Origin of the sequence: Neotamlana nanhaiensis (assembly GCF_000943555.1) — a bacterium.
Lineage (GTDB): Bacteria > Bacteroidota > Bacteroidia > Flavobacteriales > Flavobacteriaceae > Neotamlana > Neotamlana nanhaiensis.
The window spans coordinates 1-115,343 of sequence record NZ_JTDV01000015.1; the positions used below are offsets into that span (position 1 = coordinate 1).

Here is a 115,343-nt window from a genome sequence, read left to right on the forward strand (position 1 = left end):
TTAGGCGTTGAAGCCGAAACATCTATGGTACCATTGCTGGCAATACTCAATCCGGCAGTAGAACTAAATGTTCCGCCTGTTAAACCTGTAATAACTGGTGAAGGATCACTAGCGCTTTGACAATATGAAGTGAAAGGATAATAAAAACTTGCATCATCTGGAGAATTAATGGTCACACTTACATTTGATGAGCTAGGACAAGTTCCAGCAGTCGTGTATGTTACGGTATAGGTGTTAGGCGTTGAAGCCGACACATCAATAGTACCATTGCTAGCAATACTTAATCCCGCAGTAGAGCTAAATGTTCCGCCTGTTGTTCCTGTAATGGTTGGTGACGGATCGCTAGCATTTTGACAATAGGATGACGAATTATAACTAAAACTCGCATCATCTAAATTAGTTACTGTTACTGTTGTTGTACCACACGACCCTGGCGTTGTACAACCATCTTCACCCCTAACATAATACGTTGTACTTGGGCCGATTGGTGTTACCACTAACGATCCTGTAGCTGTTCTTCCAACTTCAGAACCTCCACAACTACCAGTATACACCACCCATTCTGTAGCATCATTTAAATCTCCTGTAATAGTTAATGTTGTTGTACTGCCATTACATACCGTTGTTGGTGTATGGGCTACTGTTGGTACATCCGGTTCTGTACAAGTTACTGCTAAAGTAATTGGATCTATACTAAAATATGGGTTACTGGTACCACCAGAAGTATTGGTTATTGTAAACGACGTAACACCTGTCCAGTTAAGATTAACTGATACCCCACCTGATGCTGGTATTACTGCATCAACTGCTGTATTAGAGCCTCCTGTTGGTGTAAATGTCCAATCTGCTGCATTATTATTAGCCGTAAAAGCATAAACACTAGCGATATTAACACTAGTATCAAAGGACACAGTCATACTTGTCGCCGCTCCAGAAGTTGCATAAACAATAGAAGCTGTACTACCATCAAAACCTCCTGCATTTGCATTAGACACATTAGAATCACTAACTGTCACTGTAGCTGTGATTCCATCGACGGTTTGAGTAATATTCCCTCCATTATTTGTTGAATTATCCCAATCAAAAATAGTTTGAGCGGATACATTGGTTGAAAGCAATAGTATAAATACTATTAAAATTTTTAAGGGTAGATTTTGGTTCATATTTATTATCAATTTTTAATTATTATGTTCTTTAGCAAAAATTTCTTTTTTGACCACAAGATTTTTGGAAACTTTAAAATTTATTATTTTTTCCTAGTTGTACAAATCTCTAGTTTATAACTTAATAGCTTGAATCTCGGTAAATAGATATACAATATTATAACTTGAATCTGCTAAAACAACTAAAGAATTTCGAAACTCTATTATGCTGGAAATTTGCCTATTAAAGACTAAATTACAAGTGAATGAAAGTACACTTTATGGTAAAATACTTTTCACTCCAATTAGCATATCATTTTCTAATATTTAAGGAGGAGTATTTTTCTTCATGGTTAAAATTGAATTGGGTTTTGTGTTTTTAATCGATTAAATGTAATTTTCTTCGCTAAAATACATTTAAAATTTAAAATCGCAACAAGACATCAGATATTTTTTATTACAAATGTGGGTTTTATAAAAAAAATAAACCCGCGGTAATCAGCCGCGGGTTCTTTCATCAATCAAAAAACGAACAGTTATGTGTAACTGTTGTTACCTTAATTTAGTCGTAATAATTGTTTAAAAATTACTAGCCTAAATATGTTTTTAATATTTTACTTCTAGACGTATGTTTTAATCTACGAATAGCTTTTTCTTTAATTTGTCTAACACGCTCGCGTGTTAAATCGAATGTTTCTCCAATTTCCTCGAGTGTCATTGGGTGTTGGTTGCCTAAACCAAAGTATAAACGAATAACGTCTGCTTCACGAGGCGTTAATGTTTCAAGGGCACGCTCAATTTCAGTACGTAACGATTCGTGTAATAATTCTTTATCTGGGTTTGGAGACTCTCCAGAGTTTAATACATCGTAAAGGTTCGAGTCTTCACCTTCAACTAAAGGCGCATCCATACTTACGTGACGACCAGAATTTTTCATCGATTCTTTAACGTCGTTAATAGTCATGTCTAACTCTTTAGCAATTTCTTCGGCAGAAGGCGGACGCTCATGGCTTTGCTCTAAAAACGCAAATGTTTTATTAATTTTATTAATAGAACCAATTTTGTTTAAAGGTAAACGCACAATACGAGATTGTTCTGCTAAAGCTTGTAAAATAGACTGACGAATCCACCAAACAGCGTACGAAATAAACTTAAAACCACGAGTTTCATCAAAACGTTGCGCCGCTTTAATTAAGCCTAAGTTACCTTCGTTAATTAAATCTGGTAAAGTTAAGCCTTGGTTTTGGTATTGCTTAGCAACCGATACAACAAAACGTAAATTAGCCTTAGTTAATTTCTCTAAAGCCACTTGGTCGCCGGCTTTAATACGTTGCGCTAATTCTACTTCTTCATCGGCAGTAATTAAGTCTACCTTCCCAATTTCCTGTAGATATTTATCTAACGAAGCGGTTTCTCTATTGGTTACCTGCTTCGTAATTTTAAGTTGTCTCATCTAAAAAATCTCCTGTAATTTAATTGTGAATATTAGGGCATTCAATAGTTATACGCACAAACTTTAAAAAATGTTACAAAAAAATAAAAATAATTTTAGGGCATTACCTATTTAAAGCTTTTTGGGCTTTAAATACGTCACGCTATCCGCTATATCTTTTTTATTTGCTAGCGCGCAATTTGCTCATGCTTCACAAATTACTCTTATAGCGTCATAAAAAAGGATGCCGCTTCTATCGTTAATGCACGAGTTAAAAACGTTTAAATTTTTATTAAATGCTTGTGGTTTAAATTTATGGCATCCAGCATATCTTGAGTAAATTTGTAATGTCCGCGTGCTGTAATTAATCTAAATCTGGACGACTTTATATTACTAAGTGTATTTAAAAATAGCCATTTCGACTTTAGTAGTTTAGGTCTTTCCGATTTTAAGCTAATATCAAAATAATACTTTCGCCCTTCTTTTGTGGCCACAACATCGGGTGTAATGCTAATATCGCTTCCCGACTTTGAATACGATTTTGGTGTTTCGTAACCTTCAATGTCTGCTTTTATATTTTCAAAGCCATGGTTTTCTAAATAAGTAATAGAGTCTTCTAAAATGCCGGAATATTTTTGTTTGTCTTCGTAAATCATAACATATAATATAATGTTTATAATCTCAATTACAAGTTTTTAACAAGGTTTAACGTTTACTTCTTTTCGGCTAATCCTCTAGTTAGCCAACCTCTTCGGTTTGCAGTTGCAATAGCGTAAGGTGTAATCCAAAATAAGGCAAATGTGTAAATAATGCTGTAAGTATACGCCCAAATAGCTTCTTTTATTTTGTATCTGTGCGCGTAAAACGCCACCGAAAATGTTGAGGTAATAATAATACCTACTAAGGTCGATCCTAAAAAAAGTAGCGGATGTACTAGCACAAAAAATAGCATAAAAATTAAAAACGGATAACTCATTAACAATCTAGCCGATTGATTTATATATAGCAAGCGTGTTCCTAGTTTTCGTCCTTTTCTAAAATTCTTAAATACATATTTCCCCATGGCAATATTTTCTCTAACATTACTTCTGGCCCAGCGAATAAACATTTTATATAATCCAGTATATCTATCGGGAACATTAGTAAATGCTACGGCGTTACGTTGAAATAAAACATGTTTGCCTTGTTTTAGTATCATATTAGTCATGGCCCGATCTTCACCAATGTCCGATGGTTGTCCCATAAAGGTTTGGTTAATCCATTCAGGTAGGCATTTGTGAACAGCATCACTTCTGTAAGCTGCTAAAGCACCAGGAGTACATAAAACAGAATTTAAACTGCTTTCGGCAGAGCGAACAAACTCAAAACTCATTACAAAGCTAACATCAAGCATTTTAGGGAGTAGTTCTGTTTTGTTGTTTAATACTCTAATATTTCCGGCAACGGCACCGCAATCTTTATTTTTAACAAACGGACTCACTAAATTACGAAGCGTATTGGGTTCTACAATAGAGTCGCTATCAACGGTTACATAAATTTCTCCAACACCTAAGTTAAAACCTCTATATAAAGCATGTCGTTTTCCTTTGTTTTTTGGTTGTTGTAAAATATTTACATGGTCGCCTAATTCTTTTTTTGCTTTTAACATCCATTCCCAAGTGTCATCTAAACTGCCATCATCAATGGCAAGTAGCTCTAGTTTTTGTTTTGGATAGTCGCTTTTCGATAAACTTATTAAGGTATCGTAAACCAGTTTACCTTCATTATAGGCTGGAACAATTACGGTGCAGGTAGGTAAATCTTCGTCATTAAAGGGCTCAATGGGTTTGTATTTAAAATATTTATAACAAATAAATATGAAAAAGCAAGCACGGTATGCAAATAATAATCCGGCAGTAATCATAAAAATGAGGCCAATATTTGTAGAGCGACTATCAGCATTAAATTGTTTTAAATCAATTTGAAAATAGCTAAAAAAGTAAATGCCTATGAGTAAGAAAATAAATGTAGCTAGTAAGGTTATTTTGTTGTGAGGGCTTTCGGTTTTTCCAGATCCAATAAAAATGGAGTTAGTTTTGTTTTGAAGGTTTTTAATAGTGTTTATTAAAGTTTTTTTTGATGCCATGAAATGCTTTTGTTTTGGGTTTGTTTCATGTACGTTTCACGGTTTAAAATCAGACTTTCAGTTAGTGTTATTTAACACAAGGTTTAACGTTTTGTTATCATTTTAAAATAAATTGTATTTATCTTAACATGACTAATTTGACATTGGCCATCTTATTTCATAAATTTGCAGCATGGGAATAAAATTGCACGAAAAGCAAAACAAAAGAATTTTTAATTTTAACTTTCTGGTGTTTAGAACACAGTCTGATAAGTTTATTCCTCCTACTTTATAAGCATATCCTTTTAACTATTTCTGTGGCATTTTCTAATGGTGTGTACCGTTAGAAGTGCTTTATTTTATTCATTTTAAAAATAAATTGGCGTAATCTTTTTTAAGGTTATCTGTTGGTTATTAGTTTTTTATGACTATTAAAACCTTTGATGCTTTTTCGAAGCTATCATTTAATAATATTAATCGTTTAACAAATTTTTTGTACACCTATTCTGGAGATTTTCGTGATACACGACGTGCTATAAAAAAATCAATTTTATACGCGACTAAAGAAATTTCAGGTTTAGGTGGTTATGTGTTTGTAATAGAAAAAAACAACGAGATTATTGGAGCTATTGTTATTAATAAAACAGGAATGAATGAGTACATACCAGAAAATATTCTGGTTTACATAGCAGTAAAGGCAGAAGAACGAGGTAAAGGTGTTGGCGAGTGTCTTTTAAAGCATGCCAAAAGGTATTGTAAAGGCGATATAGCCATCCATATTAATGCTAAAAATCCGGCGATAAAACTTTTTGAAAAACAAGGATTTGAAAAACGAAATATTGAAATGCGATTAACACGATAATCCATTTCTAATAAACATAAAAACAGAACACATGAAAATAATAAGTGTAAAACGAAAAACGAGTTACGAAAAACTACATACAATACAAATGGGAGAGCTTACCACAAAAGTTACCAGCATAAAAAGGTACATTTTGGGTATGCCTATTAAAACTTTGCATAAATACCGTGAAACGTATTATGGCGAGGTAAAAGATACCAAAGATTGTATGTTGTTTATATAAGTAGAAACTATTAACAACAAATAAAAATACATGAAAGTATTAGTAATTGGAGCCGGTAATATGGGACTTACCTATGCCGAAGGTATGTCGAAATCTAAACTTCTTAAGCGCAAGAATATTATGGTTTTAGACAAATCGGAAGAAAAACTAGAAGCGTTAAATAACATATCGCATTTTGATGCATTCAGCGATTTAAACGATTGCGTGCCTGAAGCCGATATTATATTTATAGCGGTAAAACCGTATCATGCCGAAGCTTTGTTTAAAGCGATTAAGCCATTGGCAAATGCGCAACAAATTGTCATTTCAATTATGGCAGGTGTAACTATCGACTCCATAAAAGAACACACCGGATTACAAAAAATAGTAAGAGCAATGCCAAATTTACCAGCAAAAATTGGTAAAGGGTTAACCTCTTACGTGATATCTCCCGAAGTTTCTAGAATTGAAATGCTAACCGTAGAAAATTTATTAGACACCACAGGTAAATCGTTACAGGTAAGTGATGAAATGCGTATTGATGCCTCAACAGGGATTAGTGGTAGCGGTCCAGCTTATGTTTTCTATTTTATGCAAAGTATGATGGAAGCTGCAATGCAAATGGGCTTTTCTAAAAATGAGTCTACAGTTTTGGTGAGCCAGACATTTTCTGGAGCGGTAGAACTTTTTAAGCAATCTAACTTATCGCCTAATTCTTGGATGGAACGTGTGGCTTCAAAAGGAGGAACTACACGAGCAGCATTAGATTCTATGGAAGATAATAATGTAAACGAATTAATTAAAGAAGCCGCTTTTGCAGCCTTTAACAGAGCTGTAGAACTTGGTAAAGAACATTAAAATGTACAAAGAAAGAATAGTAATAAAAGTTGGTACTAATGTAATGACCAACAAAGATAACCGTATAATTAAACCTGTTTTAGAAGGTTTGGTTAAGCAAATAGCAGAACTTTACGAGCGCGATATTATTTGCGTTTTAGTATCGTCGGGCTCTGTAATTGCAGGGAAAGAAGTTTTAGGAAAATCTAAAATTGAAGATAGAACACAACGCCGACAAGTATATTCGGCCATTGGGCAGCCTAGAATGATGCGTTTGTACTACGGTATTTTTCACGATTATGGTATGAAATGTGCCCAAGTATTACCAACAAAAAACGATTTTAAAGCTGGTGTACATCGCGAAAATATGATAAGTTGTTACGAAGGCTTACTCGCCGAAGGAGTTATTCCTGTGGCAAACGAAGATGATGCAGTTTCGGTAACTACTTCAATGTTTTCTGATAATGATGAGCTCGCTAGTTTAATAGCAGAATTGATTAATGCTGATAAGTTGATTATTTTAACAGATATCGACGGACTTTACAACGGGCATCCCGAAGAACACGATAGTGACGTGATTAGAACGGTAAATCCGAACGAAAATTTAGAGAAATATATAAAAGATAGTGGCAAAACCGAAGGAGAAGGTCGCGGTGGTATGGGATCTAAATTAGGATTTGCACAGCAAACTGCAGCGAAAAATATACCAACTTTTATTGCAAACGGTAAAAAAAATAATACCATAATAGACATTATTGAAGGAAAATCTATTGGTACTAAAGTGGCTTTATAACGCGACTAGCAATTTTTATATTTATCGTGTAAACCTATGTTATTTAATATCATAGGTTTTATTTTTTCTAACCGGGATTGTTTCGTTGCATCTCGTTTCGCGGTTTCAATATATTCGCAATATTCACGTTGTTTTCCAGGACTTAGAGCTTTAAAAGCGGAATTGAGTTCACTGCTATTTGTTAATTCGGTTTTTAATTCCGCTGGAATATTAACGGTTTTTCCTTTGCGTTCGGGCTTAATTTCTTTGCCTAATTTTTGGTTTTCAATCGCTTCTTTTACATAGGCTAAAACCAAATCGTTGTTAATATCTTCAAATTGTTCAAAGCGCATTTGGCGTAAGGCTTTGGTTTTATTTTCTTGAGCATTTACGAGTACATTGGCTTCATCTTTTAAAAATACCCCATTAAAAAACCAAATACCAAAATGGTTTTTAAACGCGCCTAAGCCAATTACATTTTTGCCGTTTATCGTGTAAACTGGCGATCGCCATTTAAAATCTTCTTCTACCTCGGTAGATAAAATAAGGTCTCGCAAAAGTGTAAGCGCTTCAGAGAATTTAGGTTGGTTCTCTATGTATTCGTCTACAGATGATGATTTTTTCATGAGCTCAATAGTTTTTAATCGCCGCAACCTCCACAACCACTGCAGCCACTACATCCAGAGTCGTCCGAATAGGAACAACCGGTGTTGCAACCACCATTATTTTTATTGCCTTTATTAAATAGTTTTATAAGAAAGAAAATAATGACTATTAAAATTATAATAATTGAAGAATTATTTTGGGCTTGTATTAATAGTGTCGAGGATATTAATCCTAAAAAAAGGATTAAAACATTTGTTGTAAGGTTGGGTGAAGGTTTCTTAATTAACCAGTATCTATCTAAGTTTATGCGTTTATAATTTACTTCTTGAAATCTTTTTTTATTATCTAACCAAATTTTTTTTGGAGGTGGTTTTCTAAATTCAGTTTCATAGGTTTTAAAGGTTAAATCATAGCAATTTGAAAATTTATCCTTTTCCTTATTTCCACCTTTGGTTGGGTTATGATGAATTTCTTTTCCAATTGTTTTCAAACAGAAATTTTTCCAGTACGAATGGGTATACGTAAGATGTAAATGCCATGCTTGATCAACAGCATCTGAAGGTGTAATTTGAGCTTTTGAAATAGCACATAAATACATGAATTTTTTGTATTCTAATACAACTTCTCTAGCAAAACTTAATTTCCAATTATTGTCTCGCGCAAGTCTATGGGTGAAATTAAATGTGGCATTTTCATCTTCTAAATTAAATTCGTTTATTTTTTTCCAAAGTATTGGGTTGGTCATCTTACTAATTTTCTTCCGCAGTCAACTCCGCAATTTTACAAATCACTTGGGTGGCTTTTATAATACTTTCTACGGGGACATACTCAAATCGCCCATGAAAATTATGTCCGCCAGCAAAAATATTAGGACATGGTAAACCCATGTAACTAAGTTGAGAGCCATCGGTACCACCGCGAATGGGTTTAATTATGGGTTCTATATCTAACTGCTTCATGGCTTCTTCAGCAATATCAACAATATGCATAACAGGTTCAATTTTTTCTTTCATATTGAAATATTGATCTGTAATTTCAGTAATAATTACCTCTTTGCCGTATTGCGAATTTAACTCGTCGGTAAGCTTTAGCATCACTTCTTTTCTGGCATCGAAATGCTTTTTGTCGTGGTCGCGAATAATGTATTTTAATGTGGTTTCTTCAACATTACCATTTATGTTGTGTAAATGGAAAAAGCCTTGATAATCTTCAGTATGTTCTGGGGTTTCAATACGCGGTAATGAGTTTATAAACTCCTGAGCGATGTACATAGAATTTACAAGTTTGTCTTTGGCATAACCTGGGTGTACACTTTTTCCTTTTACAGTTACTACGGCACCTGCAGCGTTAAAATTTTCGTATTCTAGTTCGCCAATTTGGCTGCCATCCATGGTGTAAGCCCAATCGGCTCCAAATTTTTCAACATCAAATTTATGGGCGCCACGACCAATTTCTTCATCTGGTGTAAAACCAACCTTTATCGTTCCGTGTTTTATTTCAGGATGCTGAATTAAATATTCCATTGCCGACACAATTTCACAAATACCCGCTTTATCATCGGCACCTAATAGGGTAGTGCCATCGGTGGTAATTAAAGTTTGACCTTTATATTGCAGTAAATCTTCAAAATAATCGGGCGATAAAACAATGTTTTCAGCTTCATTTAAAACAATGTCTTTACCATCATATTTTTCAATAATCTGTGGTTTAACATTAGCTCCTGTGAAATCTGGAGACGTATCAAAATGCGAGATAAAACCAATGGTTGGTACATCGTGTTCAACATTACTTGGTAAAGTGGCCATGATGTATGCGTTCTCGTCAATAGTTACATCTTGCATGCCAATACTTTTAAGTTCGTCAACTAATTTGTTAGCTAAATCCCATTGTTTTTCGGTGCTAGGTGTGCTATTTGATGCAGGATCGCTTTCAGTATCTATGGTAACATAGCTTATAAAGCGTTTTATAATATGGTCTTTTGAAATCATTGTCATTTAAATTAGAATTTGAGGGGTCTCGATAGTTTTCAGGTATGAAATTTTAAAACACTAAAATACGATTATTAATTTTTTGCCATTAGGAATTGTTTGATTTTTTAATTACTACTATTTTTGCACAAACCATACAGATGTACAAACAACTTCTTCGTCCGTTATTTTTTAAATTCGATCCCGAAAACATTCATTATTTTACCTTTTCTTTAATAAAAAATACGTCGAGAATACCAGGTGTTCCAGCGCTTTTTAGAAAAATGTACGCTCTTGAAGATAAACGATTAGAACGTGAATTATTTGGCTTAAAATTTAAAAACCCCGTAGGTTTAGCCGCTGGTTTCGATAAAAATGCGGTGTTATATAACGAGCTTGCTAATTTTGGTTTTGGCTTTATTGAAATAGGAACTGTAACTCCTAAAGGACAAGCAGGAAATCCTAAAAAACGCTTATTTAGGTTAAAAGACGATGAAGGTATTATTAACCGTATGGGGTTTAATAACGATGGATTAGAAGCTGCGATCCAACAGTTAAAAAAGAATAAAGGAAAGTTAGTTATTGGAGGGAATATTGGTAAAAATACCCAAACAAAACCTGAAGATTATACCAAAGATTACTTAGAGTGTTTTAACGCATTACACCCTTATGTGGATTATTTTGTGTTGAATGTAAGTTGTCCGAATGTGGGAAGTCATGCTAAATTAAACGATAAAGATTATTTAGAAGAGTTGATTGCTGCGGTGCAAAAGGCGAATAACACCTTTGATAGTCAAAAAGCTATTTTACTAAAAATAGCACCAGATTTAAATAATAATCAATTAGATGAAATTGTAGATTTAGTAAAAGATACAAACTTAGATGGAGTAATTGCAAGTAATACCTCGACCGATAGACGTGGCTTAAAAGCATCAGAAGAACAACTCGAAGCCATTGGTAATGGTGGTTTAAGCGGGCAACCAATTAAGGATAAAAGCACACGCGTAATTAAATATCTTTCAGAAAAAAGTAATAAATCATTTCCAATAATAGGCGTAGGAGGTATTCATTCGGCTAAAGATGCACTTGAAAAAATTGAGGCTGGTGCCGATTTAGTTCAAATTTATACAGGGTTTATTTACGAAGGTCCTAGCTTAATAAAAAAGATAAATAAGGCTATTTTAAAAACTACTTAATGAATTTTTTTACCACGCTATTAGTAGTATCGTTTAGAGAAATTAAATAGCTTCCTTCAGGTAAATTATTAACGTTAATTTCGGTGTTAGTGGTTTCGCCTTTTAATAAAATTTGCCCTTGTAAATTAGAGATTCTATAATTTACAGTACTTTCAAAAGATGCTAAGTTAAATTTTAAAGCACCTCCAGTAACCGGGTTGGGATAAATTCTAACTTCAGAAAGTACATTAACGTTATTTGAATCTATATTATCCTGAGAAAAATCTTCTTTAACTAATGTATAATAAGCATACATTCTGGCAAATTGATCACTTGAGAATTGAGCTCTACAAGATTTTGGTGCATACGACATGATGTTTTCGGTATCAGGAGCATAGGTGTCTCCATTGGCATCGGTTAAACCTCCAATATAGTTGCAATAATCGTCAACATTATTGTTAGCTAAACCAGGATCGGCAGGTGTATCACAAATGCCATCGCCATCGGTATCGCAGTTGCTGCCATCAACCAATTCAGTGGTTGTGCCATTATCGCTCCAGCCGTGAGTATGAACTAAAGAAAATATATGACCTATTTCGTGTGCTAAGGATGTTGTGTTAGTGGCGCAACTTGTTTTCATTGCAATCACATTAAAACGTTCTTCGGTAAAACCACAAATGCTTTCGCCTGAAGTATTTTCTAAAAAATCAATAAAATAAATATTAATAGCTTTTTCTGTATAATTACTAGTTAATAGGGTTTTTTCGTTGCCTTTTTTAAAATGGTATAAATCGTCGCTATTTATATAGTTTATGCCTTGATAAAGGTAAAAACTCATCGCAGCCGTTTCATAAATTTCGTTTAAGTTTTCAATGGCATCATTTAAATCGTTCGCATGAAAATCTGATTCTCCATTCGAAGATCTAATAATATGTGCTTTAATAGGAATCTTATTAACTTCAACAGTTTTGTCACCACCACCACCACCACGTTTGGTAGTTTTCATTTTAAACTGCATTTCAATTTTTTTAAGCTCTGGTTTTAGGCTTTTATAATAATCGGCTCGTTCTTGAGAAATTGTAGTTCCACAATCTGTAATAGATTGCGAAAATGTTACCGATATACTTAATAAAAGTAATGTGCAGAAACATACTAGGGTTCGTGAATATTTAGCTTTGGGACTTTGCATATGTACAAAGGTAGGAGCAAGGTTGTGTATTGTAAAAAAAAGACGATAAAACCAAGTAATATTCGTTTAAAGTGCTAAATGTTAGTTTTTTAGGATAAAGTGTAATACCGAATTAATAAAAATCATATTAAAATTTTATTAAAAGTCTATTTGTAAAGGCGTTATGATTCGTGATTTTGAGTATATGTTAAAGTTTTCTAAAAGAACCGTATTGTGTTTTGTTGATTTATTGCGTTATATTTATCATCGAATAATAGCAACAATTTAATGCCAGAAAAAGTAAAGATTATTGAATGTCCGCGTGATGCCATGCAAGGAATAAAAACCTTTATTCCAACCGAAAAGAAGGTGCAATACATACAATCTTTATTACGTGTTGGTTTCGATACTATAGATTTTGGAAGTTTTGTGTCGCCAAAAGCCATTCCGCAAATGGTAGATACAGCTGACGTATTATCGCAGTTAGATTTAAGTAATACTACAAGTAAACTATTGGCTATTATCGCCAATGTTCGTGGGGCAAATGATGCGGCACAACATAAAGCCATAGATTATTTGGGGTATCCGTTTTCAATTTCAGAGAATTTTCAAATGCGTAATACGCACAAAACTATTGCGCAATCGGTAGAAACACTTCAAGAAATTTTAGAAATAGCCAATAAAAATAACAAAGAGGTTGTGGTTTACATTTCTATGGGGTTTGGAAATCCTTATGGCGATCCGTGGAATGTGGATATTGTTGGCGAATGGACAGAGAAATTAGCTAATATGGGCGTAAATATTTTGTCGCTTAGTGATACTGTTGGTACATCTACTCCAGAAGATATAACCTATCTGTTTTCAAATTTAATACCGAAATATCCTAATATTGAATTTGGTGCACATCTCCACACAACACCAGCATCATGGTTCGAAAAAGTAGATGCGGCTTACCAAGCAGGTTGTAAACGGTTTGATGGCGCTATGCAAGGTTTTGGAGGTTGCCCTATGGCAAAAGATGAGCTTACAGGAAATATGCCTACCGAAAAACTATTGTCTTATTTTACAAGTAAACAGCAAAATACACTCAACGCTATGAGTTTTGAAAGTGCCTACAATGAAGCTTTAAAGATTTTTAGGGTGTATCATTAATTTTTTAAGATTATTTTAACAAGACGAGGTTAAACCATGTACTTAGGTTCTAGTCTAAAAAACTAAACCTAACCAAAATCAAGTTGAAAAACATTCTATTTTTTTTCGCGTTAAGTATGTCTTCGATGCTTTTTGCACAAAAATTCACACTCGAAGGTATTGTAAAAGATAGCGACTCTCTCACGCTCGAAGCTGCAACCGTTTATTTGCAAAGCATAACCGATAGTGTACCAATTGCCTACGGCATCACAAATAGAGAAGGGCGTTTTTCGTTGCAAGTGAATACCTACGACGAAAAAAAGGCCATTTTTAATATCGCTTACATGGGCTACAAACCTTATAGAAAAGATATTAATGTGCCTGAAGGCGACGAATTAAATATGGGTGTTGTAATGCTTGAAGACCAAACCGAAACCCTAACAGCTGTTTCCATTATTGCCAAAGCCCCGCCTGTGGTAATTAAAAAAGATACTATTGAATATAACGCCGATAGTTTTAAAACACTACCAAACGATAAAGCGGAAGATTTACTAAAGAAATTGCCAGGTGTTGAGATTGATGCCGACGGTTTAATAACCGTTAACGGCATTGAGGTCGAGGCTATAAATGTTGATGGCATGTCCTTTTTTGGAGAGAAAAACGGCGAGATCGCCTTAAAAAATATTCCTAGTAATGCTATTAGTAAGGTGCAAGTCACAGATTATAAAACCGATAACCAAAAATTTACGGGTGAAGAATCCGATTCGGGTACCAAAGAAATCAACTTTAAAATTAAAAAAGGGAAAAACCGCGCCATGTTTGGCGATGTTAAAGTTGGTGCGGGTACCGATAATAAATATCAAGGAAACGGTAATGCATTTCAGGTGGTTGATGGCAAACAACTGGGTATTATTGCAGGAACCAACAATATAAATTTATCAAAAGGTTTTAATGCCCTGCCTAATACCGATACGAGTACTGGATATTTGGAGTCTGATTTTATTGGAGCCAATTACAGTAAAGGAAAATGGAACGAAGATCGCGTAAATGCAAATTACAATTATAGTGCGCAAAGTAGAGAAACCGAACAAAAAAGTTTCAGAGAGAATTTTTTACCTGACCTTAATTATTTAACCGATTCTGAAAGTAGCGGATTTAGTGATTCCGATAGCCATCGAGGCGGTGCCGAATTACAATTTATAAAAAAGCCTAAGAGTAAAAACTCCAAAAGGCGGGTTCGTATATCAAACAAAACAAACTTTAATGCTTCAAATTCAACTTCGGGTTCTTCAAGTGTTAGTAGTTCTTCTTATAGCGACGGTACATTGGTTAGCGATTATTCATCTTTAAACCAAGCGACATCTTCAAGTTATTCGCTTCAAAACGAATTCGATGTAACACCAGTTTTTGGAAGTGGTCATTTTTTAAATATTGGATTGGATACCGATTTTAGTAAAGGCAATTCCGATAGTAAAAAATATTCAGAAAATATATTGTATAACAACAACGAAACCGTAATACAAGATCAAATTACCAACCGCGATAACAGTAGTAGCCGTATTGGGATGAATGTGTTTTTTATGAAAGAAATTTTTAAAGGATTTCGCATTATGCCACGATATAGTGCTAACGTAAGCAGTAGTAATACCGAAAATTATATTTATGATTTAAATGAAGAAACCGAAGCTTACGATAGTTTTAACGAAATACTAAGTTCCGATAATAAATATATTACATCAACCATTCGTCCGTCGTTACGTTTACGTTATGAGTTTAGCGATTTTAGATTTGAAGTTGAAGGTGCTTACACCACAACCAACCGAAATTATAAAGACGCCATTGTTGATGCTCGAAATTTTAAGCGCGATTTTAATTATTTAACCTATAGCGGGCGTATTCGATATCGCGACGAAAAAGGGTATAAGCGTATTAGTTTAGATTATAATCAAGGAGTAAACTTACCGTCAATGAGTCAGTTACAACCCGTAGAAGATGTTAGTAATATTACACATATTCGTGTAGGTAATCCTGATTTGGCACCTCAAGTAGATCATAATTTTAGATTCCGCTATCAAAATAACATCGCATTTCATAATATCAATATTTCGGGCGATGCTAGAGCCGAATTTACTCAGGATAAAATATTAAATGCTACCTTAACCGATGCCGATTTAAATCGTTACACCACGTATACTAATTTAAATGGCGATTATTATCTTCGAGGTAATGCTTCGGTTTCAAAATCGTATTACAATAAAAAAACAAATTTTAATCTTAACGGAAGTGTAATGGCGAGTTTCGACAATAGTTTGTCGTTACAAAACGGACTTAAATTTACCGCGCAAACCACAACTTTGCGTCCTCGAATTTCTGTAAATTGTTTGTACAACGAAATTATCGATGTTAACGCGAGTTATAGTTATTCTACGGTAGAAAGTGTTTACGATACCGATAGCTTAAACGATAACAGTTATTTTGTGCAGAATTTACAATTTAATGCCTCTATATTTTTTATTAAAAATGTACTGTTTTTGTCTAACAAAGTGTCGTACCGTTATAACAGTAGAGTAGGCGACGATTACGATGGCGATGCTGTATTTTGGAATGCAGGTTTAGGTGCCGAACTTTGGGATAACAAAGCCACTATAACACTGGTAGGTTACGATGTTTTAGGTAAAAACAATGGCTATCGTCGTACGGTAACCGATACTTATATTCAAGATGTTGAAAACCGTATTTTAGAGCAATATTTTATGCTGAATTTTACTTATAAATTTGGCAGTTTTGCGGGGCAACGTATGAATTTCGATTCTGGTCGTGGCCGTGGTCGTCGCGGATAAATAGTCCAGTATTGGTAAGCTTAACAATACTTAACAATAAATTTAGACTTAAATTAAAAATACAAGATGAAAATTATGTATATTTGCACGCAATTATAACGTAATTGCATCATGAACGCACACTTAAATAAAATAGTAGGAGAAGGACTAACCTACGACGACGTTTTACTAGTTCCAGCTTTCTCTGAAGTTTTACCTCGCGAAGTAAATATCCAAACAAAATTTACCAGAAACATTACCATCAACGTGCCAATTATCTCGGCTGCGATGGATACCGTTACCGAAAGTAAAATGGCTATTGCTATGGCGCAAGAAGGAGGTATTGGTGTGCTACACAAAAACATGACGATTGAGCAACAAGCCCTTAAAGTACGCCGTGTTAAGCGTGCCGAAAGTGGTATGATTCTCGATCCTGTTACGTTACCGGTTACTGCTCAAGTTAAAGATGCCAAACAAAACATGGCAGAGCATAGCATTGGCGGTATTCCTATTGTTGATGATAACGGTATATTAAAAGGTATTGTTACCAATCGCGATTTGCGTTTCGAGCATGACGAAAACCGTTCGATTACCGAAGTTATGACGAGTGAAAACTTAGTAACAGCGGGTGTTGGTACATCGTTAACCGATGCCGAAGCCATTCTTCAAGAACATAAAATTGAAAAACTACTTATTGTAGACGATAATTACAAACTAACAGGTTTAATTACTTTTAGAGATATTACCAAATTAACACAAAAGCCAATTGCTAATAAAGATGAATTTGGACGCTTACGTGTTGCTGCAGCCATTGGTGTTACTGGTGATGCAGTAGATAGAGCAGCGGCGTTAGTTGATGCTGGTGTTGATGCTGTGGTTATCGATACGGCGCATGGGCATACCAAAGGTGTGGTAGGTGTTTTAAAAGCGATAAAAGAAAAATTCCCAACCTTAGAAGTTATTGTTGGAAATATAGCTACTGCTGCTGCTGCAAAATATTTGGTAGAAGCAGGTGCCGATGCTGTAAAAGTTGGTATTGGTCCAGGTTCTATTTGTACTACGCGTGTGGTTGCAGGTGTTGGTTTTCCTCAGTTTTCTGCGGTATTAGAGGTTGCTGCGGCTATTAAAGGTAGTGGCGTTCCTGTAATTGCCGATGGAGGAATTCGTTACACAGGCGATATACCAAAAGCTATTGCTGCGGGTGCCGATTGTGTGATGTTAGGTTCACTTTTAGCAGGAACTAAAGAATCTCCAGGAGAAACTATTATTTACGAAGGACGTAAGTTTAAGTCGTATCGTGGTATGGGATCGGTAGAAGCGATGAAAGAAGGTAGTAAAGACCGCTATTTCCAAGATGTTGAAGACGATATTAAAAAACTAGTTCCAGAAGGTATTGTGGGACGTGTACCATACAAAGGCGATTTATACGAAAGCATCCACCAATTTATTGGCGGTTTACGTGCTGGTATGGGTTACTGTGGTGCAAAAGACATTGAAACCTTAAAAGAAACAGGTCAATTTGTAAAAATTACAGCTAGTGGTATTAACGAAAGCCATCCGCATGATGTAACGATTACTAAGGAATCGCCAAATTATTCGAGGTAAGATTTTTGGGTTCGTTTAATGGTTTTGTTTATGATGCGTTGCGTGGTTTAGCACGTAATTTATCAAATAAAAACCAGATAGAAAATCCGAGAGGATTTTCGTAAGTAAGCTAATACTAGCAATGGATTATATACGTTGTTGGCAACAGTATTTTTTATATACTGTCCCAGAATTCAGGATCTTGTTGGTCTAAATCTAATTGGTCGTTGTAAAAGGCGTCTTGTGGAGGCCCACCAAAGGTTGTTCTTTTAGGTTGCTTTTTATTTAATTTTTCAATTTGACCAACTTGGAAAAAGCTTGAGTCATCACACTCGAGTATTTTTACATACATATAATTATAATGTTTTTCAGTGATTTCATATTCTACGTTGCAAACATTTTCATTAAATTCTCCTTCAGTAAACTTAGCTTTTACAATATCTCCGACTTTTAACTCGTCAAAAGTCTTTGGTTTAGGAAATAGCCTTTTTTCTAATGCTTTAGAGGCTTGATATGTGGTTATACACCAAAAATTTGAGATATACCTTGAGATGTCCGACGGATATTCGGAACTCAAAGTTTTATATTTATCTTTCATTACATTTGGTATTAATGACAATAAGTCAATGTCGTAAGAGTTAAAAAACTGGCTTATAATATAAAATTGATATTCTGTTGGTGATAAGTCAAAAACTGGTGAAGATTCGTGATTTATATGATTATTTTTTAACCAAGAATTAAAAACATTCATAACTTTGGTATCCATACAATATTTTAGACCATTAATTTCTTCTTCGGATGGTAAATAACTCATTGTAAAATGTTTTAAATTTAAAATGGTAATGTATTAAAATATATATTTTCGTTTGTTTCTTTAACTTCAATTGATAGTCGAGAGTATTTATGAATTTTGTCGTAAAAATTTAAATAGTAATTTTTTTGGTTATTTGTTATTTTTTCTTGTTCTATTTTGAATGTTAGTTGTCCTTCTGAACATTGTTTTGTACAATTAACCATATATTTTAAAAAAACGTAAAATCTTGTTTTATTAGGCATTCCAGTCAGAACATTTTTTGACATTAGAAAAGGAATGAATGATTTTGTGTCGTAATTCACACAAGAATTAATCAATTCAATTTTTATTTTTTCTATGTTGTTCGTTTCGTTCATATTGTTGCCAACTTTCATGATATAACGTCGTTTTAATACTGAAAAAAGTTCAATACAGGAGACTTATATTAGCAGTTAAACGAATTTAGTTGAAATTTTTTACAAAGTCAAACAACAAGCCAACACTAAGGTGTTGGCTTGTTAATAGTACATGTTCACAAAAAAATAAGCTTTTATTCTTCAGATATCGCTTTCAATTTATCTAAAGCTTTTGGCCATGTGGTATTAAAATAATCTTGGTAATCTTCAATGGTATCGGTTTCAATAGTTACGGTAGTGATACCGTTATTTTCGCTGAATGCATAATTTTCGAGTCCACCAGCCCATTGCTCAACGTTTGGGCCTTCAGTAATTTCGTTGTCACCATCTAAAATGCCATAATGCCTTATGGAAATAAATTGGTTTGGTATGTTTTCGGCAATTTCAGAGATCATGCCTCCTTTTTTACCGTTTTCGTCGGTACCTACAAATAGCATTTTTGAGCCTTTTTCCCAAGTGCCTTCGTAAGTTGAGGTTGGGTTAAAAGCAGCAGTCCATTGGTTGTAAGTTTCAATATTATCTAAACCAAGCATGGTGGTGTAAACTTTTGCTGCTGGAGCATTAATGTCTTTTTTAAAAAGTATTTTTTTCATGATAAAGGAGTTAAAAAAGTGGTGTGTACTTCTTTTTGTTGTCTAATAAAATCCAGATAAAAATTATCCAAAGTACCAAAGTCATAATAAAGCCGTTGGGTTCAACTATTGTGTTTGTAAGCAGTATGCCAACCATTACTGGAAACAATATTAACGCACCTAAAGCTCTGGTTTTTGGAATAATAATTAGTAAACCGCCAATGATTTCGGCGACGCCAATTAACGGAAGTAACCACGAAATTTCAACAAGAGCTTTAAAATCTTTGACTAAGGCTTTTGACATGTTTTCGGGTGTTGGCATGTAATTAAGGAATTTGTTTAGTCCACCGTTTATCATCATAACTCCGAATAGTGCGGAAAGTACGTTTAGTATAATGCGTTTCATAATTAGTTAGTTAAGGTTGTTTTAGTAAAGTTAGTTTAAAAACCAATACGAAAATTAGGAAATGAAAATTTATGTGGTCTTCTCGATACTAATTTACTACGTTGCCCTTCGCAAATTCATGTCATAGAAATCGAAGTGACGAAGGGATTAAAATAGAGGTTAGTTGTCGGTTCCATGCACTCCTGAAACCAAAAACAAAAAAGGTTGCAAGACAAAATCTAGCAACCTTTTTTAAGCTGTATTACAAAATGGTTTTATTGCACTGTTAAGGGAAAAGTAACTTCAACGTCGGTACTTCCACCTGCATTTGCTACACTACCATCGTTTGGTTTTGTAGGTTCATGTTTTAAAACTACGATTAATGAACCAGTTCCAGCAGCTCCTGTGGTAAACGTAGTTTCAATACCAATTGGGTTGCCATCTTCATCGGTGTCGTCTTTTGTAATTGAGATATCTGAAATTGTTGAGGTGTAGAAAAACTCATGGTCGTCGCCTTCTTCTTCAACTTCGTGAGTGATATCTTCCGCAGGACTTTCTGTTTCGTTTAATAACTCAATTTCACCAGCATATGTTGTATTTGCCAATAACGTACCTGTTTGGTTGTACGTAGGTTCATTACCGCCTTCACCATCTAAATCTTGAAAAGTGAACGTAACAACATCGGTACCGCTTGTTAAAGTATAGGTAACTGTGGTTATTAATTCTTCTTCATGTTCATGGTCGTCGTGATCGTCATCGTCGCTTGAACAGCTTGTAAATGCTATACTTGCAGCGAAAAATAAAGCGATTAATTTTAAGTTTTTTATAGGGTTTAAATTGAAATCTTTCATGATTCTTTTTATGTTTTTAATAATTTATTTTAATTTTTAGGTTAAAGTTTCTTCCTAATTCATCGGCAAAATAGCGCAGCCTGTTTAAGTACTCTCGGTAAGCTGTGTTGAATATATTTTCAACGTTAAATTCAACTTTTAAAGCCCCAGTTTTAAATGCTTTAAACGTAGCAGAACTATTAAAACCAAATAATGAATAGGACGATGGGGGAGAACTAATATCTACATAAACATTATCGTCTACCGTAGCGTTATAAGTGTAAAAATTATAATCGGGGTAACGTTTTTGTTGTAATACAGTTTTATGGGTTAAACCAATAGATAATTGATTTAAGTTTTTGTTGTAGTACGATATGCTATTTGTAAAGTTAGTTGAAGGCATGTGTATAAGCGCAACATCATCTGATAGGTTGTCTCCCTGCAATAAGCTTATACTGCCTTTATAATCTATTGTGCTAGTGATGGCTTTGTTAACATCTACATCTACACCAAAAATTCTTGCATCTAATTGATTGTATTCCCAAACCGGAAATGCGCCACGAACCGTTGTGGTAATGCCATCTGGAATGAGTTGTATATAGTTTTTGATATAGTTGAAGTACGGACTAACACTAAACCCAAAATTGTGGTTGTTTCTAACTAAAGACGCCATAAATTTATTGGCGATTTCTTTGTTCATAGTTAATTGCCCAATTTCTATTCGGGCAGCACTATGGTGTAAGCCATCGCTAAATAATTCTGAGGGATTTGGCATACGCGATGCTAAACCGTAATTAAAAAACAGTTCGAAATCGTTATGCAAATGCCTGTTATATCCAAAATTTGCTGAAATATTATGAAATGAAAATTTTGGGTAGGTTAAAGTTTCAGAGTTTTCGGTTATTCCAGATTCAAATTCAGGAAACAACTCATCGTAGTTATATGTGTCTTCCCAATCGGTAGTGTTGTACCATTTTTTAGCTTCAATTCTAGAAAAATCGTAGCGGATACCAGCGCTTATTTCAGAAAATAAATTCAGTTTATAATTTCCTGTGGCATAAATTCCAGCATCATATTTTTCGTAATCGGGAATTAAAGGATTAACACCTGTTCCCGAAATGGCATCGTTTTGTTGAAAGCGTAACAAAAACCCAGTGTTTATTTCAAAATCATCAAACGCATCAATTTCTAAATTAGGTTGTAATGATGTGGTGAATAGGCGTAAATCAATTACTGGTGTATTGGCTCTGTCACCACGTCTTAAATCGTATTCTTTACGTCTGTTTATTTGAAAATCGTACTGTAACGAGAGTTTACCTAAACCTTGCAAGCGTTTATAAGCTTCAACTTTTGCTAAATGGTGCAAAATGTTTTGTCTGGGATAGTTGATATTGTATGAAAAATCATTGATAACACGTGGTTCTTGACGATTTATAGCCATAACCAAATCGTTAACATTCCCAATGTGCGACGATTGTAAAATGGCTATTTCGTTATTAACATAGCTGTAATAAGCATCAAAACCTTTTTCGAAGCCATTATAGCCCAGTCTCGCCGAAAGGTTCATACTTTCAATACCGCTATTGGTTAGGTGATAGTCTGGTGCTTTAAAATCTCCAAAGCGCTTGTAACTCGCTTGAAGTTTAGCGTAGTAGCCAGATTGATACGTTTTTATAATTTCAGAATTTACAATACCGCCTAAGCCATTTGAGTTGAATGACAACATAGAGCTACCAAATAAACTATCTAATGTGGCGTACTTTTTAGGTTTTATTAAAATTAAACCACCAATAGCATCGCTACCATAAATTAAAGTGTTGGCACCTTTAATAACTTCAATTCTGTCGCTCGCATTAATGTCAATATTGGGTGCGTGCTCGTCGCCCCATTCTTGATCGAAAAGGCGTACGTTGTTATTTATAATTAAAAGGCGGCTGCTGTGTAACCCATGAATCATAGGCTTTACAATTGTGTTTCCTGTGTTTAAGGACGACACACCACTAACCGTTTTTAAAGCATCACCCAACGATTTATCGCTAAACTGTTCAATCGTTTTTTGGTTTAAAGATTGCTCAATGCTTGTAACTTCGGTTCGCGAACTGGTTTGTATAACTACCTCGTTAAGTTCTTCTAAGTGATGTTCTAAAAAAACACTCACCGAATTGTCTTCATTTAAGTTAATAGAAACCGTTTGGGTTTCGCAACTTATGTGGGCGACTTCAATAGTAAAATTGGTTTGGCAAAGGTTGTTTATGGTAAAATTTCCGTTAGCATCTGTGATAGCATAATTGCTAGCATTTAAAACTTTTATGGTGGCGTTTTCAATAGGTTTGTTGTTATGAAAATCTATAACAACGCCAGTAAGTTTATGGTTGCAATCTTGAGCTATTACAATGCTATTAATCAGGAAAAATAATACCGAAAATATATTCTTCATGTTTAATATAAAGATTACTTAAATTTTAATGTAATTCTGAAATATTAAATGAAGGCAGGTGGCGCTCTTAACGAAAAATATAAATGTTGATGATTTTTTAAAAAAGAGTAGCTTTTAAAGTTATTTTGAAACGGAGTTGTTTCAGGTAAACTTTCAAAAGTTTGTTCTGTAAGTGTAAAATGATGATTTAATTGAAACTTATGAAAGTCACAATCTAAATCGACCGTATGAATATGCGTTGTGCTATCATCTAAACAAACCTTGTGCTCATGATGTTCAAAACTATGCTGAAGTTTTAAAATTGTGGGTAGACATAATAAACCAACTAGCAGTAAAGCGAAAAATTTAAAGGTAATATGTTTAGTAATGTTGCTCACTAATCTTTTAAAAACTTAAACCCAAGTCTTACTAACATTTTCTTCTCGAAATTCCAGAAAAATTTAAACTGACCGAAGAGCCATCCGAAGAAAACAAGTAAAAATTGATAGACAATAAACAGCAAAAGTATACGAATTGTCCAATATAGAAACGGATTTAACGTTTCTTTAGTAATGTTGAAAAAGCCTAAAATGGGCTTGCCAATATAGGAAGCTGTAGATCCTGTGACTGCAAAAACAATAAAGATGACAGCAATTTGCCAATTGCTAGTAATGCCCCAACGTTTCTTTAACTTTTCCAAGCTATGTGTTTTGCACAAAAATACGCAAAAGCTTTTAAATTCTAGGTGTAAAAGGGCCTAACCTTTGCTTGTATTTTAACTGAAAATAGATAAAATAATTGTACAGTTTGTAGTTTACCTCGTAGCCATAATCTATTCCTGGTCTGTAATCTATTTGAAGTTCGTATAAGTTAGGATCGAAACGATTAGGTTGTAAAACGCGGTTATTCCATTCTACTACATATTGATAATTTCGATTTTCCATGAATTGCTGCGAGTAAAAGCCTTCTGGTCTTGCTGTGCTTGCCAGCCAATAATTATAACCGGGTTCTATAATTATAATTTCGTATTCAACCTTATCGCTACTTATTTTTACGGTGTCGTTGTCTTTTAAGTTTTCAAGTCTTTCGTTAGTATTGGTGTTGGTTACTTTTTTTGGAGTATTACAGTTAAAAGCAATAAGCGAGACGAGTAGAACTATGTAGAGTAGGTGTTTCATAACTTGAATTTATCTTAAAAGTTACAAAAATTGTTCCTAAAAGCGGTGTTTTTAAGAAAATAGATTTGTTGATTGTCCTCTTTTTAAAATGACAAATTTTTTTAGAGCTTGAGTGTCATTCAGAGCGCAGCGAAGAATCTTGTAGATATAAAGAATTATTAAAGAGAAGATTCTTCAGTCGTCCTCCTTCAGAATGACAGTATTATGCTAAAAAAATGTCATTCAAAGCACAACGATTTTTCTAAACTTGAGTTAGAGTCGTTTGCACTTTAAATGACAAATTTTATTATATGGTTGCGCGTCTGGTTTTATTTTCCGAAAAGCCCACCTAACATACCGCCAAGGCCACCTTTCTTTTTATTTCCGCCTAATACCATACCAGCTACATCATCAATAACACTACCATCGCCATCGGCATCAAGAATAGATTCTAAAAAGCTTTGTTCTTGGCTTGCAGAATTTCCGCCAATTAAACCGCCTAATAAATCGGTAATGCCACCTTGGTTGTTTACGTTGTTTTGTCTGGTTTGCTTACCTAAAACACCCATTAAAATAGGAGCGGCAACTTTTAATATTTGCGCTACAGAACCAGCATCCATACCAGCTTTTGCACCTAACGTATTTTCAACACGCTGTTGCTTGTTACCTAAAACATGGCCTAAAATTTTGCTTCCGTCATTTAAAACATTATCGTCCACGCCACCACTAAATAATCCGCCAAGGTTATCTAAAATACTACCATCGTGTTTTCCGTTTAAAGCGCTCATTAAGCCTTCTGCACCTTGTGGTGTGGCTGCGTTTCTTTTCATAGCTTGCATTAATACAGGTAGAGCCATAGTTAATACATCTTGTGTTTTGTTCTGTGGTTGGTTGGTTTGTCCTGCAACTCCGCTAATTATTGTTTTTCCTAAGTCACTGTTTAATAAATCTAAAATTCCAGACATGTTTATTTATTTTAATTGTTTTACAAAAAATTGGTTACTCAAGGTACAAAAAAAGTCCTAACCGTTATAGTTAGGACTCAAATATTGTGAATAGGTCACAAATTATTTCTTATTAACCAAGAATGCTAATAATTTGTGTTGCTAATTCTGTTCCAATTCTGTCTTGTGCTTCGTTAGTTGCAGCACCAGTATGTGGTGTTAATGATAAAGCAGAATTCATTAATAATTGCATTTCTGGTTTTGGTTCTTTTTCAAAAACATCAAGAGCCGCTCTTGAAATTTTTCCGCTTTCAATAGCATTTACCAAAGCAACTTCGTTAACCACACCACCACGAGCAGCGTTTACTAAAATAGCACCGTCTTTCATCATGTTAAATTCGGCTTCGTCTATAACGTAATCTTTTTGCGCAGGCACGTGAAGTGTAATAAAATCGGCTTGTTTTAAAACGTCTTCTTTAGAAATGGTTTTAATATCGAAGTTTACGGTTTGTCCGTCGAAAAATTCTAATTCTAAGTTAGCTTCTTCTAAAAACGGATCGAAAGCAACAACTTTCATTCCAGCACCTAAAGCTACTTTAGCAGTAGCTTGCCCAATACGACCAAAACCTAAAACGCCTAAAGTTTTACCTTTTAATTCGGTGCCTTTAGCGTAAGCCTTTTTAAGGCCTTTAAAGTTGCTATCGCCCTCAAGTGGCATATCGCGGTTAGAGTTATGTAAAAAGCGCGCTAAACCGTAAAGGTGGCCAAAAACTAATTCGGCAACCGAGTGCGATGAAGCAGCAGGAGTGTTAATTACGTGTAAGCCTTTTTCGCGGGCGTAATCAACATCAATATTATCCATACCAACGCCACCACGACCAATAATTTTTAGGTTCGGGCAGGCATCAATTAAATCTTTTCTAACTGTGGTAGCACTTCTAACCAATAAAACCGAAATATCGTTTTCGTTTATGTAGTTTATTAATTGCTCTTGTGCTACTGTTGTGGTAGATACTTGGTATCCGGCTTTTTCAAGGGCATCAATACCGCTTTGAGAAACACCGTCGTTTGCTAGTACTTTCATTTCTGTAAGTTAAAAGTTAAAAGTTAAAAGTTAAAAGTTAAAAGTGGTGAAACCATTAGCTTAAACTTTTAGGATTAATTATTTTAAAATTTTAATAAAAACAACTGCATAACTGCAACTGGTTTACTGTTTACTGTATTATGCTTTACGTTCTAATTCGCTCATTACTTCAACCACAACTTTTACGCTATCTAAAGGTAATGCGTTGTACATTGAAGCTCTATAACCTCCAACACTTCTGTGGCCGTTAAGTCCGTTAACACCAGCTTCTTTAAGCATAGTATCGAAGGTTTCTTTAAGGTTTTCGTTTTCAAGTGTAAAGGTAGCGTTCATGTTCGAGCGATCTTCTTTTGCTGCAAACCCTTTAAATAATGGGTTTAAGTCAATTTCAGAATACATTAAACGCGCTTTCTTTTCGTTTTCTTTTTCAATAGCTGTAATACCGCCTTGTGCTTTTAACCACTCTAACGTTAACATAGATGTGTATACTGCAAAAACAGGAGGCGTGTTAAACATACTACCTTTATCGATATGTAACTTGTAATCCATCATAGAAGGTATTTTACGCGATACTTTGCCTAAAACGTCTTCTTTAACAATTACTAAAGTTGTACCTGCTGGTCCCATGTTTTTTTGAGCTCCAGCATAAATGATATCGAATTTTGAAAAATCTAAACTACGAGAAAAAATATCACTACTCATATCGCAAACCATTGGAATTGGTGAGTTTGGAAATTCTTTCATTTGTGTACCAAAAATAGTGTTGTTTGAGGTACAGTGAAAATAATCGTAATCTTCAGGGATTTCGTAACCCTTTGGAATGTAGTTATAGTTTGCATCTTTTGATGATGCTACTTCGTAAATATCGTCGTAAATCTGAGCCTCTTTAATGGCCTTTGCTGCCCAAGTACCAGAATTTAAATAACCCGCTCTTTTTTCTAGAAGGTTTAAAGCTACCATTAGAAACTGCGTGCTAGCACCACCTTGTAAAAATAAAGCTTTGTAACCTTTGCCTTCTAAACCAAGAAGTTCAAGGGCAAGCGCTCTAGCGTTTTCCATAATGTCTACAAAAGCTTTGCTACGGTGGGATATCTCAATTAAAGACAACCCGCTGTTATCTAAATCTAGAACGGCTTGTGAAGCTTTTTGTAATACTTCTTGAGGTAAAATACATGGTCCTGCGCTAAAATTGTGTTTTTTCATCTGTTTGTTTTTTGTCTTATTTTTTGAATCAGATGTAATCTTAAATCATTTAAAAAAAAGCTAAAAATTACTGCTAATTTAAGAATCTTTATAAGAATTAAGATTTCATTTTTTGTAAAAAAAATTAAGTTGTAAAGTTGGTGATAAATTGAGTATTTTGTGTTAAAAATTCAATAATTTTTTTACGAAATTGCTAATAAAAATTCAACAGAATCGACACTATCCGCATAATCCCAAAGATTTGGCTTTTGGGTATGCCCAAACGGTATTTCGTTGTCTGTAAAATTATGAGAAACGATGCACTGAATTTGATCTTTTTCTGTTTCTAATTTTTCTTTAAGCGTATTCGCGTCCTTATAATATTCGTAAAATAATGTGGCAATAGGCGACGCGTAGCTTTCATCTTCTTTAATCATAAAAAATCCGTTTTCAAGCATATCAAACTCACTCATTAAATATACGGCTTTATTGTAATCGTAATTGTTTGCATATTTGGCTTGTTCAATTATGGGATGCCAATGGTAAATGGCTTCGAAAAAAGTTTTAAAGTCGTAATTTTCTGGAACGTAAATTTTTGAAACGTTTCGGCATCCTAAGCCGTAATATCTAAAAATGTCTTCTGATAGGTTTTTTAAATCGTCCGTCGTTTCATTACCTGTTAAAACCGCAATCGAATTTCGATTTTTTCTAATAATAGCCGGTTTTCCTTTAAAATAATATTCAAAATAGCGTGCTGTATTGTTGCTTCCTGTGGCAATTACAGCATCAAAATTTTCTAGTTTAGCTTCGGTAAATTGTGTTTTTCCTTTAAAACTTGGTTCAACATATTCTAGGTATTTTGCTAAGTACGGTAATAGTTGCTTATCGTTACTCGATTGTTTTACCAATACATCATGCCCCGTAATTAACACCGCTAAAAAATCATGAAATCCAACTAGCGGAATATTTCCCGCCATAATAATAGCAATCGTTTTGGGGTTTTTGGTGTTAATTTGGTAAGGTTTTAACCAGGTTTCAAGGTTGTCTGGGGTTAAAGCTTCTGCCCAACTTTGTATAGCAAACCTAAGGTTTTCTGGTGTAAACCAACCATTGTGTTCTTCGGCAAGTTTTAATTGGTGTTTAAAGCCATCAAAAAACAAATCGTTACATTTAATATTCTCTTTCTTTTGTACGGTTTTGTTTGAAAATTGTTTTAAAAACAACCCTAAATTCACAAAAGCATTAATTCTTTGGTCTAATTGCATTCTAATTTGGTTATGAATGGTTTTGGCTTTATTTTTGCAACTGCAAATTTAAGGAAACATTATAAGTTCTTAAATTTTAAAAGATAAAAATTACTATGGCAATAATTATAACAGACGAATGTATTAACTGTGGTGCTTGCGAACCAGAGTGCCCTAATACAGCAATATATGAAGGCGCCGACGATTGGCGTTATAAAGACGGAACAAGTTTAGAAGGAAGTATTGTTTTACCTAACGGAAAAGAAGTTGATGCCGATGAAGCTCAAGAGCCGGTTAGCGACGATTTGTATTACATTGTTCCAGATAAATGTACTGAGTGTAAAGGGTTTCATGATGAGCCACAATGTGCAGCAGTTTGTCCTGTAGATTGTTGTGTGCCAGATGATGACCACGAAGAAACCGAAGACGAGCTTCTAGCAAAACAACGCTTTATGCATCCGGACGGATAGTTTTGAAAGACATAAAATTTTAAATTAATCCTGAGTTTTTTGCTCAGGATTTTTTGTTTCTTAGCTTTAAATATTCTTGTAATGACATTAAAAAAAGCGTTTTTATTAATTAATGGCGAACCGCCAATTGTGTTTCCAGATTTAAGTAAATACGATATAGTTTGCGCTACCGATGGTGGTTACAAACATTTAATGAACCATAATATTACACCCGATTTTATAAGCGGCGATTTCGATTCGTTAGCCGAATTACCTAAAGATGTTGAAGTAATACATACACCCGATCAAGATTTTACCGATTTCGATAAAATACTAAATATTTTAAAAGAAAAAGGATTTGTTTATATTGATGTTTATGGTGCTAGCGGCCAAGAGCAAGACCACTTTTTAGGTAATTTGAGTACAGCCGTACATTGGAAAAACACATTAAAGCTCACTTTTTTTGATAATTATGGCTATTATTTTTTAGCCGATAAACAGATTGAAATTAAAAACTGTAAAAACAAGATTGTTTCATTAGTACCATTAACGCCTGTTGAAGGTATTAGTACAACTGGTTTAAAATACCCACTAAACAACGAAAATTTAAGTTTTGGTAAACGTATTGGTACCAGAAATACTGCAATTAATGAAGTTGTTACCATTGCCCATAACAGCGGCGATTTGTTTGTTTTTGTAAATATGTAGGCGTATTACCAGTAATTTAACTAACTTGTTGCAAGTTAATTTATACTTAAAATGAGTGTTGTAAAATTTGTTATAATTGGTGCTGGAAATATTGCGTCAACTTATTTAAATGCCATAAATAATATTGAAAACGCTAAAGTTGTTGCTATAATTTCAAGTAAAACCGAAAAACCAACATATTTAAAAGCGTTGCCGTTTTTTAAAACTTTAGCCGAGGTTTCAGTACCTTTTGATGCTGTAATTATTTGTACGCCTAACGGGTTGCATCATGTATCCTGCATCGAGGCTGCTAAATTAGGAAAGCACGTGTTATGCGAAAAACCTATTGATATTACCATTGAAGCTATTGATAACATGATTGCTTCCTGCAAAACGGCTAATGTTAAACTAGGGGTTGCATACCAAAGGCGTTATAGTTCAGATAATCCTGTAATTAAAAAGTTGATTGATTCTGGGGAATTGGGCACTGTTTTTTCGGTGGATTTATCGGTGAAAAACTATCGCGATGATGCGTATTATAATTCTTCTGAGTACCGTGGAACATATAGTATTGATGGTGGCGGACCATTTATTCAGCAGGCATCACATTATATCGATTTGTATTATTGGTTTTTCGGGAAACCGAAGAAAATTGTGAGCAAACTGGCAACTTTCGCTCATAATATTGAAGTAGAAGATCATGGTGTTGCTATTTGTGAACACAATTCTGGGATGTTGGCAACCATTACCGCTTCAACAGCTACAAAACCAGGTTTTCCAGCTAAATTAGAAATATACACCAGTAAAGGTTGTTTAATTCTGGAAAACGATGTGATTGCCCATTGGAGTATTGAAGGTCTTGAAAACCCAACAACCGTTACGCCAAGCCAAAATACCCATACAGGTGCAGCAACCGCAGCAGTAAGCGATACAACCAACCACGAAACCATTTTAAATGACTTTGTAAAAGCTATACAAAACGATACAGAACCTCTAATTACAGGGGAATCGGCTAAAAATGCTACTGAGATTGTATTGGAGATTTATAATAGTGAGTTTTAGGTTTTTGTTGAAAATAATTACTGAAATTTTATTTATTGTATTGATTTTGTGTGATTTAAAAGCTAATTTCGTTTTTTAGGCGATGAGAGCAATTAAAAAATGGTTCTAGCTCAATAGTTGTAACTACCCAAAAACGACAATATTTGTACAATTACAGAAATTAAATACTAATTTGAAATATTATTTATTCCTTGATGAAAGTGGTGACCACGGGCTAAAAAAAATTGACAAAAGTTTTCCTATTTTTTTGTTATGTGGAATTTTGATTTCAGAAGAAAATTACAAACTAATTAGGAATGAGATTAATAGAATAAAAATTGAGTTCTGGAATAATAAAAATGTTATTTTCCACTCAAGAGATATTAGGAAATGTAATAACGAATTTCAAATATTATTTGATTTAGGTATTAAAGAGAAATTCTATGAATCCATAAATGTTTTAGTAGAAAAGCAACAATATAATATTATTGCTGCTTCAATAAATAAAACTGAATTCATAAAAAAATATGGAAGATTAGAAAACGATGTTTACGAAATATCACTTTCTTTCATACTTGAGAGAACTGTTTTTTGTCTAGACAAACTCGGAAATTGTAATGATCTAGAAATAATTATAGAAAGAAGAGGAAAAAAGGAGGATACTAAATTAAATGAACATATACAGAAAGTTAAGCAAATTGGAACATATTATGTTGATTCTGAAAGAATTCAAAATTACGGTTTCAAAGCAAAATTTAGTTGGAAAAATGAAAATATAAATGGTCTTCAACTTTCTGATTTAATTGCTTATCCAATTGCTAGAAAAATTTTAAATCCACAAGGTGTTAACTTGTCGTTTGACAAATTTAAACATAATTTTTATACGAAAAATGGAAGGGTTTATGGGCTTAAGAAATTTCCATAAAACAAAAAGGCTGAGAAAACTCAACCTTTTACGCCGACCGGGGACACCCCAATCCTAATATTTTTTGAACAACTTATCAGTTGTAGTATGGTACAAAAGTACTAAAAATAAATAATTAACCTAACGATGTTCATAAAAAGTAGCTAAGCAAGTATTGAATGCTATTTGCTTTACTTGTTTAATAACATTTGTTTAGTCGAGAAAGTGTAAGTTTGCTTACGCACTATTTTTTATATATAAACGGATAATCACAACAATCACCATAAAATGAAAAAATCCCAAATAAACCCCATGCCCAAATTTTTCGATCGCTATATCAAGTTGGTTCGAGAAGATGATTTATTGTTGGCATTAACAAATTCGTTGTCCGTTTTAAACGAACTCGATTTAGCACTTTACAACACTATTGCCGATAAACGTTACCAACCCGAAAAATGGACGGTTAAAGAAGTAATACAACATGTTATTGATAACGAGCGTATTCAAGCTTATCGAGCGTTGCGTTTTGCAAGATTTGACACTACCGTTTTATCAGGCTATGATGAAAAAGTTTTGGCGCACCACAATAATGCCAATAAAAGAACCATAGATGATTTACTAAATGAGCTAAAATTAGTTAGGCAAACCAGTATTTACCTTTTTGAAAGTTTTGACGATGATGGCGTTAAAAATTTAGGCGATTGCTTTAACGTGAAAATAAATGCTTTGGCGCTAGGTTTTGTAATTGTAGGGCATCAAATGCATCATTTAAACATCATCAACGAGCGTTATGTGCCGTTGGTTAATCCTCGCCACTAAAAGCCTTCATTTCTTCGGTGGGTTCTAAAGTAGCTTCATTGGCCCAAGTGGTTTTATCGAATGCAGATAGTACTTTAAAGGGCGCTGTTTCTTCTTGAGTAATGGCATCAAAATCACTTTGCGTAATTTGGCTATTTTCGGTAAAAAGCATTTCCACTTTACTGCGGTTTTCGCCTTCTAATTTTATACTAAACTTAATTTTGTTTCTATCCCGGCTGTTTTCAATCAATTTAAAATCTCGACTAAAATAAAAATAGCTTCCCGATGTATGTTTTATATATTTTGGATGGTAAAATGTACTGCCTTTTTCAAATAAAATAGAACCTCTATTTGCGTTTTCAATGTATTTAACACCCAGTAAAAGTTTTAAATTAAGTTTTTCGCCATGTCTGTTTTTGTAATACGAATACTCCACTTTGGTTATGGCATAATCGCCATCATTTACATACATGGTACCCGAATGTTTGGCTTTTCCTTTTCGCGGTGAAAAATTAATAATATAGGTAAGGTTGCTGTTGTAAAGCGTTACATCTTCAAACTCGTAATCGTATAAATTAGGATTTATAAATTGAGTTAGTAATGAGTTTTCGGCAAATTGCGTGCGCTTCAATAACCTTTTCGCATCGTTGTTTAAAGTGCTTAATTCAAACTTGTCTTTGTTTTTATTCTTAAATTCTTCATCGTTTAGGGCTAGTGAGTCTTCAACTGTAAAAAAACCAGTTTTTACTTTGTAAGTTTTGGTGGTATCTAAATACGTTAATACAATTTTTTGGGCGCGATCTTGTACTTCTTCAATCGAAAAATTATTTTTTGCATCAAGAAGTTTTGTGGCTTTACTCACGGCCAATTTGCTGCTGTCTTGATTTAAGGTATAAAGCTCTCCTTTAAAATCGGTAAAATGTTTGGCGTCGCTTTCTCGTACTTTTTTAGATAAAGCAATTAATTCGGCATTGGCACGGGCTAAATTTTGTTTGTTAAATTCTGAAGCTTTGTCAATTTCAAAATCTAAATGATCAAAATGTCCGTAATTGGTAGTTCTATGAAAAATGCTGTGTTTGTTAAGGTTGGCATTGTAGTTTTTAGAAATATTTTGCCTTACTTTTGCTATTATAGAATCGGCATTTGGTCTTTTATTGCTTATATAAACTTCATCTAATTGATTTAAAGCTTGCGATAATTTTATAAGCAAATTAGCTTTTTTTATTGCCGAAATGCTTAACGTTTCACTTTCGTAGCCCAAACAGGAAATCGTAATGGTTATAGCGTCGTTATTTAGGTTATTTAAAGTGAAATAGCCATCGTCGTTCGATATTAAACCGCTGTTTTTCCCAGTTTTTATGGTCGCATAAGGAATAGGTGCTTTAGTGTTTTTGTCAATTATTCTAGCCGTAATATTTTGCGAGAATATAGACATTGAACAAAACAAAAAAGAAAATAAAACAAGAATCTGTTTCATAGTTGATGGTTTTACTACATAAACGATTTAGCTGTTATAATGTTACAGAATATTTTTCATAATAAAGTAGGTTAAACCATAAATTAACAAAGGTTTAGGTTTTAAAAACAAGCGTAATTTTTCGGTTAATTATTTCTATTTAATTAATTACATTTGCACCGCGAATTACATGCTGTAAAAGCAGGCTAATCGTAAATTTAATAAGTTGTTAAAAGATTTTCGTTTGCACGGAAATTAAAAATAAATATCAATGAAAGCAGGAATTGTAGGATTACCAAACGTAGGAAAATCAACGTTATTTAATTGTTTATCGAATGCCAAGGCGCAAAGTGCAAACTTTCCGTTTTGTACTATCGAGCCTAATATTGGTGTGGTAAACGTACCCGATCCTAGGTTAGAGAAATTAGAAAGTTTAGTAAACCCTGAGCGTGTTATTCCTGCAACCGTAGAGATTGTTGATATTGCGGGATTGGTAAAAGGCGCGAGTAAAGGTGAAGGATTGGGAAACCAATTTTTAGCAAACATTCGCGAAACCGATGCTATTTTACACGTGTTACGTTGTTTCGATAACGATAATATTGTACACGTTGATGGTAGTGTAGATCCTATTCGAGATAAAGAAACCATTGATATGGAGTTGCAACTTAAAGATCTTGAAACGGTTGATAAAAAATTAGATAAAGTAAAACGTGCTGCAAAAACAGGTAATAAAGAGGCTCAAAAAGAAGAAGCAACTTTATTAGCTATAAAGGCAGGTTTAGAAGCAGGAAAATCGGTTAGAGCGTTAGAGTTTAGCGATGATGATTATGCCGATTTTGTAAAACCATCTCAATTTATTACCGATAAACCAGTGATGTATGTTTGTAATGTAGATGAAGGATCTGCGGTTTCGGGAAATGCTTATGTAGAGAAAGTAAAAGAAACTGTAAAAGATGAAAATGCTGAGGTTTTAGTGCTTGCTGTGGGTACTGAAGCAGATATTAACGAGTTAGAAGATTATGAAGAGCGCCAAATGTTTTTACAAGATATAGGTCTTGATGAACCAGGATCGGCAAAGTTAATTCGTGGGGCTTATAAATTATTAAATCAGCAAACCTATTTTACTGCTGGTGTAAAAGAAGTGCGAGCGTGGACGGTTTCCATAGGCGCCACGGCGCCACAAGCGGCTGGTGTAATTCATACCGATTTTGAAAAAGGTTTTATTCGAGCCGAAGTTATTGCTTATAACGATTATGTAGCATTAGGTAGCGAAACTAAAGTAAAAGAAGCAGGTAAAATGCGTGTTGAAGGAAAAAATTACATTGTTAAAGATGGCGATGTGATGCATTTCCTTTTTAATGTGTAATAAAAAGATTTTAAAAAATCAATAAAAATCAAAAGCTTGAACTTCAGGTTTTTGATTTTTTTTTGGATTTATATTACGGTTGATGCATTTTTTTTTGCAAATAGGTATATGCACTAAGAATCATGTAAATCTGCAATGCTAATTATACTTAGGTAATTGGAAATCAGTTGTTGTTTGGTATATTTGCGTGTGCTTTATTTTTAACTAAAGCAAAAAAATACCTTTTAAAGCTTATAAAAAAGGTCCCAGTTTGTTATGCCTTTAATTGAAGTAAAAACCGAAATTGACGCCGAAATTGAAACTTGTTTCGATTTGGCGAGAGATGTTACTTTTTATCAAAATACGTTACAAAAACCAACAGAAATAGCTATTTCTGGAAAAGTAGCTGGCTTGGTTGAAAAAGGTGATGCCACCATATGGGAAACGAGACACCTTAATTTACATCAGCATTTAACTTTAAAAGTAACCGAATTTTCGCAACCCTTTTTATTTGTAGACGAAATGGTTAAAGGCCATTTTAAAACCTATAAACACGAGCATATTTTTAAGAAGATTAAAAATAAAACGCTAATGATAGATAAGTTTTATTTTGAATCGCCGTATGGGGTATTTGGAAAATTATTCGATTATCTATTTTTAAAAAAGCATATTAAAAAATTAATTGTTTTTAGAAATGAAGCTCTAAAAGATAAAGCTGAATCTTTGTAGGTTTCAGGTTTAGAGCGTTATATTTATTTTAAATAATGTTGACGTGTAAATATGGTATTTCTTTAGTTTTTATACTTTTTTAACTATCTTCTTATAAATTTAATATTTAGTATATCACTATTTGATTTTGTGATAATTCAAGATTATTAATGTAGGTATTTTCGTTTGTCTGTGCAGAATATGATAAATAGGCTATCAAGAAAATCATAATAACTTTTTTAATTAATTTGTGAAGTTGTAGTTTTATTTTTTAAGCCGATATATTATATTAGCAAGCAATCTCACAAAACTCACCTAATTTTATGGCAGAACAAACCAATTACACCGAAGATAATATACGTTCGTTAGACTGGAAAGAGCATATTAGAATGCGTCCCGGGATGTATATTGGTAAACTAGGTGATGGTAGTTCGCCAGACGATGGTATTTATATTTTACTTAAAGAAGTGCTAGATAACTCTATCGACGAGTTTGTAATGGGCGCTGGTAAAACTATCGAGATTTCTATACAAGGGGCCAAAGTAATTGTACGCGATTATGGTCGTGGTATTCCTCTTGGTAAGGTGGTTGATGTGGTTTCAAAAATGAACACTGGTGGTAAGTACGACTCAAAGGCGTTTAAAAAATCTGTAGGATTAAATGGTGTTGGTACCAAAGCCGTAAATGCCTTATCAACTTATTTTAGGGTTGAAAGTACTAGAGACGGTAAATCGGCTTCGGCCGAGTTTGAAAAAGGCGAGCTAACTGCTAAAGAAATGCTCGACGATACCTCGCGCCGAAAAGGAACGAAAGTATCGTTTGTTCCAGACGAAAGTATTTTTAAAAACTATAAATTTCGTAGCGAATATGTTGTAAAAATGCTTAAAAACTATGTGTACCTTAACCCAGGTTTAACCATAGTTTTTAATGGTGAAAAGTATTATAGCGAAAACGGATTAAAAGATTTATTATCTGAAAAAATAAACGAATCCGATTTATTATACCCAATTATTCATCTTCGTGGAGACGATATTGAAATCGCTTTAACCCACAGTAAAACCCAATATAGCGAAGAATATAACAGTTTTGTAAACGGCCAAAATACAACCCAAGGTGGTACGCACTTAAATGCGTTTCGCGAAGCCGTTGTAAAAACCATTCGTGAGTTTTATGGTAAAAGCTATGATGCTTCCGATATTAGAAAATCAATTGTAAGTGCCATAGCAATCAAGGTTATGGAACCTGTTTTTGAGAGTCAAACAAAAACCAAATTGGGTTCTACCGATATGGGTGGCGATTACCCAACAGTACGCACTTATGTTAACGATTTTGTAAAAACAAAACTCGATAATTACTTACACAAAAATCAAGATACTGCCGATAAACTTCAGCGTAAAATTCTTCAAGCCGAACGCGAGCGTAAAGAACTTTCTGGTATTCGTAAGTTGGCCAGAGATCGTGCTAAAAAGGCGAGTCTTCATAATAAAAAATTACGCGATTGCCGTGTGCACTTTGGGGATACTAAAAACGAACGAAATCTAGAAACCACCTTGTTTATTACCGAGGGAGATTCGGCTTCTGGTAGTATTACAAAATCGCGTGATGTAAACACGCAAGCGGTATTTAGTTTAAAAGGTAAGCCTTTAAACTGTTACGGATTAACCAAAAAAATAGTTTACGAAAACGAAGAGTTTAACTTACTACAAGCGGCCTTAAATATTGAAGAGTCTTTAGAAGATTTACGATATAATAACGTGGTAATTGCTACGGATGCCGATGTAGATGGAATGCATATTCGATTGCTGTTAATTACATTTTTCTTGCAGTTTTTTCCTGAAGTTATAAAAGAAGGTCATTTATACATTTTGCAAACGCCTTTGTTTAGGGTTCGAAACAAAAAAGAAACCATTTATTGTTACACCGAAGAAGAGCGTGTAAATGCCATAGAAAAATTAAAACCAAAACCCGAAATTACTCGATTTAAAGGTTTAGGTGAAATTTCGCCCGATGAGTTTAAACACTTTATTGGCGACGATATTCGTTTAGATCCTGTGATGCTTGACGATGGTATGTCGATAGAGGATTTATTATCGTTTTACATGGGCAAAAACACACCAACACGTCAAGAGTTCATTATAGACAATTTAAAAGTTGAAATGGATTTAATTGAAGAAAAATAATGACGTATGGATGACAATTTAATTATTCCAGACGAAAATATTGCAGGCAAAATTTACTTTATTAGAAACCAAAAAGTAATGCTCGATAGAGATTCAGCAAATTTGTATGAGGTTGAAACTCGAGTTTTAAAGCAGGCTATTAAGCGAAATTTGAATCGTTTTCCAGAAGATTTCATGTTTGAACTTACCAAGCCTGAATTAGAAAATTGGAGATCACAGTTTGTGACCTCCAATGACTCCGACAAAATGGGGCTGCGTTATTCTCCAATGGCATTTACCGAGCAAGGTGTTGCTATGTTATCAAGCGTGTTGCGCAGCGATAGGGCTATTGCGGTAAATATTAAAATTATTAGAGTTTTTACTAAAATGCGCCAATTACTTAGCGATAATTTAAGTTTGAAACTTGAAATTGAAGAAATTAAAAAGAAACTAACCAACCATAGCAAAAATATTGAGCTTGTTTTTAATTATCTGGATGAATTGATTGATAAAAAAGAAAATCAAAAACCAAGAAATAAAATAGGTTACAAAAAATGATTGCCTCAAGTTTATGATAAACGAAGAAAACGACGATTTAACCAACCAAGACAACCAAGAACCAAACGAAACCATTACCCGTGTTACGGGTATGTATAAAGATTGGTTTTTAGATTATGCATCTTATGTAATTCTAGAACGTGCTGTACCAGCCATAGAAGATGGTTTTAAACCAGTACAGCGACGTATTATGCATAGTATGAAAGACCTCGACGATGGTCGTTACAATAAAGTAGCTAATATTGTGGGGCATACCATGCAGTATCATCCGCACGGTGATGCAAGTATTGCCGATGCCATGGTGCAAATTGGTCAGAAAGATTTGTTAATCGATACCCAAGGAAACTGGGGGAATATTCTAACAGGCGATGGTGCTGCAGCATCGCGTTACATTGAAGCGCGATTATCAAAATTTGCACTCGATGTGGTTTACAACCCAAAAATAACCGAGTGGCAAGCCAGTTACGATGGTCGTAGAAAAGAGCCTGTAAATTTACCAGTTATGTTTCCTTTGCTATTGGCGCAAGGTGGCGAAGGTATTGCGGTTGGTCTATCAACAAAAATATTACCGCATAACTTTATCGAGCTTATTGAGGCTTCAATAAAACATTTAAACGGTAAACGATTTACTTTAGTTCCCGATTTCCCGACAGCAGGAATTGCAGATTTTTCAAATTACAACGATGGCTTACGAGGAGGTAAAGTACGTGTACGCGCTAAAATTTCGCAACTCGATAAAAACACGTTGGTTATTTCCGAAATTCCTTTTGCAACCACAACCTCGTCGTTAATCGATTCTATTTTAAAAGCCAACGATAAAGGTAAAATCAAGATTAAAAAAATTGAAGATAATACCGCTGCCGAAGTTGAAATTTTGGTGCATTTACCTTCAGGGTTATCGCCTGATAAAACAATAGATGCCCTTTATGCATTTACAAGTTGCGAAAGTTCAATTTCACCTTTAGGCTGTGTTATCGAAGATAATAAACCACTGTTTATAGGGGTTTCTGAAATGCTTCGTAGAAGTACCGATAATACCGTGCAACTCTTAAAACAAGAACTCGAAATTAAACTGGGGGAGTTTGAAGAGCAGTGGCACTTTGCATCATTGGAGCGTATTTTTATAGAGAATAGAATTTATCGTGATATTGAAGAGGAAGAAACTTGGGAAGGTGTTATTAAAGCCATCGATAAAGGCTTACAACCCCATATAAAACATTTAAAACGTGCCATTACCGAAGATGATATTGTGCGTTTAACCGAGATTCGCATCAAGCGTATATCAAAATTCGATATTGATAAGGCGCAACAAAAAATTGATGCTTTAGAAGATCAAATTGCAGAGGTAAAGCATCATTTAGAGCATCTTATCGATTATGCCATTGCCTATTTTACAAGACTTAAAAACGATTACGGCGAAGGACGCGAACGTAAAACCGAAATTCGCGTTTTTGACGATGTCGATGCTACTAAAGTAGTCATTCGAAATACAAAACTTTATGTTAATCGTGCCGAAGGCTTTATTGGAACCTCATTACGTCGCGATGAATATGTTGGAGATTGTAGCGATATCGACGATGTCATTGTTTTTACAAAAGCGGGTAAAATGATGGTTACCAAAGTAGACACAAAAACCTTTATTGGTAAAGATATTATACATGTTGCGGTGTTTAAAAAGAAAGATAAACGTACCATTTACAACATGATTTATCGTGATGGTAAAAGTGGACCATCGTACATAAAACGTTTTGCAGTAACTAGTATTACTCGCGATAGAGAATACGATTTAACCAACGGTAACAAAGCATCAACCATGTTGTATTTTTCGGCAAACCCTAATGGTGAAGCCGAGGTAGTAACTATTTTATTGCGACAAGCAGGAAGCATTAAAAAACTTAAATGGGATATTGATTTTGCCGATATTTTAATAAAAGGTCGTGCATCAAAAGGAAATGTGGTAACAAAATATTCTATTAAGCGCGTTGAGCTTAAAGAGAAAGGAGTTTCAACCTTAAAACCACGAAAAATTTGGTTCGACGAAACCGTAAGACGCATTAATGTTGATGGTCGAGGCGATTTAATTGGAGAGTTTCGTGGTGAAGATAAATTACTAATTATCAATCAGTCTGGAGTTGTTAAAACCGTGACACCAGAAGTTACTATGCACTTCGATGATGATATGATTGTACTTGAAAAATGGGAACCTAAAAAGCCCATTTCGGCTATTTACTACCACGGCGAAAAGGAGTTATATTACGTAAAACGATTTGTAATAGAGCAAGAAGACAAGGAAGAAAACTTTATATCCGATCACCCAAAATCGCAATTAGAGATTGTTTCTACCGATTGGAAACCAATGGCAGAAGTGGTTTTTGCTAAAGAACGCGGTAAAGACCGAAAGGATAATATGGAAGTAAATTTAGAAGCTTTTATTGCCATTAAAGGTATTTCGGCATTAGGAAATCAGCTTACTAAAGATAAAGTCAATCAAGTAAATTTATTAGATCCGTTACCTTTTGAATCGCCGGAGGAAGTTCATGCTAACGATTTAGAAGTTATAGATGAAGAAACATTAGGTGCTACCGAGTCAGACGCTTCAACCAAACCAAAAGACGACACAGAAACCGATAAGGACGACGAAGGACAAACGAGTTTGTTTTAAAGTTATCTGGTTTTAGATAAATATAGGATTTTACCGAATGAAAAAAAAAGCACTGTTACTAGGAGTTTTTGTTTTACTTTATTGCTATAATTTAAATGGACAAAACTCTACTATTGAATTTGGAATTACGTTTGGAGGAAATTTTTCGCAATTTACTCCAGATCATAAAGTAGGAGGAATTACTTATCTTGATTATAAACCAAAACTTGGCTTTTTTGCAGGAGGCTATGCAAATGTTATTATAGGAAATAATTTTAACATGCAGCCAGAATTAATGTTTGCTAGCCAAGGTACAAATATTTTAGTCGAGGATATACAAGTTTATGATTCTGAAGGATTTCTTATATCTGATTCAGATTATGAATCTAAAATAAACGAGTTTACCATTATATTGCCAATTGTTTTTCAGTATTTATTTAATGATGTTTTTTATATTGAGGCTGGACCACAATTAGGTTACATTTTTAATGTAAAAGAAAAAGTAAAGAAAAGTCCTTTTGAGTATAATGCAACAAATAACACATTTGAGAGTAATGTGTTTGACTTAGGATTAACTTTAGGTTTTGGGTATAAAATCGCTAAAAATTTAGCTGTTAATCTGAGATATTTTTTGGGGATAATTGAAAGAAATGGCACTTTAAAATCTTCAGTTCTCAATTGGGGAGTTCAATTTAAATTGTAGTAAACAACATTCTAATCTCAATAAAATTGATAATACTTAAAAGAAAAGTATAATTCTATGAAGCTTAAATTTATTGTTCTTTTTTTTGTCGGATTGGTTAATACTTTTTTGTTTGCTAATAACGATTTAGAAAAATATTTGCTGTTTACACCTCAAGAGATAGAAGTAAACACCAATATGGTTGCCATTTATAATGACGAAGTAAATGTTTTAAAAGCGTTTTTAAATTCTAGTATCACTGAAGCTTCAGCTGGAAAATTTAATATATCAACTGCAAAAAGTGATTTCAATTTATGTTTCGAAATCAATGCTAATTTAAAGGGTTTTGATGCCTTTCAGTTAGAAATAAATACTTCAAACATCACCTTAGTCGCAAAAAACTTAAATGCGCTACGCTACGGAAAACAAACATTTCTAAGGTTGTTAAACTATGCTCAAACCAAGAACGAATTCGTTCCGTATACTAAAATAAGCGATTGGGCTAATTTTGAGAAACGTGGTTATATGCTCGATGTAAGCCGCAATAAGGTGCCTACTATGGCTAGCATTTATTTGTTAATAGATCAGTTGGAGCAATGGCGAATAAACGAATTTCAGTTGTATACCGAACATACTTTTGCTTACAGAAATCATAAAGTGGTTTGGGAAAATGCGAGTCCGTTAACCGCAGCTCAAATAAAAGAAATTGATAGCTATTGTCAAAAAAAGGGTATCGATTTGGTACCAAATCAAAACTCGTTTGGCCATATGGAGAATTGGTTAAAACACGATGAGTATTTAGATTTATGTGAATGCGAAACCGACTGTAAAACCATTTGGGGAAACCGAAAACGAACCGCTTTGGCACCAACAAGCCCTAAATCGTTTGCTTTAATGCAAGAGTTGTATGCCGAATTATTACCCAATTTTTCAAGTAAATTTGTAAATATTGGCGGTGATGAAACGGTTGAACTGGGTTTAGGTAAATCCAAGCGCTTAAGCGATTCTATTGGTAAAGGGCAAGTGTATTTAAATTTTTTAAAAAAGCTAAATGTCGAAGTGCTTAAAAATGGAAAGCAAAGCCAGTTTTGGGGTGATATTGTTTTAAATCATCCCGAACTTATTAAAGACATTCCAAAAAACATGACCGCTTTAGTTTGGGGTTACGATGCCACTTATCCGTTTGATAAAAATTTAAAAAAGTTCCATGATGCCAATCTCGATTTTTATGTATGTCCTGGTACTTCAAGTTGGCGGTCCGAAATAGGAAGAAATCACAACGCCTTTTTAAACTTAAAAAATGCCGCTATTGAAGGGGAAAACTATGGGGCAAAAGGATATTTAATTACCGATTGGGGCGATTTTGGGCATTTTCAGCCTAAATCTGTGAGTTATCCAGCATTGGTTTTGGGCGCAAATTATGCTTGGAATTATTCAGATGAAACGGTTGAAAATTTAGAGTTTCTTCTAAATCAATATGTTTTTAGTGATGACACTGGAAATACCGCAAAAGCTGTTTTAACACTAGGAAATGCTTATTTAAAAGCCAATATTCCTGCTGGTAATGCTAATGCGTATCACTTAATGTTGCGCCGCTTTCGTTGGACAATGAAAGGGCATTACCAAACGAAACACTTAACGAAAAACGGACTGATTGCTGCAAAAACGGAAATAGAAAAAGGATTAAAAGAATTACAACTTGCTAAACCGCAGGCCATAGATGGTGAAACAATTATAAAAGAATTACAACAAGCGTCGCAATTGGCTTTGTTTGGTATTAAGTTAGGTTTAGCACGCTTGGATGCGAAAAATATGGCTACCAACAAAATACCTTTAAAAAAGCGAAAACAACTGGCCACAGAACTCACACTCCTTATAGAAAAGCATAAAACAATTTGGTTACTTCGTAATCGAGAAGGCGGATTGCAAGATTCAACTGAAAAATTGCAGGATTTATTGGATTATTTAAAGAAGTAAAATCTTTTTTTAGAGGAACAAAGTCTTAAATTACATATGTTTTAGTGTAGGCAATGTTAAATTAATTGCCCACACTTTGTATTTTTAATTAACTCGCATTAACCAAACCTTTTCAAAGCCTGATTCTTTTTGCTTGTTAACCGTACGAGTTGATGCTAAATCTCTGTCATCATAGCGATCTACATAAACATAATTAAATTTCTCGCCTTTTTTACGCCCAATTCTGGCGTAAACGCCTTCCTTTTTTAGCTCTTCTAGTTTCTTTTTAGCGTTAGTTTCGTTAACAAAACTTCCTAAAATAACATAATATCCAGGTTTTAAAAAGCCATTTATAATATCAGAAGGTGAATCTTCACTCATCGCAGGTATATCCTTTGTTACAGGTTCTTCAATAATTTCAGGTTCAGCTTCAACGACTTCAATTTTAGATTCTGGTTCTTCAATAGGCGTTGCAACAACCACCTCTTTTTTCGGTTTTTTTGGTTGTTTTAAACTGCGTAACTTTTCTCTATTGCGTTCAGCAGTCTTTTCCCATTCTGGTAACTCTAAATCTTTTGCACTTAAATCTACCGACAAACCAACCGAATGTACCCGATTAAAATTTTGAGAACCAATGGCGTTTTCAAACGAATAACTTACCCTAAAATATTTAAAAAATCGTCCGCTTACGGCAGCATTAAAGGAGTAATCGTTTTTATATGACAAGGCCAATTCATAATTATTTTTAAAATTTAAATTGGCAACTCCTTCAACTATATTTAAATCGCTGTAGGCATGGTATTTTGCACTTGGAGTAATTTTAAAATCGTCTGAAACTCGAATTCTATATGATAAATATCCTGTATAACCACTGCTACTTGTTAAAGGTTGGTTGGGGGCTAAAGATAAATCATTTTGAATTGGATAAGTGGTGAAGAAGCCACCTAAAGTTAGGTTGAAATTGGTATAGTGAACACCTAATTTGTAAACCGAACTAAATTTATTGTCTTGAGCAGATCGGTTTTCGTTCAATCGATCTAAACCAATGGATGCACCAATATTAATAGACTGAAATTCGCTTCCTAAATTAAATTTAAAACGTGTGTTTAAAAAAAGTTGAATATAATGATAAACATGATAACTATGATTGCCATAATCTAAACCAAAAGCAAAATTATCGAACGGTGCCAATTGCGCGTTAAGATATTGCGAGGTATTTGATATGTTGGTATCTGAAGCTTGAATGATGCCCGTTATGTTATAGCGTCCGTTAGATGCTAAAAACGAAGAATCATCCAAATAAGGATTTATAGGATTTTGATTTGGGAATACAATACGTTGCGCAACCAAAATTTGAATTGAAAATACTAACAGTAAAAAGGTTATTGCTTTTTTCATAATATTTGGGGTATTGACTAAAACAATGTTTTAACGTGGGCTAAAGTACAAAATTTGGTGTTTAAAACACGTTAAAACGATTAAAAAACCCGATTAAACGCTTTATTTGTTAAGTTTTTTCACTGTTTTAAAGTTTAAAAACTCAACAAATAACGAAAAAGCAATTGCAAAATACAGATAACCTTTGGGTATGGCTCCAACTTCATTACCAAATAATTTGGTATGCGACAGGTGAGCCGCTTCTGTAATTAACATAAAACCAATTAATATTAAAAAAGCTAAACCGAGTAATTGTATACTAGGATGCGAATCGATAAATTTTCTAATAGGATTAGCAAAACCAATCATTATAAATATTGAAATAATAACGGCTATAATCATTAAAACCAGTGTGTAATTGTGGTTTGGGTGTAAACCGTTGGTCATACCTACCGCTGTTAAAATAGAATCGATTGAAAATATAAAATCTATTAACAGAATTTGGGTAATGGCCTGTTTTAGGCTTTGTACTTTTTTCTTTTTTAAATGATTTTCGTCGTGTTTTGGTAACTCAACCTTTTCATGTATTTCGCTGGTGCTTTTGTAAATTAAAAAAATACCTCCTACAAAAAGAATTAAGGCTTGCCAACTAATAGCGGCATGAAACCAAGATAGGTTTACAGTGTAAAATGGTTCTTTTAACCCAATTAAAAAACTCACAAAAAACAATAAAATAATGCGCTGCGCCATGGCCAAAAGCAACCCAATGTTCATGGCTTTACTGCGTTGGTTTTCGGGTAGTTTATTGGCTGCAATCGATATAAAAACAATATTATCGATACCTAAAATAATTTCTAAAAAAGTTAAGGTAAGTAATGCCATTAAGGCGTCGCTAGTTAATAGAAAGTCTATCACAGAATCTTTAATTTATTTTATAAAGCTAGTTAAAAAAATAATTAGTTAAGTGTTTGTTTTTAGTATTCTTTATAAATTTTAAAAGTTTGCTTTATTTTAGACAATAGTTGTTTTAGTTTATTAACTTATTTTTTAGAAACTAAAAACGTGAATAGCCGTATATTTACAGCTTCTTAAGTTAAAGTATGCAAAAACAAAGTATTTCCTTTAAAGAAACAGGTTACTTCTCGCAGTTAATTTGTGATTATTTAGATGAAAATGACGCGTTAAAATCATTTTATAATCGATTCCCAAAAATAGATGCGTTTAAATTTCAAATGGAAGAGAAGGCATCATCTTTTAAGGTTGAGACGCGACAAGTTTTAGTTAATAGTTTACAAAATCAGTATGAAACCTTACAAACATCAGATGCTACTTTAACTCATATTAAAAGCCTTTTACAACCTAATACGTTTACGATAACAACGGGTCATCAATTAAATTTGTTTACAGGGCCACTGTATTTTTTGTATAAAATTATTTCTACAATTAACCTTACAAAACAATTAAAAGTAACCTATCCCGATAAAAATTTTGTGCCTGTTTATTGGATGGCCACCGAAGACCATGATTTCGATGAAATAAATTACTTCAATTTTAAAGGAAAAAAAGTTGTTTGGAATAGAGATGCTAATGGAGCTGTTGGTGAGCTTTCCACCCAAGGTTTAGATGCTATTTTTAAAGTGATTTCGAGTGAATTTGGTTCAAATAATAATGCTAACTATTTAAAAGCCCTTTTTAAATCGGCGTATTTAGAACATGAAAATTTAGCTGATGCAACCAAATATTTAGTAAACGAGCTATTTAAAGATTATGGGTTAGTGATTATTGATGCCAATTCAAAAGCGTTAAAGCAGGTATTTACTCCGTATATTAAGGACGAATTGTTGCGCCAAATATCATTTAAAGCAGTAAGTAAAACCAATGAAGCGTTATCAACCACATCAGAAGCTTATAAAATTCAAGTTAATCCCAGAGAGATAAATTTATTTTATTTAAATGAGAATTTAAGAGAGCGTATTGTTTTAGAAGATGATGTTTATAAAGTTTTAAATACAGATATTACATGGAGCGAGAGTGAGATATTAAAACACCTCGATGAGATGCCACAGCGTTTTTCGCCCAACGTTATAATGCGTCCGCTTTACCAAGAAGTTATTTTGCCAAATTTATGCTATATAGGTGGCGGTGGTGAATTGGCGTATTGGTTTCAGTTAAAAGACTTTTTTAACGAAGTAAACGTAACGTTTCCTATGTTGTTATTGCGAAACTCCGTGTTGGTTCAAAATGAAAATCAATTTAAAAAACTTGAAAATTTAAGTGTTTCGTTAAAGCATTTGTTTCTAAAAAAGCATGCTTTTATAAACAAGCGTGTTCGAGATATATCGAATATTGATATAGATTTTAGTCCTCAAAAAACACATTTACAGCAACAGTTTAAAGATTTATATACACTAGCAGAACAAACCGACAAATCCTTCGTTGGAGCTGTAAAAGCACAAGAAAAGAAACAGGTTAAAGGACTAGAAGCGCTAGAAAAACGACTACTTAAAGCGCAAAAGCGAAAATTAAAAGATGAAATTGAACGGGCAACCGTTATAAAAAATCAATTATTTCCTAATGAAAGTTTACAGGAGCGAAATGCTAATTTTTCGGAATTGTATTTAGATTTTGGAGATGATTTGATTCCGAGTTTAATGCAACAATTAGAACCTTTACAAAATGAATTCGATGTTTTGGTTTTATAAAGCTTAAGCCAAATAAGCGTCTTGTCGAGTGCGGTTTTAACTCCGTTAAAATACGAGTTGTTTTTTTAGATTTATTATAATTTTTCTTTCTGTTTTCTCTCATTTCAATAGCCATAGCATTGGCTTGTTTTTTTCAAATACGTACTTTTGAAAAAAAATAATTCATGCACAAAATTGATATAGATTTAGTTGAAATGACTCTTGATGTTATGAAATATACCATCGATAGAATTTCGGCCACCAATAGTAAAATAGGTAAACCCAAAAAAGAATCAGAACTTAAAGCGCTTGTTGGCGAAACTGTTACCAAAAAAGGTATTGGAGGGGAGCAAGCATTTAAATTGTGGAAAAAACATTTAATGAAAGCTAATGTACCTGCCGATCATCCAAGGCATTTAGCTTTTGTGCCAGCATCACCTACACGTGCTGCTGTAATGTTCGATTTGGTAACATCGGCATCAAGTATTCATGGTGCGTATTGGATGGAAGGCGCTGGCGGTATTTTTTGTGAAAACGAGGCTATGCGCTGGATGGTATCGCTTACTGGTTTACCCGAAGGTGCTTTTGGTGTATTTACAAGTGGTGGTACTGCGGCAAATTTATCGGCTATTGTAACAGCTCGCGAATATTGGCGTAAAGACGACACATACAAACGAGAAAAAGGCTTGATTATCACTTCAATTGGGGCACATTCCTCAATAAAGGCAATGGCTAAAGTGGCCGATGTAGATATTCTGTTAGTAGATTCTGAAGAAAAATTAACAGGAAACGACCTACGCAAAACAATAGATGCTTTAAATTTCCATCAGCGTAAGCGTTTGTTTGCGGTAGTCGCTACTGGTGGCACAACAAACGCAGGAATTATAGACGATTTGGAAGGTGTTGCTAAAGTTTGCGAAACCGAAAACCTTTGGTTTCATGTAGATGCTGCTTATGGCGGTGGCGCATTAATTGCCGATTCTGTACGCCATTTATTTAAAGGTATAGAGCTAGCCGATAGCATTACTATCGATCCGCATAAATGGATGTTTTCACCTTACGATTGCGGTGCTGTAATTTACAAGAATCCTGAATTAGCTAAAGCGGCGCATTCTCAACAAGGCTCTTATTTAGATATTTTTAAAGATGAAGGTGCACATGGTTTTAATCCTACCGATTACCAAATTCAGCTTACACGTCGTGTTCGCGGATTGCCATTATGGTTTTCACTAGCAACACACGGTACCGATAGGTATAAAGAAGCTGTGGAGCGCGGTTTAGAACTTGCTCAGATTGCAGGGAAAATGATTGAAGAAATGCCACATGTAGAGTTGGTGCGGGACCCAAGTTTGTCTTGTGTATTGTACCGAAGAATTGACTGGAAACCCGAAGATTACACACATTGGACATACGAAAATCATAAATCTGGTTTTGCTTTGGTAACGCCAACTAAATGGAAAAATGGAGATACTTTTGAAACTGTGTCACGTTTTTGTTTTATAAATCCAGACACCACAGAAGAAGATATCAAATTGATTTTAGAATCGATGAAATAAAAATTTATTTTAGAAGGTATTTTAATATTCTCGGTACAATTCTTCGTGCCTCAGAATCACTCGAATTGACAACTGAAGTCTAATTGAAACTTTACGTCACTTCGAGTAAATTTGCGTAGAGCAACGCAGCAAATTTGTATCGAGAAACGTTACAAAATATAAGCTAAAAAAAATCTCGGTACAATTCCTCATGACTCAAAATCACTTGAATTGACAAATGAAGTCTAATTGAAACGTTAAGTCACTTCGAGTAAATTTGCGCAGAGTAACGAAGCAAATTTGTATCGAGAAGTACTTTTTAACTAAGCCTTTTAGGTTTCGCTAGCATTTTCAAGAAAACGTCTAAAAAAATAGTTTTGTTGACAATTAAGTAAAAAAATTATAACAGGTAATTAGCAATTAAAAAATCAATTATTATTTTTGCGCATGCAACACGATAAGGTACTTATTTTAGACTTCGGATCGCAATACACACAACTTATTGCCCGTAGAGTACGAGAACTCAACATTTATTCCGAAATACACCCATTTAACAAAATTCCAACCAATCTTAGCGATTATAAAGCGGTTATCCTTTCTGGGAGTCCAAATTCGGTAAGAGGTGAGCAAGCGTTACATCCAGAATTATCGCAAATACGTGGCATAAAACCTATGCTTGCGGTTTGTTACGGGGCGCAATATTTGGCGCACTTTTCGGGAGGCGAAGTAGCACCATCGAACACCAGAGAGTACGGTCGTGCAAATTTATCGTTTATAAAAAATGAGGAAGCGTTTTTTGAAGGTATAAATGAAGGTAGCCAAGTTTGGATGAGCCATAGCGATACCATTAAAAAACTACCAACAAATGGCGTTTTATTGGCTAGTACAAGCGATGTTGAAAATGCCGCATATAAAATTGAAGGCGAAACCACTTATGCCATTCAATTTCATCCAGAAGTTTATCATTCAACCGATGGAAAGCAGCTTTTAGAGAACTTTTTAGTAAACATCGCTGGTTTAAATCAAGATTGGACACCGCAGTCGTTTGTTGAAGAAACGGTTGAAGCTATAAAAGAAAAAGTAGGCAACGATAAAGTAGTTTTAGGTTTATCGGGTGGTGTAGATTCTACAATTGCTGCTGTTTTATTAAATAAAGCCATTGGGCAAAACCTGTACTGTATTTTTGTAAATAACGGTTTATTGCGTAAAAATGAGTTTGAAAACGTACTTAAGCAATACGAAGGTATGGGCTTAAACGTTAAAGGTGTCGATGCTTCGGGACGCTTTTTAGAGGCCTTAAAAGGTATTGAAGATCCTGAGAAAAAACGTAAAGCCATTGGTAACGCTTTTATTGAGGTTTTTGATGATGAAGCGCACAAAATAAAAGACGTAACTTGGTTAGCACAAGGCACTATTTACCCCGATGTTATTGAAAGTGTTTCGGCAACTGGTGGGCCATCGGCAACTATAAAAAGTCATCATAATGTTGGTGGTTTACCCGATTTTATGAAACTTAAAATTGTAGAGCCTTTACGTGCTATTTTTAAAGATGAGGTTCGCCGTGTAGGTGCAAGTTTAGGAGTTAGCCCAGAGTTGTTAGGCAGACATCCGTTTCCTGGTCCTGGTTTAGGGATTCGTATTTTAGGCGATATTACTGCCGAAAAAGTACGTATGTTACAAGAAGTTGATGCTATTTTTATTGATGGTTTAAAAGCCTGGGGACTTTACGATAAGGTTTGGCAAGCTGGAGCCATGTTATTACCCGTAAATAGTGTTGGCGTTATGGGAGACGAGCGTACTTACGAAAAATGTGTAGCGCTTCGTGCTGTTGAAAGTACCGATGGTATGACCGCCGATTGGGTAAATTTACCTTACGAGTTTTTACAAAAAACAAGCAACGATATAATAAATAAAGTTAAAGGCGTTAATAGAGTAGTGTACGATATTAGTTCGAAACCACCAGCAACTATTGAGTGGGAATAAACCTTGTTTAAGTTTATAACTTAGCAAGTATGCCCGCGATAGGGATAGCAATGGAAAGCCCACAGCGAATCCGCAATAAGCGGGGAGCGCGGACTTGTAATGAATAGCCCGACCGCGTTTTCGACTTAAATCGAAATCGCGGGATCGCCCAAATTAATTTTGGCATGTTATGTGTTATATTTTTTGTGGGTTTATAAACTTTTTGCTTTAAAACCTACGTATATACTCAGGTTTATTACCTTTAACAAACATACAGCTCACTAAGTAAGATGAAGAAATTTTTAATAGCACTAGTTTTAATAGGTTGGTTTAACGCGGTTAACGCTCAAAATTTTAGTACCCATCGTGTAAAAGATGGCGAAACGGTTGAGGCTTTAGCTAAACAATATTATGTTACTCCTGCCGATATTTACAGTTTAAATCCAGATGCTAAAAAAGGGTTACAGGCCAATACTATTTTAATTATTCCTATCTCGAAAGCTAATAAACCTAAGGTTACTATTGTTAAGGAACTAGAAGGGTTTAAAACGCATAAAACAAAACGTAAGGAAACATTGTACGGTATTGCAAAACAGTATAATGTAAGTGAAGATGAACTTAAAAAACACAATACGTTTTTATATGCTAACCCCTTGCGTAAAGGCGATGCGTTAAAGATTCCTATTTTTAAAGTGACGGAAATTGTTGAGGAAGTTGCTGAAACTACAGAATATAAAGTTTTACCGAAAGAAGGGAAATGGCGAATTGCTTATAAGTTTGGAATTTCGGTTAAGGACCTTGAGGATTTAAATCCTGAAATGGGCGATGTTTTAAAGGAAGGTCAAATTATTAATGTACCTAATTTAGAGCGAGAAGAGCAGAAAGTAATTGACGAAAAATACAGTTATTACAAGGTATTGCCTAAAGAAGGGTTTTATCGTTTGAAGGTGAAATTGGGCTTAGAAAAGGAGCAAATTGAAGCTCTAAATCCTGGTTTGGACGAAAGTGGATTAAAAGAAGGTATGATTTTAAAAATACCTTTTTCTAACTCGGTTGAAACTTTAAAAGGTTCGGGTATACAAGCTGTTAATTTAGCCGATAGTATTAATGATTTTAGTACCAAGCATATTGCAGTGATGTTGCCATTTAGATTGAATAGAGTGGATTTTGACTCGGTGGTTGATACAAAACGCAGTATTAAAACGGATAGATATTTAAATGCTTCATTAGATTTTTATTCGGGGGTTTTGATGGCTTTAGATTCGTTGAAAACTCTTGGTGTTTCTGTAAAAGTTGATGTTTATGATACGCAGGGACAAGTAAGCGAAGTAACTAAAATTTTAAACGAAAATAACTTCGAAAATGTGCATGCTGTTATTGGTCCTTTAACTACAAGTGCTTTTGATAAGGTAGCTTCGGAGTTAAATAAAATTTCGGTGCCTGTGGTGTCTCCAATAGGCTCTAACTTAAAGCTTCATGGTAATGTGTTTCAATCGAAACCTTCTGATGAGTTATTAAAAACAAAAATTATTAATTACGTTAAAAAGGATTCGTTAGCGAAAAATATCGTTATAATTTCTGATACTAAAACGGCCGATGTTGCTTTAGATTTAAAACGAGAATTTAACTTAGCTAAAACAGTAAGTTCTCGAAAGGATAAAAAAACAGGTGAAGATCAATTTTTTGTTATAAAAGACGATATACAGAATGTACTGAAGCCAGGTAAAAATATTGTGTTTTTAGAAACCGAAAACGAAGGTTTTGCATCGAATGTTTCTAGTATTTTAGCCTCGTTAAATAATAAAATTTTAGTTGAAGGTGGCCAACCATCCGAAATTATTTTAACAACAACTCATGAGAATTCTGCTTTTGAGAGCGACCAAATAAACAACACACATTTGTCTAGTTTGCAATTTTTGTTTGCAACAAGCTCGAAAGAATCTAGTTTTAATGATACGAGTAGCTTTACCAAAAAATACAGTAAAATTTACAATATTACGCCTAATAAACGTGCCGTTAAAGGTTTCGATTTAACTATGGATGTGGTGTTACGTTTAGTAACTTCTGAAAATTTATTTATTTCAGCTAAAAACACATTATTAACCGAGTATGTAGAGAATAAGTTTTCATACAAACACAAGCTGTTTGGTGGCTATTATAACGATAGTGTGTATTTGGTAAAGTACGATAACTTATCGGTAGTAGAGGTAGAGCAATAATTGTTGTAATAGCTGCGTTTTTAGGTTTTAACATCTTTAAAAGCGTGAACAAGTTATTTATTTTTTGCTTAGTTTTTCTTTTGAATTTTCAAGATCAGCCCGTTAAGTCATGGAAAGCATCTTACAAATTAACCTGGAACGATTTTAAAGGAAAACCCCAACTCCAAACAGGCGCAGCGGCTATAACAGCATCGGGTATTTCATTCGGATTTTCAATTACAGAAACCGATAGTCATAAGGTCGTCGATTTTACAACCGAAGTGCATGCGCATTTTTACCCAGAACAATCATGGTATATTCCAGAGCAAGCTACAAATACAATATTAGGACATGAACAGTTGCATTTTGATATCACCGAATTGTTTGCTCGTAAGTTTCGACAGCGCATTAGTAAATTAAAAATATCGAATAATATAAAGCAAGAGCTAAAAGCGCTTCATAAAACTATAAATAAAGAGTTAGCTGTTTGTCAAAATAAATATGATTCTGAAACTGATTTTTCAAGAAGTTTTGAAGCTCAATTACAATGGAAATTGTATGTTGAAGCAGAATTGAAAGCGTTAGAAGATTTTGAGTTAAAGGAATAGATTTTAGTTAGAATATAGTGTCAAGAATTAAGCCATAGGAACAAGCAACCAACAACCAATAACCAATGTTCCCAAATAAAGATTTTCTAATAAAGTTAGCGCATACCAAAATGCCTTATGGCAAGTATAAAGACCGTTATTTAATAGATTTACCCGAACATTACGTGGTTTGGTATCATAGTAAAGGTTTCCCAAAAGGGCAATTAGGCGATATGCTAAGGCAAGTTTACGAGCTAAAAGTAAATGGTTTGGAAGATATTATAAGGAATATTAAGCGACAGTTTCCGAAGGGGTAAGTTTTTTGGTTATTGGTTTTCGATTAGTTATGACTCTAAACGACTAAATCGTAGCAAAATATTTAACAATACCACTTAAAATACTTTGTATAGCGTAAGACGCTAAAATTAAACCCATTATTTTACTAATTACTGTAATACCATAATCGCCAATGCGTTTTTGTAGGTGGTTTGCGGTTAGTAAAATAATACAGGTAATTGCTATTACAATTAACACCAAAAAGGTTGTTATAGCTTGTTGTTGTATAGAATAAACATGATTGTCGGTTAGTAAAACCACAGCCATTATAGCACCTGGAGACGCAATAGATGGTATGGCTATGGGGAAAATGGTAACGTGTTTATAATCGGTAATGCCGCTTTTTTCTTCGGCAGGTTTGCCGCTGCCAAAAATCATGGTTAAAGCAAATAAGAATAAAATAACCCCACCAGAAATTTGAAAAGCTTCCAGACTAACCGACATGCCTTCCAAAATAAGCTGTCCTATAACAATAAAAAATAATAAAATTAAAAAGGCAATTCCCGAAGCTCGAAAGGCTACTTTTTTCTTTTTTTGTAGATCGAATTCTTTGGTTGCTTCTAAGTATACAGGAACACTTCCAATAGGGTCGATTACTGCGAAAATGAAAAAGATTGAAGTTAATAACTCTGTCATATTATTTAATACGTTTTGCTTGTGTTGTAAACGATAAGCCTTGTTGCCCCATAGTAGAATTCATAACAGCTTCAAACAAAGGTTCGGGTGTGTTTTTAGCTGTTTTCCATTCAAAAATAAAGTTCGAGCCTGTACCGCCAGAAACATCAACTTCATCAATAATAATTTCGGCAGTTTCAAGTGGCGCTAAAAAAATAGGCTGTTTAAAATAGTTGCGTATTGAAACACCATGTGTATCAAAATATTCGGCTCTTAATACGTAAATAGTATCGGTTTCACTCACATTTCTTAAGCTTATCATCGAAGTTAAATTATGGGTTTTGTGTTCAGACATGCTATAAATTTGTGCATAAATCGATAGGTACGATTTACCATATTCTAAACTGTCGGCTTCTTTAATTTTGGCATAGCGTTTTGTCCAATTTTCAGGGTTTATCGAACTTACTTCTTTTTCTTCTTCACATCCAAAAATTAAAATTAGTAAAATAAAGAAAAGCGGTTTTGTTTTCATTTTTAGATGTTTTTATTAGGTATAAGCAGAAAACTAAGTTAATTCAAAAAAATAACAACACCATGCATTATAGAAAATATAGTTGAGTATTTTAATTTAATATTTTGAATGCTTTATGCATTGAAGTTATAGGTTTCAAAAGGCGAATACTTACAAAATTAAGTGTTAGTTTAAATGAAAAGAATTAAATATTTAACCGTATTTTAATCGAATGAAAAAAATAAAGTTTCCTTCAGCTCAAACCGTTTTATTAATTATAGCTGGTATCGTTGCCATATTAACGTGGGTAATTCCATCGGGTAAATTTAGCCAATTAGCTTATAATAAAACCAAACAAGTTTTTGAGGTTTCTGCTCAAGGGCAAACAACCGAAATGCCAGCAACACAAGAAACTTTAGATGCATTGAATATTAAAATTTCTTTAGAAAAATTCACTAATGGAGATATTTGGAAACCCATTAGTATTCCTAATACTTACAAAACTTTAAAGGCAAGTCCGCAAGGTTTTTTAGAGTTTGTTCAAGCACCAATAAAGGGTATTATTGAATCTGCCGATATTATTATTTTAGTGCTTTTTATTGGCGGATTAATAGGTGTTGTTAATAAAACAGGTGCTTTTGAAGGCGGAATTTCTTGGCTGTCAAAAAAACTACAAGGCCGTGAGTATGTTTTAATCATTTTGGTCACTTTTTTAGTGGCTTTGGGAGGTACAACGTTTGGGTTGGCTGAAGAAACCATAGCTTTTTTTCCTATTTTAATTCCCGTTTTTATTGCAGCTAAGTATGATGCTTTAGTTGGTGTATCTTCAATATTTGTAGGGTCTGCAATAGGTTCTATGTGTTCTACGGTAAATCCTTTTAGTGTTATCATTGCTTCAAATGCTGCAGGTTTAAATTGGACAACGGGTTTAAACGGAAGATTATTAATGTTTGTTATCTGTACTGTAATTTGTATTATTTACATCATGCGATACGCACAAAGGGTTAAAAATGATGCTACAAAATCTATAATTTATAATCAAAAAGATGCTATTGAAGCACGATTTAGCATGTTACAAAACGATACTAAAGTTAAACTAACACCAAAATTAAAACTGGTGTTATTGGTGTTTTCGTTATGTTTTATAATTATGGTTTATGGGGTTTCTGCATTAGGTTGGTGGTTTATTGAAATGACAGCGACCTTTTTTGTGGGTAGCATATTAATTGCCATAATTGTTCGGTTAAAAGAAGGTGAATTTGTAGAAACTTTTGTAAAAGGAGCCGCAGATTTACTTGGTGTTGCCTTTATAATTGGTATTGCTCGTGGTGTGACTATAATAATGGATAATGGCCTAATAAGTGATACACTTTTAAATTATTCGAGCCAATTAACCGATGGTATGAATAAAGGGTTGTTTACTAATATTATGGTTTTTGTTTATGCAGGGTTATCGTTTTTTATTCCTTCTTCTTCTGGAATGGCGGTTTTAACCATGCCTATAATGTCGCCTTTAGCCGATGGTGTAGGTGTTGGCAGAGAAGTGGTTGTAAATGCTTACCAATATGGTTTAGGGTTGTTCTATTTTATAAATCCAACCGGTTTAATTTTGGCATCGTTAGCTATTGTAAATGTGGGGTTTGATAAATGGATGAAATTTATAATGCCTTTAGTGCTTATACTTACCGTTGTTACCGTAATTTTTATGACTATTACAGTTTATATTTAGCTGTTTAACTGTTTGATGCCTTCATAAATGGTAATGCTTACGGCATTTGCAAGGTTTAGACTTCTAATATGCTTGCTAAACATTGGGATTTTGTAAAGTTGATTAGGGTATTTCTCAACAATAGTTTTTGATAAGCCAACCGATTCTTTTCCGAAGATTAAAAACATATCATCTTCAAACGGAATATCCCAATGATTTTTGTTGCCATGACTTGTTAGAAAAGCCATTTTTTTTTCTGCGTTTACACGGAAGAATTCATCAACATTATCATAATAAATCACTTCCAGATGTTGCCAATAATCTAATCCAGCACGTTTTAATCTGGAATCGTCAATTTCGAAACCAAAAGGTTTAACTAGATGCAGTTTAGAACCTGACGCTAAAGCTAAGCGTCCAATATTTCCTGTGTTATTAGGTATTTCGGGTTCAATTAAAACAATATTAAGAGGCATGAGTTGTTTTACTTTTTAATTTTTACGCGTTTCGATACTGGTTTCATTAAAATACGAAGCGTGCTGTCGTTGTTAAAATAACTAATCATCCAGTTCATAAAAATGAGTAGTTTGTTTTTTACACTTAAAATAAGCATTAGGTGAATAAACATCCAGGTAAACCAAGCAAATCGACCTTGAAAACTAAATTTAGGTAAATCTACAACGGCTTTTCGTTTACCAATGGTTGCCATCGAGCCTTTATCGATATATTCAAATTCTTTTTTAGATTTGTTTTTAGCTGTTAAACTGAAGTTTTTAGCGAGCTGTTTGGCTTGTTGTAACGCTACACCAGCTAGTTGAGGATGCCCATGCGGATAAATTGGTGTTTCCATGTAGGCAATATCACCAAGCGCATAAACATGATCTAAACCATTAATTTTGTTAAACCTATCAACTACTAAACGGTTGCCTCTTGTAAAAGTTTCTTTAGGTAAACCATTAATAATATTTCCAGTTACACCTGCCGCCCAAATTACATTTTTAGAGGTAATGGTTTCACCAGTGTTTAGGGTAACTAATTCGCCATCATAATCTTTTACAAGCGTGTTGGTTTTAACAATCACTCCTAAATCTTCAAGATATTCTTGCGATTTTGTTTGCGAACCAGAACTCATTGGGTTTAAAGTATGCGGCGCACCTTCTAATAAATAAATAGTCAGTTTCGAGAAGTCTTTGTCTGGATAATCTTTGGGTAAAATATATTTTTTCATTTCCGCCAAAGCACCAGCAAGTTCGACTCCTGTAGGACCACCTCCTACGATTACAAAGTTTAGTAAGGTTTGTAGTTGTTCTGGGTTTTTAGTGTGTACAGCATCTTCAAACGTTTGTAGGATTCTGTTGCGTAATTGAATAGCCTCCGGAATGGTTTTCATTGGGTAGGCGTAATCCTCAAGATTGGTGTTATTAAAGTAGTTTGTGGTACAACCAATAGCTATAATAAGATGATCGAAGTTAAAATCGCCAATGGAGGTTGAAATAATCTTATCGGAATGATTAATATTAGTAACTTCGGTTATCCTGATTTTTACATTTTTAGCCTTTTGAAAAACCTTTCTTAACGGAAAAGAGATGCTTGCAGGCTCTAAGCGAGCGGTTGCAACCTGATACATTAAGGGTTGAAACTGGTGGAAGTTATGTTTGTCTATTAATAAAACCTCGTAAGCAGGATGGTTTATTAAATCTTGAGCAATGCGTAGCCCCGCGAATCCAGCACCAACAATAACAATTTTCTGTTTATTTTGTGCCATGATGAAGTGTTTTAATTCAATACAAAGTTCACGAAATCTTTAATGCTTTTAGTGCCTTTTGCTGTTAAATGTTTTATAAAAGCACTACCAATAATGGCACCTTTAGCGTGATTTGTAGCTTGCGTAAAGGTTTCGTTATTATTAATACCAAAACCTACAATTTGTGGGTTCTTTAAGTTGAGATTTGCAATGCGTTCAAAATAGGCTTTTTGGGTATCGCCAAAGCCCGATTGCGAACCCGTAACACTAGCGCTACTTACCATATAAATGAATCCGTTTGAAACAGAATCAATGTAACGGATGCGCTCATCGCTGGTTTGCGGTGTTATTAAAAAGATGTTTGATAAACCATATTTCTCGAAAGTGGCTTGGTATTTTTCATGATACACATCTACAGGTAAATCTGGAATTATGAGTCCGTCGATACCAATTTCTTGACATTTTTTGCAAAAAGCTTCAACACCATACTGAAACATGGGGTTAAAATAGCCCATAATAATTAATGGAATATTTACCGTCTTACGGATATCTTTTAACTGATTGAAAAGCGTTTCGGTGGTCATGCCATTTTTTAAGGCTTTTGTTGAGCTATCTTGAATGGTTGGGCCATCTGCTAATGGGTCGCTAAACGGTAAGCCAATTTCAATCATATCGACGCCGCTAGTTTCTAAATCTTGAATGATAGAAACGGTATCGTTAAGGTTGGGATAACCTGCTGTAAAGTATATAGAAAGTAACTTTTTGTTTTCTTGTAATTTTTGGTTTATTCTTCTGTTCATTGAAAATGAATGTTTTTCATTCCCTCGTAAGAGGGAATCTATTTAAAGGTATTCCGATAGGTCTTTCCAATCAGGATTTAAGCTATTAATTAAACTGATTTTCCAAGCCCTATTCCATTTTTTTATTTGTCGTTCTCTTTTTATGGAGTTGTTAACGTATTTTGTAGTTTCAAAATAAACTAGTTTAGTAACATTGTACTTTCCTGTAAAAGTTTTTGAACTATTGTTTTTATGTTGTTTTAGTCTCAATTTTAACTGCTTCGTTCGTCCTACATACAGAACCGTATGGTTTTTATTAGTTAAAATGTATACATAGTGAACATCCATGGACTTTGAGATTTCCGATTTCTCGGAAATGAAAAAAAAAGCGATTATATTTTAAAATACTCAATATAGTTATTCAAATCTTTATCACCACGCCCCGATAAACTTACCACGACCACATCGGTTGGTTTGAAGGTTTTTTGTTCGAAAATGGCTAATGCGTGCGAGCTCTCGATGGCAGGAATGATGCCTTCTAGCTTACAGAGTTCAAGACCAGCGTTCATAGCTTCGTCGTCGGTAATGGACATGAATTCGGCGCGACCAGTTTTGGCTAAATGGGCATGCATTGGGCCAACTCCAGGATAATCTAAGCCCGCCGAAATGGAGTAGGGCTCGGTTATTTGTCCGTCGTTGGTTTGCATCAATAGCGTTTTACAACCGTGGATGATGCCTTCTTTACCCAATACCGAAGTGGCTGCACTTTCGCCAGAATCGACACCTAAACCTGCGGCTTCAACGGCGATAATATTTACATCTTCGTCGTGTAAATAATGGTAATAGGTTCCTGCCGCATTACTACCGCCACCTATACACGCTACGACATAATCTGGGTTTTCGCGACCTTCGTGCTCTTGTAATTGCCATTTGATTTCTTCGGAAATTACGGCTTGAAAACGCGTTACCATATCTGGATATGGATGCGGACCGATAGCAGAACCGATAATGTAATGCGTGTCTACGGGATTATTAATCCAATCGCGAATGGCTTCGTTTGTAGCATCTTTTAAGGTGCGACTTCCTGATTTTGCAGGCACTACGGTGGCGCCCAACATTTTCATACGTGCTACGTTTGGTGCTTGTCGCGCAATGTCGATTTCGCCCATGTACACAATACATTCTAATCCCATTAAGGCACAAACTGTAGCTGTGGCAACTCCGTGTTGTCCTGCGCCAGTTTCGGCAATAATACGATGTTTGCCAAGGCGTTTTGCCATTAAAATTTGACCGATGGTATTGTTGATTTTATGCGCGCCTGTGTGATTTAAATCTTCGCGCTTTAAATAAATTTTAGTGTTGTATTTTTCTGAAAGACGCTTCGCGAAATACAACGGTGATGGACGCCCAACATAATCTTTTAAAAGTTGATTGAACTCTTCTTTAAACGAAGGTTCGTTCATAACTTCTAGATATTTTTGGCGTAATTCTTCAACGTTTGGATAGAGCATTTCTGGAATGTATGCACCACCAAATTCGCCATAATAGCCTTTTTCATCTACATTATAAAAGTTCATATTTTTATTATTCAAATGATTTTTGAAAGCTTTTAAAGCCGAGACTTTTTTAAGTCCGGGTTCTACTTCAAATTTACTATTTATATCGATAGCATAACAGTATTTTGAGGCTTCACTTGCCTTAAATGTTTTAATAGCATCGACATCGCTAAGTCCAATTCCGCCACTTAAAAAGAAGGGTTTTGTTGATGGATACGCGTTAAGTAAGCTCCAATCGAATTTATAACCGTTGCCACCAGGAAGTTTACCCTTGGTGTCGAAAAGAAAGTAATTACAAACCACTTCGTACGGCTCAATTTCATTGAAATTAAAGGTGTCGTTAACAGAAAAGACTTTTATTATTTCAACGTTGTTAGTTGTGAATAATTTAGTCGATTTTAGAATACTGCAATAGTACGGCGATTCATGACCGTGAAGCTGAACGGCTTGTAAGTTATAATCGGTTACCGTTTTTATTATGGTGCTAATTTCGGCGTTAACAAAAACACCTGTTTTCTTAATGCCTTCTGGTATGTTAGGAATGCTTTTTGCTTCGTAATTTCGTGGTGTTTTGTCGTAAAATATAAACCCAAGATAATCGGGTTGCAATGCAGCAACTTGCTCGATGTTCTCTTGGTGTTTCATACCGCATATTTTAAGCTTAATCGAAGAGCTGTCGATTGTTTCGGGAGCTTGTTGCATTGTATTTGAAGTGTCTTTCATTTACTGTGTGTTTAAATATAAGATCAGCTTTTCTGGACGAGTTAACTTAGACTTTTTATAAATTCCGTTGCACTTGATCCAGGATTATCGGTTTTCATAAAGTTTTCACCAATTAAAAAGCCTTGATAGCCGTAAGGTTGTAATTCTTTAATGGCTGCTATGTTGCTAATGCCACTTTCTGATACTTTTACAAAATCGTCTGGAATTATTGTGCTTAAGGATTTACTGGTTTCTAGGCTAACTTCAAAGGTTTTTAAATTGCGGTTGTTTACACCGAGCATATCCAAACTTGGCATGATGGATTTGTGCAATTCGTCTTCGTTGTGAACTTCTAATAGCACATCTAAATTTAAGCTTTTAGCAAACTCTGAGAATTGTTTTATTTCTTCTCGGGTTAGAATGGCTGCAATGAGTAATATCACATCGGCACCGTATGCTTTGGCTTCTAAAATTTGGTATTCGTCAATGATGAATTCTTTACGAAGTAATGGTAAATTACAACTTGCTCTGGCGGTTAATAAATCGTCCAAAGAACCACCAAAGTATTTGCCGTCTGTTAATACCGACATGCCGCAAACGCCTGCATTTTCGTAACCTGTAGCGACATCTTGAACGTTTAAACCGTTGTTTATGACAGATTTTGATGGCGAACGACGTTTGTGTTCGGCAATTATTCCTGATTTGATGTTTCTTAAATTGTTAGCTAAAGAGGTGGTGTTTCTCGAAAATAAAACGGATTGTTCTAGTTGCGAGGTTGGTATTAAGGATTTTCTTAATGCTACTTCTTTGCGTTTATCAATTACTATTTTGTCTAGTATATTCATTATATCAGTCTCAGTTGTCAGTCTCAGTAATCAGTTAAGTGGCGTTCTGCCTACTGTAAATGTTAACTGAGACTAAATTTATTTACTCAATTCAATCAATTTATCTAAACTTTGTTTTGCTTTCCCCGAGAATAAGGATTCTTTGGCTTTTTCAAAACCTGCTTGATGTGATATTTGTTCGGAGGTTGCAATGGCTAATCCTGCATTGGCGCAAACCACGTTATTTTGTGCTTCGGTGCCGTTTCCTGAAATAATATCTACAAATATTTTTGCGGCATCGGCAATGGTATCGCCACCGTAAATGGCTTCTTGTGTTATGGTTTTTAATCCTAAATCTTCGGGTGAAAATAGTTTTTCGGTGTGGTTTGAAACGATTTTTGCTTTTCCTGTTAGCGATATTTCATCGTAACCATCAAGGGCGAAAACGATGTTGTAATTTTTATCGGTATTTTGATATAAAAAGCTATATAAACGTAATACTTCTAAATTAAAAACACCTAAAACTTGATTTTTTGGAAACGACGGATTTACCATAGGACCCAACATATTAAAAAAGGTTTTTACACCTAATTCACGACGAATTGGCGCTACATTTTTCATGGCTGGATGAAATAACGGCGCATGTAAAATACAAATACCTGCTTGATCGACACAGCGTTTAAGGAAATCTTCGTCATTAGAAAACTTTACACCCAAATGTTCCATAACATTTGATGAACCTGAAGTTGATGATACGCCGTAATTACCGTGCTTTGATACGTTTACACCTGCGCCAGCAGTAATAAATGATGATAATGTTGAAATATTAAACGTGTTTTTGCCGTCGCCACCAGTTCCAACAATATCAATGGCGTTAAAATCGCTTAAGTTAATAGGAACACAAAGCTCAAGTAGTGCTTCTCTAAAACCTAATAGCTCATCGATTGTGATACTGCGCATCATGTACACCGATAAAAAGCAAGCAATTTGGCTTTGGTTGTACATATCGTTTGATATGTTTACAATGATTTGTTTTGCCTCTTGTGTGGTAAGGGTTTCGTGGTTTATAAGTCTGTTTAGTGTGTCTTTCATGGCCTCTCCCTAACCCTCTCCAAAGGAGAGGGAATATGTTCTAAATTATTTATAATGTTTAGTAAGTCCCCTTTGGGGATTTAGGGGCTTTTCTAATGCTTCACCCAATTCTCTAAAATCTTTTTTCCGCCTGGTGTTAAAACCGATTCGGGATGGTATTGTACACCGCGTACATCGTATGTTTTATGGCGTAAGGACATAATTTGTCCGTTTTCGTCAAACGAAGTGGCTTCTAAAGTTTCGGGTAAATTGGCGTTTACAACCCATGAGTGATAACGGCCAACTTCAATATTTTTATCTAATCCATTAAAAATGTATTCGTCGTCTACACTTAGTGTTACGTTTGTTGCAACGCCGTGGTACACATCATCTAAATTTTTAAGCGAACCACCAAAAACTTCACCTATGGCTTGTTGCCCTAAGCACACGCCCAAAATACTTTTTGTGGCAGCGTATTTTTCAATAATAGCTTTTAGTAAACCTGCCTCATCTGGAATACCAGGACCTGGCGACAGTACAATTTTATCGAATGGTTCAACATCTTCAAGTTGTAATTTGTCGTTTCTAACAACGGTAACTTCACAGTTTAAATCTTCTAAATAATGTACAAGATTATAAGTGAAACTGTCGTAATTGTCTATTACTAATACTTTTTTCATAGTTGCTATCCTGAACTTGATTCAGGATCTTATTTAAATTATCTTTTACTATTCTAAGTTCATTTTGTCTTGATACAAAACCCTTCGACTGCGCTCAGGATAGACCAAGCCAAAAATCAAATCAATCTAAGGAAATTCCTTCGGAACGTTCGCTTTGAAAACTTCATGCTTGAAGCTGTGCTTCGCAATTCCGTTTTTCGCTCTCTATTTCTGTAGATTGAACTTTCGACTGTGTCGAAATTAGGGACTTGCTTTTTTCCTGCTTTTATTTCTTGTTCTATTCTAAAATTTCAATCTATCTAACATCTAAATTTCTTCTGCCAACTTTATCGCTTTGTTTAGGGCGCCGAGTTTGTTGTAAACTTCTTGGGTTTCGCTGTTTTCGTTCGATTTAGAAACCATACCCGCACCAGCTTGCCAATTCAGTTTGTAATCTTTACTTAAAAAGGTACGAATCATGATAGCGTGATTAAAATTGCCATTAAAATCCATAAAACCTATAGCGCCACCATAATACCCGCGACTTGTTTTTTCGTATTTTTCAATTAACTGCATTGCCATGTGTTTTGGTGCACCACTTAGTGTGCCTGCTGGAAATGTGTCGGCAACAACTTGCATGGTTGAGGTGCTTTTATGTTTTTGACCAACCACTTTACTTACCAAGTGAATAACATGCGAGAAAAACTGAACTTCGCGGTAAGTTTCAACGTTTACGCTATTACCGTGTCGGCTTAAATCGTTTCTTGCTAAATCGACAAGCATGACGTGTTCGGCATTTTCTTTATCGTCGTTTTTTAGTTTTTCGGCTAAAATTTCATCTTGCTCGTAATCGCCAGTTCTTTTGTAGGTTCCAGCAATGGGGTGAATTTCGGCTGCGCCATCACTAACAATAAGTTGCGCTTCGGGCGAACTACCAAATATTTTGAAATCGCCATAATCGAAATAAAATAAATAGGGCGACGGATTTATACTTCGTAAGGCGCGGTATACATTAAAATCATCACCTGTAAACTCTTGAGAGAAACGGCGTGATAATACCAGTTGAAACACATCACCGCGTTGACAGTGTTTCTTTGCTAGTTTTACGTGTTCTTTAAATTCATCGTCGGTTAAATTAGATTCAATGTCATTTTTTACATTAAAATTGAATGATGCAAAATTTTGAACATTAATAAGTTGATCGATTTCATGAATGTTATTATCCATGTTTTCATAACAATGCGCAAAAATATAAGCTTCATTTTTAAAATGATTTATGGCTATAATATTCTTGTAAACTGCATAATACACATCTGGAATAGTTACAGAGTTTTCTTTTTTGCCAATCTCAATATCTTCAAAATAACGTACAGCATCGTAAGCGGTGTAACCAAAAATACCGTTATTTATAAATTGAAAATCTTCATCGGTTTCAACATCAAAAAGCTGTGTGAAATTATAAATCTCATCAACTACATTAACATCTTCCGTAATGTTTAAACTCGTATTACTTCCGTCAGGGAAAGTTTGAGAAATTACTTCGTTTTCAATTTTTATCGAGGCAATTGGGTTAAAACATATATACGAAAAGTTCTTGTGATTACGGTGATAATCGCCACTTTCTAACAAAATACTGTTGGGGTATTTGTCGCGTATTTTATAGTAAACAGTAACAGGAGTTATGGTATCTGTTAATATTTTTTTGTAATGTGTATGTAATCTATGTTGTTTCATTTAGTTTAAATTTTTATTCTAAAAAATGAATTAGAACAAAGAAAAAAGGCCTGTCGTGAATGACAAGCCTTGATTTATATTTTAATTAAATATACAAAGTAATTGCTTCACGAACGTTAGTTACGTAAACACCACCACCAAATATTATTTAATAAATTATTCATTTTGTTACTTTTGATGCATCAAATATAAAAACGAAAAAAATATTACCCAAAAGTTTAAAACATTTTTTAATTAAAAGTTTGTTAAACTATTATAAAAACAGATTTCAGTTAATTATTTTTAAGGTTATGAAACTAAAACTTATTTTTATTGTATTTTTTGCATTAGCTAGTTGTAAGCAGGAAAGTAAAAAGGAAACCAATGTTAAAGAAATTTCTAAAGCTAAAGCGATAAAAACTAACAATGCACTTGAAATTTACGATTTCAATGGTATCGAGCCATTTTTAAATATAAAGGACAATAAAACGTATGTGGTTAATTTTTGGGCAACATGGTGTGGGCCTTGTGTAAAAGAATTACCTCATTTTGAAGAACTTTATAAAAATTATAGAGATAAGAATGTAGAAGTTTTGTTAGTAAGTTTAGATTTTCCACACCAATACGATACAAAATTGAAGCCTTTTATTAAGGAACGTAAATTACAATCGAAAGTTTTGGTTTTAGACGATCCTGATATGAACACATGGATTCCTAAAGTAGACGAAAACTGGTCGGGCTCAATACCTGCTACAATAATTTACAATAAAAATGAACGCACTTTTTTTGAACAATCATTCACATATGAAGAATTAGAAGAACAACTACAACAATTTTTAAATTAAAACAAAATGAAAAAAACAACCACATTAATAGTCGCGGGATGTTTGGTGTTATTAGTTAGCGCCTTTGCCGTAAAAAAAATAGCCACTGCTGAAGGTTACAAAATTGGTGATATTGCCGAAAATTTTACTTTAAAAAACATTGATGGTAAAATGGTGTCTTTATCAGATTACGAAAATGAAAAAGGCGTTATTGTAACTTTTACATGCAATACATGTCCGTATGCTGTGGCCTATGAAGATAGAATTGTAGCTTTAGATAAAAAGTACGCGAAGCAAGGGTATCCAGTATTAGCTATTATGCCAAATGATACAAGTATAAAGCCGGATGATGATTTGAACGCAATGAAAAAAAGAGCCGATGAAAAAGGCTTTACTTTTCCTTATTTAATTGATGAAAAACAGGACGTTTTTCCAAAATTTGGAGCCACAAAAACGCCTCATATTTTTATTTTAGATAGAACTGAAGTTGGCTTTGTAGTATCATACATTGGTGCTATAGATAATAATTACAAAAGTGCAGAAGCGGTAACAACAAAATATGTTGAAAATGCGGTTGATGCGCTAATAAAAGGAGAAGAAATAATAGAAAAAGAAACCAAAGCTATTGGTTGCTCTATTAAAGTAGCGAAAAACTAAACACCCATTATTAGTTACTCAAAAATTAAAAATCTGAACATTTCATGCTTCAGATTTTTTTCATTATACAGCTTTTAATAATATTGTAATATAAATGTAATTAAAATTATGGAAGATTTATCGCAAGACGAATGGCAAGAACAATTAGTGGACGATGCTAATGCCGTAATATTAGATGTAAGAACTGATGCCGAGGTAGCCGATGGCATTATTCCTAACGCTATACATATTGATATTTATAAAGGGCAAGAATTTATAAACGAAATAGAAAAACTCGATAAAAGTAAAAACTATTACGTGTATTGTCGTTCTGGAAATAGGAGCGGGCAAGCCTGCAAAATTATGGATGAGTTAGGTTTTGAAAACGCTTATAACTTAGAAGGCGGTATGCTGCAATGGACGGGTGATGTTGTAGATAAATAAAGACAAGAAAAACTTTTAATATTTAAGAATCTTTGGAGAATAATTAATTTAATTTCCAAAGATTTTTTGTTAAAACTAATTTCATCTTCTTTTTTAGTACTTTAACTTGTTTATTTTATTATAAACTTCAGTTTGTATAGTTTTGTATAAGAACTGTGTTATTAAATATCGATTACACAAATTTTTAGCAAAAAAATATTAATTCATTAATCCCCTCCTTTAAGTCATGGAAAATGGTTACGTAATTTTAGGTATTGTAGCTTTATTGTTTTTGAGTATGTATGGCTACTCGTATTGGTCTGTTTTTAAAGAGAAAATCATTCAAAAGAGAGCACACGAAGAACAATTAAAAAAGCAAGAAATTAGGCGTCAACGTCGTCTAAAAAATCAAGCTTTAATTGACGCTAAAGTTAATGCTTTTAATAAACGTAAAGCCGAAATTAAGCATGAATTAAGTATGCTTAACCGCCTTAAAGAGCAACAAAAAGTTAGTTAATACTTCGTAATTTATATAATTTAAAGCCCATATTTTTATGGGCTTTTCTTTTTTTGTTAACTTCACAAATCAATCTTAATATTTTATAATAAAAACAAATTTATATGGCAAACATCGTTTGTTTTGGAGAAGTGTTGTGGGATGTTTTTCCTACGCATAAAAAAATTGGGGGAGCGCCTTTAAATGTGGCGTTACGACTAAATGCTTTCGGTAACTTGGTTAATATGATAAGTAGTGTTGGGAACGATAGCGATGGCAAACAAATAATAGATTATATTGAGGCTTCTGGTATTACCTCCAATTATATTCAAATTTCAGATGTTTACAAAACAAGCCATGTAAATGTTGTATTAAATGCCCAAGGAGCGGCAAGTTATACCATAGATTTTCCGTGCGCTTGGGATGACATCAGTTTAAATAATGATGCCGTTGAAACAGTAAAATTGGCCGATGCATTTATTTTTGGAAGTTTAGTTACTCGAAATGATACATCCTATAAAACCTTAAATAACTTGCTTAAATATGCTAAATTTAAAGTGTTCGATGTTAATTTAAGACCACCACATTATACTATGACGCTTTTATTAGAGCTTATGGAAAAGGCCGATTTTATTAAATTTAACGATGAAGAGTTGCAAGAAATTTGTGAGTACTTTGGTTTTAAATCTTCAAATTTAGAAGCCCAAATAGCATTTATTACTAAAAAAACTAATACGTCTACAGTTTGTGTAACATTGGGAGGTGAAGGCGCTATCTATTTTGTTAATAATAAGTTTTACCGAAGTTTAGGGTATAAGGTAACGGTGCAGGATACCGTTGGTGCAGGCGATTCATTTTTAGCAACACTAATAAACGAAATACTTAACAACACAGCTCCTTTAAGTGCTATTAATAAAGCTTGTGCAGTAGGTGCTTTAGTGGCTTCAAAAGATGGTGCTAACCCTAAAATTACTTCAGCAGATATTGAATATTTAATGCGTAATTAAAAAAAGGAATAAAGGAATACAGTAATATTTTGTATTTCTATTTTTTATTAAAATTAAATGCAAGATATTAGTACAATAAAAATAATAAGACATAAAAACTAAAATGAGTTTATTTAATTTAAATAATAAAGTAGCCTTAGTTACCGGAGGTGGTGGCGTTTTAGGAGGTAGTATGGCCGAATATTTATTACAACAAGGTGCCACCGTAATAATATTGCATTATAAGGAGCAAACTGTAACAGAAACTGTTGAACGCATGTCTGCAATTAGCACTAAAGTTGATGGTTTTGTATGTAATGTGGTCGAGAAAGAGAGCATGCAAACAACAGCCGATGCTATTGTTGAAAAATATGGGCAGATTGATATCCTTATAAACGCAGCAGGAGGTAATATGCCAGGAGCAACCATTGGACCAGATCAATCGTTTTTCGATATCGATATGGGCGATTTTAAAAAGGTGGTCGATTTAAATCTTTTTGGCAGCATTATCCCATCTATTGTTTTTGGTAAACAAATGGCTAAACAGAAAAAGGGTGTTATTATAAATATATCTTCAATGGCTTCAGAAAGAGCTATTACGCGAGTAGCAGGTTATTCTGCATCAAAAGCAGCAATCGATAATTACACCAAATGGTTATCGGTAGAGTTAGCTTTAAAATATGGTGACGGACTTCGGGTTAATGCCATAGCGCCTGGATTCTTTATTGGAAATCAGAATAGAAGATTACTTTTAAACGATGATGGAAGCTATACCACTAGAGGAAATACCATAATTAATAATACGCCTATGAAGCGTTTTGGTGATGCCGATGAGCTTCATGGTGCTTTACACTATTTATGTAGTGATGCATCAAAATTTGTAACAGGTATTACCATTCCTGTTGATGGCGGATTTAGTGCGTTTAGCGGCGTTTAATGCAACTTAAAAATTAAAAATGAAAGAAACATTTAGATGGTTTGGTGTTACCGATCCAGTAAAATTAGCACACATAAAACAAGCTGGTGCAACAGGTGTTGTTACCGCATTACATCACATCGCTAACGGCGAAGTATGGGAAGTTGAAGAAATAAATAAAGTTAAAACCGAAATCGAATCTTACGGTTTAGAGTGGACGTTTATTGAAAGTATTCCAATTCACGAAAATATAAAATTACGCATTGGCGATTATAAGCAGCGCATCGAGAATTATAAACGAAGCTTAAAAAACGTTGCCGCCTGTGGTATAAAAAACGTGTGCTATAATTTTATGCCAGTTTTAGATTGGACTAGAACGCAACTGTTTTGGAAGCTCGAAGACGGTAGTACAGCTTTGCGTTTTGATAAGGTAGAAATGGCCGTGTTTGAAAAGTTTATTATGCAACGTGAAGGTGTTGAAAACGATTATACAACTGAAGTTTTAAAACAAGCCGAAAACGCTTTTAATAATATGTCGGCAGCAGAAAAACAACAGTTAGAAGATAATGTTTTAAAAGGCTTACCTGGTACGGTTGATGATTTAACAATTCCTGTGTTTAAAGATATGATTGCGCAATACGACAATTTAACGCATGCCGATTTAAAAGCGAACTTATCCTATTTTTTAAATGAAGTGATTCCTGTTTGTGAAGCTCATGGTATTGTTATGGCTATTCATCCAGATGATCCACCAATGGATATTATGGGCTTACCAAGAATTATAAAATCTGAAGCCGATTTAGATGATTTAGTAAGTTTTGTTGATAGTCCAGCAAATGGTATCACATTTTGTACAGGCTCGTTAGGAGCAAATCCAGATAACGATTTACCAAAAATGATTAGAAAATTTGGTGATCGCATTCACTTTTTACATTTGCGTAACGTTAAACGCGAAGTTAATGGCAGTTTTTATGAAGATAACCACCTTGAAGGATCAACAGATATGTACGAGGTAGTAAAGGCTGTTGTTGAGGTAGAAAAACAGCGTAATGTGCAATTGCCAATGCGACCAGATCACGGCCATCAAATGTTAAACGATTTAAATGATAACAACGCTTATGCAGGTTATACAGCTATTGGTAGACTTCGTGGGCTAGCAGAAATTCGTGGTTTGGCTTTAGGGGTTTCTAGGAGTTAAATTACACTTTAAATAGAAGTTATTTAGAACATGTAATCTTTTGTTTTTTGAATTATGAAAAGAACCGAACTGACTGATAATTAGGATTGATTTTTAGATTTTAGTTTCTTTTTTTACCTTACTTGATGTTTCATACCTTTAACTTTATTGTTATAAAATGCCAAAGAAACTAAATAAGAAAATGCCATTCTGGTTTTGCTGTTTATTGCTTATAGTATGGGGTAGTACTGCACAAAATAAAAGCATCAATACCATTGAAAACGTTTACCTGCATACCGACCGCTCTACGTATTTTTTAGGAGAAGATTTATGGTACAAGGCTTACAATGTAAATGCTTTTACAGGTTTGTTAACAGACCTCAGTAATGTGTTGTATGTAGAATTGATTTCTTCAGATTCCAAAATAATTTCAAGGCAAAAAATAAAGTTGGAAATGGGGTTGGGCCATGGCGATTTAAAGTTGACCGATTCCGTCGGTGTAAAATCGGGACACTATCAATTACGAGCCTATACGAATTGGAATAGGAATTTTGGAGACGACTTTATATTTACAAAAAACATCGAGATAATCGATGTGTTCAAATCGCATTTTGGTTCTGAAACGGAAGAAAATTCAAATACTGAAGTACCAAAAGCTTCAGAGCAAATTAATAATACATTTAAAATTGAGTTTTTCCCAGAAGGCGGTTCGTTGTTAAAAAATGTAGCGAGTGTTGTGGGGTTTAAGGCAGTTGATTTAATTGGTAACCCGATAGAAGTTAGCGGCGATATTTTTGATGCCAATAATCTGAAAATTGCATCTTTTTCAAGCGAACACGATGGCATGGGCAAGTTTCAAATACTACCATTACAAAATCAACCATACTACGCTATTGCAAGAATAAATACAGGCGATGAACTGTTGCAAGAGTTACCAGAGGTACTTACGGAAGGGTATAAAATCAGCTATAAAAATTTTAAAGGTCGAAATATAATTGCTGTTAGTACTAACCAAGAAACATTGGGTAAAAACCCAAATAAAAATGTAAAAGTAGTATGTAAATTAAAAGGTGTTTCGTACTTGGAAATTGCAAAAAAAGTAAATACTACCACAGCGTTAATTGAGTTGCCAGAAGATAAACTAAAAGCAGGCATCAATCAAATTACGTTGTACGATAGCGACTCCAAACCGCAAAGCGAACGTTTAGTGTATTTTGAAAAAGCAAACGATTTGAATGTAACTCTTGAAACCAATAAACAGAGCTACGAGCCCAATGAAAATGTAATAATAAATGTGTCCTCAAAGCAAAAAACGGGCAAACCCCAATCGGCAAGTTTTTCATTAAGCGTTACAGATATGAATGGAGAAGATGCCGAACAAAATTACAGCTCAAACATTTGTTCATATTATTTAATGGAATCCGATGTTCGAGGCGAAATACACCAGCCTAACTATTATTTCAATCCTAAAAACCCCAAACGATTAACGCATTTAGATAATTTACTGTTAACCCAGGGTTGGCGCGATTTTTTATGGAAATCGCAACCTAAGATTAACGACACTTTAGGGTACAAAGTTGAAAAAGGTATCACCATTTCGGGTAGGGTAGAACAGTTGTTTAGTAAAAACCCTATGGTAAACAATAATGTTACCTTAGGTTTAATAAATAAGAATGGTTTTAATGCGTTTAATACTACCACAGATTCTCTAGGCGAGTTTAAGTTTGAAAAATTAATATTTTCGAGCAAAACAGATGTGTTTTTAAGCACTAACAATCAAAAGGGAAAGCAAAAAGGCTTCTTGTATCTTAATAAAGAGGAGAAACCCTTGCAAGTTACATTTAAACTACCAGAATTAAATCCGTTAGAATCAACAACAGTCATAAATTATATGTATGGCAAATATATGGCTTTGGGTGTACCACCTGAAAATATTTTGGATGAGGTTGAAATAACAGCAAGTAAACGAGACGATTTAGATTTTTTTTATGGAGCGGCCGATTATAAATACGTTCCAGATGTAGCAGATAAAAATCTATATTCAATTAGTGATATATTGGATAATGTTCCTGGGGTTTCTAATGGAAAAATTACTGGAGAGAATAAGCCTCCTATGTTTTTGATTGACACTTATGAAGGTGATGCTGCTTTTGTTTTGCCAAGTGAGGTTGAGCGAATAGAAGTGATTCGGCCCTCGGAAATGCTAATAGCGATTTATGGAGAAGAAGCATCACATGGTATTATTTCAATTATTACAAATGGTAAAAGTAGAAGCAATCAACCTAAAAAAGATTCTGTTCATTCTTTAAAACGGCAAATAGAAGGTTTTTACGAAGCCCGTAAATTTTACGAATCAACCAATAAAAATAGTTCAGAAGAAGATAATAAATTATTTGAAGCCAGAAATACCATTTATTGGAATCCGTATGTTCATCCAGATAAATTAGGTAAAGCCTCTGTAAATTATCATAACACAAATACAAAAACTAAAGTAAAAGTACAGCTAGAAGGTATAACAAGTAGCGGTATTCCTGTAGTTAAAAAAGTGTATTACAATATTGTTGAAGATTAGTTTTAAAACCTGAGTTTTATTTAAAGTGTTTGATAGTTAGTGTTTTAGTAAGTGTTGTGGAACGAATTATATCATTTTCAAAGAGGTGCTCCTGAAAAATCTCATGATGTCATTCAGAAGGAGGTAGGACTGAAGAATCTCTAATAGTGAGATTTCTTAGAACCTGTAATAGCCATTATAATTCATATTATCGACATGTCAAGTTGCTAAATTTTAAATGCTTTTTATTTTTTGAAAATTGAATTATTAACCGAACACAGGTTTACAAAACCATATCACAATAAGGAATTACCGTTTCGTAACCTTTTGCTTCAAAATATTCGGTAGGATTTTCTTTTGATACCGCTAAAACAAAATCGCCGCCCCATGCTCCAAGACTTTTTACGCTACCAATAAAATCTTTAAACAGAAGGGTTTTAACAGGTGTTTGGTTAGTAAGTTTAGCAATTATAGTTTCGTGTTGCTCAATTAAATCTTCAAAATCGGCAACGTTAGTACAATTTGCCATGTTCCTAATTATGGAGTTAATTTCAGGAATGTTTAAGTTCGATTTGTTGGCGTTGTAGGTGGCAATGCCAATTCTACTATTCATTTTTTTGTTTAAATACACAAAATACAACTGCGATTTAAACTCTGGATTAAACGTTATCCTGTTCACGCTAACCGCATCTTTAATTTTTTGATAAATAATAGGAGTGTCGTGTTGCGCACAAGCAATATCGTAGCCACTGCCACCGAAGGTATGGTTGAGTAATTTATAGGCATCCACTTCTGCCCATTGCGCGATATTATTTATCAAGGTTGATGAGGTGCCTAAACCCCAATGTCTTGGGAATGTAAGCTTGTTAATTACCTTAAAACCTCTAGCATCATTTAAAAAATCTGGATTTAATGTTTTCGCGGCTTTCAAAATTTGAATAACTCGTTTGGTAACTTCCTCTTGAGCTATTGAAGTATTTACGATGGATTGAATCGCGCCATCAACTACATTAAATGTGGCTTCAAACCAAATATTTTCTTGCTCATCAAAACTTTGCCAAATAATAACTGGTTCAGTAAGGGGCTCTACCGTTAAATGCTGACCGTATGTTGTAGGAACAGCGAAAGCTAAAGCCTCATCAAGAACCACATACTCACCTGCAATAAAAAGTTTCCCGTTGCTGTAAAATTGTTTCATAATTAAGCGTTAGAACGTAGATTTTCTATAGCAGAAACAACGGCGCTGTGCGACACGGTGTGTTTCTCGAAATGTTTGGTTAAAGTAGCTTTTTCGGCATCGGTAGCTTCAAACTGGTTTAAAATATTCATCAGGTGCATTTTCATGTGGCCTTGCTGAATACCAGTAGTTGTAAGCGAGCGTAAGGCAGCAAAGTTTTGGGCTAAACCAGCAACAGCAACGATTTGCATTAATTCTTTTGCCGATGGATTATTAAGCATTTCTAAGGCTAATTTTACTAATGGATGTAAACCTGTTAATCCGCCAACGGTTCCTAAAGCAAGCGGAATTTCCATCCAAAATGTAAATACATCATCTTCAATTTTGGCATGCGATAAACTACTATACGATCCATTTTTAGCAGCGTAAGCATGTACGCCAGCTTCAATGGCTCTAAAGTCGTTTCCTGTGGCCAACACGACAGCATCAATACCGTTCATAATCCCTTTATTGTGTGTTACGGCGCGGTACGGTTCTATTTCGGCAATCTTAACTGCTTGCACAAATTTTTCAGCGAAAGCTTTACCATTTATGTTTTTTTCGGTTAAATCGTCTACTTTACAGCTAACTTCGGCACGCACTACACAATCGGGAACGTAGTTTGAAAGTATGCTCATCACCACTTCAATATGCTTCTCTTTTTCGGTAAACGCTTCGTAGTTTAAAGCTTCGGCTTTTAAGGTTTTGGCGAACTGCTCTAAACACGAATTTATAAAGTTAGCACCCATAGCATCTAGGGTTTCAAACTTTACATGTAGTTGGTAGTAGTTTTGTAAATCTTCAGTTTTATTACGTAATTCAATATCCAAAATACCGCCACCACGCTTTTCCATGTTTTGAGTTATGCTTTTGGCATCGGTAAGAAATTTGTCTTTTATCGTTTCAAAAAAAGCATGTAAAACTTTAAAATCACCTTGAAATAAAAAGTGAACCTGACCTATTTTTGTAGTAGAAATGACTTCGGTTTTAAATCCGCCACGATCCATCCAAAATTTAGCTGCTTTACTTGCTGCAGCTACCACCGAGCTTTCCTCAATGGCCATGGGTATGGTGTAAAGGGTGTTGTTTATTAAAAAGTTCGGTGCCACACCAAGCGGTAAATAATAGTTGGTTATGGTGTTTTCAATAAATTCGTCGTGTAATTGCTGTAGTTTTTCGTCGCTGTTCCAATATTGTTTTATTACTTGTTTGGCATTGTTGGTATTGGAAAAATAAGTGTTAACAATCCAATCAATTTTTTGCGATTTTGACAGTTTGGAAAAACCAGAAATAGATTTATTCATAAGGTATTAAGTTGCAGCGCAAAGATAGTATTCTTCGTTTAGTTTTAATTATTTAAATTATGAAGCCTCTTATTAAAGTGTTAATGTTAACGGTTTTTTGCATAATTTTTAGTAAACTTGACCGCATTTTGAAAAATAAATATCATTTTTAATGAAAAACTTAAAATTATCCTTTTGGATTTGCGTTTTTTTATCTTTAGTTACCATAGCGCAAACCAAAGAAATTACCCTTGAAGACATTTGGAGCAATGGCACTTTTAGAACAGAACGTATGGATGCGTTGCATTCTATGGCTAACGGACAACAATATTCGGTATTAGATTTTAATCGTGAAACACGAAGTACGTCAATAGATATTTACGATTATAAAACCCTTAAAAAGGTTGAAACTTTGGTGAGTTCGGCTAATTTAGATGATATTTTATATTTTACAGATTACACCTTTAGTGAAGACGAGAGTAAAATTTTATTAGCAACCGAGCAAGAGTCGATTTATCGTCGTTCTACTTTAGGAAAATATTTTGTTTACGATGTAAAGACAAAAACGGTGCAAGCTGTTGCCGATTTTAAAATACAAGAACCAACGTTTTCACCTAACGGAAAATTTGTTGCTTACGGTCATGAAAACAATTTGTTTTATAAAAATTTAGAAACCGGTGAGGTTATCCAAATGACTACCGATGGTAAGAAAAATGAAATTATAAATGGAATTACCGATTGGGTTTACGAAGAGGAATTCAGCTTTGTGAGAGCCTTCGATTGGAATGCCGATAGTAATAAAATTGCTTTTATTAGGTTTGATGAAACCAACGTGCCTGAATTTTCTATGGATGTTTATGGAAGCGCGCTTTACCAAACGCAACAGGTTTTTAAGTATCCAAAAGCAGGTGAAGCCAATGCGGTAGTGTCGTTACACGTTTTCGATTTTGAAACAGGAACAACGCAGGAAGTTATGGTAGATAAATCGTATAGTGACTTCTATATACCAAGAATAAAATGGACGAACGATGCCGACGTTTTAAGTGCGCAGTATATGAATCGTCACCAAAACGAGTTGGATTTATGGATGATAAATACGTCTAAAAACACATCTAATTTAGTTTTAGCTGAAACTGATAAGGCTTATGTTGATGTGACTTTCAACCTTACGTTTTTAAAAGATAATAGTTTTATCTGGACCAGTGAAAAGGATGGATACAATCACATTTATCATTACGATAAAACAGGAAAACTAATCAATCAAGTTACTAAAGGAAACTGGGAAGTAACCGATTATTATGGTTACGACGAAAAGGCAAAAACTATTTTCTATCAATCTGTTGAAAACGGATCGATAAATCGCGATGTGTATTCTATAAAACTTAACGGAAGAAATAAAACACGATTAACAAAAAGCGAAGGTACCAACAGTGCTGCCTTTAGTGCCGATTTTTCATACTTTATAAATACATTCTCAAGTGCAACTACACCACCTGAATATACATTAAATAGTGCGTCTTCTGGAAACCTAATTAAAAGTATTAAGGATAACGATGTGTTGTCACAAAGTTTAACAGATTATAAAACCTCGAATAAAGAGTTTAGCACCATTCATGTTAATGGTAACGATTTAAATATGTGGATGATTAAACCTGCCGATTTTGATGAAAACAAGCAATATCCATTATTTATGTTTCAATATTCGGGTCCAGGTTCGCAACAAGTTGCAAATCGTTGGGGAAGTTCAAACGATTATTGGTATCAAATGTTAGCGCAAAAAGGTTACGTCATTGCTTGTGTGGATGGTCGTGGAACAGGTTTTAAAGGAGCTGAATTTAAAAAGGTAACCCAAAAAGAACTTGGAAAATACGAGGTTGAAGATCAAATTGAAGCAGCGAAACAATTAGGTGCTTTACCTTATATTGATGCGAGCCGTATTGGAATTTGGGGCTGGAGTTATGGCGGATTTATGAGTAGTAATGCTTTATTTAAAGGAAATGATGTCTTTAAAATGGCAATAGCCGTTGCACCGGTAACAAGCTGGCGTTTTTACGATAGTATTTATACCGAGCGCTACATGACTACACCACAAGAAAACCCAACAGGTTATGACGAAAACTCACCAATAAACCATGTTGATAAGCTTAAAGGTGATTTTCTTTTAGTGCACGGTACAGCCGATGATAATGTACACGTACAAAATACCATGCGTTTGGTTGAAGCTTTAGTGCAAGCCGATAAGCAGTTCGATTGGGCGATTTATACCGATAAAAACCACGGTATTTATGGTGGCAATACAAGACTGCATTTGTATAAAAAAATGACCAACTTTATTGATGACAAGTTGGGCGATAAGCTTGAGGCTAATAAAGAAGACAAAACAAAAAACGAAATAAAAATAAAAGGATAATAAATATGTCTAAAACTATACTAACCAAAGAAGAACCTCAAATGTTTGGCCATCCAAAAGGCCTGTTTTACTTGTTTTTTGCCGAATTGTGGGAGCGATTCAGTTTCTACGGCATGCGTGCATTATTAACACTTTATATGGTTGAAGAAATTTTTAAAGCCATTGTAGAACGCGATGCTGCAACTGCAGTCGTTTACGCGTCTTACGGGTCGCTAGTGTATGCTTCAACAGTTATAGGAGGGCAAATTTCCGATAAAATATTAGGTATGCGAAGCTCCATTTTTTTAGGAGGCGTGTTAATGGCTTTAGGGCATTTTGTTTTAGCTATTGAAAATAATATTGCATTCTTTTTGGCTTTGTCATTTATAATCGTTGGAAACGGATTTTTTAAACCAAATATCTCCACTTTTGTTGGCTCTTTATACGAAGATGGAGATGTGCGTAAAGATTCTGGTTTTACCATTTTCTATATGGGTATAAACATTGGTGGTTGGGTAGCGCCATTTTTATGTGGTTGGTTAGCCATGAAATATGGTTGGCATTACGGTTTTGGTTTAGCTGGAATTGGCATGTTAACAGGGTTAATTTTCTTTTGGAGTGGTATTAAAAAGAATGTATTTGGCGATAAAGGTTTACCACCAAGTGTTGAGGCTTACGAAAAGAAGATTTTAGGTATTCCGCAAAAAACATTCATTCCTATTGTGTCGTTTTTGTCGGCTCCAGTAATTGCTTATTTACTTTCGTCATGGCAAGATAATTATGTAAGTTTTATATTCAAATTTATAGGATTTGCAGTTCTAGCATATATCGTTTTTATAGTGGTTAAATTAGAAAGTAACGATGCTCGTAAAAAGTTACTTATGGCCGTTTTAATTACTTTTTTTATGACGCTTTTTTGGGGCTTTCACGAGCTTTCAGGAAGTGTAATTACTCTGTTTGCTTCTCGAAATGTAGATTTAGGTGGTATAATGAGTGCGAGCCAAACTAACGGGTTAAACTCAATGTTTATCGTAATATTAGCTATTCCAATGTCTTTACTTTGGGCATTTTTAGCAAAAAGAAATTTGAATCCTAGAACACCTTATAAATTTGGTTTCGGACTACTATTGGCGGGATTAAGTTTTTATATACTATCGATGAGTAGTGGTAGTGCCGACGAAAATGGTATGGTACCATTCGCTTATTTATTCATCATGTATTTTATTATTTCTATTGGTGAATTATTTATGTCTCCTGTTGGTTTATCAAAAATTACCGATTTATCTCCAAAACACGTGGTTGCATTTATGATGGGGGTTTGGTTTTTATCGTCATCGTATGCGTTTCAAATTGTTGGTTTTATTTCAGAACAATTAGCGGTAGAAAGTACCGATAGCAATGTAGGAGGTTTTGAAACCCTAACCATTTACACCGATGGATTTTTACTAATAGCAAAATATGCACTTGGTGCAGGATTAATTGTAATAGTTACCTCGCCATTAATGAAAAAATTAATGGGTAACGTACACTAAAAGAACTAACTTTTTAACTGATTATGGCACAAAATTCAACCGATCAATTTTTTAAAAGCACCGTTTTAGGGCATCCGTCAGGACTATTTGTATTGTTTTTTACCGAAATGTGGGAGCGTTTCTCGTATTATGGTATGCGCGCACTATTGGTATTATTTTTAACGGCTTCATTGTTTGATGAAGGTTGGGGTTGGCCACGAGAGCATGCCATGGCATTGTTTGGCTCTTATGTTGGTTTGGTTTATCTATCAACTATGATGGGTGGCTATTTTGCCGATAAAATTATAGGTTTTAGATACGCCGTTTTAGTAGGGGCACTTTTAATGACGCTTGGTCACGCATCAATGGCCATCGAGACACCTTGGTCAATTTATTTAGGTTTAGGATTGTTGGTTATTGGTAACGGATTTTTTAAACCTAACATGACGTCAATTATATCCGAAATGTATAAGGATCGTCCTGAGAAAAAAGATGGCGCTTACACTATTTTTTATATGGGCGTTAATTCGGGAGCCTTCTTAGGAATTATTTTATGTGGCTATTTAGGTGAACAAGTAGGGTGGAGCTTAGGTTTTGGTTTAGCTGGAATTTTTATGCTTTTTGGATTGATTCAGTTTTGGTTAGCTCAAAATATATTCGGAAACATTGGTTTAAAACCTAAAAAGGATGACGCGAATTCTATTGAAGCTCAAGATAACGATAAGCGTGTGCCATTTACATCATGGCAATTGGTGTTAATCTTTATTATGGTTGCATTAGGATTACTTTGGATTATCAATGCACCTGCAGCAATTATTTCCGAAGGAAAAATAAATATCTTTAGTTTTTTAGGCGATAACGGAAACAATATTGCGATTTTAACCGCTTTAGGGTTATTCCTTGTGTTATTAATTTATCGATTTACTCAATATTCAAACATAACCAGAGATAGACTCATAGCCGTGGCATTTTTTGCCTTATTATCGGTGTTCTTCTGGGCTATTTTCGAGCAAGCTCCAGGGTCTTTAACCATTTTTGCCAACGATTATACCGATAGATCTCTCGATGGAACTTCAGCAGATATTTTTAGAATAGTTAATACTTGTTTGGTGGTCGTGCCTTTAGGTATTATTACTTGGGTGTTGATTTTACTATTTAAACAAACCTTTGCTAAGTATAAATGGGCAAATATTGTTTTAAGTTTAAGTTTTATAATCGTTTGGATTATTGCAATATGGATGTTAGTAAAACAATTTAATAGTGAAAATTTAGAAATTCCGGCGTCTTGGTTTGGAAGTTTAAATTCGCTTTATATTATAACGCTAGCACCGTTGTTTTCAAAATGGTGGGAAAGTAAATACAATCCATCTGCTAATGTAAAATACGGTATTGGTATGTTTTTGCTAGCTTTAGGAATGGCCTGTGTTGCTTTTGGAGCAACAGGTATAGAACCTGGTGCAAAAACAGCTTCGGTGAGTATTATTTGGTTAATTTTAGTGTATTTATTCCATACTATGGGAGAACTTTGTATTTCGCCAGTAGGCTTGTCTTACGTTAGTAAATTAGTACCAGCACGTATGATTGCTTTTATGTTTGGGGTGTGGTATCTGGCCGTAGCGATTGGTATGAAGGGCGCTGGTGTATTTGGTGAAAACGTAGATAAAATTGCCGACGAAAACGGTATTAGCTACTTTTTCTGGATGTTAACCATAGTTTCTATAGTTGTGGGTGTGGTATCTATTATTTTTCAGCCGATAATTAAAAAATTAATGCATGGTGTGCGTTAATCGAAAAAATCACAAAAAATAAACTGAAATGCTCCTTTTAAGGGGCATTTTTTGTAAGTTCGGAACAACTTTTGAAACTAAGTAAACTATGAAAAAGACAATTATTACAATTTTTGTTGCCATGTTCACGCTAATTGCTGCGGCACAAGAAATAAAGTGGGTGACTTTAAATGAGGCTTTAGAACTTCAAAAGACAACACCAAAAAAAATTATGATGGACGTGTATACCAACTGGTGCGGACCATGTAAAATGTTAGATAAAAATACGTTTCAAAACGAAGATGTGGCGAACTATGTTAACGAACATTATTACGCTGTAAAGTTTAATGGTGAAGGAAATGATGCCGTGAGTTACAAAGACAATAATTTTGCTAACCCAAATTACAATCCTGGAAATGCAAACCGTAGAAATTCACCACACGATTTTGCACGTTATCTTCAAATTAGCGCATATCCAACCGTTGTGTTTTTCGATGAAAAAGGAGATGTAATAACGCCATTACGCGGTTATCAAACGCCAACGCAATTGGAGTTGTATTTAAAAATGTTTAAAAACGACGATCATAAAACCATCACTTCGCAGGAAGAGTTCAATACGTATTACAATAATTTTAATGCAGAATTTAAAGGCTAAAAGTTATGAAGCATTTTTTGTTTTCCTGTTTATTTATCAGTGTGTTTTTTGTTAAGAGTAACGCACAAGAAGCATTAACTTGGCATACCGACATGGATAAGGCTTTTGAAATCGCAATAACCGAAAATAAACCATTAATGTTGTTTTTTACAGGTTCTGATTGGTGCGGTTGGTGTATCAGATTACAGAACGAAGTGTTTAAAACCACCGATTTTAAAAACTGGGCGAATAATAATGTCGTTTTGGTAGAATTAGATTTTCCCAGACGTAAAAAACTAGAGCAAAAATTACAAGTTCAGAATTACCAAATGCAACAAATATTTAATGTAACAGGGTATCCATCGGTGTTTTTTGCAAAGCCAAATAAAACAGTTGAAGGTAAGAAGAATTTAAGTAGTTTAGGTAAAACAGGTTATGTGCGAGGTGGTGCTTCAAAATGGTTAGAAGTTGCCAATAATATTGTTGCTTCGAATTAAAAGTATCTAATAATTTATAATAAAAGCGCCCTTTTTACTGGTTTGGTGAAAAGGGATTTTTCTTTTTGTACAAACCCTTTCCCAATGCTCAATATAACTTTTGTAATTGCTACCATCGGCAATAATGTGTTGCGGATTTAACGTGTCAATCAATCGGTTTAAATTAATTTTTGGTGATTGTCGTAATAATACATAATTGGGTTTAATCGACTTAAAATTATAAATTCCTGAGCTATCAATTACTAAAAGAGAGCTGTCATTAAGCTGATAATAGACTTTTAAAGTCTCAGTTTTTTCATTGTTAATGTGATTGCCAATGCGATAATCTTTTATAATCTTGGTTTTTGTTTGTTCAATACTATCTAAATCGGACGCAATAGTAATGTTATTGTTTGCGGTGTTTCCGATAAGGCTATAACGACTTTTATGAAACACTATAAATTCGTTTGAAGGTTTATTTATATCGGTGTAAAAAAATGCTAACTGAAAAACTAAAACAGCGATTAAGAATAATCTAACACTTGAATAATTCTTTTTTATGCAAAACCTAACGAAAGCAACGATTAAAAAATAACTTGTTAGCATGTAAAGCAAGCTAAACGGAATGGCTTTAAACAGAAAAGCTTCTTGTTGAGAAATCCACTCCACAAAATGATTCATAAAACTAATTGTATAGCCAAAAGTTGTTGCTAAAAATTGCGGTAAAATATTCAAACAAGCTAAAACAATAACCAAAACACCTAAACCTAAAATGATTCCCAGAATAGGAATGATGACTAAATTTGAAATAAAAAACAACCCTGGAAATTGATGAAAATAGAATAAACTTATGGGAATAATACCAAATTGAGCCGATACGGTAACCGTAAAAGTATGCCAGTATTTATCTAAAAACCAATTTTTGGGTTGCCACAATTTGTATAAAATCGGATCGATGGTTACAATAGTAAAAACCGCCAAATAACTGAGTTGAAAGCCAACATCAAACAAAAACATAGGTTTTACCAACAAGATAAAAAACATCGATATAGCCAAGGTGTTGTAAATGTTGGTCGGTCGCTTTAAATTCATCGCAATGGCTACAATACTAAACATGGTAACGGCTCTTGTTACCGAAGCCGACAAACCTGCAATAACCGCAAAACTCCAAAGGATACAAACAATCAAAACAGTTTTAAAGAATTTTCCGTTTTTAAAGCGTTCTAACGGATTTAATGCGACATTCAAAATGATTAAAATAATGCCCACATGTAAACCAGAAACCGCCAAAATATGTATGGCGCCCGCATTTGTATAATTTGAATAAACGCTTTCGCGGATGTCTTGCCGTTGCCCTAAAAGCAAAGCGTTAATTATGGCTAATTCGTCATTGGAAAAATGATATTTTTCAAGTTTGTTATTAATGAAGTTCCTAATGTTGTTTGCAATACCTAAAAGACTGGTATTTTTTGAATCAACCTTTAAAATAGCATCATGCGTCGTGAATATTTGATGATAGATGTATTGCTTTTCTAAATAGTTTTTGTAATCAAATTGATACGGATTTAAAGGATGAATTAAATCTTTTAACTGTGCTTTGGTTATAGCATTATCATCAACTGTTAAACCTGTTTTTGTACTATCTTTTTCAATGTTTAAAAGTGTTTTTCCTGAAACATTAGTGTTATCAATCTTTAAAAGATCAACCACATATTTATTGTAATAATTCCCTGGTTTTAAGACTTCTTTTACACGGAAATGTATGGTTTTATAGTCACTGTCTTCTAAAGCAATATTTTTGCTGTAATGATCATTAAAGTTCTTTTGATTATGAAAGTTTACGGTAAGTATGCCCAAAGAAATCATCGTTACATACGTAAAAACTCCAAACCAAACAGAAGGATTAAACTTGTGCTTATTTGTAAAATAACTTATTGCTAAAAATGATAAAAATAGGGAAGAAGTTATTAGAGAAACGTTGTTTGGAATATTTGAAAAATACCCAATTACGATTCCAACAATTAGGCAAGCGGTAAGTTTTATAATGGTAAAATTTAGAAGCTTCATAATAGTTTCTAAATATAATAAATATCTTACAATACGCGGCGTGCTTCAACAAAAGCATTTAACCAATAGGTTTCGTTAAGTCCTGAAACAATAACGCCTTTGCTGGTTGTAGAGTGAATAAATTTAATGTCGTTATCTCTTATGTCAACAATTAAACCAACATGATTTATGGCATTTCTACGACTTTTCCCTGTTTTAAAAAATAGTAAATCGCCTTTATGCACCTCTTTAAGTTTAAGTTTGTTGCCACGTTTGGCCATATCTCGAGAAATTCGAGGAAGAATAACATCGTAAGCGCTAAACGCCGTGTAAACTAAACCAGAACAGTCCATGCCTTTTTTTGTTGTGCCGCCCCATTTGTATTTTACACCTTTAAACTGTTGGGCGTAATCAATGATGTAATCGGCTTTAGATTTTGATGTGTTTTTTCTATCAATAACAGTAGTTTTTGAAGATTTACTTTTTGTGCCTTTTGAAGATTTACAACTACCAAAAGCCACAATAAGCATTAGTAAAAACACAATTTTTTTCATAAGTTATTTTAGTTTTGGGCACTTTTATAAATTAATTCAGCCGTTTTTTTACTGGCACCTTTTCCGCCTAATCTTTTTTCTAATTCAAAGTAATTTAAAAACATGGTTTTGCGGTTTTCGGCTTCTAAAATTTTATCTAGTTCTTGCTGTAAACGTTTTTTATTGAAATCGTTTTGAATTAGTTCGATAACCACCTCTTTATCCATAACCAAATTCACTAACGAAATAAATTTTAAAGTAATAATACGTTTGGCAATTTGGTACGAAATGTTGCTGCCTTTATAACAAACTACTTGCGGTACTTTAAACAAGGCTGTTTCTAAAGTTGCTGTGCCAGAGGTTACCAATGCCGCTGTGGAAATGCTTAGTAAATCGTAAGTTTTATTGTCGATAAATTTTACGTTATTCGATGTTATAAACGTTTGGTAAAAACTAAATTCCTGACTTGGTGCACCAGCAATTACGAATTGATAATCGGGGTAATCATCAACCAAACTCAGCATTACCGAAAGCATTTTGGTTATTTCTTGCTTACGGCTTCCAGGTAATAGGGCTATTATAGGTTTGTCGCCTAAGTTGTTTTCGGCTCTAAATGTGCTATCTTTTACTTGAGTTCTATCAGCAATCGCATCAATTAATGGATGGCCAACAAAATGCACATCGTAATCATATTTTTTATAGAAATCTTCAACAAACGGCAAAATAACATACATGGCATCGATATCGCGTTTTATGTCGAAAACACGTTTTGCACGTGATGCCCAAACTTGCGGAGAAATATAGTAATTGGTTTTAAAACCTGCTTGTTTAGCCCATTTGGCAATACGTAAATTAAAACCAGAATTATCAATAAAAACAATAACATCGGGTTTAAATTCAGCAATATCTTTTTTGCAAAATCTTATAAGTTTAAAAATTTTATTGAGGTTTAAAATGACTTCAATAAACCCCATAAAAGCACGCTCTTTATAGTGTTTAACTAAAGTGCCGCCTACATTTTGCATAGCATCGCCACCCCAAAACCTAATATTAGCATCAGTATCAACGTTGTACAATGCTTTCATAAGGTTGGCACCGTGTAAATCGCCCGAAGCTTCACCTGCAAGAATGTAATATTTCATTTAAAAACTTCTACTAAAATAATTTAAAAACAAAAGTAAATACGGCCAAAATTACGGTTATTAAAAGTACGCCTCGCGCTCTGTAATCTTGTCGTTTTCTTATAAAAACAAAAAAGGCAATAAGGTTTAAAATGGCTCCTAAACTTATAAGTTTTCCTAAAAAGCCTTCACTAATTGCAGCTTTAATTACCGTTGTAAAATCGTCGCCACCACCTAAAAGTGTTGCAGCTAAAAATAAGCCAATGGCGTTTGCAATTAAGCCAACTATAATGCCTATAAAAACGTCTTTTTTAATCATTTAAATTCCAGTTTTTTATGTCGTTTATAAAGTGGTGAGCTGTTAAATCGAATTGTGTGGGAACAATAGAAACGTAGTGGTTTTCTAGCGCCCATTCATCGGTATCTTCACCGCCATCTAAATTTACAAATTTTCCTGTTAGCCAGTAGTAATCTTTTCCTTGAGGTGTTTGGCGTTTATCGAATTCTTCTACCCAATTAGCACGCGCTTGTCGAGACACTTTAATGCCTTTAATAGCTTCTTTGTTAAGGTTAGGAATATTCACATTAAGTACAATACCTTCGGGTAAACCATGCTTTAAAACATGTTCTGCAATAGTTTTTACATAAGGTTTCGAAGGCTCAAAATTAGCATCGTGACCATAATCTAATAGTGAAAAACCAATAGCTGGAATCCCTTCAATACCAGCCTCAATAGCAGCACTCATGGTACCAGAATAAATCACATTAATAGAAGCGTTAGAGCCATGATTAATACCCGAAACACACAGGTCGGGCGTTCGGTTTAAAATTTCTCTTATGGCAATTTTTACACAATCGGCAGGTGTACCAGAACAGCTATATTCAGTTTGCGGGCCGTTGTCAATTTTTACAGGATCGGCAAACAGTGTAGAGTACAGTGTAATAGCATGCCCCATGCCACTTTGTGGGCTATCCGGAGCAACTACAACAACGTCGCCAAGTTGGTTCATTACCTCAATTAAGGTGCGAATTCCTGGGGCGTTTATGCCATCATCATTGGTTACTAAAATTAAAGGTTTTTCTGCCATATCTTGCTTTTAATTTCTATGTGCTAAAATACATAAATTACGTATCAAACAGCCAAATTAAGGCGTTTAACAAAAAATTAGTAGCATTTGTTTATTGTGGCACACTTTTTTCTACTATTTTAGTAAAAATAATGTCGTGCTTTTTAGAGCAATTAAATTAAATAGATGAGAAAAATTATGAAAAGGAATTATAAAGCAATGCTTTTGGTGTTGCTATTGGCATTTGCATCTTGCAGCTTCACTACCAAAAAATTTGATAACCCAGACAAAGACAAATTATTAATACAAATTATAACTTTTGTTTTAGAGCAAGGACATTTCGATCCTATTCAGTTTGATGATGAATTTTCGGAAGATTTTTTCGAAGATTATATCGCCGTTACCGATCCGTTTAAACGTTATTTTTATCAATCGGATATCAATGAATTTGAGAAATTTAAGTTAACTATCGATGATCAACTTAAAGCTACGGATATTACATTTTTCAACGTTGTTAATCAGCGTACTTTGCAACGCATTGCGGAGGCAAAAGAGATTTATAAGTCGGTTTTAGCAGAACCTTTTGATTATTCCATTAAGGAATCATATGATACGGATACCGAAAAAGTAGGTTTTCCAAAAAATAAAAAGGAAATGTACGATCGTTGGAGAAAGCAATTAAAGTTTTCTTCTATTTCAAATTATGTAGATATTAAAACAGAAGAAAAGCAGAAAAAGGAAAAAGATGCATCGTATACCATGAAAACCGATGCCGAAATTGAAAAAGAAGCTAGAGAAGCTACTCTAAAATCACTCAATATTATTTTTGAAGATTACATAGATGATCAAACACGCGAAGATTGGTTTGCTATTTATGTAAACACCATTGTTGAAGAATTCGATCCGCATACTTATTATTTAGCTCCTAAAAACAAAGAAGATTTCGACCAACGTATGTCGGGAAAATTAGAAGGTATTGGGGCGCGTTTACAAAAACGTATGGATTATATTAAAGTAGTAGAATTAATTTCTGGTGGACCTGCATGGAAAGGCGAAGAACTTGAAGTTGAAGATGTTATTTTAAAAGTAAAACAAGAAGACGAAGAAACACCTGTAGATATTGTTGGTATGCGTATTAACGATGCTATAAATTATATTAAAGGGCCAAAAGGCACCAAGGTGACCCTAACAGTTAAAAAAGTTGATGGAACCATTAAAGACATTACAATTACCCGTGATATTGTTGAGATATTAGATACTTATGCAAAAGCATCGGTGGTAGAAAAAGATGGTAAAAAGTTTGGAGTAATTAATTTACCCGCATTTTACGTCGATTTTCAAGATTATAAAAATATTAATGCGGCAAAAGATGTTAAAGCTGAAATAGAGCATTTAAAAGCCGAAGGAATGGAAGGTTTAGTGCTCGATTTACGAAACAATGGTGGTGGGTCGTTACCAACGGTGGTCGATATGGCAGGTTTGTTTATAAAAGATGGCCCTATTGTACAAGTGCGTTCTACTGGTGAGGCTAAAGAAGTACTTAAAGATAGAGATAAATCTATTTCTTGGGATGGGCCTTTAGTTATTTTGGTAAACGAAATTTCGGCATCAGCTTCCGAAATTATGTCGGCAGCAATGCAAGATTATAAACGCGCTATTATTATTGGTAGTAAACAAACCTACGGAAAAGGAACGGTGCAAAATGTTATGAATTTAAATAATATGTTGCGTAATAATAATGCTGGCGATTTAGGAGCCTTAGCCTTAACAACTCAAAAATATTACCGTATTAATGGTGGTTCGGTTCAGTTAGAAGGTGTAAAAAGCGATGTTACTGTTCCAGGACGTTTTAGTTATATAAATGTAGGTGAAAAAGATAAAGATAACCCATTACCTTGGGATGAAATTGATCCAGCTATTTATACACCTTGGGATCATTATTTCGATTACGATACTACTGTTGCAAAAAGTAAAGCGCGCATGAGTAATAACGAGCAAATTAAGCTTATTGATGAAAATGCGAAATGGGTAAAAAATAAAATTGATGAAACCGTAGTGTCTTTAAATTACGATGAGTATGTGAAGCAAAATGAAGAAAATGAAGCCGAATCGAAGCAGTTTGATGCGATTGATGATTATACTTCAAATTTAAAGTTTTATTCAACAACCTACGAAAAATCGTTGTTTGAAACCGATTCAACAGATTTAAAAGAAAAACGCGAACGCTGGCATAAAAGCTTAACTAAAGATGTTTATATTGAAGAAGCATTAAACGTGTTAGAAGATTTAAAAACGGCATATCCAATTAAAAAGGTAGCTTCAGCTGTAAAAGAGTAAGTTTTTATGGCAGAACCATCAAACTCATTAAAACAATTAGCGCTCCAAAAGTTTAAAAGGAACTTTTGGGGCGTTTTTTGCTTCATTTATATCATTATTGTTGGTTTAGTTTCGGTGTTTGCTTATGCTTTAGCTCCCGATAATTCACAATATGCTAACCAAATGCATTTGGCTATCCACTCTAAAAAGCCTGGGTTTACCGTGCAAATGCTTACCATTCCATCAGAATTAAAAGTGGAACAAAATGTGTTTGATAAGTTGTTTTTTGGAAAAATAAACGCCAATACCGAAGTACCTATTTTAAAATATAGCATTGAAAATAATAATTTAGTTTACACCGAATACACTTCCGATGGTTTATTAGGAACAGAAAAAACACTCAATTTAAACGTATTTTCAAATAATAAAGCTGAAGAATTTATAAGTGAAAAAACCTTTGTTTTAGGAACCGATAAATATGGTAGAGATTTATTAAGTAGAGTACTTGTTGGCGCAAGAATTTCATTTTTTATTGGTTTTGTTGCTGTTTTTATCTCACTAGTAATAGGCATTTTTATGGGAAGTTTGGCGGGGTATTTTGGAGGTAAAATTGATTCCGCAATTATGTGGATAATAAATGTAACATGGTCTATACCAACATTACTTTTGGTAATTGCAATTACCTTAGCTTTAGGAAAAGGCTTTTGGCAGGTTTTTATTGCTGTGGGATTAACTATGTGGGTAGAAGTGGCTCGCGTGGTACGCGGACAAATAATTTCGGTTAAAGAAATGCAATATGTAACTGCTGCGAAGGCTTTAGGTTACAATCATTATAGAATTATCACGAAGCACATACTACCTAATATTATGGCGCCAGTAATTGTAATTTCGGCGGCTAATTTTGCTTCAGCTATTTTAATTGAAAGCGGCCTAAGCTTTTTGGGTATTGGAGCACAACCGCCTATGTCTAGTTGGGGCGCCATGATTAAAGATCATTACAACTACATTATCCTTGGTAAACCTTATTTAGCCGTAATTCCAGGATTGTGCATAATGAGTTTAGTAATGGCCTTTATGCTTATTGGTAATGCTCTTCGTGATGCTTTGGATGTAAAGGGGTAAATTTTAAAAAGTAAAAATTTACTTTTTAAACGCCATAATCTCTACCTTTTTTATAGCATCGATTTGGTTTTTTAATTCGCTATTTTTTTTCAGCATTTTAAAAATATCGGTACCAATTAAAGTACTCGGTTGGTTTACTTCAATATTGCAAGTTTTTAATTTGTCTTTTAAATCTTTGTTGTTTATTATTAATTGATTTAAACTTTTTTCTTGTAACGATAGTTGAGCAGATAAGTCCGTTACTGTTTGGTCTACTTCTTTTTTATAGTGTACTAATGAGTCTCGAAGACGCAGTGCATTTTCGTCGTTTGTTTTTATAACTACGCCTAAAATGTTTATTTCGGTGGCGTTTGTTAGGGCATTTTCAAACTGACTTTTAAATAAAAATAATGCAATTAATGCAACGAGCGCCCAAATAAGGGTTTTATACGGGAAATTAGATTTGTCTGACATGATTCTAGTTTTTATGTTGATTTGTTAGTTGAATTAAAATAAACTTACAATTTAAAACCTCTAAAATAGAAATATTTTTAAGTTATTAAATCCTCATTTTGGGGATTTATAGGATGGATAACAGGTTCATCTGCGGCTAATTTTGTTTCATATAAAAAGTCGTTAGCAAAAAAGTGAAGCATTTCTGGGCTTAGTAGTTTTTTTCGTTGGGCTTTCCAATTATTTACCGTGTCATTTCCGTACATGTAGTTTACCAGTCCGTTATATGCCCAATTACTGCCTTTTCCCCAGTGTTGTGTAAATTTGATGTTGTTTTGTTTTAAAACTTCAATAATTCGGGTGCAGTACGCTTCAAAACTCATTATTTTTCGTGTTTTTTTCCAGAGAACACCATCAATTTCGAGCATGCAAGTAACCGGGAACTTTGTAAAACCTAAGGTCGCTTTGGTTTGTTTTACAAATCGCATTGCAAAAATACCAGGTATTGGCCCTTCTTTGGTGGTTAAATCGCATAATAGTTTTAATGCTTTTGATGAGTCGGTATAATCAATGCCTACCGAACAAGCAAAAGCACCACCTTGGTATGGCGCATCCCAAAATATTTCGGGTAAGGTACCTGTTAAATCCTCATCAACTTTTGGTAAAATAGATTTTTCCAACCGTTTTATTAACCACGGAATACTCTTTGGCCAGTTTTCGGCCATTTTTGTAAATAAATGAATCAAATCCATGTATAACGATTGTTTAATTATGGGAAACGGATCTTTATAATCGTTTTTATACGCGTTTTTATACATAAGTTCTACCACATATTCTGGTTCATCGCTGTATTGATTTATAAATACTTTGTAATGGTATGGTGTTTTGCCAAATCCGTCGGGTGTGGTTTCTTCGGGGATTTTAAAAGGTGAATTTTTAAAGTCTAATGTATCGGCAAGTTGTAATGCAACATTTTTGTCTATTTTCCTAACGTAGCGATTTAGTAAAAATCGGGGTTCGGCTTCAATAACAACGCCATGAATAAATCCGAAGCTACCTAAACCAACCAAAGCGGCATAAAACATGGCATCGTCTCGAATTATTTTTTTTGAAATTGATTGTGCAAACGCATCATTTAATCCTGCTTTACTTTCGGGTTCAATATAAACGTTGTCTTCAATATTTGGCCCAGTAATTAAATGCAAACCAACTACATAATCTTGCACAGAACCTACTTGAAAAGCCGAACCATGAACCCCCGTTGATATACAACCAGCAATAGTTTGCCCGTTACTAGCACCCGATGTTTTTAGTGATTTTCCGTGAGATGATAGCACCTCAGAAATTCGTTTTATGGTTGTGCCACATTGAAAAAGGAATAGGTTTTCGGCTTTAAATGTGGTGTCACTATGTAAATTTTCGGGTTGTATAGGCATATGAATATTCATAAAGCCATTGTAATGCATACAATCTTTATGATGCGCAATGTGATTTAAAGACCATGCCGAACCGTAAGCACGAAAGCCTTGGTTGGCATTAAAAGTTTCCTTAATTAAACGCTGAATTTCTACAACCGCATCGTTATATCTATCTATTTTTTTGGGGATTATACCATCGCCTTCTAACTCGGTAATGTAAAGTTTTTTTAATTTGAAAGGCCCGTTATTATGTAAGGTGTCCCAGTGTTTTAAATGGTGAGTTTTTGTTGTTGCCATAATATTAATTTGTAGGTTTCATGCATACGTATTTAACTTTAAGCTTGCGTTTTTTTCCAAATGAAAATACACTTAAAAGGGAACCGCCAAAGGTGTTTTTAAATTCTACGGTATGTAGTTTTCCCGATTTGCAAGCCTCGGTTTCTTTTATTAAATAGGTGAAGTCTTTTGATACTACATCAATTTTAATAACGGTATCGAGTTCTACAACTTCCATACCCCGATAATAATCATCGCGCGATAATAACGGGTCGGGTTGATAAGCACCATTTATACTTCTTAAACGTACTGAATAGCACGAACTAAGCAATAAACTGATGATAATTAATGTGAAGATTTTAATTGAATTTTTCATGGGGTTTGGTTTTTTATGGTTTTAAACCGATTGAAGCTTCGCGAAAATTTTTGAAGCATAATCGCTTCCAAACTCCGAAGATAAATCGAGTGATTCCTCACGACCTAGCGTGTAATATAGCGTTGTAACTTGCGGTGGTGCGTAACAAAGCACCAAATCGGTAAATACATTGTAGGCGCCTTTAGTTTGTTTTTTTGAATTGGTTAAACCGCCGTAGCTTGTTGATGCGAAACTGGAGCAGTCTTGCAAATCGTTGTTATGGTTTATATAGCTTTTTCCAGCAATTACTTGGCATCCGGCCGAAAAATTGGAGCTACCTACACCTGTCCAATGTATGTTTATGCCTGGGTTTACTTGAAGCCCTTTTAACCGACCTTGGCTATCGGTTACTTTTAAATCGTTATTGGTTAGTGAATTATCGTTGTCCCAATCGCGAAGTATCATTACGCCCTTGGGATTTTCTGGTTTTAAAGCACGATAAATTTTACTTTCGTTTGTTATTTTGTGCCAACCAAATCTATACCTGTGTTGTCCTTCAATTAAAAAGGCTTCATCGTTTCGTTGCGCCATGTTAACACTTGGGTCTGTTGAGCCCCAAAATGTAAAAACCATACCGTTTATTAATAAAAAGAAAACATCATCATTGTTGCGTCGTGTTGTACTTGTAGTTTGATTTCTACGGACGCCAATTAAATGGATTTTATCTGGGCTAAAATCCCAATCTTGTGGTTTTAAAGTAGCATAGGTGTTGTTAAGCGTGTTTAATTCACTTAAAATAGGTCCAGGATTTGCCGAATAATGTTGTTTCGCTTTGTTTAATAAATTTATCCAACGGGTATACTCTGGCGTTGGATTATTTTTAAAATTGCCCCAAACCGATGTAATTCCATTGGTTTTCCATCTATTTATATGTTCCATAGTTCCCGAACCTACAATGCCATCGGGTACCATATCGCTAACATGTTCAATGGTGCGAACATATTCTTGAAATAGTCGTACTGCAGCCTGCGTTACATAACCAAAAACTCCATTAAAATCGTTGCGAGGCATAAAACCTGCATCAAACAAAAATTGTTGCAATTCTAAAACCGGGTTGCCATCTACTGTTCTAAACGATCGCCATTTGGTACGGTCGTCGTCGCGAAACGATACTTTACCAACTAAAATGCCATCCATATGGTATGGTTTTAAGTAAGTTTCTCTACTCGAGGGGCGTTTGCCCGCATCGCAGCTTCCTAAGTATAATGTGGCCATGGCGTGTTATTTAATTTTCTTATTTAATTCTTCTAAAATAAACTCTAAACTCGCCTTAACTTGTTCGCTCTTAGTGTAGTTTAAAAGGAAATTTATTTGTTCAATTTCAACTTTTATATATCTTGGACTGTATAGTAGATTAAAAATTTCTTTATACCATTTTAGTATAATTTGGTCGAGTTGTGCTTTATTATTGTTTGAAAGCATCAGGCGCGCATAACTAATTTCGGTCATTCCAAACAGTACCGAAATATCAACATCAGCTTTATCAAAATCGTCTAAACGTTGGTAGTATTCTTCAAGGAATTTATCTAAACTGGCAATTTTACTAAACGCTCGGTTTTGGCTTAGTAAATCCATTAAAGTGAATTCGGTTTTTAAGGTTTCAAAATCGGAGTTTTCAGGAAATAATTGGCTGTTTATTAAGGCATCTTTAAAGGTGTTTGTGCCTTTACGATGCTCTAAACAATAGGCAATAAACACCATATTTGAAAAGGCATCGAGGTATTTGCCATCGTATTTGTCTTTCGAAATATTTAATGCTTGCTCATAAAGTTTATAAGCTTCAAACAAATGCTGTAGTTCCTCCGTCTTATCAAAATAAGGCGCAGTTTGTTTGTAAGCGTTGGCTACAATATTTAGCCTCGTGGTATTTCTTCCGGCTAAGGTTAATAATTTTATTTCTGAAATATATTCATTTATATACGCCGATATTTTACTATCCCCTTTTTTAAGATTTAAATCGACTATTTTATTTTTAAGAATAACCGATTGTACCAAACAATATTGCTCTAAGGCTTTAATGGAGAAGTTGCCATTATCGAAAACAAAAAGCTCTTTATATTTTTCGTAAGCAAGATCGGAATGTCCTAATTCATCATAAATTAAGGCTTCTTTTTCTAAAACAGTGGCATCAATTAAGTTAGATTCTTGAGTTTTATCTAAAATATCGTTTAGTTTGTCAATAGCGGCATCGTTGGTTACATTTTTATCGCGAACGGCAATGAGTAAATTATCTAAATCGGTGTAAGCCTGTGAGGCAATAATGTACTTTTGATTATTTTTTTTCGATTTGCTACTGTTTCTAAATTTATAGTATTGATTGCCATAGCATTGATATGCGCCCCAAGTATTCGATCCAGAATGGTTGTTATGGCAAGCCATTCGCGCTTTTTGTACCGCATCGCCAAAGTTGTAACCTTCAAACATTTTTTTGTAAAAGGTTTCGGCAAAAGTTCTTGCGGCAGCATCATCAACGGGCCAACCCGTAATAATTATGGCTTTTACGCCCATTTCAATAAGTTGTGTGCCAATATTTGCGGCTAGTTTAAATCGGTTTTTGCTATAACTATCATCTTCGGCATCTAAAACACCCGAAAAACAACAGTTTATAAAAATAAATTCTGGAACATAGCCAATTTGGTTTATTACAGCCGGATCGATGCAAAGTCCGTTACCAATAGCAATACCAACATTTTCGTCTTCAGGGTTATACACGCCATGTCCAGCAAAATGCATGATTTTATAGGGCTTGCTAAATAGCTCCATCATAATATGTTTTGCGTTGGAATTTATTAATGGGTTTACGCGATAAGCTTCTTTTTTAAACTTGTAAATTACCCAAATAGCTTCTTCTTTAGCGGCAGGTAATGGTAATAATCCAGGTGTGTTATAAATAGGGTCGCCAACTACAAAAACATCATGGTTGTTTAACGAAACGGGCGTGTTTGGGCTACCATCTTGAGTGATTAATTGTCTAATAAACCCAGTATTTACCGAAGCTGGTTTGTCGGTAGTGGTGCTGTCGAACAACAATTCCCAAGGTATTTGCGCTGCGTATTTATCGAGTTTTAAAATAACGTTATTTTGATCTCTAAAAATGTTTTTAAAATCGTTTGGAATGAGCATTTCGAATAAGGTTTTCGATAAGCGCTCGTCCCAAACATAAGTGGTAGACATTTCTTCTAACAGATATAAAATTTTAGATAGTTTTATGCCTATTTTTTCTTCGTCTACACGGGCCAATTTATTTGATGAGAAATATTTAAACCCATTTATTTTTGAAGATTTTGTTGTATCTATAATACTGCCGATGTGTAAATTGTACCACCAATTGTAGTCGTTGTTTCTAAACTGATTGCGTTTTTTGGCACCAGCACGCCTTACAATATTGGGTTGTAAATTGAAGGCCACCCGATTGTCTGATTCCTGTAATCGGTATAAACTTAAATAGGCTTCACTAGATACTGATTCGTAATAATTTATAAACTCAATATCTTTAATTTGTTTTAAGCCTTCGCCAGTTTCCTTAATTTGTTTATTAGCTTTCGCAACACCAAGTAAAATTCCTTTTACAGAGTCTTCCACAGGCAATTTACCGTAACCAATGGCCATTAAAACAAACGAAATTCCAGTGGCATATTCTTTTGCTTCAGGTAACGTATAATTGTCGCGCATAAACATAGCGTATTTTAAAACAGCTTGCTTAACCGATTTTGAGAGTAGGAATGGTGTAACGGTATCGGCATTACCTAAACCACAAACTATGGCGCCCTTTGGTTGTGTTTTTAAATTGAAGAATACTTCGCTTTCGCCAATTTTTCCAGGATAATAGCCAATATTCATACGTTGTGAAAGGCGATCATCAAGATATTTGTCAAGTGCTTTTTCCGAGCTTAAAATTAAATCCATAAAGAAATGCCCAACCATAACGGGGTAGAAGGCCACTTTTAAATCGGCATGTACAACACGAACGTTAAAACTATCTACTTCTGGTTCAACTTCTTTTTTAATGTCGAAAATTCCGCTTAATACTGCGGCTTCGTTGTAAATTGGTTCTGGAGTTTCATAAACTTCGGTTATTATTTCACCACTGCGCATTCCAGAACGATCGTTACTTAATAGGTTAGTGCTACCAGTGTTTAAAATTTCGGAAACACCTTTAAAAATATAAGTTTCGTTTGCTAAATCGCCATGAGATGTATGGCTGTAAAAGATTTTTTGAGAATTAAGAAGTTGTTTTGGTATTCCAGTTTCCCAAGTTACACTACCATCGCCATGTGAGGTTGCTTCGTAAACTAATTTTTTGTTTTTCGATAAGAAGCGGTTTTTAAATTTATAATCGAAAACAGTTTCTTTGGCAAGCCCGCAAACGTAATAAACATTATTTAAATCTTTGGGTTGTAAATTATTAGTGAATGCTATAATTTTTTCGCGATAGGCTTTAAAATGGGCTAATTCTTCTTTAAAATCGTCGGGATTGGGCATGTGTTTTAAATCGGTAATGTCATTTAAGTTTTTCCAAAATTTTGGATCCCAAAACGGACGGTTTTCACTTTCCTCGATGGGTAAAAGTTCGAAAACACCTGGGTATTTCCAGAAAATTTTAAGTAAATCGGCACGGTCGTTTTTTATATCGATGGCGGCCAGTTGTTTTACTCTGCGACTATGGCCAGTTAGTACTTCCATAATAAGGTACGAGCCCAACCATGGCGTACCAAGCATTACAAATTTATTGAAGGTATTTAGTTTAAAATTTCCCCAAACCTCGGGAAAATCCATTATTAATTGGCGTACCACTAAACCACCCATGGAATGCGCCACAATATGCGTTTTTATATTTTTAGTTTTTAAAACTTCCTCAAGTTCTTTTTTTAGATTTTTTGCGGCTTCAGTTAACGATTTTCGCCAATCGAATTCAAAGGTTATAACGTCGTATTCGTTTTGTAAATGTTCGGCAAAATCGTTGTAAAAGTCTTTAATAACTCCATTAGCTTTAACTTTAGGTTTATTAATTTTTAAATTATCAACAATGCCACCATCAAATATTTTTTTCATATTAACCCATTGGTGCTCATTGTTTTGAGATAACGACGATCCCATAATTCCAGGAATTACAATAACAACATCTTTGGTAATATCTTTAACTTTATAGGAAACACCATCCATAGAAAAAGTATTGAGTAACACACCGCGGTTTCCTTGTGTGTACAAACTTTTAGTAAATAATGACGACGGATTATCGCTGCTTGCTTTTAAGGCGTCTATAACAGCATTGCTGGAATTGTTGGCCGAAAAGTAGTTGAAATGGCTGGTGTTACCACCTTTTGCTAAAAATTTGTACATGCCGTTTGTGCGTGTTACACCGTGCATCATACGGTTAGTATCTACAACCAAATCGTTGGCGCCTTGATAAAATAAATTCGCTAAAATTACTTTTAAGGAGTGTAAGTTTAAACCAGAAATATCGGAATCGCCTGCAATAGTATACAGTTCGCTTTCTACAGTTGTTGCCGAAATATTCATCATTTTTTGAAATAATGATTCGGGCATCATACTATTTAAACCAGGTAAAACTTCGGGGTTATCTTTGTGACTAATAATATCTAATAGGAAGGCTTTTAGGCTGTGGTAAAACGGATTTGTAATACCAAAAGCCATAGATGCTGCGTTTAAAATTAGGTTGAAATAATGGTCTGTGCGTCTTGATAAAATTGTAGTACCCGATGCGGGGGCAGCAACTCTAACTACTTTGTTTACTTTTAGTTTTTTGGTTTTGGCTAGTCTGTTAATTTCGGCCATTAATTCCCTATTAGTCTTTTCTTCAGGAGTTTTTAAAATGGCAATTTCGCTGTCGTGAAAACCGGTAACCTGATTACGATAATCGCATTTTGCTAAAATATCTGCTACCAAGCCGCCTCGGGAATGACTTATAATATCGATAGTGCAGTTTTTGGGACAGTCGTTTAAAAAATCTAAGGCATTTTGCAACGGACTTACAGAAAGGGTATGATGCTCTAAAGCCCAAATTCTATCGCCATAAAGCTCAACCAAATTTTGCCATGCGCCATTGTTACTGTTTAGTTTTTGAAAGGCATCAAAGGTTGTAGATAAAGTGCCGTGAATAAATAATAAATGTGTTTTAGTATCAACTTCTTTTTGGTTAAACTTTATTTTATTGAAATTTTTATCTAATTGAAATAGCCCAATTTTTGGTTGAATTTTTTTATCGTAAGCCTCAGCCAAGGCCAACAAGGTCTTTTCTTTTAGCTTGTTAACTTTATCTGGAGTAAATACACTAAAAACTTTAACGATAGCACGATTAATGAAACCGCGATTATTTTCGGAAGTGATGTGGATATTAAAAATATAGTCTTCTTCGGCTAAAGCCCGCTGACTTTGAGTTTTTTTGTCGTAAATATCTTGAACATCTTCTGGATGCCCAATCCATTCGGTATTATCAGAAAATTGAAGAGCAATTAAGTCGTTTTCTTCTAATTCAACGGTTTGTTCCTTGTTTTCAGACCGTGTTGTAGAAACTTCAATGTAACTTTTTAGCTTAAAATTTTGTTGAAGTGTTTCGGGAATTTTAAAGTCAATATTGTCAACTTCAATTTTATGTCCTTTTACTTTAGCTGTTTTGGTCATGGTATATATTTTTAAAATGAAAAAGAATATCTCTATTCGTTTTAATTCTAAAAACACGTACTTAAAACCATCAAATCACACAAAAACCATCAATTAACTATAGCCTAATCTTGTTACAAATACAATTTGAAACATTAAGGAACAGAACCTGCTTTATTAGAATTAAAATTGATTTTTAGGCCTAAACCTAAAACTATTACGTAGAATTGAGGGGAATTATATTGTGGGAGATGTTATAAAAATACAAAAAATACTTAACAATCAGTTATTTATATGATTGAAACTTTAAGGAAAAAATAAAATTTAGAAGAAATATTGATGAAAATAGAATTTTTAAGGTACAGGGTCGTAACCCGAATCACCCCAAGGATGGCATTTACCAATGCGTTTTAGGGCGAGCCAACCACCTTTAAATAAGCCGTGTTTTGTTAATGCTTTTTTTGCGTAATGAGAACAAGTTGGTTGAAATCTACAGGTTGCAGGTAGTAAAGGTGACAAAAACATTTGATAAACCTTTATTAAAAATAAAAATGGTGCAATAAGTAGTTTTTTCATGATTTGTAAACCAGAACTTGTTTCAGGTTTTCATTATTTTTAGTTTGTGCGATACAGAAACCTGTTCAAGATAATAAGTAAAGCTCTAATTCACCGAAAAGGTTGTGCCGTCTTTTCCATCTTTTAATTGAATACCTGCTGATGCTAACTCATCTCGAATTTTATCCGATAATGCAAAATCTTTATTGGCTCTAGCTTCTTGACGTAAATTAATTAACACATCAACAGCAGCCGAAAGTTTATCGGTACCCGAGTTGGTTTCGCTTTCTTTTAATAATCCTAAAACATCGAAAACAAAAGCATTTACACTTGTTTTTAAAGTGTTTAAATCGGTTTCGGTTAAGGATTGGCTACCTTCGTTTACCTGATTAATATACTTTGCTGCTTCAAATAAATTAGCGATTAAAATAGGAGTGTTAAAATCGTCGTTCATGGCATCATAACATTTTTGAAGCCATGTGTCAATATTAATTGTTGAGCTTGCTGAAGCGGTTAATTTTGGTAACAACGATAAAGCTTCCATTAAACGGTTATAGCCTTTTTCGCTGGCTTTTAAGCCTTCATCGGTTAAATCTAAAACACTTCGGTACGACGATTGCGCCATAAAAAATCGAATAACGCTAGGTGAGTAGGCTTTACTCATTTTGTCGTTATTGCCAGATAATAATTCATGCGGATTTATGGTATTGCCCGTACTTTTCGACATACGTTGCCCGTTAAGCTCAAGCATATTGGCGTGCATCCAGTAGTTTACTGGCGATTTGCCAATAGCCGCTTCATTCTGCGCAATTTCACACTCATGATGCGGGAATTTTAAATCCATACCACCACCATGAATATCGAATGTTTCTCCTAAATATTTGGTACTCATTGCGGTACATTCAAGATGCCAACCCGGGAAACCATCGCCCCATGGCGAAGGCCAACGCATAATGTGTTGTGGTTCGGCTTTCTTCCAAAGGGCAAAATCTTGCGGATTCTTTTTATCACTTTGGCCATCAAGCGTACGTGTGTTGTGAATTAAGTCTTCTAATTTTCGCTTACTTAATTTACCGTATTCGCTAGTTTCGTTAAACTTGTGTACATCAAAATATACCGAGCCGTTTACTTCGTAGGCAAATCCGTTTTCAATAATTTTACTAATTAATTCAATTTGCTCAATAATATGGCCCGTGGCTGTAGGCTCAATACTTGGTGGTAAAAAGTTTAAGGTGTTTAAAATATTATGAAAATCTACGGTATAGCGTTGCACTACTTCCATAGGTTCAATTTGTTCTAAACGTGCTTTTTTTGTTATTTTATCTTCACCAACATCGGCATCGTTTTCTAAGTGGCCGGCATCGGTAATGTTACGCACATAACGTACTTTGTAACCTAAATGTTTTAGGTAACGAAAAATAACATCAAACGACATAAACGTGCGCACATTGCCTAAATGCACATTGCTATAAACCGTTGGTCCACAAACATACATGCCTACATAACCTTCGTTTATAGGTTTAAAAACTTCCTTTTCTCCAGTAAGAGAATTATATATTTTTATTTGCTGATGCTGGTAAAGTTGCATTTTATGTATGTTGTTAGGATGTTGGGTTGTTAAGTTATGGATTTGTTGATGTTTTTATAATGGGTATTTATTAGTTATTATAAATAATCAAATTAGCATCAACACACCAACTTTTAAAATTTAGTGTCTAATTGAATATAGTCTAAAAACTCTCGACGCACGGTTTTATCTTTAAATTTTCCGCCAAATTCTGAAGTTACGGTACTACTTTCTATATCGCGAATACCACGAGAATTAACACATAAATGTTTTGCATCAATAACACAAGCCACATCTTGAGTGTTTAAAACTTCTTGTAATTCTTTTACAATTTGAATGGTTAAGCGCTCTTGTACTTGCGGACGCTTAGCGAAATAATCAACAATGCGATTCATTTTAGATAAACCAACAACGTTTCCGTTTGAAATGTACGCAATATGAGCTCTACCAACAATTGGCAATAAATGATGCTCGCAAGTAGAGTATAAGGTGATGTTTTTTTCAACTAACATTTCGCCATATTTATACTTGTTGTCAAAAGTTGAAGCACTAGGCTTTTTTTTAGGGTCTAGGCCTCCAAAAATTTCTTTAACAAACATTTTTGCGACACGGTTTGGTGTGCCACTAAGGCTATCGTCGGTTAAATCTAGTCCAAGCGTTTCCATAATATGGCGCACATCGTCCTTTATAATTTCAATTTTTTCTTCGTTGGATAGCTTAAAAGCATCTAACCGAAGCGGGGTGTTTGATGAAGTTCCAATGTGGTCTTCTCCTAAGGCATCATGTTCGTCAATGTTATTGTCAATTTTCATCAGGTGTAATTTTAGTCTGCAAAGATAAACATTTCCGTTTTTTTCAATTTATTCTTAACAAACAATTATTTTAATAATATTATAAATGTTTTTTATGTTATTTTTTGAATAAAAAAGCCTGAATTTAAACGAATTCAGGCTTAGATATTACTTGATGTGTTTTTTTCTAAAGATTAAAGGCCAATGATAAAGTTAAATTAGAGTTTTTTCTATCAATTGAAGCGGTGTCAATTAAACCTACATTGTAAAGTGGTGTTAAGTATGAACGCTGTGCTTGGTCGTAAGTTAAATCGAGCTTAGTGTTACCAAAACTAATACCAAGACCTAGTGAAAACCCTTCTAAATCGCCAACGGTTTCGCCGTCTTCATATGGGCTTTCTTCAAAGCGGTAACCACCTCTAAAACTAAATTGTTTATGTCGTAACTCGCCACCAAATCTGTAAGTTGAAGCGCTGGTATAGGTGTTGGTAATAACCTCGTTTTGGCTCTGATAGAAAGCATCATCTGTTGGTCCAAACTCCATTTTGCTGTAATCTTTATTTGAGTAATCGAAACTAATTAAACCACGATTTCCAAAAATGTAGGCTAAACTACCCGAAACTTTTGATGGTGTTTTGAGTTTGTAACGTGGGTAAACGTTAATAATATCAGAGATAAAAATAATATCTGCTTCTCGTGGATTGTTAGAGTTAACATATTGCGTAGTTTCTTCATCTATTGTAAACCAAGTGGGGGAATCGTAAGTTACACCAATACGTAGCTCTGGGGTAATTTTATAGATACCTCCAATTTGGAACGAAAAGCCATTTCCTTGGGTTGATAAGGTGTTGTCGAAATCTATTTCTGTTATACTACCACCGTTTGAATTGTCTTCAAGTAATGATGTGGTTTTATCATAATTAATAAAATGCGAGTTAAGGTTAATGCCTAAATATAAGTTGTCTTCGTATTGTGTAGCGAAATTGAATGAAATTTTACCGTTGTAACCAGAAGCAGTATATAAATAATCGTGAAAAAAGTTACCTAAACCTACATTTGCAGTATAGAATGTGTTTTCATCATTATTTTCATCATCGGCATCTAAAATACCAGCTTGATATCCTAAAAAAGCTTGTTGAGTTCCATAACCTAAAATGTCACCTATTTCTTTATAGTCATTTTCTATTAATTGATCATACTGTCTAATATCTGCTAGTCTTACTCCATTGGCATAATCATAAAAAAAACTAGCAATAGAATTGCTGAACTCTCCATCATCATTAGTATTTAAACCTATAGCATTCCAGTTTTCATTAAAATCATTGGTTTTATCGTAAGCAATAGATAGCGCCAATTTTTTCCAAGGTGAATTATTTCTAGTTGTAAAAACAAAAGCGGCACCACCTTGATTAACATCGAAAGTAGAGTTGTTTGTTTTTACAGTGTTTCCAAAATAACTGGTGTTATTTTTTGTGTCTAAATTAGACAGTGTAAACGAAATATAGCTTTGGTTAAAAACAGCCGAACTAGCTGGGTTTATGCTAACAGCACTTAAATCGCCGCCTAAGGCACCAAAAGCACCGCTTAAAGCTCTAAAACGTGCGCTTCCTTGAATTTCGCTTTGCGAGTAACGTAGGGCGTCTGATATTTCTTGGGCATAACTAAAAGCCATAGAGAGCATAGCTATGGCTAGTAAACTTAACTTTTTCATATAATGTTTTTCAATTTTTAATATTCTTAACCGCGTCTTCTGCTTCCTCCAGATGATGATCTGCTTGAGCTACCAGAAGATCTACTAGAACTACCAGATGATCGCATACTTGAGCTCGACGACGATCTAGAGCTTGAACTTGGTGTATAACTTCGTGAAGAATTTGAAGGTTGTGAGGTTGAACGGCGGTTATACGAACTATTTGAAGTTGTTCCTGTACGATTTACAGTGCTAGTGCTTCTTCGAGTTGTTGACGATGAACGTGATGTTGAGTTTGATACTGGCGTTCTGCTGGTGGTTCTTCTAACGGTAGAAGTACCACTGGAATTTCTCGAAGCCGATACGTTGTTACTGTTTATACTGCTTCTTCTAGTTGTGCTATTGTATTTTGAGGTTGCGCTTCTAGAAGTTGATGCACTTCTTCGGCTAGTAGTGTTTACATTGTTTGAAGCATAATAGCCACTTCTTCGTGTAGCACTGTACGAAGCTCTTCTACCTGTATATGCATTTGTATAATATCTGTTTCCATAATATGGGCGGTTATAGGCATAGCCCCAAGTGTTGTAGCCCCAGCCACCATAAAAGTACGGGTCATAATAACCATATCCCCAATTGTTCCAGCCCCAGCTATTCCAACCGTAATTCCAGCGTGGGTTCCAAGCCCAACGGTTGTATCTCCAGTCGTTCCAACCCCAATTGTTCCAACCAAAACCAGCATTCCAGCCCCAGTTGTTCCAACCATTATCAATATAGTTTATGGTAACGTTATCGGTTGTTTGTCCCCAGCCACCATAGCCTTCATAATTGTTGGCAATGCTATCATTTTCAACTAAATTATCACTTTCATAAGCATCAATATCTGTAAAAATTTCACCATTAGCATATAAACCTTCCGATTCTATGGCTTTTGTTTTAAAGTAATTTTCGTAGTAATTACTATTGGTGTTATTGTTTTCTGGTACTTCAACAATAGCTTCTTCATATTGGGTGTGCGTATTTGTATTGCCATAAATACCATCGTTGTCCCCACCAACATATTGGTACGAACCACAAGAAACCAGTGCAAATAATAAACCGAAAAGGCCTATTTTTGACAGATTCATTTTTATGTAGTTTGTAAATTGCATAACTCTTTCTTTTTTATTGTTGAACATAACAAAAATAGTTAGTTTTGCTGAACTATTTTTTTATTTAACATAATCACAACTTTTGTGCCAAATTATAGATATGAGTAAAAAACTTACCACCAGAGCAGAAGATTATTCGAAATGGTATAACGAATTGGTTGTAAAAGCCGATTTAGCCGAAAACTCCGCGGTTAGAGGATGTATGGTAATTAAGCCATATGGTTATGCGATTTGGGAAAAAATGCAGGCCGAATTAGATAGAATGTTTAAAGAAACAGGACATCAAAATGCCTATTTTCCTTTATTTGTTCCGAAAAGTTTATTTGAAGCCGAAGAGAAAAATGCTGAAGGTTTCGCAAAGGAATGTGCTGTTGTAACACATTATAGATTACAAAATGATCCGGATAAACCAGGTAAGTTACGTGTAGATCCAAATGCAAAATTAGAAGAAGAGTTAGTTGTAAGACCAACAAGTGAAGCTATTATTTGGAATACGTACAGAAATTGGATTCAATCCTACCGCGATTTACCTATTTTGGTAAACCAATGGGCAAACGTAGTACGTTGGGAAATGCGTACGCGTTTATTTTTACGTACAGCAGAGTTTTTATGGCAAGAAGGGCATACTGCTCATGAAACGAAAGCAGAAGCTATTGCAGAAGCAGAACAAATGAATAATGTTTATGCGACTTTTGTTGAAAATTTTATGGCCATTCCTGTTATTCAAGGATTAAAAACAGAAAGTGAACGCTTTGCTGGTGCCGAAGAAACCTATTGTATTGAAGCTTTAATGCAAGATGGTAAAGCATTACAAGCAGGGACATCGCACTTTTTAGGACAAAATTTTGCAAAAGCATTCGACGTTAAATTTGCGAATAAAGAAGGTAAGCAAGATTATGTTTGGGCAACCTCTTGGGGCGTTTCTACACGTTTAATGGGGGCGCTTATTATGACGCATAGTGATGATAACGGATTGGTATTGCCTCCAAATTTAGCACCAAACCAAGTGGTTATTGTGCCAATATATAGAAGCGAGGAGCAATTAGATGCGATTACTGAAGTGGTAAACGGTATAATAAAAGATCTACGAGGTAAAAATATTTCAGTTAAATACGATAACAGAGATACGCTTCGTCCAGGAGCAAAATTTGCACAACATGAATTGCAAGGTGTACCATTAAGAATTGCAATTGGCGCAAGAGATTTAGAAAACGGAACAGTAGAACTTGCACGCAGAGATACTTTAACCAAAGAAGTTGTTGCTTTAGATGGTTTAATAGATAAGGTTGAAGGTTTAATGACAGAGATTCAAGAATCTTTATTCAAAAAGGCCTTAGATTTCAGAAATACGCACATTACTAAGGTAGATACTTTTGAAGATTTTAAAACAACCCTAGAAACTAAAACAGGCTTTATCTCGGCACACTGGGATGGTACAGCAGAAACCGAAGATAAAATTAAAGAGTTAACAAAAGCAACAATTAGATGCATGCCTTTAGAGTACGAGGAAGAAGTAGGGGTTTGTGTGTACTCTGGAAACCCATCAAAACGTAGGGTTTTATTTGCAAAAGCATATTAATTCAAAATTTTTTCAAAAAAAATTAAATAAGTGTTGTAGCATTCAAAAAGAGTTGTATATTTGCATCCGCAATCACGAATTGCATAGTTCATTAAATAATGAAACAAGCTTAATGGCCCGTTCGTCTATCGGCTAGGACGCCAGGTTTTCATCCTGGTAAGAGGGGTTCGATTCCCCTACGGGCTACAATTTTTTAAAGAAAAAAATAGTTATAATAAAATGGCAAATCATAAGTCAGCATTAAAGAGAATTAGAAGCAACGAAGCGAAGCGTGTTATTAACAAATATCAGCACAAAACGACTCGTAATGCTATGAAGAGATTACGTGAGTTAACTGACAAGAAAGAAGCTGAAGCTTTATTTCCTTCTGTGGTTTCTATGTTAGATAAATTAGCTAAGAAAAACATTATACATGCAAACAAAGCTGCAAACCTTAAATCTGGTTTAGCTAAGCATGTAGCTTCTCTATAAGAGTAAGGTTTTAAGTAAATAAAAAAGTCCCTCATTTCTGAGGGACTTTTTTATTTGTATAAATATTGCATTTGAACTTGATAAATGTTTATTGAACGAAAACTTTGAGCTCGGTAATTGAAATAAATTACATTTATAATATGGTTGGTATTATAATAAATAACGAAACTTGATAAACTTTAATGCTATTGTTTTAACGTTTTTTCTTTTGTATGGTCAAATGTTTATAGGTCATGCCCAAAGCAAAAAGGTATTAAATAAATTGAACGATGCTAATCTTAACGCGGTATTTTGCTCTACCGATGGGGCAAAACATTTTACAGTAAACGAGGTTCAGTCTTATGTATTAGAAAATATTGGAGTATCCGAAAACGAGTATATAGAACAAATACTCATTTGTACTTCTCAAGGTAATATGCTTAGCGTTAGTTACCCATCTAATAATCCAATAATAAAACCGAATGCGAACTTAATACTACCAACTTATTTGATATAGCTATAAATTCTGAAAAAGAAATCTATGTAAATGGAGGTTCGTTTTATAAAGTTGAGGATAATTGTGATTTATTTTACTTTAATTATTCGTTTTGGCAAGGAAATGCACTTTCTTTCGATGATTTAGATAATTTATATCTAGGTTTTGGTAACGATTCTAAGGTTAGAAAAGCTAAAATTTCCCCTAATTATGAAATATCAAGTACCACATGGCACGATTTTCAATTTGGAACCTCTGGTGGTGATTTTGTTCTTTTAAATGAAAAAATGTACGTAGATTGGAACTTAAACCGAAATAATTATAGGCTTTATGAAGTTACTGTTAATGCAAATAGAGATTACATTTCACATATAGATTTGGGACAAATTCCTTCAGAAACTTATGGTCTAGCATCAGAACTAGGGAAACTTTATGGTGTAACACCAACCAAGTTGTACGAAATTAATTTGACCGATTTTTCCTTTTTAGATATAGTTGAAAATCCATCTTCAGACGATTTATGGTTTGGAGCCACTGGATTACATGAAGCTGTAAATTTTAAGTTGATTACATATAATTCTATTTTTGATGCTGAACAAGATATTAATCAGTTAGAGCCGCAAGAATCGTTTACGGTTAATGATACACATACACGAACCTTATTTGTTAAAATAATAAATAATCAAACTGGCAATTATACTTTGGTTAAAGTAAATTTAAATGTTTATTCTTACCCTAATGTAAACCCTCCTCTAGATCTCATTTCGTGTTATTCGGTGAAGGATGGTTTAAACAAGTTTAATTTAAATGAGGTGTCGGTTCAAATGCAAAAAAATATTAGCGATAATTTGGTGTTTAATTATTTTACTTCTGACCCTGAAATGGTTGTAAATTCTATGCCATTACCTAGTTTGTATCAATCAACCAGGTTGGTTGAGAGAATTTTTGTTTCAGTAGAAAATACCCTTTCTGGTTGTACAAGTTATTTTAAATTTAACCTTGTAAACATAAGTATTCCTAGTTTGGTTGCTATGTCTTCGTACAACAACCCTTTATTTCTAGATAAGTGTTATATTGATCGAAATAATTTAGGATATTTTCAATTGGATGAAATAGCTAATGATGTCATTTTAATTACCGATGAGCACCAATTGTTTTTTTATTCAAGTTTCTTTGATGCTGAAAATAATGTCAATCCCTTAGACAGTACTTATTATTTAAATGAAGATTTAAAAGAGATTTTTGTAAAAGTTGTTAATGAAGCGGGCTGTTATGAGATAACCAACTTTTTTTTAAGTATGGATTGTATTGATAATAATTATTCTTTAATTAATTTAAAGTTTCCAAAATTTTTTACGCCTAATAATGATGGTATAAATGATTCTTGGAATATTAGTGGTGTTTCAAAAAAAGTACAACAAGAATCTTTAGTTGTTATTTTTAATCGATATGGAAAAAAAATGGCTTCATTCAACCCATATAACAGCAACGGATGGGATGGTACTTACCGAGGGAAACAGTTGCCAAATTCCGATTATTGGTTTAGTTTCAGTACAAGTTCTGGTTATTCAACAAACGGTCATTTTACTTTAAAACGTTAGTTTTTATAATCTTTTATCAAAAAAAAGCCTCAACAAAATAGTTAAGGCTTAATTTATATATCAATACGTTTGTTTTAATTATCCATTCATGGAAATTAAAAACTCTTCATTATTTCTCGTTTGTTTAACGCGTTCGTTAATAAATTCCATAGCCTCAACAGGATTCATATCGGCTAGGTACTTACGCATTACCCACATTCGTTGTATGGTGTTGTCATCTAACAATAAATCGTCGCGACGTGTACTTGAAGATGTTAAATCGATAGCAGGGAAAATTCTACGGTTCGATATTTTTCTATCCAACTGTAGCTCCATGTTACCAGTTCCTTTAAATTCTTCAAAAATAACTTCATCCATTTTAGAGCCAGTTTCGGTAAGTGCCGTAGCAATAATGGTTAACGAACCACCATTTTCAATATTTCTGGCAGCGCCAAAAAAGCGTTTTGGCCTGTGTAATGCATTGGCATCAACACCACCACTTAAAATTTTACCTGAAGCTGGTTGCACGGTGTTATAAGCTCTGGCTAAACGCGTAATAGAATCTAAAAGAATTACTACATCATGACCACACTCTACTAAGCGTTTTGCTTTTTCTAAAACAATATCGGCAATTTTTACATGTTCATGAGCTTCTTTATCGAAAGTTGAAGCAATTACCTCGCCACGTACGTTACGTTGCATGTCGGTAACTTCTTCAGGGCGTTCATCAATAAGTAAAATCATTTGGTAAACCTCAGGATGGTTTGCTGCAATAGCATTAGCAACATCCTTTAGGAGCATAGTTTTACCTGTTTTAGGTTGCGATACAATCATACCACGTTGCCCTTTACCTATTGGCGAAAACAAATCCATAATTCGAGTAGAAATGGTACTTTGTTTTTCGGCAATATTAAATTTTTCTTTTGGGAAAAGCGGCGTTAAATGCTCGAACGATACACGATCTCTAACCACTTCTGGCTTTTGTCCGTTTATACGGTTTACTTTAATAAGCGGAAAATATTTCTCGCCTTCTTTTGGTGGGCGTACATTTCCTAACACCGTATCACCTTTTTTAAGTCCGAATAATCGAATTTGCGATTGCGATACATAAATATCGTCTGGTGATGATAAATAGTTATAATCCGATGAACGTAAAAAACCGTAACCATCTTGCATAATATCTAAAACACCTTCGCTTTCAATAATGGCATCAAATTCAAAATCTGGCTCGCGATAACGGTTTCGGTTATCTTTATTGCCTTTATCAACATGGTTATTACCATTATTTTTCTGGTTTTTATGCTGATTTTTATTTTGCTGATGGTTGTTGTTATTATTTCTTTGATTTGATTTTTGCTGATTTTGGTTATTATCGTTCTGATTGTTTTGTTTTTTATCAGAAGTATTCTTTTCAGCAGTATTTTTTTGTGGCGCCTTGCTCTTATCCTCACTTTTATTTTGTGGAGTGTTTTTCGCTGGTTTTTGTATGCGTTGCCTAGGCTTTTTTGTTTCTGGAGTAGGTTTTTCTTTAGTTTCAGAAGCTTCAACTTCAGTTGTAACAGCTTCTTTTACAGCTTTAGGATCGGCTGCTTGTTGGTCAAGGATTTGATATACTAAATCTAATTTCTTTAACGAACGATACTTTGGAATACTTAGTTTTTTTGCTATTTCTTGTAACTCAGTAAGTTTTTTTTCTTTTAATTGTGAAATTTCAAACATTGATATATAAATGAATATGTATTTTATAAGAATTTGCTATTCTGTAGAATGAATTATTTATTTCTTCTGAAGAATTAACCGTTTGTTTTTACGGTTGTTGTGAATTATTACTGCAATTATACAACTTTATTTTAATTTTTAATATAATTTCTGTTATTTTTGCGGTCAAGTTTTAAAAAAATACATGTTACAACGCATTCAAACTATTTATCTTTTATGTGCCGCTGGAGTTTCGGCAGGCTTAATTTTTGTGTTCAATTTATGGGTTACAAATAACGAAGATGTAGTTTATGCAACCGATAATTTACTGTTTTTAGGCCTGTTTTTAGGTTCGGCGTTGTTATCGGTTATTTCTATAATTATGTTTAAAAATAGGAAGTCTCAATTTATGTTGGGGCGACTTAACATCATATTAAACTTTATTTTACTAGGATTTTTCGTGTATCAATCACTAACTGTATCTGGAGAAACGGCGGTTTCTGAGAAAGGTATTGGGATGCTTCTTCCTATTGTTTCTATCGTGTTTGTGGCTTTAGCTAATAAAGCTATTAAAAAGGATGAAGATCTTGTAAAATCTGTTGATCGATTACGATAAACCTAACATCTTAGTAGTATTAGTGCGAAAAAAGCCCGAAGTTTTAACTTTGGGCTTTTTTATTTTACGGGTGTTTTTATAAAATTTAGGGTGTTTTTCCTCTTGAAATGTATCGCCTTTTAAAAGATCTTTGTAATCACTTCTTCCCAAGATTTTTCATAATAAGGCGTTAACCGAAAAGCCTGTATTTAAACGAGTAGGTACTAAATTAAATGTATTATGGCAGTTTCAAACTATAATCCAGGGCAAGAATTATCATCTATCGATTTCCGATCTATGATTGGAGGTCCTTTAACCGCAGTTGTAGAGGCCCAAGCCCAAGCGGCGCTTTCAACCGTAGGTTTTATTAAAAGTGTCGGTTTCGAGCAAGATTCCGAAGATCCCACAACAGGCGAAATTACTCCAGGAGGACCTGTTTATGTTCAGTTTAAATATCCAAAACAAGTGGCACCTTATATTCCTGCTAAAAATGGAATTATTGATGCGGTTAACCTTGGCGGAAGTGTAAGTGATGCCGACTCTATTGTTAGTGTTGTAATAACCACATCGTCGGGTACAGGTGGCAATGTTGTGGCTTCTGTAAACGGAGATAATGGAATAGATTTAACTTTACAAAGTGGCGGAGAAGGCTACTCGGACGATGATACTATTACCGTAACATATAATAGTACAGCAGACCCTTCGACAGTTGAAACGGCTGAGGCTAGTTTATCAACACGAGATGAAGCTGCTGTTCCAGCTGTTTACGACGAAATGAAACTTGAAGTGCCTTTGTTAACCATGGTGCCAATTCCTTTTATTCGTATTGATGAGGCTACCATCGATTTTAATGCTAAAATTAATTCGATGGAATATCGTAATGTGGCCTCAGAATTTAAAGCATCGAGCAGTTTTGCCATGAAAAATACCGTAAAGGGTAGTGTTTCGGCAGGAACAGGAGGTTTAACTTCGTTATTTGCTAAAGGCAGTGCTAAATCTAGCTTTACTAACTCTGTGAGTTTTAAGGTAAATGCTTCGTATAAGAGAACTTCGCGTGCTGGTAGTAAGGTTGAAAAAACCTATCAGTTAGGAGTAAATGTTAAAGCGAGTCAAGATGAAATGCCTGGTGGCATGGAAAAGATTTTAAATATTCTTGAAGAATCTATTGTGGGCTTACCTGCAAACCAATAACCTATTTTATTATGCCACTTTTAAAAGATTATTTAGGGTCTTTAGTGTCTGGAATAAACCAAGCGCGCGCCATGGCCGATGTAGAGTCGGCTAAAATTGCCGAAGCGTATGCTGCCAATTCTATATTAAAAAATTTTTCGGTGCCCCGATTTAAGGCTTCTAATATAGAATTGGATATTCCTATTGCTATTGATGAGTTAAATGAAGTTGAAGAAAAAAATTATCAGCCTATCGATAATAAAAGTTTCAATTCGTTTGCATACAATGTGTTTAAAGATGTTTTGAAGGTTGATAGTTTTGGACGAAAACAATCCGATTTACTTAGAAAACGCATCGCCGCCGATACCGATGTTTTAGAAAAAGATTTAAAAGCGAAGGAGGATATCCAAAAATCGTTAAATAAATATGCCACTGGTTTAACACGTTTTTTTGTGGCATCAACCAATAGTGATAATAAAGAAATTCAGCGTAAACTTATAGCGCAATTGCAAGAATCGTTAATTTCTAAAATTCAAGCGCCTAAAAAAACCATCGATATGGATAACACAAAGGTGTTAGTACAGTCGCATCAGCTTAAAGAAATTCCGCC

Annotated in this window: 101 protein-coding genes, 1 tRNA gene and 2 pseudogenes (1 of these 104 running past the window's edge); 50 read left to right on the top strand and 54 right to left on the bottom strand. The window is 34.3% G+C overall.

Translation table 11 applies throughout. The features are described from left to right. The 4 genes and pseudogenes from PK35_RS14540 to PK35_RS14555 all read right to left on the bottom strand — a co-directional run. Positions 1-1,163: pseudogene (locus tag PK35_RS14540) on the bottom strand (hypothetical protein); the annotation flags it as partial. Between the two features lie 568 nt (positions 1,164-1,731). Continuing rightward, positions 1,732-2,595: a sigma-70 family RNA polymerase sigma factor gene (locus PK35_RS14545; protein WP_027137161.1), complete on the bottom strand. Its 864-nt coding sequence runs from the start codon at positions 2,593-2,595 to the stop codon at positions 1,732-1,734. Positions 2,596-2,855: 260 nt separating this feature from the next. Then, entirely contained in the window at positions 2,856-3,230 is a 375-nt protein-coding gene (locus PK35_RS14550; RefSeq protein ID WP_044627307.1) for a hypothetical protein, read from the bottom strand. Positions 3,231-3,286: 56 nt separating this feature from the next. Beyond that, positions 3,287-4,699 carry a glycosyltransferase family 2 protein gene (locus PK35_RS14555; RefSeq protein ID WP_044627308.1) on the bottom strand — a complete coding sequence of 471 codons (1,413 nt, stop codon included), beginning with the start codon at positions 4,697-4,699 and terminating at the stop codon, positions 3,287-3,289. Positions 4,700-5,102: 403 nt separating this feature from the next. On the opposite strand from PK35_RS14555, the gene PK35_RS14560 reads away from it, so the two are divergent. The 4 genes from PK35_RS14560 to proB are packed head-to-tail and all read left to right on the top strand — an operon-like array spanning position 5,103 to position 7,372. Continuing rightward, positions 5,103-5,540, top strand: a complete 438-nt coding sequence (locus tag PK35_RS14560) for a GNAT family N-acetyltransferase (protein WP_044627309.1) — start codon at positions 5,103-5,105, stop codon at positions 5,538-5,540. Between the two features lie 31 nt (positions 5,541-5,571). After that, the gene (locus PK35_RS14565; RefSeq protein WP_044627310.1) at positions 5,572-5,763 is read left to right on the top strand and encodes a hypothetical protein; all 192 of its coding nucleotides are present in this window, start codon (positions 5,572-5,574) and stop codon (positions 5,761-5,763) included. 30 nt (positions 5,764-5,793) lie between these two features. After that, positions 5,794-6,600: a pyrroline-5-carboxylate reductase gene (proC, locus tag PK35_RS14570; RefSeq protein ID WP_044627311.1), complete on the top strand. Its 807-nt coding sequence runs from the start codon at positions 5,794-5,796 to the stop codon at positions 6,598-6,600. Between the two features lies 1 nt (position 6,601). Then, positions 6,602-7,372, top strand: coding sequence for a glutamate 5-kinase (gene proB, locus PK35_RS14575; RefSeq protein ID WP_044627435.1), 771 nt, complete (start codon positions 6,602-6,604; stop codon positions 7,370-7,372). Positions 7,373-7,377: 5 nt separating this feature from the next. On the opposite strand, the gene PK35_RS14580 is transcribed toward proB, so the two are convergent. The 3 genes from PK35_RS14580 to pepT are packed head-to-tail and all read right to left on the bottom strand — an operon-like array spanning position 7,378 to position 9,945. Continuing rightward, positions 7,378-7,977: a YdeI/OmpD-associated family protein gene (locus PK35_RS14580; protein WP_044627312.1), complete on the bottom strand. Its 600-nt coding sequence runs from the start codon at positions 7,975-7,977 to the stop codon at positions 7,378-7,380. 14 nt (positions 7,978-7,991) lie between these two features. Next, a complete protein-coding gene (locus tag PK35_RS14585; RefSeq protein WP_202903839.1) occupies positions 7,992-8,702 on the bottom strand; it encodes a glycine-rich domain-containing protein in 711 nt (236 codons plus the stop codon). Between the two features lie 4 nt (positions 8,703-8,706). Continuing rightward, entirely contained in the window at positions 8,707-9,945 is a 1,239-nt protein-coding gene (gene pepT / locus PK35_RS14590) for a peptidase T (protein ID WP_044627313.1), read from the bottom strand. A gap of 140 nt (positions 9,946-10,085) precedes the next feature. Between pepT and PK35_RS14595 the strand changes: the two genes are divergently transcribed. Further along, entirely contained in the window at positions 10,086-11,120 is a 1,035-nt protein-coding gene (locus PK35_RS14595; protein ID WP_044627437.1) for a quinone-dependent dihydroorotate dehydrogenase, read from the top strand. Here PK35_RS14595 and PK35_RS14600 read toward each other — a convergent pair. After that, positions 11,113-12,288, bottom strand: coding sequence for a zinc-dependent metalloprotease (locus PK35_RS14600; RefSeq protein WP_044627314.1), 1,176 nt, complete (start codon positions 12,286-12,288; stop codon positions 11,113-11,115). The genes PK35_RS14595 and PK35_RS14600 overlap by 8 nt on opposite strands. A 267-nt stretch (positions 12,289-12,555) precedes the next feature. On the opposite strand from PK35_RS14600, the gene PK35_RS14605 reads away from it, so the two are divergent. The 3 genes from PK35_RS14605 (at position 12,556) to guaB (ending at position 17,822) form a co-directional block, all read left to right on the top strand. Continuing rightward, positions 12,556-13,419 carry a hydroxymethylglutaryl-CoA lyase gene (locus tag PK35_RS14605; RefSeq protein ID WP_044627315.1) on the top strand — a complete coding sequence of 288 codons (864 nt, stop codon included), beginning with the start codon at positions 12,556-12,558 and terminating at the stop codon, positions 13,417-13,419. An 83-nt stretch (positions 13,420-13,502) separates the two neighbouring features. Continuing rightward, positions 13,503-16,238, top strand: a complete 2,736-nt coding sequence (locus PK35_RS14610; protein ID WP_131474419.1) for a TonB-dependent receptor — start codon at positions 13,503-13,505, stop codon at positions 16,236-16,238. Between the two features lie 111 nt (positions 16,239-16,349). Further along, complete coding sequence (gene guaB, locus PK35_RS14615) at positions 16,350-17,822, top strand: IMP dehydrogenase (RefSeq protein WP_044627317.1); 1,473 nt, start codon at positions 16,350-16,352, stop codon at positions 17,820-17,822. 154 nt (positions 17,823-17,976) lie between these two features. On the opposite strand, the gene PK35_RS14620 is transcribed toward guaB, so the two are convergent. The 13 genes from PK35_RS14620 to PK35_RS14680 form a co-directional block, all read right to left on the bottom strand. Beyond that, the gene (locus PK35_RS14620; protein WP_044627318.1) at positions 17,977-18,615 is read right to left on the bottom strand and encodes a hypothetical protein; all 639 of its coding nucleotides are present in this window, start codon (positions 18,613-18,615) and stop codon (positions 17,977-17,979) included. 17 nt (positions 18,616-18,632) lie between these two features. After that, a complete protein-coding gene (locus PK35_RS14625) occupies positions 18,633-18,989 on the bottom strand; it encodes a hypothetical protein (protein ID WP_044627319.1) in 357 nt (118 codons plus the stop codon). A gap of 155 nt (positions 18,990-19,144) precedes the next feature. Beyond that, positions 19,145-19,603, bottom strand: a complete 459-nt coding sequence (locus tag PK35_RS14630) for an SRPBCC family protein (protein WP_044627320.1) — start codon at positions 19,601-19,603, stop codon at positions 19,145-19,147. Positions 19,604-19,613: 10 nt separating this feature from the next. Then, the gene (locus PK35_RS14635) at positions 19,614-19,988 is read right to left on the bottom strand and encodes a DoxX family membrane protein (RefSeq protein ID WP_044627321.1); all 375 of its coding nucleotides are present in this window, start codon (positions 19,986-19,988) and stop codon (positions 19,614-19,616) included. A gap of 254 nt (positions 19,989-20,242) precedes the next feature. After that, positions 20,243-20,818, bottom strand: coding sequence for a hypothetical protein (locus tag PK35_RS14640; RefSeq protein WP_044627322.1), 576 nt, complete (start codon positions 20,816-20,818; stop codon positions 20,243-20,245). A gap of 16 nt (positions 20,819-20,834) precedes the next feature. After that, positions 20,835-23,234 carry a TonB-dependent receptor gene (locus PK35_RS14645; protein ID WP_044627323.1) on the bottom strand — a complete coding sequence of 800 codons (2,400 nt, stop codon included), beginning with the start codon at positions 23,232-23,234 and terminating at the stop codon, positions 20,835-20,837. Between the two features lie 44 nt (positions 23,235-23,278). After that, the gene (locus tag PK35_RS17630; RefSeq protein WP_052826023.1) at positions 23,279-23,611 is read right to left on the bottom strand and encodes a hypothetical protein; all 333 of its coding nucleotides are present in this window, start codon (positions 23,609-23,611) and stop codon (positions 23,279-23,281) included. Then, positions 23,611-23,913: a DUF6787 family protein gene (locus PK35_RS14655; RefSeq protein ID WP_044627324.1), complete on the bottom strand. Its 303-nt coding sequence runs from the start codon at positions 23,911-23,913 to the stop codon at positions 23,611-23,613. Before PK35_RS14655 ends, PK35_RS17630 begins: the two co-directional genes overlap by 1 nt. 34 nt (positions 23,914-23,947) lie before the next feature. After that, a complete protein-coding gene (locus PK35_RS14660; RefSeq protein ID WP_044627325.1) occupies positions 23,948-24,391 on the bottom strand; it encodes a DUF6146 family protein in 444 nt (147 codons plus the stop codon). Positions 24,392-24,699: 308 nt separating this feature from the next. Further along, complete coding sequence (locus PK35_RS14665; RefSeq protein WP_044627326.1) at positions 24,700-25,335, bottom strand: DUF937 domain-containing protein; 636 nt, start codon at positions 25,333-25,335, stop codon at positions 24,700-24,702. A 112-nt stretch (positions 25,336-25,447) separates the two neighbouring features. After that, complete coding sequence (locus tag PK35_RS14670; RefSeq protein ID WP_044627327.1) at positions 25,448-26,398, bottom strand: D-2-hydroxyacid dehydrogenase; 951 nt, start codon at positions 26,396-26,398, stop codon at positions 25,448-25,450. A gap of 138 nt (positions 26,399-26,536) precedes the next feature. Continuing rightward, entirely contained in the window at positions 26,537-27,601 is a 1,065-nt protein-coding gene (serC, locus tag PK35_RS14675; protein ID WP_044627328.1) for a 3-phosphoserine/phosphohydroxythreonine transaminase, read from the bottom strand. Between the two features lie 182 nt (positions 27,602-27,783). After that, the gene (locus PK35_RS14680; RefSeq protein ID WP_044627329.1) at positions 27,784-28,845 is read right to left on the bottom strand and encodes an acyl-CoA reductase; all 1,062 of its coding nucleotides are present in this window, start codon (positions 28,843-28,845) and stop codon (positions 27,784-27,786) included. 95 nt (positions 28,846-28,940) lie between these two features. Between PK35_RS14680 and PK35_RS14685 the strand changes: the two genes are divergently transcribed. The 5 genes from PK35_RS14685 (at position 28,941) to PK35_RS14705 (ending at position 32,724) form a co-directional block, all read left to right on the top strand. Next, positions 28,941-29,294: a 4Fe-4S dicluster domain-containing protein gene (locus PK35_RS14685; RefSeq protein WP_044627330.1), complete on the top strand. Its 354-nt coding sequence runs from the start codon at positions 28,941-28,943 to the stop codon at positions 29,292-29,294. 81 nt (positions 29,295-29,375) lie between these two features. Then, on the top strand, positions 29,376-29,981 hold the full coding sequence (locus tag PK35_RS14690) for a thiamine diphosphokinase (RefSeq protein WP_044627331.1): 606 nt from the start codon (positions 29,376-29,378) through the stop codon (positions 29,979-29,981). Between the two features lie 51 nt (positions 29,982-30,032). Then, positions 30,033-31,022 carry a Gfo/Idh/MocA family protein gene (locus PK35_RS14695; RefSeq protein WP_044627332.1) on the top strand — a complete coding sequence of 330 codons (990 nt, stop codon included), beginning with the start codon at positions 30,033-30,035 and terminating at the stop codon, positions 31,020-31,022. A gap of 172 nt (positions 31,023-31,194) precedes the next feature. Next, on the top strand, positions 31,195-31,926 hold the full coding sequence (locus tag PK35_RS14700; RefSeq protein WP_044627333.1) for a DUF3800 domain-containing protein: 732 nt from the start codon (positions 31,195-31,197) through the stop codon (positions 31,924-31,926). A gap of 267 nt (positions 31,927-32,193) precedes the next feature. After that, positions 32,194-32,724 carry a DinB family protein gene (locus PK35_RS14705; protein WP_044627334.1) on the top strand — a complete coding sequence of 177 codons (531 nt, stop codon included), beginning with the start codon at positions 32,194-32,196 and terminating at the stop codon, positions 32,722-32,724. Here the strand turns inward: PK35_RS14705 and PK35_RS14710 are convergent. Further along, the gene (locus PK35_RS14710) at positions 32,708-34,180 is read right to left on the bottom strand and encodes a carboxypeptidase-like regulatory domain-containing protein (RefSeq protein ID WP_082048600.1); all 1,473 of its coding nucleotides are present in this window, start codon (positions 34,178-34,180) and stop codon (positions 32,708-32,710) included. The two genes, PK35_RS14705 and PK35_RS14710, sit on opposite strands and share 17 nt — an antisense overlap. A gap of 250 nt (positions 34,181-34,430) precedes the next feature. On the opposite strand from PK35_RS14710, the gene ychF reads away from it, so the two are divergent. From ychF to PK35_RS14745, 7 genes are all read left to right on the top strand, one after another. Next, the gene (gene ychF / locus PK35_RS14715) at positions 34,431-35,525 is read left to right on the top strand and encodes a redox-regulated ATPase YchF (protein WP_044627336.1); all 1,095 of its coding nucleotides are present in this window, start codon (positions 34,431-34,433) and stop codon (positions 35,523-35,525) included. Positions 35,526-35,780: 255 nt separating this feature from the next. Continuing rightward, positions 35,781-36,233, top strand: a complete 453-nt coding sequence (locus tag PK35_RS14720; protein WP_044627337.1) for an SRPBCC family protein — start codon at positions 35,781-35,783, stop codon at positions 36,231-36,233. Positions 36,234-36,535: 302 nt separating this feature from the next. Further along, positions 36,536-38,392 (top strand): DNA topoisomerase IV subunit B, encoded by a 1,857-nt coding sequence (locus tag PK35_RS14725; RefSeq protein WP_044627338.1) that lies wholly within the window; start codon positions 36,536-36,538, stop codon positions 38,390-38,392. A 6-nt stretch (positions 38,393-38,398) separates the two neighbouring features. Next, positions 38,399-38,929 (top strand): ORF6N domain-containing protein, encoded by a 531-nt coding sequence (locus PK35_RS14730; protein WP_044627339.1) that lies wholly within the window; start codon positions 38,399-38,401, stop codon positions 38,927-38,929. 13 nt (positions 38,930-38,942) lie between these two features. Beyond that, positions 38,943-41,591, top strand: coding sequence for a DNA gyrase/topoisomerase IV subunit A (locus PK35_RS14735; RefSeq protein WP_044627340.1), 2,649 nt, complete (start codon positions 38,943-38,945; stop codon positions 41,589-41,591). 37 nt (positions 41,592-41,628) lie between these two features. Then, on the top strand, positions 41,629-42,273 hold the full coding sequence (locus PK35_RS14740) for a porin family protein (protein WP_044627341.1): 645 nt from the start codon (positions 41,629-41,631) through the stop codon (positions 42,271-42,273). A 57-nt stretch (positions 42,274-42,330) separates the two neighbouring features. Then, entirely contained in the window at positions 42,331-44,229 is a 1,899-nt protein-coding gene (locus PK35_RS14745; protein WP_238320927.1) for a beta-N-acetylhexosaminidase, read from the top strand. 84 nt (positions 44,230-44,313) lie between these two features. Here PK35_RS14745 and PK35_RS14750 read toward each other — a convergent pair whose 3' ends face one another. Continuing rightward, the gene (locus PK35_RS14750) at positions 44,314-45,606 is read right to left on the bottom strand and encodes an SPOR domain-containing protein (RefSeq protein ID WP_044627342.1); all 1,293 of its coding nucleotides are present in this window, start codon (positions 45,604-45,606) and stop codon (positions 44,314-44,316) included. Positions 45,607-45,708: 102 nt separating this feature from the next. Continuing rightward, positions 45,709-46,500, bottom strand: coding sequence for a TerC family protein (locus PK35_RS14755; protein ID WP_044627343.1), 792 nt, complete (start codon positions 46,498-46,500; stop codon positions 45,709-45,711). A gap of 185 nt (positions 46,501-46,685) precedes the next feature. Between PK35_RS14755 and bshC the strand changes: the two genes are divergently transcribed. The 6 genes from bshC (at position 46,686) to PK35_RS14785 (ending at position 54,865) form a co-directional block, all read left to right on the top strand. Beyond that, on the top strand, positions 46,686-48,287 hold the full coding sequence (gene bshC / locus PK35_RS14760; protein WP_044627344.1) for a bacillithiol biosynthesis cysteine-adding enzyme BshC: 1,602 nt from the start codon (positions 46,686-46,688) through the stop codon (positions 48,285-48,287). Between the two features lie 164 nt (positions 48,288-48,451). Further along, on the top strand, positions 48,452-49,822 hold the full coding sequence (locus tag PK35_RS14765; protein WP_044627345.1) for a pyridoxal phosphate-dependent decarboxylase family protein: 1,371 nt from the start codon (positions 48,452-48,454) through the stop codon (positions 49,820-49,822). A gap of 426 nt (positions 49,823-50,248) precedes the next feature. Beyond that, positions 50,249-51,784, top strand: a complete 1,536-nt coding sequence (gene guaA / locus PK35_RS14770; RefSeq protein ID WP_044627346.1) for a glutamine-hydrolyzing GMP synthase — start codon at positions 50,249-50,251, stop codon at positions 51,782-51,784. A gap of 269 nt (positions 51,785-52,053) precedes the next feature. Further along, entirely contained in the window at positions 52,054-53,982 is a 1,929-nt protein-coding gene (locus PK35_RS14775) for a LysM peptidoglycan-binding domain-containing protein (protein WP_044627347.1), read from the top strand. Between the two features lie 80 nt (positions 53,983-54,062). After that, complete coding sequence (locus PK35_RS14780) at positions 54,063-54,569, top strand: DUF922 domain-containing protein (RefSeq protein WP_238320928.1); 507 nt, start codon at positions 54,063-54,065, stop codon at positions 54,567-54,569. A gap of 65 nt (positions 54,570-54,634) precedes the next feature. Beyond that, a complete protein-coding gene (locus PK35_RS14785; RefSeq protein WP_044627348.1) occupies positions 54,635-54,865 on the top strand; it encodes a DUF3820 family protein in 231 nt (76 codons plus the stop codon). A gap of 43 nt (positions 54,866-54,908) precedes the next feature. Here the strand turns inward: PK35_RS14785 and PK35_RS14790 are convergent, their stop codons facing one another. Both PK35_RS14790 and PK35_RS14795 read right to left on the bottom strand, forming a co-directional pair. Beyond that, positions 54,909-55,520, bottom strand: a complete 612-nt coding sequence (locus tag PK35_RS14790) for a MarC family protein (RefSeq protein ID WP_044627349.1) — start codon at positions 55,518-55,520, stop codon at positions 54,909-54,911. Position 55,521: 1 nt separating this feature from the next. Further along, entirely contained in the window at positions 55,522-56,031 is a 510-nt protein-coding gene (locus PK35_RS14795) for a DUF3124 domain-containing protein (protein WP_044627350.1), read from the bottom strand. A gap of 211 nt (positions 56,032-56,242) precedes the next feature. On the opposite strand from PK35_RS14795, the gene PK35_RS14800 reads away from it, so the two are divergent. Then, entirely contained in the window at positions 56,243-57,739 is a 1,497-nt protein-coding gene (locus PK35_RS14800; protein WP_044627351.1) for a YfcC family protein, read from the top strand. On the opposite strand, the gene PK35_RS14805 is transcribed toward PK35_RS14800, so the two are convergent. From PK35_RS14805 to PK35_RS14845, 10 genes and pseudogenes are all read right to left on the bottom strand, one after another. Further along, a complete protein-coding gene (locus PK35_RS14805) occupies positions 57,736-58,191 on the bottom strand; it encodes a tRNA (cytidine(34)-2'-O)-methyltransferase (protein WP_044627352.1) in 456 nt (151 codons plus the stop codon). The two genes, PK35_RS14800 and PK35_RS14805, sit on opposite strands and share 4 nt — an antisense overlap. Before the next feature lie 8 nt (positions 58,192-58,199). After that, positions 58,200-59,480: an NAD(P)/FAD-dependent oxidoreductase gene (locus PK35_RS14810; RefSeq protein ID WP_044627353.1), complete on the bottom strand. Its 1,281-nt coding sequence runs from the start codon at positions 59,478-59,480 to the stop codon at positions 58,200-58,202. An 11-nt stretch (positions 59,481-59,491) separates the two neighbouring features. Further along, positions 59,492-60,259, bottom strand: coding sequence for a tryptophan synthase subunit alpha (gene trpA, locus PK35_RS14815; protein ID WP_044627354.1), 768 nt, complete (start codon positions 60,257-60,259; stop codon positions 59,492-59,494). A gap of 42 nt (positions 60,260-60,301) precedes the next feature. After that, complete coding sequence (locus PK35_RS14820) at positions 60,302-60,634, bottom strand: GIY-YIG nuclease family protein (protein ID WP_479687126.1); 333 nt, start codon at positions 60,632-60,634, stop codon at positions 60,302-60,304. After that, positions 60,631-61,815: a tryptophan synthase subunit beta gene (gene trpB / locus PK35_RS17995; protein ID WP_044627441.1), complete on the bottom strand. Its 1,185-nt coding sequence runs from the start codon at positions 61,813-61,815 to the stop codon at positions 60,631-60,633. The genes PK35_RS14820 and trpB overlap by 4 nt, the downstream gene beginning before the upstream one ends. A gap of 36 nt (positions 61,816-61,851) precedes the next feature. Further along, positions 61,852-62,517: pseudogene (locus tag PK35_RS18000) on the bottom strand (phosphoribosylanthranilate isomerase); the annotation flags it as partial. Between the two features lie 41 nt (positions 62,518-62,558). Beyond that, the gene (trpC, locus tag PK35_RS14830; protein ID WP_044627356.1) at positions 62,559-63,341 is read right to left on the bottom strand and encodes an indole-3-glycerol phosphate synthase TrpC; all 783 of its coding nucleotides are present in this window, start codon (positions 63,339-63,341) and stop codon (positions 62,559-62,561) included. A gap of 78 nt (positions 63,342-63,419) precedes the next feature. Next, positions 63,420-64,412, bottom strand: a complete 993-nt coding sequence (trpD, locus tag PK35_RS14835) for an anthranilate phosphoribosyltransferase (protein ID WP_044627357.1) — start codon at positions 64,410-64,412, stop codon at positions 63,420-63,422. Between the two features lie 92 nt (positions 64,413-64,504). Next, positions 64,505-65,071, bottom strand: coding sequence for an anthranilate synthase component II (locus tag PK35_RS14840; protein ID WP_044627358.1), 567 nt, complete (start codon positions 65,069-65,071; stop codon positions 64,505-64,507). Between the two features lie 306 nt (positions 65,072-65,377). Continuing rightward, on the bottom strand, positions 65,378-66,784 hold the full coding sequence (locus PK35_RS14845) for an anthranilate synthase component I family protein (protein WP_044627359.1): 1,407 nt from the start codon (positions 66,782-66,784) through the stop codon (positions 65,378-65,380). Positions 66,785-67,074: 290 nt separating this feature from the next. Here PK35_RS14845 and PK35_RS14850 point away from each other — a divergent pair, with 290 nt between their 5' ends. The 8 genes from PK35_RS14850 (at position 67,075) to PK35_RS14885 (ending at position 74,793) form a co-directional block, all read left to right on the top strand. Beyond that, on the top strand, positions 67,075-67,608 hold the full coding sequence (locus PK35_RS14850; protein WP_044627360.1) for a TlpA disulfide reductase family protein: 534 nt from the start codon (positions 67,075-67,077) through the stop codon (positions 67,606-67,608). A gap of 6 nt (positions 67,609-67,614) precedes the next feature. Further along, positions 67,615-68,244, top strand: coding sequence for a thioredoxin family protein (locus tag PK35_RS14855; RefSeq protein ID WP_044627361.1), 630 nt, complete (start codon positions 67,615-67,617; stop codon positions 68,242-68,244). A 108-nt stretch (positions 68,245-68,352) separates the two neighbouring features. Beyond that, a complete protein-coding gene (locus tag PK35_RS14860; protein WP_202903840.1) occupies positions 68,353-68,667 on the top strand; it encodes a rhodanese-like domain-containing protein in 315 nt (104 codons plus the stop codon). A gap of 226 nt (positions 68,668-68,893) precedes the next feature. Continuing rightward, on the top strand, positions 68,894-69,163 hold the full coding sequence (locus tag PK35_RS14865) for a hypothetical protein (protein WP_044627363.1): 270 nt from the start codon (positions 68,894-68,896) through the stop codon (positions 69,161-69,163). Positions 69,164-69,267: 104 nt separating this feature from the next. Continuing rightward, a complete protein-coding gene (locus tag PK35_RS14870; protein ID WP_044627364.1) occupies positions 69,268-70,149 on the top strand; it encodes a carbohydrate kinase family protein in 882 nt (293 codons plus the stop codon). A 103-nt stretch (positions 70,150-70,252) separates the two neighbouring features. Next, on the top strand, positions 70,253-71,065 hold the full coding sequence (locus PK35_RS14875) for an SDR family oxidoreductase (protein ID WP_044627365.1): 813 nt from the start codon (positions 70,253-70,255) through the stop codon (positions 71,063-71,065). Between the two features lie 19 nt (positions 71,066-71,084). Beyond that, the gene (gene uxuA, locus PK35_RS14880; RefSeq protein ID WP_044627366.1) at positions 71,085-72,242 is read left to right on the top strand and encodes a mannonate dehydratase; all 1,158 of its coding nucleotides are present in this window, start codon (positions 71,085-71,087) and stop codon (positions 72,240-72,242) included. Positions 72,243-72,399: 157 nt separating this feature from the next. Beyond that, positions 72,400-74,793 carry a hypothetical protein gene (locus tag PK35_RS14885; RefSeq protein ID WP_131474420.1) on the top strand — a complete coding sequence of 798 codons (2,394 nt, stop codon included), beginning with the start codon at positions 72,400-72,402 and terminating at the stop codon, positions 74,791-74,793. Positions 74,794-75,055: 262 nt separating this feature from the next. Here the strand turns inward: PK35_RS14885 and PK35_RS14890 are convergent, their stop codons facing one another. Both PK35_RS14890 and PK35_RS14895 read right to left on the bottom strand, forming a co-directional pair. After that, complete coding sequence (locus PK35_RS14890; RefSeq protein WP_044627368.1) at positions 75,056-75,970, bottom strand: GYDIA family GHMP kinase; 915 nt, start codon at positions 75,968-75,970, stop codon at positions 75,056-75,058. A gap of 2 nt (positions 75,971-75,972) precedes the next feature. Next, a complete protein-coding gene (locus tag PK35_RS14895) occupies positions 75,973-77,292 on the bottom strand; it encodes a hydroxymethylglutaryl-CoA reductase, degradative (protein WP_044627369.1) in 1,320 nt (439 codons plus the stop codon). Positions 77,293-77,443: 151 nt separating this feature from the next. Between PK35_RS14895 and PK35_RS14900 the strand changes: the two genes are divergently transcribed. The 5 genes from PK35_RS14900 (at position 77,444) to PK35_RS14920 (ending at position 84,068) form a co-directional block, all read left to right on the top strand. Then, the gene (locus PK35_RS14900; RefSeq protein ID WP_044627370.1) at positions 77,444-79,681 is read left to right on the top strand and encodes a S9 family peptidase; all 2,238 of its coding nucleotides are present in this window, start codon (positions 77,444-77,446) and stop codon (positions 79,679-79,681) included. 5 nt (positions 79,682-79,686) lie between these two features. Then, positions 79,687-81,192 (top strand): peptide MFS transporter, encoded by a 1,506-nt coding sequence (locus tag PK35_RS14905; RefSeq protein WP_044627371.1) that lies wholly within the window; start codon positions 79,687-79,689, stop codon positions 81,190-81,192. Positions 81,193-81,215: 23 nt separating this feature from the next. Next, complete coding sequence (locus PK35_RS14910) at positions 81,216-82,958, top strand: peptide MFS transporter (protein ID WP_044627372.1); 1,743 nt, start codon at positions 81,216-81,218, stop codon at positions 82,956-82,958. 88 nt (positions 82,959-83,046) lie between these two features. Then, positions 83,047-83,592, top strand: a complete 546-nt coding sequence (locus PK35_RS14915; protein ID WP_044627373.1) for a thioredoxin family protein — start codon at positions 83,047-83,049, stop codon at positions 83,590-83,592. A gap of 5 nt (positions 83,593-83,597) precedes the next feature. Then, on the top strand, positions 83,598-84,068 hold the full coding sequence (locus PK35_RS14920) for a thioredoxin family protein (protein WP_044627374.1): 471 nt from the start codon (positions 83,598-83,600) through the stop codon (positions 84,066-84,068). 6 nt (positions 84,069-84,074) lie between these two features. Here the strand turns inward: PK35_RS14920 and PK35_RS14925 are convergent, their stop codons facing one another. Genes PK35_RS14925 through surE form a run of 5 tightly spaced genes read right to left on the bottom strand, consistent with a single transcriptional unit; the run spans position 84,075 to position 88,835 of the window. Next, a complete protein-coding gene (locus PK35_RS14925) occupies positions 84,075-86,114 on the bottom strand; it encodes a ComEC/Rec2 family competence protein (protein ID WP_044627375.1) in 2,040 nt (679 codons plus the stop codon). Between the two features lie 26 nt (positions 86,115-86,140). Next, a complete protein-coding gene (locus tag PK35_RS14930; protein WP_044627376.1) occupies positions 86,141-86,647 on the bottom strand; it encodes a C40 family peptidase in 507 nt (168 codons plus the stop codon). 8 nt (positions 86,648-86,655) lie between these two features. Then, a complete protein-coding gene (gene lpxB, locus PK35_RS14935) occupies positions 86,656-87,768 on the bottom strand; it encodes a lipid-A-disaccharide synthase (protein ID WP_044627377.1) in 1,113 nt (370 codons plus the stop codon). A 13-nt stretch (positions 87,769-87,781) separates the two neighbouring features. Then, positions 87,782-88,066 carry a hypothetical protein gene (locus PK35_RS14940; RefSeq protein ID WP_044627378.1) on the bottom strand — a complete coding sequence of 95 codons (285 nt, stop codon included), beginning with the start codon at positions 88,064-88,066 and terminating at the stop codon, positions 87,782-87,784. Next, positions 88,059-88,835, bottom strand: coding sequence for a 5'/3'-nucleotidase SurE (surE, locus tag PK35_RS14945; protein WP_044627379.1), 777 nt, complete (start codon positions 88,833-88,835; stop codon positions 88,059-88,061). The genes PK35_RS14940 and surE overlap by 8 nt, the downstream gene beginning before the upstream one ends. 177 nt (positions 88,836-89,012) lie before the next feature. Here surE and PK35_RS14950 point away from each other — a divergent pair, with 177 nt between their 5' ends. Both PK35_RS14950 and PK35_RS14955 read left to right on the top strand, forming a co-directional pair. Further along, positions 89,013-91,151 (top strand): carboxy terminal-processing peptidase, encoded by a 2,139-nt coding sequence (locus tag PK35_RS14950; RefSeq protein WP_044627442.1) that lies wholly within the window; start codon positions 89,013-89,015, stop codon positions 91,149-91,151. 6 nt (positions 91,152-91,157) lie between these two features. Next, positions 91,158-92,252 carry an ABC transporter permease gene (locus PK35_RS14955; protein ID WP_044627380.1) on the top strand — a complete coding sequence of 365 codons (1,095 nt, stop codon included), beginning with the start codon at positions 91,158-91,160 and terminating at the stop codon, positions 92,250-92,252. Between the two features lie 18 nt (positions 92,253-92,270). Here PK35_RS14955 and PK35_RS14960 read toward each other — a convergent pair whose 3' ends face one another. The 10 genes from PK35_RS14960 to PK35_RS17215 all read right to left on the bottom strand — a co-directional run bounded on the left by PK35_RS14960 (position 92,271) and on the right by PK35_RS17215 (position 107,165). After that, positions 92,271-92,705, bottom strand: a complete 435-nt coding sequence (locus PK35_RS14960) for a hypothetical protein (protein ID WP_044627381.1) — start codon at positions 92,703-92,705, stop codon at positions 92,271-92,273. 77 nt (positions 92,706-92,782) lie between these two features. Beyond that, positions 92,783-94,399 carry an FAD-binding protein gene (locus PK35_RS14965; RefSeq protein ID WP_044627382.1) on the bottom strand — a complete coding sequence of 539 codons (1,617 nt, stop codon included), beginning with the start codon at positions 94,397-94,399 and terminating at the stop codon, positions 92,783-92,785. Positions 94,400-94,403: 4 nt separating this feature from the next. Then, positions 94,404-94,754 carry a hypothetical protein gene (locus PK35_RS14970; protein WP_044627383.1) on the bottom strand — a complete coding sequence of 117 codons (351 nt, stop codon included), beginning with the start codon at positions 94,752-94,754 and terminating at the stop codon, positions 94,404-94,406. A gap of 21 nt (positions 94,755-94,775) precedes the next feature. Next, the gene (locus PK35_RS14975; protein ID WP_044627384.1) at positions 94,776-96,008 is read right to left on the bottom strand and encodes a peptidoglycan-binding domain-containing protein; all 1,233 of its coding nucleotides are present in this window, start codon (positions 96,006-96,008) and stop codon (positions 94,776-94,778) included. A gap of 6 nt (positions 96,009-96,014) precedes the next feature. After that, positions 96,015-101,435, bottom strand: a complete 5,421-nt coding sequence (locus PK35_RS14980) for a CHAT domain-containing protein (protein WP_044627385.1) — start codon at positions 101,433-101,435, stop codon at positions 96,015-96,017. Positions 101,436-101,768: 333 nt separating this feature from the next. Beyond that, a complete protein-coding gene (gene yidD / locus PK35_RS14985) occupies positions 101,769-101,990 on the bottom strand; it encodes a membrane protein insertion efficiency factor YidD (protein WP_044627386.1) in 222 nt (73 codons plus the stop codon). Positions 101,991-102,075: 85 nt separating this feature from the next. Continuing rightward, the gene (gene cysS, locus PK35_RS14990) at positions 102,076-103,557 is read right to left on the bottom strand and encodes a cysteine--tRNA ligase (protein ID WP_044627387.1); all 1,482 of its coding nucleotides are present in this window, start codon (positions 103,555-103,557) and stop codon (positions 102,076-102,078) included. Positions 103,558-103,670: 113 nt separating this feature from the next. Further along, positions 103,671-104,348, bottom strand: a complete 678-nt coding sequence (gene folE / locus PK35_RS14995) for a GTP cyclohydrolase I FolE (RefSeq protein ID WP_044627388.1) — start codon at positions 104,346-104,348, stop codon at positions 103,671-103,673. A 166-nt stretch (positions 104,349-104,514) separates the two neighbouring features. After that, positions 104,515-106,038, bottom strand: a complete 1,524-nt coding sequence (locus tag PK35_RS15000; RefSeq protein ID WP_044627389.1) for an OmpP1/FadL family transporter — start codon at positions 106,036-106,038, stop codon at positions 104,515-104,517. A gap of 26 nt (positions 106,039-106,064) precedes the next feature. Then, complete coding sequence (locus PK35_RS17215) at positions 106,065-107,165, bottom strand: hypothetical protein (protein WP_131474421.1); 1,101 nt, start codon at positions 107,163-107,165, stop codon at positions 106,065-106,067. Between the two features lie 100 nt (positions 107,166-107,265). Here PK35_RS17215 and proS point away from each other — a divergent pair, with 100 nt between their 5' ends. The 5 genes from proS (at position 107,266) to PK35_RS15035 (ending at position 111,291) form a co-directional block, all read left to right on the top strand. Beyond that, a complete protein-coding gene (proS, locus tag PK35_RS15015; protein ID WP_044627392.1) occupies positions 107,266-108,744 on the top strand; it encodes a proline--tRNA ligase in 1,479 nt (492 codons plus the stop codon). 114 nt (positions 108,745-108,858) lie between these two features. Further along, positions 108,859-108,930: transfer RNA gene (locus PK35_RS15020), tRNA-Glu, on the top strand. 33 nt (positions 108,931-108,963) lie between these two features. After that, positions 108,964-109,215, top strand: a complete 252-nt coding sequence (rpsT, locus tag PK35_RS15025) for a 30S ribosomal protein S20 (RefSeq protein WP_044627443.1) — start codon at positions 108,964-108,966, stop codon at positions 109,213-109,215. 169 nt (positions 109,216-109,384) lie between these two features. Then, entirely contained in the window at positions 109,385-109,711 is a 327-nt protein-coding gene (locus tag PK35_RS15030; protein ID WP_044627393.1) for a hypothetical protein, read from the top strand. Between the two features lie 266 nt (positions 109,712-109,977). Then, positions 109,978-111,291: a T9SS type B sorting domain-containing protein gene (locus PK35_RS15035; protein WP_044627394.1), complete on the top strand. Its 1,314-nt coding sequence runs from the start codon at positions 109,978-109,980 to the stop codon at positions 111,289-111,291. Between the two features lie 78 nt (positions 111,292-111,369). Here PK35_RS15035 and rho read toward each other — a convergent pair whose 3' ends face one another. Next, complete coding sequence (gene rho, locus PK35_RS15040; RefSeq protein WP_044627395.1) at positions 111,370-112,989, bottom strand: transcription termination factor Rho; 1,620 nt, start codon at positions 112,987-112,989, stop codon at positions 111,370-111,372. A 184-nt stretch (positions 112,990-113,173) separates the two neighbouring features. On the opposite strand from rho, the gene PK35_RS15045 reads away from it, so the two are divergent. The 3 genes from PK35_RS15045 to PK35_RS15055 form a co-directional block, all read left to right on the top strand. Continuing rightward, positions 113,174-113,584, top strand: coding sequence for a DUF4293 domain-containing protein (locus tag PK35_RS15045; RefSeq protein ID WP_044627396.1), 411 nt, complete (start codon positions 113,174-113,176; stop codon positions 113,582-113,584). Between the two features lie 219 nt (positions 113,585-113,803). Beyond that, on the top strand, positions 113,804-114,754 hold the full coding sequence (locus tag PK35_RS15050) for a DUF2589 domain-containing protein (RefSeq protein WP_044627397.1): 951 nt from the start codon (positions 113,804-113,806) through the stop codon (positions 114,752-114,754). A gap of 11 nt (positions 114,755-114,765) precedes the next feature. Further along, positions 114,766-115,343 carry the 5' portion of a hypothetical protein gene (locus PK35_RS15055; protein WP_044627398.1) on the top strand. It continues 106 nt past the right edge of the window, so only the first 578 of its 684 coding nucleotides appear in the window; it begins with the start codon at positions 114,766-114,768; its stop codon lies beyond the right edge, outside the window.

Excerpts from the sequence above, each read along its gene's own strand:
- PK35_RS14545 (WP_027137161.1), bottom strand. The coding sequence starts at position 2,595 with ATGAGACAACTTAAAATTACGAAGCAGGTAACCAATAGAGAAACCGCT.
- PK35_RS14550 (WP_044627307.1), bottom strand. The coding sequence starts at position 3,230 with ATGATTTACGAAGACAAACAAAAATATTCCGGCATTTTAGAAGACTCT.
- PK35_RS14555 (WP_044627308.1), bottom strand. The coding sequence starts at position 4,699 with ATGGCATCAAAAAAAACTTTAATAAACACTATTAAAAACCTTCAAAAC.
- PK35_RS14560 (WP_044627309.1), top strand. The coding sequence starts at position 5,103 with ATGACTATTAAAACCTTTGATGCTTTTTCGAAGCTATCATTTAATAAT.
- PK35_RS14565 (WP_044627310.1), top strand. The coding sequence starts at position 5,572 with ATGAAAATAATAAGTGTAAAACGAAAAACGAGTTACGAAAAACTACAT.
- proC (WP_044627311.1), top strand. The coding sequence starts at position 5,794 with ATGAAAGTATTAGTAATTGGAGCCGGTAATATGGGACTTACCTATGCC.
- proB (WP_044627435.1), top strand. The coding sequence starts at position 6,602 with ATGTACAAAGAAAGAATAGTAATAAAAGTTGGTACTAATGTAATGACC.
- PK35_RS14580 (WP_044627312.1), bottom strand. The coding sequence starts at position 7,977 with ATGAAAAAATCATCATCTGTAGACGAATACATAGAGAACCAACCTAAA.
- PK35_RS14585 (WP_202903839.1), bottom strand. The coding sequence starts at position 8,702 with ATGACCAACCCAATACTTTGGAAAAAAATAAACGAATTTAATTTAGAA.
- pepT (WP_044627313.1), bottom strand. The coding sequence starts at position 9,945 with ATGATTTCAAAAGACCATATTATAAAACGCTTTATAAGCTATGTTACC.
- PK35_RS14595 (WP_044627437.1), top strand. The coding sequence starts at position 10,086 with ATGTACAAACAACTTCTTCGTCCGTTATTTTTTAAATTCGATCCCGAA.
- PK35_RS14600 (WP_044627314.1), bottom strand. The coding sequence starts at position 12,288 with ATGCAAAGTCCCAAAGCTAAATATTCACGAACCCTAGTATGTTTCTGC.
- PK35_RS14605 (WP_044627315.1), top strand. The coding sequence starts at position 12,556 with ATGCCAGAAAAAGTAAAGATTATTGAATGTCCGCGTGATGCCATGCAA.
- guaB (WP_044627317.1), top strand. The coding sequence starts at position 16,350 with ATGAACGCACACTTAAATAAAATAGTAGGAGAAGGACTAACCTACGAC.
- PK35_RS14620 (WP_044627318.1), bottom strand. The coding sequence starts at position 18,615 with ATGAGTTATTTACCATCCGAAGAAGAAATTAATGGTCTAAAATATTGT.
- PK35_RS14625 (WP_044627319.1), bottom strand. The coding sequence starts at position 18,989 with ATGAAAGTTGGCAACAATATGAACGAAACGAACAACATAGAAAAAATA.
- PK35_RS14630 (WP_044627320.1), bottom strand. The coding sequence starts at position 19,603 with ATGAAAAAAATACTTTTTAAAAAAGACATTAATGCTCCAGCAGCAAAA.
- PK35_RS14635 (WP_044627321.1), bottom strand. The coding sequence starts at position 19,988 with ATGAAACGCATTATACTAAACGTACTTTCCGCACTATTCGGAGTTATG.
- PK35_RS14640 (WP_044627322.1), bottom strand. The coding sequence starts at position 20,818 with ATGAAAGATTTCAATTTAAACCCTATAAAAAACTTAAAATTAATCGCT.
- PK35_RS14645 (WP_044627323.1), bottom strand. The coding sequence starts at position 23,234 with ATGAAGAATATATTTTCGGTATTATTTTTCCTGATTAATAGCATTGTA.
- PK35_RS14660 (WP_044627325.1), bottom strand. The coding sequence starts at position 24,391 with ATGAAACACCTACTCTACATAGTTCTACTCGTCTCGCTTATTGCTTTT.
- PK35_RS14665 (WP_044627326.1), bottom strand. The coding sequence starts at position 25,335 with ATGTCTGGAATTTTAGATTTATTAAACAGTGACTTAGGAAAAACAATA.
- PK35_RS14670 (WP_044627327.1), bottom strand. The coding sequence starts at position 26,398 with ATGAAAGTACTAGCAAACGACGGTGTTTCTCAAAGCGGTATTGATGCC.
- serC (WP_044627328.1), bottom strand. The coding sequence starts at position 27,601 with ATGAAAAAACACAATTTTAGCGCAGGACCATGTATTTTACCTCAAGAA.
- PK35_RS14680 (WP_044627329.1), bottom strand. The coding sequence starts at position 28,845 with ATGCAATTAGACCAAAGAATTAATGCTTTTGTGAATTTAGGGTTGTTT.
- PK35_RS14685 (WP_044627330.1), top strand. The coding sequence starts at position 28,941 with ATGGCAATAATTATAACAGACGAATGTATTAACTGTGGTGCTTGCGAA.
- PK35_RS14690 (WP_044627331.1), top strand. The coding sequence starts at position 29,376 with ATGACATTAAAAAAAGCGTTTTTATTAATTAATGGCGAACCGCCAATT.
- PK35_RS14695 (WP_044627332.1), top strand. The coding sequence starts at position 30,033 with ATGAGTGTTGTAAAATTTGTTATAATTGGTGCTGGAAATATTGCGTCA.
- PK35_RS14705 (WP_044627334.1), top strand. The coding sequence starts at position 32,194 with ATGAAAAAATCCCAAATAAACCCCATGCCCAAATTTTTCGATCGCTAT.
- PK35_RS14710 (WP_082048600.1), bottom strand. The coding sequence starts at position 34,180 with ATGAAACAGATTCTTGTTTTATTTTCTTTTTTGTTTTGTTCAATGTCT.
- ychF (WP_044627336.1), top strand. The coding sequence starts at position 34,431 with ATGAAAGCAGGAATTGTAGGATTACCAAACGTAGGAAAATCAACGTTA.
- PK35_RS14720 (WP_044627337.1), top strand. The coding sequence starts at position 35,781 with ATGCCTTTAATTGAAGTAAAAACCGAAATTGACGCCGAAATTGAAACT.
- PK35_RS14725 (WP_044627338.1), top strand. The coding sequence starts at position 36,536 with ATGGCAGAACAAACCAATTACACCGAAGATAATATACGTTCGTTAGAC.
- PK35_RS14730 (WP_044627339.1), top strand. The coding sequence starts at position 38,399 with ATGGATGACAATTTAATTATTCCAGACGAAAATATTGCAGGCAAAATT.
- PK35_RS14735 (WP_044627340.1), top strand. The coding sequence starts at position 38,943 with ATGATAAACGAAGAAAACGACGATTTAACCAACCAAGACAACCAAGAA.
- PK35_RS14740 (WP_044627341.1), top strand. The coding sequence starts at position 41,629 with ATGAAAAAAAAAGCACTGTTACTAGGAGTTTTTGTTTTACTTTATTGC.
- PK35_RS14745 (WP_238320927.1), top strand. The coding sequence starts at position 42,331 with ATGAAGCTTAAATTTATTGTTCTTTTTTTTGTCGGATTGGTTAATACT.
- PK35_RS14750 (WP_044627342.1), bottom strand. The coding sequence starts at position 45,606 with ATGAAAAAAGCAATAACCTTTTTACTGTTAGTATTTTCAATTCAAATT.
- bshC (WP_044627344.1), top strand. The coding sequence starts at position 46,686 with ATGCAAAAACAAAGTATTTCCTTTAAAGAAACAGGTTACTTCTCGCAG.
- PK35_RS14765 (WP_044627345.1), top strand. The coding sequence starts at position 48,452 with ATGCACAAAATTGATATAGATTTAGTTGAAATGACTCTTGATGTTATG.
- guaA (WP_044627346.1), top strand. The coding sequence starts at position 50,249 with ATGCAACACGATAAGGTACTTATTTTAGACTTCGGATCGCAATACACA.
- PK35_RS14775 (WP_044627347.1), top strand. The coding sequence starts at position 52,054 with ATGAAGAAATTTTTAATAGCACTAGTTTTAATAGGTTGGTTTAACGCG.
- PK35_RS14785 (WP_044627348.1), top strand. The coding sequence starts at position 54,635 with ATGTTCCCAAATAAAGATTTTCTAATAAAGTTAGCGCATACCAAAATG.
- PK35_RS14790 (WP_044627349.1), bottom strand. The coding sequence starts at position 55,520 with ATGACAGAGTTATTAACTTCAATCTTTTTCATTTTCGCAGTAATCGAC.
- PK35_RS14795 (WP_044627350.1), bottom strand. The coding sequence starts at position 56,031 with ATGAAAACAAAACCGCTTTTCTTTATTTTACTAATTTTAATTTTTGGA.
- PK35_RS14800 (WP_044627351.1), top strand. The coding sequence starts at position 56,243 with ATGAAAAAAATAAAGTTTCCTTCAGCTCAAACCGTTTTATTAATTATA.
- PK35_RS14805 (WP_044627352.1), bottom strand. The coding sequence starts at position 58,191 with ATGCCTCTTAATATTGTTTTAATTGAACCCGAAATACCTAATAACACA.
- PK35_RS14810 (WP_044627353.1), bottom strand. The coding sequence starts at position 59,480 with ATGGCACAAAATAAACAGAAAATTGTTATTGTTGGTGCTGGATTCGCG.
- trpA (WP_044627354.1), bottom strand. The coding sequence starts at position 60,259 with ATGAACAGAAGAATAAACCAAAAATTACAAGAAAACAAAAAGTTACTT.
- trpB (WP_044627441.1), bottom strand. The coding sequence starts at position 61,815 with ATGAACTTTTATAATGTAGATGAAAAAGGCTATTATGGCGAATTTGGT.
- trpC (WP_044627356.1), bottom strand. The coding sequence starts at position 63,341 with ATGAATATACTAGACAAAATAGTAATTGATAAACGCAAAGAAGTAGCA.
- trpD (WP_044627357.1), bottom strand. The coding sequence starts at position 64,412 with ATGAAAGACACACTAAACAGACTTATAAACCACGAAACCCTTACCACA.
- PK35_RS14840 (WP_044627358.1), bottom strand. The coding sequence starts at position 65,071 with ATGAAAAAAGTATTAGTAATAGACAATTACGACAGTTTCACTTATAAT.
- PK35_RS14845 (WP_044627359.1), bottom strand. The coding sequence starts at position 66,784 with ATGAAACAACATAGATTACATACACATTACAAAAAAATATTAACAGAT.
- PK35_RS14850 (WP_044627360.1), top strand. The coding sequence starts at position 67,075 with ATGAAACTAAAACTTATTTTTATTGTATTTTTTGCATTAGCTAGTTGT.
- PK35_RS14855 (WP_044627361.1), top strand. The coding sequence starts at position 67,615 with ATGAAAAAAACAACCACATTAATAGTCGCGGGATGTTTGGTGTTATTA.
- PK35_RS14860 (WP_202903840.1), top strand. The coding sequence starts at position 68,353 with ATGGAAGATTTATCGCAAGACGAATGGCAAGAACAATTAGTGGACGAT.
- PK35_RS14865 (WP_044627363.1), top strand. The coding sequence starts at position 68,894 with ATGGAAAATGGTTACGTAATTTTAGGTATTGTAGCTTTATTGTTTTTG.
- PK35_RS14870 (WP_044627364.1), top strand. The coding sequence starts at position 69,268 with ATGGCAAACATCGTTTGTTTTGGAGAAGTGTTGTGGGATGTTTTTCCT.
- PK35_RS14875 (WP_044627365.1), top strand. The coding sequence starts at position 70,253 with ATGAGTTTATTTAATTTAAATAATAAAGTAGCCTTAGTTACCGGAGGT.
- uxuA (WP_044627366.1), top strand. The coding sequence starts at position 71,085 with ATGAAAGAAACATTTAGATGGTTTGGTGTTACCGATCCAGTAAAATTA.
- PK35_RS14885 (WP_131474420.1), top strand. The coding sequence starts at position 72,400 with ATGCCAAAGAAACTAAATAAGAAAATGCCATTCTGGTTTTGCTGTTTA.
- PK35_RS14890 (WP_044627368.1), bottom strand. The coding sequence starts at position 75,970 with ATGAAACAATTTTACAGCAACGGGAAACTTTTTATTGCAGGTGAGTAT.
- PK35_RS14895 (WP_044627369.1), bottom strand. The coding sequence starts at position 77,292 with ATGAATAAATCTATTTCTGGTTTTTCCAAACTGTCAAAATCGCAAAAA.
- PK35_RS14900 (WP_044627370.1), top strand. The coding sequence starts at position 77,444 with ATGAAAAACTTAAAATTATCCTTTTGGATTTGCGTTTTTTTATCTTTA.
- PK35_RS14905 (WP_044627371.1), top strand. The coding sequence starts at position 79,687 with ATGTCTAAAACTATACTAACCAAAGAAGAACCTCAAATGTTTGGCCAT.
- PK35_RS14910 (WP_044627372.1), top strand. The coding sequence starts at position 81,216 with ATGGCACAAAATTCAACCGATCAATTTTTTAAAAGCACCGTTTTAGGG.
- PK35_RS14915 (WP_044627373.1), top strand. The coding sequence starts at position 83,047 with ATGAAAAAGACAATTATTACAATTTTTGTTGCCATGTTCACGCTAATT.
- PK35_RS14920 (WP_044627374.1), top strand. The coding sequence starts at position 83,598 with ATGAAGCATTTTTTGTTTTCCTGTTTATTTATCAGTGTGTTTTTTGTT.
- PK35_RS14925 (WP_044627375.1), bottom strand. The coding sequence starts at position 86,114 with ATGAAGCTTCTAAATTTTACCATTATAAAACTTACCGCTTGCCTAATT.
- PK35_RS14930 (WP_044627376.1), bottom strand. The coding sequence starts at position 86,647 with ATGAAAAAAATTGTGTTTTTACTAATGCTTATTGTGGCTTTTGGTAGT.
- lpxB (WP_044627377.1), bottom strand. The coding sequence starts at position 87,768 with ATGAAATATTACATTCTTGCAGGTGAAGCTTCGGGCGATTTACACGGT.
- PK35_RS14940 (WP_044627378.1), bottom strand. The coding sequence starts at position 88,066 with ATGATTAAAAAAGACGTTTTTATAGGCATTATAGTTGGCTTAATTGCA.
- surE (WP_044627379.1), bottom strand. The coding sequence starts at position 88,835 with ATGGCAGAAAAACCTTTAATTTTAGTAACCAATGATGATGGCATAAAC.
- PK35_RS14950 (WP_044627442.1), top strand. The coding sequence starts at position 89,013 with ATGAAAAGGAATTATAAAGCAATGCTTTTGGTGTTGCTATTGGCATTT.
- PK35_RS14955 (WP_044627380.1), top strand. The coding sequence starts at position 91,158 with ATGGCAGAACCATCAAACTCATTAAAACAATTAGCGCTCCAAAAGTTT.
- PK35_RS14960 (WP_044627381.1), bottom strand. The coding sequence starts at position 92,705 with ATGTCAGACAAATCTAATTTCCCGTATAAAACCCTTATTTGGGCGCTC.
- PK35_RS14965 (WP_044627382.1), bottom strand. The coding sequence starts at position 94,399 with ATGGCAACAACAAAAACTCACCATTTAAAACACTGGGACACCTTACAT.
- PK35_RS14970 (WP_044627383.1), bottom strand. The coding sequence starts at position 94,754 with ATGAAAAATTCAATTAAAATCTTCACATTAATTATCATCAGTTTATTG.
- PK35_RS14975 (WP_044627384.1), bottom strand. The coding sequence starts at position 96,008 with ATGGCCACATTATACTTAGGAAGCTGCGATGCGGGCAAACGCCCCTCG.
- PK35_RS14980 (WP_044627385.1), bottom strand. The coding sequence starts at position 101,435 with ATGACCAAAACAGCTAAAGTAAAAGGACATAAAATTGAAGTTGACAAT.
- yidD (WP_044627386.1), bottom strand. The coding sequence starts at position 101,990 with ATGAAAAAACTACTTATTGCACCATTTTTATTTTTAATAAAGGTTTAT.
- cysS (WP_044627387.1), bottom strand. The coding sequence starts at position 103,557 with ATGCAACTTTACCAGCATCAGCAAATAAAAATATATAATTCTCTTACT.
- folE (WP_044627388.1), bottom strand. The coding sequence starts at position 104,348 with ATGAAAATTGACAATAACATTGACGAACATGATGCCTTAGGAGAAGAC.
- PK35_RS15000 (WP_044627389.1), bottom strand. The coding sequence starts at position 106,038 with ATGAAAAAGTTAAGTTTACTAGCCATAGCTATGCTCTCTATGGCTTTT.
- PK35_RS17215 (WP_131474421.1), bottom strand. The coding sequence starts at position 107,165 with ATGCAATTTACAAACTACATAAAAATGAATCTGTCAAAAATAGGCCTT.
- proS (WP_044627392.1), top strand. The coding sequence starts at position 107,266 with ATGAGTAAAAAACTTACCACCAGAGCAGAAGATTATTCGAAATGGTAT.
- rpsT (WP_044627443.1), top strand. The coding sequence starts at position 108,964 with ATGGCAAATCATAAGTCAGCATTAAAGAGAATTAGAAGCAACGAAGCG.
- PK35_RS15035 (WP_044627394.1), top strand. The coding sequence starts at position 109,978 with ATGTACGTAGATTGGAACTTAAACCGAAATAATTATAGGCTTTATGAA.
- rho (WP_044627395.1), bottom strand. The coding sequence starts at position 112,989 with ATGTTTGAAATTTCACAATTAAAAGAAAAAAAACTTACTGAGTTACAA.
- PK35_RS15045 (WP_044627396.1), top strand. The coding sequence starts at position 113,174 with ATGTTACAACGCATTCAAACTATTTATCTTTTATGTGCCGCTGGAGTT.
- PK35_RS15050 (WP_044627397.1), top strand. The coding sequence starts at position 113,804 with ATGGCAGTTTCAAACTATAATCCAGGGCAAGAATTATCATCTATCGAT.